Origin of the sequence: Chitinophaga japonensis, from assembly GCF_007830125.1 — a bacterium.
Taxonomy (GTDB): domain Bacteria; phylum Bacteroidota; class Bacteroidia; order Chitinophagales; family Chitinophagaceae; genus Chitinophaga; species Chitinophaga japonensis.
In genome coordinates this window covers 1,815,504-1,930,846 of sequence record NZ_VLLG01000002.1, presented here as the reverse complement: position 1 = coordinate 1,930,846, position 115,343 = coordinate 1,815,504, and the positions used below count along the sequence as shown (strand labels likewise).

At 53.1% G+C, this 115,343-nt stretch carries 107 protein-coding genes and 1 tRNA gene (2 of these 108 cut by a window edge); 50 read left to right on the top strand and 58 right to left on the bottom strand.

Annotation, left to right across the window (positions count from 1 at the left end; translation table 11 throughout):
• Together LX66_RS07980 and LX66_RS07975 are read left to right on the top strand one after the other, a co-directional pair.
• Positions 1-278: the 3' portion of a pseudouridine synthase gene (locus LX66_RS07980; protein ID WP_211366062.1), read on the top strand. The gene continues 811 nt to the left of window position 1, outside the view; the window shows 278 of its 1,089 coding nt (coding positions 812-1,089); its start codon lies off the left edge, out of view; its stop codon occupies positions 276-278.
• A gap of 29 nt (positions 279-307) precedes the next feature.
• Positions 308-1,027, top strand: a complete 720-nt coding sequence (locus LX66_RS07975) for an RluA family pseudouridine synthase (RefSeq protein ID WP_145711567.1) — start codon at positions 308-310, stop codon at positions 1,025-1,027.
• A 168-nt stretch (positions 1,028-1,195) separates the two neighbouring features.
• Here the strand turns inward: LX66_RS07975 and LX66_RS07970 are convergent, their stop codons facing one another.
• A complete protein-coding gene (locus LX66_RS07970; RefSeq protein WP_145711565.1) occupies positions 1,196-1,831 on the bottom strand; it encodes a peroxiredoxin in 636 nt (211 codons plus the stop codon).
• Positions 1,832-2,005: 174 nt separating this feature from the next.
• Positions 2,006-2,638 carry a hypothetical protein gene (locus LX66_RS07965; protein WP_145711563.1) on the bottom strand — a complete coding sequence of 211 codons (633 nt, stop codon included), beginning with the start codon at positions 2,636-2,638 and terminating at the stop codon, positions 2,006-2,008.
• A gap of 99 nt (positions 2,639-2,737) precedes the next feature.
• On the opposite strand from LX66_RS07965, the gene LX66_RS07960 reads away from it, so the two are divergent.
• Positions 2,738-3,742, top strand: a complete 1,005-nt coding sequence (locus tag LX66_RS07960; RefSeq protein WP_145711561.1) for a helix-turn-helix transcriptional regulator — start codon at positions 2,738-2,740, stop codon at positions 3,740-3,742.
• 3 nt (positions 3,743-3,745) lie between these two features.
• Here the strand turns inward: LX66_RS07960 and LX66_RS07955 are convergent, their stop codons facing one another.
• On the bottom strand, positions 3,746-4,462 hold the full coding sequence (locus tag LX66_RS07955; RefSeq protein ID WP_145711559.1) for a LolA-like protein: 717 nt from the start codon (positions 4,460-4,462) through the stop codon (positions 3,746-3,748).
• A gap of 64 nt (positions 4,463-4,526) precedes the next feature.
• On the opposite strand from LX66_RS07955, the gene ade reads away from it, so the two are divergent.
• The 3 genes from ade to LX66_RS07940 all read left to right on the top strand — a co-directional run bounded on the left by ade (position 4,527) and on the right by LX66_RS07940 (position 7,338).
• The gene (ade, locus tag LX66_RS07950; RefSeq protein ID WP_145711557.1) at positions 4,527-6,173 is read left to right on the top strand and encodes an adenine deaminase; all 1,647 of its coding nucleotides are present in this window, start codon (positions 4,527-4,529) and stop codon (positions 6,171-6,173) included.
• A 63-nt stretch (positions 6,174-6,236) separates the two neighbouring features.
• Complete coding sequence (locus LX66_RS07945; RefSeq protein WP_145711555.1) at positions 6,237-6,740, top strand: RNA polymerase sigma factor; 504 nt, start codon at positions 6,237-6,239, stop codon at positions 6,738-6,740.
• Complete coding sequence (locus tag LX66_RS07940; RefSeq protein WP_145711553.1) at positions 6,730-7,338, top strand: hypothetical protein; 609 nt, start codon at positions 6,730-6,732, stop codon at positions 7,336-7,338. The genes LX66_RS07945 and LX66_RS07940 overlap by 11 nt, the downstream gene beginning before the upstream one ends.
• 25 nt (positions 7,339-7,363) lie before the next feature.
• Here the strand turns inward: LX66_RS07940 and LX66_RS07935 are convergent, their stop codons facing one another.
• Positions 7,364-8,455, bottom strand: a complete 1,092-nt coding sequence (locus LX66_RS07935; RefSeq protein ID WP_145711551.1) for an anhydro-N-acetylmuramic acid kinase — start codon at positions 8,453-8,455, stop codon at positions 7,364-7,366.
• 164 nt (positions 8,456-8,619) lie between these two features.
• Between LX66_RS07935 and LX66_RS07930 the strand changes: the two genes are divergently transcribed.
• The 5 genes from LX66_RS07930 (at position 8,620) to LX66_RS07910 (ending at position 13,986) form a co-directional block, all read left to right on the top strand.
• Positions 8,620-10,461, top strand: coding sequence for a YfbK domain-containing protein (locus LX66_RS07930; protein ID WP_145711549.1), 1,842 nt, complete (start codon positions 8,620-8,622; stop codon positions 10,459-10,461).
• Between the two features lie 95 nt (positions 10,462-10,556).
• Complete coding sequence (upp, locus tag LX66_RS07925; protein ID WP_145711547.1) at positions 10,557-11,210, top strand: uracil phosphoribosyltransferase; 654 nt, start codon at positions 10,557-10,559, stop codon at positions 11,208-11,210.
• A 107-nt stretch (positions 11,211-11,317) separates the two neighbouring features.
• Positions 11,318-12,337, top strand: a complete 1,020-nt coding sequence (locus tag LX66_RS07920; RefSeq protein WP_145711545.1) for a PorP/SprF family type IX secretion system membrane protein — start codon at positions 11,318-11,320, stop codon at positions 12,335-12,337.
• A 174-nt stretch (positions 12,338-12,511) separates the two neighbouring features.
• Positions 12,512-13,276: an EI24 domain-containing protein gene (locus LX66_RS07915; protein WP_145711544.1), complete on the top strand. Its 765-nt coding sequence runs from the start codon at positions 12,512-12,514 to the stop codon at positions 13,274-13,276.
• Positions 13,276-13,986, top strand: a complete 711-nt coding sequence (locus tag LX66_RS07910; protein ID WP_145711542.1) for an SAM-dependent methyltransferase — start codon at positions 13,276-13,278, stop codon at positions 13,984-13,986. Before LX66_RS07915 ends, LX66_RS07910 begins: the two co-directional genes overlap by 1 nt.
• Here the strand turns inward: LX66_RS07910 and LX66_RS07905 are convergent.
• Positions 13,983-14,381, bottom strand: a complete 399-nt coding sequence (locus LX66_RS07905; RefSeq protein WP_145711540.1) for a hypothetical protein — start codon at positions 14,379-14,381, stop codon at positions 13,983-13,985. The two genes, LX66_RS07910 and LX66_RS07905, sit on opposite strands and share 4 nt — an antisense overlap.
• A 116-nt stretch (positions 14,382-14,497) precedes the next feature.
• Positions 14,498-15,877 (bottom strand): M20/M25/M40 family metallo-hydrolase, encoded by a 1,380-nt coding sequence (locus LX66_RS07900; RefSeq protein WP_145711538.1) that lies wholly within the window; start codon positions 15,875-15,877, stop codon positions 14,498-14,500.
• Positions 15,878-16,035: 158 nt separating this feature from the next.
• Between LX66_RS07900 and bshA the strand changes: the two genes are divergently transcribed.
• Positions 16,036-17,187 carry an N-acetyl-alpha-D-glucosaminyl L-malate synthase BshA gene (gene bshA, locus LX66_RS07895; protein ID WP_145711536.1) on the top strand — a complete coding sequence of 384 codons (1,152 nt, stop codon included), beginning with the start codon at positions 16,036-16,038 and terminating at the stop codon, positions 17,185-17,187.
• Here the strand turns inward: bshA and LX66_RS07890 are convergent.
• From LX66_RS07890 to porU, 7 genes are all read right to left on the bottom strand, one after another.
• Complete coding sequence (locus LX66_RS07890) at positions 17,174-18,574, bottom strand: murein hydrolase activator EnvC family protein (protein ID WP_145711533.1); 1,401 nt, start codon at positions 18,572-18,574, stop codon at positions 17,174-17,176. The genes bshA and LX66_RS07890 overlap by 14 nt on opposite strands.
• A 148-nt stretch (positions 18,575-18,722) precedes the next feature.
• Positions 18,723-19,538, bottom strand: coding sequence for a DUF4292 domain-containing protein (locus tag LX66_RS07885; protein WP_145711531.1), 816 nt, complete (start codon positions 19,536-19,538; stop codon positions 18,723-18,725).
• 110 nt (positions 19,539-19,648) lie between these two features.
• Positions 19,649-21,388: a tetratricopeptide repeat protein gene (locus LX66_RS07880; protein ID WP_145711529.1), complete on the bottom strand. Its 1,740-nt coding sequence runs from the start codon at positions 21,386-21,388 to the stop codon at positions 19,649-19,651.
• Positions 21,389-21,391: 3 nt separating this feature from the next.
• The gene (dut, locus tag LX66_RS07875) at positions 21,392-21,835 is read right to left on the bottom strand and encodes a dUTP diphosphatase (protein WP_145711527.1); all 444 of its coding nucleotides are present in this window, start codon (positions 21,833-21,835) and stop codon (positions 21,392-21,394) included.
• Between the two features lie 139 nt (positions 21,836-21,974).
• A complete protein-coding gene (ispF, locus tag LX66_RS07870) occupies positions 21,975-22,460 on the bottom strand; it encodes a 2-C-methyl-D-erythritol 2,4-cyclodiphosphate synthase (protein ID WP_145711526.1) in 486 nt (161 codons plus the stop codon).
• Positions 22,461-22,463: 3 nt separating this feature from the next.
• Positions 22,464-23,630, bottom strand: a complete 1,167-nt coding sequence (gene porV, locus LX66_RS07865; protein WP_145711524.1) for a type IX secretion system outer membrane channel protein PorV — start codon at positions 23,628-23,630, stop codon at positions 22,464-22,466.
• 107 nt (positions 23,631-23,737) lie between these two features.
• Positions 23,738-27,148: a type IX secretion system sortase PorU gene (gene porU, locus LX66_RS07860; protein WP_145711522.1), complete on the bottom strand. Its 3,411-nt coding sequence runs from the start codon at positions 27,146-27,148 to the stop codon at positions 23,738-23,740.
• Positions 27,149-27,399: 251 nt separating this feature from the next.
• On the opposite strand from porU, the gene LX66_RS07855 reads away from it, so the two are divergent.
• Positions 27,400-28,950, top strand: a complete 1,551-nt coding sequence (locus LX66_RS07855) for an SUMF1/EgtB/PvdO family nonheme iron enzyme (protein ID WP_145711520.1) — start codon at positions 27,400-27,402, stop codon at positions 28,948-28,950.
• Positions 28,951-29,032: 82 nt separating this feature from the next.
• On the opposite strand, the gene bcp is transcribed toward LX66_RS07855, so the two are convergent.
• Complete coding sequence (gene bcp / locus LX66_RS07850; RefSeq protein WP_145711518.1) at positions 29,033-29,488, bottom strand: thioredoxin-dependent thiol peroxidase; 456 nt, start codon at positions 29,486-29,488, stop codon at positions 29,033-29,035.
• Positions 29,489-29,499: 11 nt separating this feature from the next.
• Complete coding sequence (locus tag LX66_RS07845; RefSeq protein ID WP_158642569.1) at positions 29,500-31,212, bottom strand: peptidoglycan DD-metalloendopeptidase family protein; 1,713 nt, start codon at positions 31,210-31,212, stop codon at positions 29,500-29,502.
• A gap of 76 nt (positions 31,213-31,288) precedes the next feature.
• Here LX66_RS07845 and gldA point away from each other — a divergent pair, with 76 nt between their 5' ends.
• The 8 genes from gldA to LX66_RS07810 all read left to right on the top strand — a co-directional run bounded on the left by gldA (position 31,289) and on the right by LX66_RS07810 (position 38,398).
• A complete protein-coding gene (gldA, locus tag LX66_RS07840) occupies positions 31,289-32,194 on the top strand; it encodes a gliding motility-associated ABC transporter ATP-binding subunit GldA (RefSeq protein ID WP_145711514.1) in 906 nt (301 codons plus the stop codon).
• A gap of 35 nt (positions 32,195-32,229) precedes the next feature.
• On the top strand, positions 32,230-33,522 hold the full coding sequence (eno, locus tag LX66_RS07835) for a phosphopyruvate hydratase (RefSeq protein WP_145711512.1): 1,293 nt from the start codon (positions 32,230-32,232) through the stop codon (positions 33,520-33,522).
• A 220-nt stretch (positions 33,523-33,742) separates the two neighbouring features.
• On the top strand, positions 33,743-34,057 hold the full coding sequence (locus LX66_RS07830; RefSeq protein ID WP_145711510.1) for an FtsB family cell division protein: 315 nt from the start codon (positions 33,743-33,745) through the stop codon (positions 34,055-34,057).
• 99 nt (positions 34,058-34,156) lie between these two features.
• Positions 34,157-34,366, top strand: a complete 210-nt coding sequence (locus tag LX66_RS28140; RefSeq protein WP_158642568.1) for a hypothetical protein — start codon at positions 34,157-34,159, stop codon at positions 34,364-34,366.
• A gap of 64 nt (positions 34,367-34,430) precedes the next feature.
• Positions 34,431-35,081 carry an endonuclease III gene (nth, locus tag LX66_RS07825; protein ID WP_145711509.1) on the top strand — a complete coding sequence of 217 codons (651 nt, stop codon included), beginning with the start codon at positions 34,431-34,433 and terminating at the stop codon, positions 35,079-35,081.
• 3 nt (positions 35,082-35,084) lie between these two features.
• Entirely contained in the window at positions 35,085-35,804 is a 720-nt protein-coding gene (locus LX66_RS07820) for a YqjF family protein (protein WP_145711507.1), read from the top strand.
• Positions 35,805-35,957: 153 nt separating this feature from the next.
• Positions 35,958-37,172, top strand: a complete 1,215-nt coding sequence (locus LX66_RS07815; protein WP_145711505.1) for a nucleoside permease — start codon at positions 35,958-35,960, stop codon at positions 37,170-37,172.
• A 35-nt stretch (positions 37,173-37,207) separates the two neighbouring features.
• Positions 37,208-38,398: a Gfo/Idh/MocA family protein gene (locus LX66_RS07810; RefSeq protein ID WP_145711504.1), complete on the top strand. Its 1,191-nt coding sequence runs from the start codon at positions 37,208-37,210 to the stop codon at positions 38,396-38,398.
• A 42-nt stretch (positions 38,399-38,440) separates the two neighbouring features.
• On the opposite strand, the gene LX66_RS07805 is transcribed toward LX66_RS07810, so the two are convergent.
• The 3 genes from LX66_RS07805 to LX66_RS07795 form a co-directional block, all read right to left on the bottom strand.
• Positions 38,441-39,034 carry a DUF6134 family protein gene (locus LX66_RS07805; protein ID WP_145711502.1) on the bottom strand — a complete coding sequence of 198 codons (594 nt, stop codon included), beginning with the start codon at positions 39,032-39,034 and terminating at the stop codon, positions 38,441-38,443.
• Positions 39,035-39,119: 85 nt separating this feature from the next.
• Positions 39,120-39,650: an OmpA family protein gene (locus tag LX66_RS07800; protein WP_145711500.1), complete on the bottom strand. Its 531-nt coding sequence runs from the start codon at positions 39,648-39,650 to the stop codon at positions 39,120-39,122.
• A 74-nt stretch (positions 39,651-39,724) separates the two neighbouring features.
• Positions 39,725-41,581, bottom strand: coding sequence for a 2-oxoacid:acceptor oxidoreductase subunit alpha (locus LX66_RS07795; RefSeq protein WP_145711498.1), 1,857 nt, complete (start codon positions 41,579-41,581; stop codon positions 39,725-39,727).
• A gap of 466 nt (positions 41,582-42,047) precedes the next feature.
• Between LX66_RS07795 and LX66_RS07790 the strand changes: the two genes are divergently transcribed.
• From LX66_RS07790 to LX66_RS07780, 3 genes are all read left to right on the top strand, one after another.
• The gene (locus tag LX66_RS07790; RefSeq protein ID WP_145711496.1) at positions 42,048-42,365 is read left to right on the top strand and encodes a carboxypeptidase-like regulatory domain-containing protein; all 318 of its coding nucleotides are present in this window, start codon (positions 42,048-42,050) and stop codon (positions 42,363-42,365) included.
• Positions 42,366-42,565: 200 nt separating this feature from the next.
• Positions 42,566-43,249: an RNA polymerase sigma factor gene (locus LX66_RS07785; protein ID WP_145711494.1), complete on the top strand. Its 684-nt coding sequence runs from the start codon at positions 42,566-42,568 to the stop codon at positions 43,247-43,249.
• A gap of 4 nt (positions 43,250-43,253) precedes the next feature.
• Positions 43,254-44,255 (top strand): FecR domain-containing protein, encoded by a 1,002-nt coding sequence (locus LX66_RS07780; RefSeq protein WP_145711492.1) that lies wholly within the window; start codon positions 43,254-43,256, stop codon positions 44,253-44,255.
• Positions 44,256-44,338: 83 nt separating this feature from the next.
• On the opposite strand, the gene LX66_RS28455 is transcribed toward LX66_RS07780, so the two are convergent.
• The 6 genes from LX66_RS28455 to LX66_RS07745 form a co-directional block, all read right to left on the bottom strand.
• On the bottom strand, positions 44,339-45,451 hold the full coding sequence (locus LX66_RS28455) for a 2'-5' RNA ligase family protein (RefSeq protein ID WP_244620329.1): 1,113 nt from the start codon (positions 45,449-45,451) through the stop codon (positions 44,339-44,341).
• A gap of 578 nt (positions 45,452-46,029) precedes the next feature.
• Positions 46,030-46,815: a TIGR00266 family protein gene (locus LX66_RS07765; RefSeq protein ID WP_145711490.1), complete on the bottom strand. Its 786-nt coding sequence runs from the start codon at positions 46,813-46,815 to the stop codon at positions 46,030-46,032.
• A 160-nt stretch (positions 46,816-46,975) separates the two neighbouring features.
• A complete protein-coding gene (locus LX66_RS07760) occupies positions 46,976-50,539 on the bottom strand; it encodes an efflux RND transporter permease subunit (RefSeq protein ID WP_145711488.1) in 3,564 nt (1,187 codons plus the stop codon).
• A gap of 38 nt (positions 50,540-50,577) precedes the next feature.
• A complete protein-coding gene (locus tag LX66_RS07755; protein ID WP_145711486.1) occupies positions 50,578-51,693 on the bottom strand; it encodes an efflux RND transporter periplasmic adaptor subunit in 1,116 nt (371 codons plus the stop codon).
• 46 nt (positions 51,694-51,739) lie between these two features.
• Entirely contained in the window at positions 51,740-53,110 is a 1,371-nt protein-coding gene (locus LX66_RS07750; RefSeq protein ID WP_145711484.1) for a TolC family protein, read from the bottom strand.
• A gap of 60 nt (positions 53,111-53,170) precedes the next feature.
• A complete protein-coding gene (locus tag LX66_RS07745) occupies positions 53,171-53,797 on the bottom strand; it encodes a TetR/AcrR family transcriptional regulator (RefSeq protein WP_145711481.1) in 627 nt (208 codons plus the stop codon).
• Between the two features lie 237 nt (positions 53,798-54,034).
• On the opposite strand from LX66_RS07745, the gene LX66_RS07740 reads away from it, so the two are divergent.
• Complete coding sequence (locus LX66_RS07740; protein WP_145711480.1) at positions 54,035-54,670, top strand: DUF502 domain-containing protein; 636 nt, start codon at positions 54,035-54,037, stop codon at positions 54,668-54,670.
• Positions 54,671-54,690: 20 nt separating this feature from the next.
• Here LX66_RS07740 and LX66_RS07735 read toward each other — a convergent pair whose 3' ends face one another.
• On the bottom strand, positions 54,691-55,521 hold the full coding sequence (locus LX66_RS07735; protein ID WP_158642567.1) for an alpha/beta fold hydrolase: 831 nt from the start codon (positions 55,519-55,521) through the stop codon (positions 54,691-54,693).
• A 255-nt stretch (positions 55,522-55,776) separates the two neighbouring features.
• Here LX66_RS07735 and LX66_RS07730 point away from each other — a divergent pair, with 255 nt between their 5' ends.
• From LX66_RS07730 to LX66_RS07685, 10 genes are all read left to right on the top strand, one after another.
• Positions 55,777-56,739: a zinc dependent phospholipase C family protein gene (locus LX66_RS07730; RefSeq protein ID WP_145711476.1), complete on the top strand. Its 963-nt coding sequence runs from the start codon at positions 55,777-55,779 to the stop codon at positions 56,737-56,739.
• 192 nt (positions 56,740-56,931) lie between these two features.
• Positions 56,932-58,002: a 3-phosphoserine/phosphohydroxythreonine transaminase gene (serC, locus tag LX66_RS07725; protein ID WP_145711474.1), complete on the top strand. Its 1,071-nt coding sequence runs from the start codon at positions 56,932-56,934 to the stop codon at positions 58,000-58,002.
• A gap of 160 nt (positions 58,003-58,162) precedes the next feature.
• Positions 58,163-59,407 (top strand): DUF1015 domain-containing protein, encoded by a 1,245-nt coding sequence (locus tag LX66_RS07720; RefSeq protein WP_145711472.1) that lies wholly within the window; start codon positions 58,163-58,165, stop codon positions 59,405-59,407.
• A 137-nt stretch (positions 59,408-59,544) separates the two neighbouring features.
• Positions 59,545-60,624: a tetratricopeptide repeat protein gene (locus LX66_RS07715; RefSeq protein WP_145711470.1), complete on the top strand. Its 1,080-nt coding sequence runs from the start codon at positions 59,545-59,547 to the stop codon at positions 60,622-60,624.
• 102 nt (positions 60,625-60,726) lie between these two features.
• Positions 60,727-62,385, top strand: a complete 1,659-nt coding sequence (gene paaN, locus LX66_RS07710) for a phenylacetic acid degradation protein PaaN (RefSeq protein ID WP_145711468.1) — start codon at positions 60,727-60,729, stop codon at positions 62,383-62,385.
• A 10-nt stretch (positions 62,386-62,395) separates the two neighbouring features.
• Positions 62,396-63,055 carry a YceI family protein gene (locus LX66_RS07705; RefSeq protein ID WP_145711466.1) on the top strand — a complete coding sequence of 220 codons (660 nt, stop codon included), beginning with the start codon at positions 62,396-62,398 and terminating at the stop codon, positions 63,053-63,055.
• Positions 63,056-63,119: 64 nt separating this feature from the next.
• On the top strand, positions 63,120-63,407 hold the full coding sequence (locus tag LX66_RS07700; protein ID WP_145711464.1) for a 2TM domain-containing protein: 288 nt from the start codon (positions 63,120-63,122) through the stop codon (positions 63,405-63,407).
• A 24-nt stretch (positions 63,408-63,431) separates the two neighbouring features.
• The gene (locus LX66_RS07695; protein ID WP_244620328.1) at positions 63,432-65,216 is read left to right on the top strand and encodes an AMP-dependent synthetase/ligase; all 1,785 of its coding nucleotides are present in this window, start codon (positions 63,432-63,434) and stop codon (positions 65,214-65,216) included.
• Between the two features lie 67 nt (positions 65,217-65,283).
• Positions 65,284-65,358 (top strand) — tRNA-Arg (locus LX66_RS07690).
• A gap of 223 nt (positions 65,359-65,581) precedes the next feature.
• Complete coding sequence (locus LX66_RS07685) at positions 65,582-66,118, top strand: DUF2199 domain-containing protein (protein WP_145711462.1); 537 nt, start codon at positions 65,582-65,584, stop codon at positions 66,116-66,118.
• Between the two features lie 219 nt (positions 66,119-66,337).
• Here the strand turns inward: LX66_RS07685 and LX66_RS07680 are convergent, their stop codons facing one another.
• Positions 66,338-67,186, bottom strand: coding sequence for a cyanophycinase (locus LX66_RS07680; protein WP_145711460.1), 849 nt, complete (start codon positions 67,184-67,186; stop codon positions 66,338-66,340).
• A gap of 641 nt (positions 67,187-67,827) precedes the next feature.
• On the opposite strand from LX66_RS07680, the gene LX66_RS07675 reads away from it, so the two are divergent.
• From LX66_RS07675 to LX66_RS07660, 4 genes are all read left to right on the top strand, one after another.
• Positions 67,828-68,055, top strand: coding sequence for a DUF433 domain-containing protein (locus tag LX66_RS07675; protein WP_145711459.1), 228 nt, complete (start codon positions 67,828-67,830; stop codon positions 68,053-68,055).
• Positions 68,052-68,324, top strand: coding sequence for a DUF5615 family PIN-like protein (locus LX66_RS07670; protein ID WP_145711457.1), 273 nt, complete (start codon positions 68,052-68,054; stop codon positions 68,322-68,324). Before LX66_RS07675 ends, LX66_RS07670 begins: the two co-directional genes overlap by 4 nt.
• Before the next feature lie 433 nt (positions 68,325-68,757).
• Positions 68,758-69,399 (top strand): DNA alkylation repair protein, encoded by a 642-nt coding sequence (locus LX66_RS07665; protein WP_145711455.1) that lies wholly within the window; start codon positions 68,758-68,760, stop codon positions 69,397-69,399.
• A 190-nt stretch (positions 69,400-69,589) separates the two neighbouring features.
• Complete coding sequence (locus LX66_RS07660; protein ID WP_145711453.1) at positions 69,590-70,726, top strand: alpha/beta hydrolase; 1,137 nt, start codon at positions 69,590-69,592, stop codon at positions 70,724-70,726.
• Positions 70,727-70,775: 49 nt separating this feature from the next.
• On the opposite strand, the gene LX66_RS07655 is transcribed toward LX66_RS07660, so the two are convergent.
• From LX66_RS07655 to LX66_RS07625, 7 genes are all read right to left on the bottom strand, one after another.
• The gene (locus LX66_RS07655) at positions 70,776-71,684 is read right to left on the bottom strand and encodes a helix-turn-helix domain-containing protein (protein ID WP_145711451.1); all 909 of its coding nucleotides are present in this window, start codon (positions 71,682-71,684) and stop codon (positions 70,776-70,778) included.
• Between the two features lie 2 nt (positions 71,685-71,686).
• The gene (locus tag LX66_RS07650; RefSeq protein WP_145711449.1) at positions 71,687-72,049 is read right to left on the bottom strand and encodes a hypothetical protein; all 363 of its coding nucleotides are present in this window, start codon (positions 72,047-72,049) and stop codon (positions 71,687-71,689) included.
• Positions 72,050-72,169: 120 nt separating this feature from the next.
• On the bottom strand, positions 72,170-72,946 hold the full coding sequence (locus LX66_RS07645; protein WP_145711447.1) for an SDR family oxidoreductase: 777 nt from the start codon (positions 72,944-72,946) through the stop codon (positions 72,170-72,172).
• A gap of 120 nt (positions 72,947-73,066) precedes the next feature.
• The gene (locus LX66_RS07640) at positions 73,067-73,567 is read right to left on the bottom strand and encodes a DinB family protein (protein ID WP_145711445.1); all 501 of its coding nucleotides are present in this window, start codon (positions 73,565-73,567) and stop codon (positions 73,067-73,069) included.
• An 89-nt stretch (positions 73,568-73,656) separates the two neighbouring features.
• The gene (locus LX66_RS07635; RefSeq protein WP_244620327.1) at positions 73,657-74,496 is read right to left on the bottom strand and encodes a helix-turn-helix domain-containing protein; all 840 of its coding nucleotides are present in this window, start codon (positions 74,494-74,496) and stop codon (positions 73,657-73,659) included.
• A 105-nt stretch (positions 74,497-74,601) separates the two neighbouring features.
• Positions 74,602-75,591 carry an aldo/keto reductase gene (locus LX66_RS07630; RefSeq protein WP_244620326.1) on the bottom strand — a complete coding sequence of 330 codons (990 nt, stop codon included), beginning with the start codon at positions 75,589-75,591 and terminating at the stop codon, positions 74,602-74,604.
• Positions 75,592-75,656: 65 nt separating this feature from the next.
• Complete coding sequence (locus tag LX66_RS07625; RefSeq protein WP_145711441.1) at positions 75,657-76,514, bottom strand: helix-turn-helix domain-containing protein; 858 nt, start codon at positions 76,512-76,514, stop codon at positions 75,657-75,659.
• 100 nt (positions 76,515-76,614) lie between these two features.
• On the opposite strand from LX66_RS07625, the gene LX66_RS07620 reads away from it, so the two are divergent.
• Together LX66_RS07620 and LX66_RS07615 are read left to right on the top strand one after the other, a co-directional pair.
• The gene (locus LX66_RS07620; RefSeq protein WP_145711440.1) at positions 76,615-77,292 is read left to right on the top strand and encodes an alpha/beta hydrolase family protein; all 678 of its coding nucleotides are present in this window, start codon (positions 76,615-76,617) and stop codon (positions 77,290-77,292) included.
• A gap of 87 nt (positions 77,293-77,379) precedes the next feature.
• Positions 77,380-77,823 (top strand): SRPBCC family protein, encoded by a 444-nt coding sequence (locus LX66_RS07615; protein ID WP_145711439.1) that lies wholly within the window; start codon positions 77,380-77,382, stop codon positions 77,821-77,823.
• Between the two features lie 87 nt (positions 77,824-77,910).
• Here the strand turns inward: LX66_RS07615 and LX66_RS07610 are convergent, their stop codons facing one another.
• Complete coding sequence (locus LX66_RS07610) at positions 77,911-78,777, bottom strand: alpha/beta fold hydrolase (RefSeq protein ID WP_244620325.1); 867 nt, start codon at positions 78,775-78,777, stop codon at positions 77,911-77,913.
• 251 nt (positions 78,778-79,028) lie between these two features.
• Between LX66_RS07610 and LX66_RS07605 the strand changes: the two genes are divergently transcribed.
• A complete protein-coding gene (locus LX66_RS07605) occupies positions 79,029-80,381 on the top strand; it encodes a pectate lyase family protein (RefSeq protein WP_211366055.1) in 1,353 nt (450 codons plus the stop codon).
• Here LX66_RS07605 and LX66_RS28135 read toward each other — a convergent pair.
• On the bottom strand, positions 80,378-80,524 hold the full coding sequence (locus tag LX66_RS28135) for a hypothetical protein (protein WP_158642566.1): 147 nt from the start codon (positions 80,522-80,524) through the stop codon (positions 80,378-80,380). The genes LX66_RS07605 and LX66_RS28135 overlap by 4 nt on opposite strands.
• Positions 80,525-80,705: 181 nt before the next feature.
• Between LX66_RS28135 and LX66_RS07600 the strand changes: the two genes are divergently transcribed.
• The 3 genes from LX66_RS07600 to LX66_RS07590 all read left to right on the top strand — a co-directional run bounded on the left by LX66_RS07600 (position 80,706) and on the right by LX66_RS07590 (position 83,301).
• Entirely contained in the window at positions 80,706-82,148 is a 1,443-nt protein-coding gene (locus tag LX66_RS07600; RefSeq protein WP_145711436.1) for a serine hydrolase, read from the top strand.
• 70 nt (positions 82,149-82,218) lie between these two features.
• The gene (locus LX66_RS07595; RefSeq protein WP_211366052.1) at positions 82,219-82,770 is read left to right on the top strand and encodes a dihydrofolate reductase family protein; all 552 of its coding nucleotides are present in this window, start codon (positions 82,219-82,221) and stop codon (positions 82,768-82,770) included.
• 12 nt (positions 82,771-82,782) lie between these two features.
• Positions 82,783-83,301 carry a GNAT family N-acetyltransferase gene (locus LX66_RS07590; protein ID WP_145711434.1) on the top strand — a complete coding sequence of 173 codons (519 nt, stop codon included), beginning with the start codon at positions 82,783-82,785 and terminating at the stop codon, positions 83,299-83,301.
• A 5-nt stretch (positions 83,302-83,306) separates the two neighbouring features.
• On the opposite strand, the gene bla is transcribed toward LX66_RS07590, so the two are convergent.
• Both bla and LX66_RS07580 read right to left on the bottom strand, forming a co-directional pair.
• The gene (gene bla, locus LX66_RS07585; RefSeq protein WP_145711433.1) at positions 83,307-84,110 is read right to left on the bottom strand and encodes a subclass B1 metallo-beta-lactamase; all 804 of its coding nucleotides are present in this window, start codon (positions 84,108-84,110) and stop codon (positions 83,307-83,309) included.
• Positions 84,111-84,168: 58 nt separating this feature from the next.
• Positions 84,169-85,263: an acyltransferase family protein gene (locus LX66_RS07580; RefSeq protein ID WP_145711432.1), complete on the bottom strand. Its 1,095-nt coding sequence runs from the start codon at positions 85,261-85,263 to the stop codon at positions 84,169-84,171.
• 190 nt (positions 85,264-85,453) lie between these two features.
• Here LX66_RS07580 and LX66_RS07575 point away from each other — a divergent pair, with 190 nt between their 5' ends.
• On the top strand, positions 85,454-85,897 hold the full coding sequence (locus tag LX66_RS07575; protein ID WP_158642565.1) for an SRPBCC family protein: 444 nt from the start codon (positions 85,454-85,456) through the stop codon (positions 85,895-85,897).
• On the opposite strand, the gene LX66_RS07570 is transcribed toward LX66_RS07575, so the two are convergent.
• The 3 genes from LX66_RS07570 to LX66_RS07560 form a co-directional block, all read right to left on the bottom strand.
• Complete coding sequence (locus LX66_RS07570) at positions 85,898-86,671, bottom strand: isocitrate lyase/PEP mutase family protein (RefSeq protein WP_145711430.1); 774 nt, start codon at positions 86,669-86,671, stop codon at positions 85,898-85,900.
• Between the two features lie 90 nt (positions 86,672-86,761).
• Positions 86,762-87,574, bottom strand: coding sequence for a helix-turn-helix transcriptional regulator (locus LX66_RS07565; protein WP_145711428.1), 813 nt, complete (start codon positions 87,572-87,574; stop codon positions 86,762-86,764).
• 59 nt (positions 87,575-87,633) lie between these two features.
• Positions 87,634-89,895, bottom strand: coding sequence for an ATP-binding cassette domain-containing protein (locus tag LX66_RS07560; protein WP_145711427.1), 2,262 nt, complete (start codon positions 89,893-89,895; stop codon positions 87,634-87,636).
• Between the two features lie 142 nt (positions 89,896-90,037).
• On the opposite strand from LX66_RS07560, the gene LX66_RS07555 reads away from it, so the two are divergent.
• Both LX66_RS07555 and LX66_RS07550 read left to right on the top strand, forming a co-directional pair.
• A complete protein-coding gene (locus LX66_RS07555; protein ID WP_145711426.1) occupies positions 90,038-90,946 on the top strand; it encodes a helix-turn-helix transcriptional regulator in 909 nt (302 codons plus the stop codon).
• A 10-nt stretch (positions 90,947-90,956) separates the two neighbouring features.
• Complete coding sequence (locus tag LX66_RS07550) at positions 90,957-93,134, top strand: molybdopterin cofactor-binding domain-containing protein (protein ID WP_145711425.1); 2,178 nt, start codon at positions 90,957-90,959, stop codon at positions 93,132-93,134.
• Here LX66_RS07550 and LX66_RS07545 read toward each other — a convergent pair.
• The 15 genes from LX66_RS07545 to LX66_RS07475 all read right to left on the bottom strand — a co-directional run bounded on the left by LX66_RS07545 (position 93,131) and on the right by LX66_RS07475 (position 110,221).
• A complete protein-coding gene (locus LX66_RS07545) occupies positions 93,131-93,331 on the bottom strand; it encodes a KTSC domain-containing protein (RefSeq protein WP_145711424.1) in 201 nt (66 codons plus the stop codon). The genes LX66_RS07550 and LX66_RS07545 overlap by 4 nt on opposite strands.
• A 91-nt stretch (positions 93,332-93,422) precedes the next feature.
• Positions 93,423-93,617, bottom strand: coding sequence for a hypothetical protein (locus LX66_RS07540; RefSeq protein WP_145711422.1), 195 nt, complete (start codon positions 93,615-93,617; stop codon positions 93,423-93,425).
• A 67-nt stretch (positions 93,618-93,684) separates the two neighbouring features.
• A complete protein-coding gene (locus LX66_RS07535; protein ID WP_145711421.1) occupies positions 93,685-93,978 on the bottom strand; it encodes a hypothetical protein in 294 nt (97 codons plus the stop codon).
• Between the two features lie 94 nt (positions 93,979-94,072).
• The gene (locus tag LX66_RS07530) at positions 94,073-94,954 is read right to left on the bottom strand and encodes a DUF6268 family outer membrane beta-barrel protein (protein ID WP_145711420.1); all 882 of its coding nucleotides are present in this window, start codon (positions 94,952-94,954) and stop codon (positions 94,073-94,075) included.
• A 10-nt stretch (positions 94,955-94,964) separates the two neighbouring features.
• Positions 94,965-97,988 carry an efflux RND transporter permease subunit gene (locus LX66_RS07525; protein WP_145711419.1) on the bottom strand — a complete coding sequence of 1,008 codons (3,024 nt, stop codon included), beginning with the start codon at positions 97,986-97,988 and terminating at the stop codon, positions 94,965-94,967.
• 8 nt (positions 97,989-97,996) lie between these two features.
• Complete coding sequence (locus LX66_RS07520) at positions 97,997-99,043, bottom strand: efflux RND transporter periplasmic adaptor subunit (protein WP_145711417.1); 1,047 nt, start codon at positions 99,041-99,043, stop codon at positions 97,997-97,999.
• A 4-nt stretch (positions 99,044-99,047) separates the two neighbouring features.
• Positions 99,048-100,442, bottom strand: coding sequence for a TolC family protein (locus LX66_RS07515; protein ID WP_145711416.1), 1,395 nt, complete (start codon positions 100,440-100,442; stop codon positions 99,048-99,050).
• Positions 100,430-100,822 (bottom strand): DUF2147 domain-containing protein, encoded by a 393-nt coding sequence (locus LX66_RS07510; RefSeq protein WP_145711415.1) that lies wholly within the window; start codon positions 100,820-100,822, stop codon positions 100,430-100,432. Before LX66_RS07510 ends, LX66_RS07515 begins: the two co-directional genes overlap by 13 nt.
• Positions 100,823-100,946: 124 nt before the next feature.
• Positions 100,947-101,726: a LytR/AlgR family response regulator transcription factor gene (locus tag LX66_RS07505; RefSeq protein WP_145711413.1), complete on the bottom strand. Its 780-nt coding sequence runs from the start codon at positions 101,724-101,726 to the stop codon at positions 100,947-100,949.
• Positions 101,723-102,814 carry a sensor histidine kinase gene (locus LX66_RS07500; RefSeq protein WP_145711411.1) on the bottom strand — a complete coding sequence of 364 codons (1,092 nt, stop codon included), beginning with the start codon at positions 102,812-102,814 and terminating at the stop codon, positions 101,723-101,725. The genes LX66_RS07505 and LX66_RS07500 overlap by 4 nt, the downstream gene beginning before the upstream one ends.
• Complete coding sequence (locus LX66_RS07495; RefSeq protein WP_145711410.1) at positions 102,811-104,025, bottom strand: hypothetical protein; 1,215 nt, start codon at positions 104,023-104,025, stop codon at positions 102,811-102,813. Before LX66_RS07495 ends, LX66_RS07500 begins: the two co-directional genes overlap by 4 nt.
• Positions 104,026-104,143: 118 nt before the next feature.
• Positions 104,144-104,932: a DJ-1/PfpI family protein gene (locus tag LX66_RS07490; protein WP_145711408.1), complete on the bottom strand. Its 789-nt coding sequence runs from the start codon at positions 104,930-104,932 to the stop codon at positions 104,144-104,146.
• An 83-nt stretch (positions 104,933-105,015) separates the two neighbouring features.
• Positions 105,016-106,005 carry a GlxA family transcriptional regulator gene (locus LX66_RS07485; RefSeq protein ID WP_145711406.1) on the bottom strand — a complete coding sequence of 330 codons (990 nt, stop codon included), beginning with the start codon at positions 106,003-106,005 and terminating at the stop codon, positions 105,016-105,018.
• Between the two features lie 14 nt (positions 106,006-106,019).
• Positions 106,020-106,895: a hypothetical protein gene (locus LX66_RS07480; protein WP_145711405.1), complete on the bottom strand. Its 876-nt coding sequence runs from the start codon at positions 106,893-106,895 to the stop codon at positions 106,020-106,022.
• A 74-nt stretch (positions 106,896-106,969) separates the two neighbouring features.
• The gene (locus LX66_RS07475; RefSeq protein ID WP_145711404.1) at positions 106,970-110,221 is read right to left on the bottom strand and encodes a TonB-dependent receptor; all 3,252 of its coding nucleotides are present in this window, start codon (positions 110,219-110,221) and stop codon (positions 106,970-106,972) included.
• A gap of 204 nt (positions 110,222-110,425) precedes the next feature.
• Between LX66_RS07475 and LX66_RS07470 the strand changes: the two genes are divergently transcribed.
• Positions 110,426-111,115, top strand: a complete 690-nt coding sequence (locus LX66_RS07470) for a DsbA family oxidoreductase (RefSeq protein ID WP_145711402.1) — start codon at positions 110,426-110,428, stop codon at positions 111,113-111,115.
• Here the strand turns inward: LX66_RS07470 and LX66_RS07465 are convergent.
• The 3 genes from LX66_RS07465 to LX66_RS07455 all read right to left on the bottom strand — a co-directional run bounded on the left by LX66_RS07465 (position 111,112) and on the right by LX66_RS07455 (position 114,045).
• A complete protein-coding gene (locus LX66_RS07465; protein WP_145711401.1) occupies positions 111,112-112,335 on the bottom strand; it encodes an SGNH/GDSL hydrolase family protein in 1,224 nt (407 codons plus the stop codon). The genes LX66_RS07470 and LX66_RS07465 overlap by 4 nt on opposite strands.
• A gap of 23 nt (positions 112,336-112,358) precedes the next feature.
• A complete protein-coding gene (locus LX66_RS07460) occupies positions 112,359-113,033 on the bottom strand; it encodes a chitosanase (protein WP_145711399.1) in 675 nt (224 codons plus the stop codon).
• Positions 113,034-113,187: 154 nt separating this feature from the next.
• Positions 113,188-114,045, bottom strand: coding sequence for a hypothetical protein (locus LX66_RS07455; protein ID WP_145711398.1), 858 nt, complete (start codon positions 114,043-114,045; stop codon positions 113,188-113,190).
• A 316-nt stretch (positions 114,046-114,361) separates the two neighbouring features.
• On the opposite strand from LX66_RS07455, the gene LX66_RS07450 reads away from it, so the two are divergent.
• Positions 114,362-115,343 carry the 5' portion of an alpha-L-fucosidase gene (locus tag LX66_RS07450; RefSeq protein WP_145711397.1) on the top strand. Its footprint extends 386 nt past the window's final position, so 982 of the gene's 1,368 nt are visible here — the first part of the coding sequence; its start codon is at positions 114,362-114,364; its stop codon lies beyond the right edge, outside the window.

The following is a 115,343-nucleotide window of genomic DNA, read 5'->3' as shown; positions in this document are numbered from 1 at the left end:
CCGACTTTGAACAGATACTGCAGGGCGTGACCCTGGAGGACGGCGTGGCCCTGGTAGATGCCCTGGGATATGTGGACAGCAAGGATAGAACGCAACTGGGCATCGAGATACACAGCGGCAGGAACCGCATTGTGCGCCGCATATTCGAGCACCTGGGATACAAGGTGGAGAAACTGGACCGCGTGATGTACGCAGGGCTCACCAAAAAGAACGTCAACCGTGGTAAATGGCGTTTTTTAACAGATAAAGAAGTTATTCTGCTGAAACACTTTAAATAAACCGTTATAGCTTCGCAGCTCATACATTTATGCGCATCAACGATCTCCTGGTAAAAGTTACAGACGACTATATTGTATTGAACAAGCCGGCCGGCCTGCTGACCATACCGGACCGGCACGATAACGAGATCCCATCCCTGCAGACCTTACTGAAAAAAGCCTACAGTAATATCTTTACCGTGCACCGGCTGGACAGGGACACCAGCGGCCTGATCCTGTTTGCCCGCAACGAAGCCGCCCACCGCTACTTTTCCCAGCTCTTTGAATCGCGGGAGGTGAAGAAGTATTACGCAGGCCTGGTATCCGGCCAGCCGGTACCGCTCCAGGGCAGCATCGACGAGCCGATCATGGAGCACCCGGTGCAAAAAGGTAAAATGGTGGCCAATCGCAAAGGCAAGGCGGCGCTGACTGACTACGAAGTGCTGGAGACATTCGGGCTGTACAGCTTTGTACGGCTGCAGATCCATACCGGCCGTACCCACCAGATACGGGTGCATATGAAGCACCTGGGACACCCCATCGTGGTAGACGAGCTATACGGCAATCCCGCGCCCATACTACTTTCCGCTATCAAGAAAAAATACCGGCTGGGTAAATATACCGAGGAGGAGCGCCCGCTGCTGGGCCGCCTGGGCCTGCATGCCTGGCAATTGCACTTTACGGACAATAAGGGCGTGGAGCAGCAACTGGAAGCGCCTTTACCAAAGGATATGCAGGCGGTGCTGAACCAGTTGAGGAAGAACAGGTAAAAATAAAAAAACGGGGAAAAATCCCCGTTTCGTAAAAATCAAAAACCAACCATTAAAAATTCTTATGAATAAAAGCCTGCCAGGCATTTGCGCGGCGGCTCCATTACTTGCTTAATATTTGCGCAGCCACCAGCCGGGGCTGCTATTAACCTTAACAAAGATCTTCGCCTATTTGTTCGGTTGCGGCGTCGTTCTCAGGTAAGGCTTAATGATCTTATGCCCTTTCGGGAACCTGGCCGGGATATCCTCCGTGGCCACTGCCGGCACCACGATCACATCTTCCCCCTCTTTCCAGTCGGCCGGGGTAGCTACGCTATACTGGGCCGTTAGTTGCAGGGAGTCGATCACACGCAGCACTTCGAAAAAGTTCCTTCCTGTAGAGGCCGGGTAGGTGATGGTCAGTTTCACCTTTTTATCCGGGCCAATGACAAACAGCGACCTTACGGTAAAGGTCTCTGATGCATTGGGATGGATCATGCCGTACAGGTTGGCTACCTTTTTATCTTCATCCGCTATGATCGGGAAAGTCACCTCACACTGCTGTGTTTCGTTGATATCGTTGATCCAGCCCAGGTGCTTGTCCAGCGGGTCTACGCTCAGCGCCAGCACCTTTACGTTGCGTTTGGCGAATTCATCCTTCAGCAGGGCCGTTTTACCCAGCTCGGTAGTGCATACCGGGGTATAATCCGCCGGGTGCGAAAACAGTACGCCCCAGCTATCTCCCAGGTATTCGTAAAAATCAATGTCCCCCTGTGTGGTCTTCGCCTGGAAATTCGGCGCTATATCTCCTAATCTTAAGCTCATGGTACATCTATTTATGACACCAAATGTAGTAATTTCCTACAAATTTTATAGACTTTAGGGAAGTTTTTTATAAATTTTTTCCCTACCCCGGCCGGGGTAGGGAAAGGTGTTAACAAACAGTCAGGATCAGGGGTTACACGGGCGTGCCAGGTATGGGATTAATGCAGGGGTCTTTCAATGGTGATGTTGTTTCCAGGCGTAATAGGCCATCGTATATTTCAGATCGTCTGTCAGGTTCGCTTCCTGCCGGGCCACGGTCTCTTCGAAATCCAGCTCCAGGTAGCCGAGGTAGAGTTCGTAGCTTTTGCCCAGCAGCGCCATGCACTGGTCTATCTGCTGCTCATGCGCCACCGTTTCCCGGGCCGGCTCCGGTGTTACTTTGGTGATGTAATAGCACTCGCCTTCGGTGTACTCTATCCACCGGCCCTGCTGCTGCAGGCGGGGACGGCTTAACTGGAAGCGCATGTTATCAAAAACCACTGCTTCTCCGTGGCTGGCCTCCAGGTCTATTACTTCCGGTACCTGCCGCATATCTTCCAGGTGCTGCACAATGCTCATCTGGATGGCATCATTCATGTGCCCGCTATGGCGCAGCATCTCGTTCAGCACATCGTAGTTAGTGATGAAATCACAACGGCGCCAGCCGCCATCTCCCTGTATATATCCCCAGAAGGTGAGATAATTGGACTCATCCAGTATGACCTGCCCGATGGAAATGGCCCGGCATTGCATGGTGGCGGCCGCATCGGCTTTGCCTACTAAAACTTTTCTTTGTGCGGGTGTTTGCTGTGCTTGTACCTTCTTCATAGCTCAGGTGTTTAATAACAATAGCAAAACTACCCGGGCTGCACGCAGGGGATTTGCGTAGTGAAATTTCTTTATTTTTACCCCCCTAAAACCTGCTCCATGCCCAAGAATAAAGATGCGCTTTCCCGTTACCGCTGGATAGATGAAAGGCTGCGCAACAAGCGTTTGCCCAGGCCTACGCTGGAAGCGCTCATTGCCTACGTATCGGAAAAAATGGATGCCAGCATCTCCACCCGCACCATACAGAAGGATATACAGGATATGCGGCAGGACCCGGAGCTGAACTATATGGCGCCCATCGTATATGACCGCAGCAGCGGCACTTACCGCTATGAGGACGATGCCTATTCCATCAGCAATATTCCTATTGAAGAGGCCGACCTGCAGGGGCTGGAGATCGCCATCGGCATACTGGAACAGTTCCGCAGCCTGCCCGTGGTACAGCAGTTCGAGGATGCCATACTGAAAATAGCGGCCAGCCTCAAAATGAACCGGCAGGCGCTGGAGCATAAAGGGCTGATCAGGTTTGCACGCGCCACCCAGTACAAGGGCGCAGAGCATATCCCGGAAATAGTGGACGCCATCAAAACCCTGGAAGTGATCCGCATTGCCTACCAGAGCTTTGACCGCAATGAGCCGAAGGAGCACTGGGTAGAGCCCTACCACCTGCGCGAGTACCAGCACCGTTTTTACCTGATCGGCAAAAGCCAGAAAGCCAAGGGCGGCACCCTGCTCACCTTTGCGCTGGACAGGATCGTGAAGCTGTGGCCTACCAACCAGCATTTTGATGAAAAGAATTTTGACGATGCCAGCTATTACCAGCACGCCATTGGCATTACCGTGCTGGAAGGCGCGCCGGAAAATGTAGTACTGTCCTTTACGCCCCACCAGGGTAAGTATGTAAAATCACAGCCCCTGCATGCTACCCAGCAGGTGCTTATTGACAACGCGCAGGAATGCCGTATATCCCTTCACGTGGTGATCAACCACGAGCTGCAGATGCTGCTGCTGGGCTATGGCGCCAATGTAAAAGTGCTGGCGCCGGAGCAACTGGTAAAAAAAATGGCGGCCGAAACAGCCGCCATGCATGGATTGTATAAATAAATTTTACTTACCCGGCATTTTGAACAGGCTTTCATCCACCGGCTTGTTCACTTCCACTTTGGTAACGCTGATCTTGCTGCCAATCGGCTCCTGCGTGGTAAGGGCGGGATACACATACCCATTGTCCGTTTTCTTATAGTCAGACAGCATGGTGGCAATATCCATTTCCTGCCCCTGGGCGCTCACCCGGCTTTCGATCTTGTCAATGTAGTAGGTATTGGCATCCACGAACAAATGCGTGACCGAGCCGTTCTCATTGATCACCTTCAGCTTGTACGCCTCCACGCCGGCGGTGGTCTCCTTTCCTTCCAGGGTTACCGTCCGGCCCCTGGACTTGTAGTCATACAGCTCTCCTGCCAGGTCCAGGCGGGGCTGCATGGCACGCACCATACCGGAGTCCATCTCTTTGGGCTCGGGGCTCTGAAAGGGCATCTGCATCCAGCCGCCGTTGCGGGTCACCACCTGTATATTGTTGGAGCCCATTACTTCAAACTCCATCCGCACGGCCTTATCGTTCACTACCCACAATTTGATGGGGATCTCCATACCCCGCATTTCCATAATCCCTTCTGTATACATGGTTTCCATGTTCTTTAACTTATCGCGGCCGCCCATGGCGGCTATGTGCTTGTTTACGATCTCGTCCACGCTTTGTGCGTAGGCACTGCATGCCAGGACGAAAGCGGCGGCTATCAGGGTCAACGTTTTGCTCGGTTTCATAAAAATGTATTTTTAGACACCACAAAATACAAGAATTGCACCAATCCTGCCCTATCTTTATCCAATGAACGCTTTCCAGCTTTCCGGCAACCTGATAGACATCCTGCAACAGGAAATATACCCGGCCACCGTGCACATAGCGGACGGCCGCATTCAACAGATCGTGCGGGAGAAACAGCCCTATGAGCAGTACCTGCTGCCGGGCTTTATAGACGCGCATGTGCATATTGAAAGCTCCATGCTTACCCCGGCGGAATTTGCCCGGCTGGCCGTAGTGCATGGCACCGTGGCCACCGTGTCGGACCCGCATGAAATAGCCAATGTGCTGGGCGTGGAAGGCGTGCAGTACATGATTGACAACGGCAGGCAAGCGCCGTTCAAATTCTGCTTCGGCGTCCCTTCCTGCGTGCCCGCCACACCTTTTGAAACCGCCGGCGCCACCGTAAGCGTAGCGGATGTAGAGGCCCTGCTGCAAAGCCCGGACATCAGGTACCTGTCTGAAATGATGAACTTCCCCGGCGTGCTGCAGCAGCAGCCGGAGGTAATGGCCAAGATCGCCGCGGCCAGGCGGGCCGGCAAGCCGGTGGACGGACATGCGCCGGGCCTGCGGGGCGCCGATGCACAGCGGTATATTGCCGCCGGCATCAGTACGGATCATGAATGCTTTACCCTGGAGGAAGCGCAGGACAAGCTGCAGTACGGCATGCACATATTAATACGGGAAGGCAGCGCCGCCAAGAACTTTGATGCCCTGATCCCACTGCTGCACGAGCACCCGGAAAAGATCATGTTCTGCAGTGACGACAAGCACCCGGACAGCCTGGTGGAAGGCCACATCAACCTCCTTGTAAAACGTGCGCTGGCGCTGGGCATAGACCTGTTCAAAGTACTGCGGGCCGCCTGCGTGAACCCTGCTCTCCACTACCAGCCGGGAACAGGGCTGCTGCGGGAAGGCGACCCGGCAGACCTGATCATTATCGACAATACTACCGACTTTAATATCCTGGCCACTTACATCAACGGCACGCAGGTAGCCGCCGCCGGCAAAACCCTGATAGCGCCCGTGCCTGCCGGCATTCTCAATAATTTTGAATGCCGCCCGCACCAGCCGTCGGATTTTCGCATACCCGCTGCAGGCAAGGACGGGCAGCCCGTGAACGTGCACGTGATAGAAGCGCTGGACGGTCAACTGATCACCAACAATATTCACGCAGCCCTGCCGGTAACGGATGGAGCGCTGTACAGCGATCCCGCCCGGGATATATTGAAGCTTGCCGTGGTGAACCGCTACCAGCCCGCCCCTGTAGCGCTGGGCTTTATCCGGAATTTCGGCTTTACTACCGGCGCCATCGCCTCCTCCGTGGCGCATGACAGCCACAACATCATTGCCGTGGGCGTGGACGATGAAAGCCTCTGCGCTGCAGTGAACGCCGTGATACAGGAGCAGGGCGGCATCAGCGTGGCAGATGGCGCCAGCCTGCAGGTACTGCCCCTGCCCGTAGCAGGACTGATCAGCCCCCTGGACGGCTATGCCGTAGCGGAACGGTACAGCGCGCTGGACCAGGCGGCCAAAGGCCTGGGCAGCAACCTGGCGGCGCCTTTTATGACGCTCTCCTTCATGGCCTTGCTGGTGATCCCGCACCTGAAGCTAAGTGACAAAGGCCTGTTTGACGGGGATGCATTCCGGTTCATACCGGTCACTGCCGGCTAGTGGCCGCAGCCGCTGTAACAAACTCCACGCAGCGCATACTAATACAGCAAAGAAACCCTGACTTTGAAAAACAAGGAAACAGCATTCCTGGAGTTGATCGAGGCGCATAAAGGAATTATTCATAAGATATCCCGGATGTATATGGATACGGCGGAAGATCAGCAGGATCTTTTCCAGGAAATCATATACCAGCTCTGGCGGTCTTTTGATTCCTTCCAGCAGCAGAGCAAATTCTCTACCTGGATGTACCGGGTGGCGCTGAACACGGCAGTGGTTTTCTTTAAAAAAGAACGTAAAAAAATTAACGGCTCCGCTGAAATGCCGCTGAACATAGCGGCGGAAGACAGTCCCGCCGCACAAAAAGAGCTACAACTGGCGCACTTCTACAAGGCCGTACAAAAGCTGGAGAAAATAGAGAAAGCATTGATATTTTACCATCTCGAAAAATGCTCCCATAAAGAGATCGGGGAAAACCTGGGCATCAGCGAGGGCAATGCCCGGGTAAAGCTCAACAGGGCCAAAACAAAATTGAAAGAACTAATTAAACAACAGGGTTATGAATTTTGATGATCTGCAAGCTGCCTGGGATAGCGACAAAGGCGACGACATACCTGTACCGGGGAACCTGGAGCGGCTGAAAACCGTAAAAACGCCCGTGGAACGGATCAGGCGCAATATGCGTAATGAATTCGTGGCACAGGTGGTCTTAATAGTGATCATGGGATTTTTCCCTTCCCTGATAAAATTTCACAGCGTTTTTGTAGCTCCCTATTACATCATGTATACCATGATGGTAGCGCTCAGCATATTTTACTTCTCCAAATTCTACTTCTTCTATAAACGGCTGAATACCAACACGCTCAACTCAAAGGATAACCTGTATGAAGTGTACTATGATATTAAGCTGAACATTGAAATATATAAGGCCTTCTCTTTTTCCCTCATCCCTATCATGATCGTTATCGTAACCATGATACTCGCCAACAAACGCATGCATGACGGGAACATGGATATGCTTTCCAACAGGATCATCAGCGCGTTTATCACTGTTTTCTGCCTGGCCATTGCCCTGACCATTGCATTAACGGAACTGTGGGTAAAGCAGCTTTACGGCAAATACCTGAAGCAGATAAAGCGCGTACTGCAGGAGCTGAAGGAGGAGTAACACCGCGGCCACTCCTCCTGTAGCTTTACGATTGCCAGAGCGCGCCGCCCACGCTGTCGCGCTGTGCGCCGGTAACGGAGCTGAGCACGTTCCGCTCCTGCCGCCAGCGCAGCGCTCCTATCAGCGCCATGATCAATGCTTCCTTGAATTGTATGGTCTGCTCATCCGGTATTACCACCTTCACATTATAAGGCAGCAACTGCGCCTGTAGCTGCTGTACCATGTAGCCGTTAAAGGCGCCGCCGCCGGTGATCAGCATCTGCTGCTCCTCCGCCGGCGCATGGCCCTGCTGCAGCATGGCTACTGCGCCGGCTACCTGTATGGCTATATGATGCGTATAGGTATTGAGCTTGCCCTGTACGCTCAGGCGGGAACGCTGTACCAGGGGCAGCACGGTGCCGGTGCCAAACTCATTGGCCAGTGACTTGGGCCATTTCTCTTCATAGTAAGGCAAAGCGTTCAGCACCTCCAGCAAAGGCTTGTCCGTAAGCCCGCCGGCGGCCAGCGCCCCGTTCTCGTCATACTCCCGGCCCAGCTCCTGCGCCAGCGCATTCAGCACACGGTTGCAGGGGCAGATGTCAAATGCGGTAAATCCTTCCGGCAGGTTGGCGGATATGTTGGCAATGCCACCCAGGTTCAGCCAGTACTGGTAGCCGGACAACAGCAATTGCTCACCGATGGGCACAATGGGGGCGCCCTGTCCGCCCAGCGCTACGTCCATGGCGCGCAGGTCGCTGATCACGGGCAGACCGGTCACGGCGGCAATGGCCGCCCCCTCGCCTAACTGCGCCGTCATTTTTTCGGCCGGCATATGAAAAGTGGTATGTCCGTGAGAAGCGATGAAATGCACCTGGTGCTCCAGTTGGTGCTGTGCAATGAACTGCAGCACTTTTTGACCGATATAATGGCCGTAACGGCTGTGCAACAGCAGGTATTCCCCCGCCGGCAGGGCCGTGGCACCCGCCAGTTGCGCCACCCATTCCGGCTCATACGGCAGGCATTCCGCCGCTTTGATCACATATTCCCATTTCCCCCTCACTTCGGTCAGCTCTGCCATGGCTATATCCAGCCCGTCCAGCGAGCTGCCGGACATAATCCCTATAACGTTATATACCATTCCGAAAAAATTTTGTCAAAGATAATATGGAATCGTCCCCTTTTCCTGCATCCTGTTAACGGATCAAACCGAGCGTCACGCACATTGCTTCCGCTGGGGCATGATAACGCGAGGTTCGATCTGACCGCTAAATAACATTATTAACAGATCAAAATAATTAAGTTATGCAAAAATATCTTTCCCTGCTGCTGATGGCCTGCTTTGCTGCCCTGGCTGCCACCGCGCAGCCCCGCATCATTACCGGCACCGTGCGCGATGCCGCTACCAATGCCCTGCTGCCGAAAGTCGTTGTACGGGTAAAAGGCGGCAGCCCTTCCGCCATTACAGATGCCAAAGGCGCTTTCCGGCTGCAGGTGCCGGCAGGCCCGGTAAGGCTGCAGGCCCTCTATAGCGGCTACAACATGCAGGAGCTGCTGGTCAATGATGGCGCTACGGAAGCGCATTTCCGCCTGCAACCGGCGATGCTGCTCCAGGAACGCGAAATAGCGCAGCAAAGGAAAGCCCGGCTGGTTCACGATATGGCCATGCACAGCGCCCCGGGTGTGGCTATAGCCTATGCGGAGCGGAGAATGGCCCCGCCCCCGCCGGCCTTCAATACCGAAGATTATAGCCCTGTCAATGAAAATGATTTTCATGCGGTTACGGACCAGCCGCTCAGCACTTTTTCCGCGGATGTGGACCGGGCTTCCTACAGCAATGTGCGCCGCTTCCTGAACAGCGGCCAGTTGCCGCCGGCCGATGCGGTGCGGGTGGAAGAGATGATCAATTACTTTGATTACCAGTATGCCGCGCCCCGCGGCAAGGACCCGGTGGCCATCTACACCGATATGGCCGTGTGCCCCTGGAATCCCGCCCACCAACTGGTGCGCATTGGCCTGAAAGGCCGTACTGTAACGGCAGACAAAATACCGCCCTCCAACCTGGTGTTCCTGGTAGACGTATCCGGCTCCATGGAAGCGCCTAACAAACTGCCCCTGGTAAAGCACGCGCTCAAAACCCTGGTGCAGCAACTGCGCCCCGCAGACCGGGTGGCCATCGTGGTATATGCCGGCGCAGCCGGGCTGGTGCTGCCCGCCACTTCCGGCAGTGAAAAAACCACCATACTGGATGCACTGGACAAATTGCAGGCGGGCGGCTCCACGGCTGGCGGCGCAGGCATACAGTTGGCCTATAAAACAGCAGCCGAAAATTTCCTGAGAAACGGTAACAACCGCGTGATACTGGCCACAGATGGCGATTTTAACGTAGGCGCTTCCAGCGATGGCGAGCTGCAGCGCATGATAGAACAGGAAAGGGAACGAGGCATTTTCCTGTCCGTACTGGGCTTTGGCATGGGCAATTACAAGGACAACAAGCTGGAGCTGCTGGCCGATAAAGGTAACGGCAACTATGCCTACATCGACAATTTCGAGGAGGCCCGCCGCACTTTTGTGACGGAGTTTGGCGGCACCCTGTTTACCATTGCCAAGGATGTGAAGCTGCAGGTGGAATTCAATCCAAAATTTGTGCAGGCATACCGCCTGGTGGGCTATGAGAACCGCCTGCTGCAAAACGAGGATTTCAACAACGACCGGAAAGATGCCGGGGATATGGGCGCCGGCCATACGGTAACCGCCCTGTACGAAATTATTCCCGCCGGGGCCAGGCCCAATGCCGTTAACTGGGTGGACCCGCTCAAATACCAGCAAAAGTCCGTGATCAGCCAGGACAGCCATGAAGTGCTGACGGTAAAATTGCGGTATAAGCAGCCGGCAGACAATCACAGCCAGTTGATCACCCAGGTGCTGAGCTACCGGCAGCAGGACATGGCGCAGGCCCCGGCCGACTTCCGCATGTGCGCGGCAGTAGCCGCCTTTGGCCAGTTGCTGCGCAACTCCGCCTATAAAGGGCAGGCCAGCTATGACCAGGTGCTGGCGCTGGCCCGCGGCGCCAAAGGCGGGGACCCGGAAGGCTACCGTTCGGAATTTATACAATTAGTGAAGAAAGCGGCGCTGCTACAGTTGTAAAAGGTGAGGAGCGAAAGGTGAAGGCCGCTTTCCCTTCACCTTTCACGCTTCGCTTTTCACTATATTTCTGTATTTTGCCCCACAAACGGCAAGCAATGATCATTAATCTGAGCGACACAAATTCTTTGGTAGGTGAATGGCTAAGCGAGATCAGGAGTATGGAGGTACAGACAGACCGGATGCGTTTCAGGCGCAACCTGGAGCGCCTGGGCGAGGTAGCCGCCTACGAGATCAGCAAAACGCTCGATTACGAGGAAAAGGAAGTGCAAACGCCCCTGGGCATTGCCACCTGCCGGGTTTTAAAACAGCAGCCAGTGCTGGCCACCATTCTCCGCGCCGGTCTCGCCCTGCACCAGGGACTGCTGCATTATTTCGACAAAGCCGACCATGCTTTCATCTCCGCCTACCGCAAGCACAAAAGTGACGGCTCTTTTGATATCAGCCTGGAGTATGTGTCCAGCCCCTCCATTGAGGGCCAGGTAGTGATCCTCTCAGACCCCATGCTGGCTACCGGGGCCTCCCTGGTAAAAACCATCGAGCACCTGGAGGACCTGGGCAAGCCCAAGCACATTCACCTGGTGGTAGCCATTGCCTGCACCATTGGTATTGAATACGTTCAGCGCCATGCCAGCTCCAACCTCAGCATCTGGGCAGGCGATATTGATGACGAACTGACCGCCAAAGGGTATATTGTGCCCGGCCTTGGAGACGCCGGCGACCTGGCCTTTGGTAACAAATTGCAGCAGTAGTTCGTTATATATTATATGAATTTAATTTGAAATATTAACCGCTTTTCGTACCTTACACCGGAAAAGTGACATGTAATCCTATCCTATACCATAATGTATTAACCTTTATGAAAAAGGCATTACTATTTTTAACCATTATCCTATATTTGATCCCTGCCAGCAGGGCGCAGGACCCGCATTTCTCGCAGTTCTTTGCCTCCCCGCTGACCCTTAACCCGGCTTTTACCGGCCTGTTCTCAGGCGATTTCCGCGTAGCGGGCAACTATCGCTCCCAATGGAGAAGCATCGCCACTCCTTATGTTACCGGCACCCTTTCCGCCGACTTCAGTATATTAAAGAACGTTATATCCTATACAGATATATGGGGCGTAGGCGTAATGGCGCTGTACGATAAAACAGGGGGCGGCGCGCTGGTTTCCAATTACATTGCCATCAGCACGGCCTATCACAAAGGCCTGGACCCGGAGGGCAACCATACCCTGGCCATCGGCCTGCAGGGCGCCTGGATGCAGAAACGTGTGGACCAGAGCAAGCTGATATTTGAAAGCCAGATAGATAACAACGGCTACAACCCGGGCCTGCCCAGCAGCGAAACACTCACCAATCCTAAAATATCCTACTTTGATCCCAATGTGGGCATCCTCTATAATGGCCTGGTAGGCGAAGCTTCCAACATTTACCTGGGCGCTTCCTACTACCACATTACCCAGCCTACCGAAACCTTTATGAGCCAGAACAACAACCGGCTCAGCTACCGGTACACCATACACGGCGGCGGCTCCTTCCCGGTACATGGCATTAACCGCATACATGCCAGCGCACTGTACATGAAACAAAGCACTGCTTCGGAAACCTCTTTCGGCGCTGCTTACGGTTTTAACCTCAGCGGCGTGCCGGACGATAACCCGACCATGTTCTACCTGGGTAGCTGGTACCGCCTGAAAGACGCCATCAATCCCTATGTGGGACTGGAAATAGGCGGTTTTAACGTAGGCCTTACCTATGACCTGAACGTGTCCAGCCTCAAACCGGCCTCCAACTACCGGGGCGGCATGGAAATATCCGTCATCTACATTCACCGCTCAAACGGAAACAGCAAGTACAAGACCCTTTGCCCGAAATTCTAAACCGGCAGCCAGCTATCAGCGATTAGCTTCGTAGCTAAAAACTTGTATCTATAACTAAAAGCTAGGCGGCTAAAAGCTAATCACTAAAAGCTAATGGCTAAAAAAATTTTACCTTCGTTCCGTTGATTTTTAGTTATTTACCCGATCATTCAATTAAACTAAAAGTAACGGACCTTGTTTTCATTCAGAGAAATCGTTGCAGCAGTGCAATGTTACGGGAAGGCGCATCAATTTATCAACCGGCATAAACTGTGGAAGTGGATACTCTTACCCGGTATCATTTACTGCCTGCTGTTTATTGCCGGTATTTATTTTGTGTGGGGCTACTCCGGTGATTTTGTGAATTACCTGTTTGGCCTGCTGCCGCTGCGCACCTGGATACAGGAGTTGGAAAGCAGTTGGGTAAGCTTTGTGTTCATCCTCCTGGCCTTTTCCATCCGCATACTCCTGCTGCTACTGTATTTCTCCTATTTCAAGTATCTCTTCCTGATCATCGGCTCCCCGCTGTTTGCCTACCTGTCGGAGAAGACGGAGGCCATCCTGCAGCGCCGGGATTTCCCGTTCAGCATGGGGCAACTGATGAAAGATATTTTGAGAGGCATCAAACTGTCCCTGCGGAATATGGTGTACCAGACCATCTGCCTGCTGCTGCTGTTCATACTGTCGTTCATCCCGGTAGTAGGCTGGATCACGCCGCTGGTGGGCTTCCTGGTGGAATGCTACTTCTTCGGCTTTTCCATGATGGATTATAGCTGTGAGCGGCACCGGATGAACATGCGGCAAAGCATCGCCTTCATCAAGGAGCACCGGGGCATGGCCCTGGGCAATGGCATAGTGTTCTACCTGTTCCTGTTCATCCCCCTGCTGGGATGGCTGCTGGCCCCCTCCTACGCGGTAATAGCCGCTACCATTCACTTACAAGATAAACGCCTGCTGTAATGAATCCTGCCGGCAAAGTATACCTCATACCCACCGTATTGAGCCCGGATGCGCTGCATACCATCCCGGCCTATATTACTGCCGTGGCGCAGCGGCTGAAGGTGTTCTTTGTGGAGAACGAGCGTACCGCCAGGCGCTTCCTGAAAGCGCTGGACCGGAATATTAACATTGACGAACTGCAGTTGCACCTGATGCATGCGCATCACCCGCCGGATACGGCGCTGGCCCAGCGGCTGCTGCGGGAAGGCCATGACATTGGCATTATGAGCGAGGCCGGCTGCCCGGGCATCGCAGATCCGGGGCACCTGGTAGTACAGGCCGCGCACCGCATAGATGCCGCCGTAATACCACTGGTAGGCCCCAACTCCATCCTGCTGGCGCTGATGGCTTCCGGCATGAACGGGCAAAACTTCCAGTTCACCGGTTACCTGCCGGTAAAACCGCCAGAGCGTACAAAGGCCATCCGGGAGCTGGAAACGCTCTCCCAGAAGAAAGACCAGACACAGATATTCATTGAAACACCTTACCGGAACAATCAACTGCTGAAAGACATACTGGCCCATTGCCGGGAAGAGACGCGGTTATGCATTGCAGCGGACATTACGGGCGCCGATGAGTACATTCATACCAAAACCATCCGGGAATGGAAAGCCGCCCTGCCGGAGCTGCATAAAAAGCCGGCCATTTTCCTGCTGTACGCCGCCGGTTAAAAAGGCACTTCCCGTTTGTTGGTAATGGGGTCCGTAACGGATACGATACTGTCTACAATAAAAGGGCTGAAACCGCGCCAGGGCAGGGCGCCCAGGTACTCCCTGTAATGCAGCTCCACCAGCTTGCCGCTGCAGGTCATGAGCTTTTGCGCCACACGTTCATCCACCACGGAAAATTCAAATTCATTGGACTGGATGGAGCCTGGCTGCCTGGACCTGTAGCCGGTCTGGATCAGCCGGCCCTCATAGGTTTTAAAAATGTAGCCTTTTTGAACAAAGAAATTGAGCTCGCCGGCCTTCACGCCACGGCCAAATACAAAATAATACTTGTAGGCAATGAACCCGGCCAGCAGGAGCACAATAATGCCCACTACGAGTAAGACGAACCTGCGCATGCTTTGAGTTTGAAGAAGGAAGTAAGATGTATGAAATAAGAAGTATGATATAGGATGTAAGACATCTACCTTGTGCCCTTTCTTACTTCCTACATCTTACTTCTTACTCTCTATTTCTACAGCCCGTATCTATCTATCATATAAATCAGTGCCGCCATGCTGAAAGCGCCCAGCTCCAGCTCCCGCTTATTCACCGCTTCAAACACATCGGAGGCGGCATGATGCACGTCAAAATAACGCTGGGAGTCCGGAGAAAGTTCACCCATGGGCGTGCCCAGGGCTTCATTTAACATCCCTACATCCACACCGCCGCCTACTTCGGAGAAATCGTACAGGCCATAGGGCAGGAACAGGTTTTTCCAGCTTTCCACCTTGGCCCGCTGCGCCGGCGACATGGTGAGGGTAAAGCCACGCGGCGTAAAGCCGCCGGCATCGCTTTCCAGCGCAAAGAGATGATGCTCGCCGGCCGCCCTGGCAGCATCTGCATACTTTTTAGCGCCGCGGGTGCCGTTCTCCTCGTTGGCAAACAGCACTACCCGCAGGGTACGTTTGGGGCGTATGCCCAGGGCCTTGAACGCGCGCAGCACTTCTATGGACTGCACGCAGCCGGCGCCGTCATCGTGCGCACCTTCATTCACGTCCCAGGAGTCCAGGTGACCGCCTACGGTAATGATCTCGTCCGGGTGCTCGCTGCCCCGCAGTTCCGCTATCACATTATGCCCGATGGTGTCCGGCAGGAAGCGGCAACTGGTATGCAGGTATAGCTTCATATCTTTGTCATCCCTGATACGGTCGCTCAGCAGATCCGCATCTTCCAGCCCGATGGCTACCGCCGGTACTTTGGGAAAGGAATCATTGTAGCGCATAGCCCCGGTATGCGGGAAATTATCGGCGGCATGCGACATAGAACGCACGATCACCGCCAGCGCACCGTATTTGGCAGCCCTGCTGGCGCCATCTGCACGGTACATGAATGCGTCGCCGTAGGCATGGAAGGTTTTGATGAACCGGGGGTTAAAATGGTAGTTATAAAAAACGATCTTTCCTTTTACCTCATCCTTTTTCGCCTCCAGGTCATCGAAGGAGCTTACTTCCAGCACCGGCGCGGTAATGCCGGCAGGATCGCTGCCTACGGAATTGCCCAGGGCCGTTACCTGCAGGGGCGGCACAAAATCACGGCGTTTGGAGATAATGCGCACTTCCTCCTTGTCGCCTCTTACCCAGTGCGGCACCATGCACTCCTGCAGGTATACCGTGTCTGCACCGGCAGCCTGCAGGGCCTTTACGCCCCATTGCTCCGCTTTGTACATCTCCGGCGATCCGGCCAGGCGGCCGCCGATCTCCTTGGTAAGTATCTTTAAATTTGCATAGGCGGTGCTATGCGTAAGCACTTCATCGGCCAGTTTGCGTAACTGTACGGAATCTTGGTCGTGTTGTTGCGCAGTGGCTACAGATATGGAAAAGACAAATGAAATTGGCAAAAGGCAACGTAGCATAAAGCAGGCAAATTTTGCGCTAAAGCTAATAAATAGAACGCTTAACGCAAAACGCCTGAAGCTTAATGCCGAACGCTTAATGCAAAATGTTATCTTTGCGGATGACGCCCGGCGTTAAGCATTTTGCGTTCAGCGTTAAGCATAAAAAAGGTAATTCCATGCGAATTGGTATAGTATGTTACCCTACCTATGGAGGTAGCGGTGTGTTAGCTACAGAACTGGGCAAGGCCCTGGCGGATAAAGGGCATATGGTGCATTTCATCACCTACCAGCAACCGGTACGGCTCAACGCTTTTCACGCAAATATCTATTATCACGAGGTGCAGGTGCCTACCTATCCGCTGTTCGATTTTCCGCCCTACGAGTCCGCCCTCAGCAGCACCATGGTAGATGTGATATTGAACCAGCACCTGGACCTGCTGCATGTGCATTATGCCATACCCCACGCCAGCACGGCCTACCTGGCCAAACAGATCGTGGGCAAACAGGGCCGGGTAGTGCCTTTTATCACTACGCTGCATGGAACGGATATTACGCTGGTGGGCAAAGACAAGACCTATGCGCCGGTGGTGTCCTTCTCGATCAACGAATCAGACGCCATTACCGCCGTTTCCAACAACCTGCGGGAAGAGACCTACAAATCATTCCAGATAGAGAAGGATATTGAGGTGATCTACAACTTTGTGGACCTGGAGCGTTTCAAACGCCGCGACCTGGCCCATTTCCGGCAGGCCATTGCGCCCAACGGCGAAAAGATATTACTGCACGTGTCCAATTTCCGCAAGGTAAAGCGGGTGCCCGATGTGGTGAAAGTATTCCAGCGGGTACGGCAGCAGCTACCTGCCAAGCTGCTGCTGGTAGGCGACGGGCCGGACCGCCCCACCATTGAGTGCATGTGCCGTGAGCTGCACTTATGCGACGATATCCGTTTTGTTGGCAAACAGGAGCAGTTGGAAGATGTGATGTCCATCAGCGACCTGTTCCTGCTGCCCTCCGAATATGAGAGCTTTGGCTTGGCCGCCCTGGAAGCCATGGCTTCCCAGGTGCCGGTATTGTCTTCCAATGCAGGCGGGCTGCCGGAGGTGAATATTCATGGCAAAACCGGCTTTCTCAGCCCGGTGGGAGATGTGGCCGGCATGGCCGCGCACGCCGTGGAGCTGCTATCAGACGAAAACAAGCTGGCTGCGCTGCGCAAAGGCGCGCTGGAACAGGCGCAGCGTTTTCACATCAGCAACATTGTACCGCAGTATGAAGCGTTGTATGAAAGAGTGAGAGAAAAAGCGGCAGCTACTACCGCTATCTCTTCATGATCCAGTATTCAGGGTTCTGCTTGGCAGTGCCTTTGTATATCTGCAACTCTACCTCACCCTGGTTCTCTATATCGTTGGTGCTGGCCGTGCCTATCATCTGGCTGGTCCTTACTTTGTCACCTGTTTTAACAGTAACGGTCTGCAGCCGCACATAGTTGGTAAAATACTGGCCATGCCGTATCATGACCACGTACCCGCTGCCGGGAATGACCATCACCCTTCTTACCTCTCCTTCAAAAATGGCCCTGACAGCCGCGCCTTTGGAAGTGGCGATAATGATACCATCGTTCTCCACGTTGATTCTTTCCATTACGGCATGATGCTGCCGCCCGAAATGCCCGATGATATTGCCGTTGGTTACCGGCCAGGGCAGCTTGCCCCTGTTGTTCTCAAATCCTTCTGACAGCGCCAGCGCTTCCGGTGTAGCCTCCAGTACGTTGGAGCTGCGGGGCGCAGGCGTTTCTTCCACCGGTGCGGGTTTAGGTGTTTCCGCGGGGGGAGGCGCAGCAACGGTAGCAGTATTATTGGCGGCAGCGGCAGCAGCAGCGGCCTTCCTGGCGGCTTCTTCCCTTCTACGCCTTTCCTCCGCCGCCTTCCTGCGGGCCAGCTCTTCGGCCTCGGCTTTCCGGCGCGCTTCTTCTATTTCCCGACGGATCACGGCGCGTATGGCGGACTGTACCTGCTGGGCATCCTTCTTCCGTTTGTTGATATCTGCGAGCAACTCTTTTTCACGGCCTTTCAGCTTGCTCAGCACTTCGTCCTTCTCCTTTTTATCTTCCTCCAGTGTTTTGCGCTGCTCCTGTTCGGATTCCAGGGTTTGGGCGCGTTTCTCTTTCTGGCCCTGCAGGTGCGCTATCTTTTTATTGAGCAGCTCCTGCGTTTCCACGATGTTGTCCGCCTGCCTGCGACGGTAATCGCGGTACTGCTTCAGGTACTGGTAGCGCCGGATGGCATCGTTAAAACTCTGTGCGGAGAACACAAAGTTCAGCATGTCATACGCGCTGCGGTTCTTATAGGCATATACCACCAGTTGGGCATATTGCGCCTTCAGGGTATCCAGGTCCTTTTGCAGTGTTTTTACATCGCGGTAGGCAGTATTGATATCACGGTTTATAAAGGTGATCTCTTCATTGATATTATTGATCAGGCGGGTACGCAGGTAGATCTTGTTCCGCAGCGCCCGCAACTGGCCCAGGCTCTCGCGGGTGGAGCGCTTGGTTTCCTTCAGCGCCTGGTTGGCTTCATCTATTTCTTTCTGCAGCTCTCTTTTTCTGCGCTCCAGGTCCTCCCGTGAAAGCTGATTATTGTTCTGCGCCTGCAAAGCGGCAGGCACTAACCAAATAATGAGCAGGAACGGGATAAGCTTCTTCAGATACAACATGATCATTTGTTAAAGTTAAATTCCAAATTCCAGAAATTCCAAATTCCAAAACCCAAATTCCAAAATTCAGGCAGGCTTCCCATACTGCTGAATTATTATCAAGTAGCCAGGCGATTACATTCAGTTTGGAATTTGGACCTTGGAATTTGGAATTTTATTCCCTTGTATAACCGGACACAGGCACATTGAAAGGAAAGCTCAGCGGCTGGTCAAAATCCATGCGGTTAAAATCCATCGCGATACGGGTAATGCGCTGCTCCTCCACAAAAATGCGCCGGCGGGTCGGGAACCGGTGGCCGGCCACCTCCTTATACTCTCCATAGGTAAGCTCGCAGGAACGGTGGCGGATGCTGTCCTTGTCCATTACCTTGCTCTGCTGCAGCAGGTAATCATCTGCAAACACATTGAAAAGGCTGGTATACAGGCTGCTGTCGCAACTGAAGGAGATAATGGCCGGGGTGGCCACCACCTGGTAGATGGAGTCTGTTAAAAACACCGGGTTGCCAATGATCATATCCTGCAGGGTGCTGAAATCAAACGGTATGTTCAGCAGGTCTTTGGCATCGCTCAAGGCGCGCAGGTACAGTTTCTTGTTGAACTTGTCATAGGCCTTCAGGCTGTCCGGCGTAATGATGGCGCGCGCCACTTCCCCAATGATGGGCGCGGATACAGAGATCCATATCACACTGTCCTTCTGCATCCGGATGTTGGTGCTGATATTCTGCTGGCGCTGCCGGTCATTCTCAAAATCTATTTTCAGCTTGGCAGAAAAAGTAGTAAAGTCAATGTGGTTTTTCTGTATGCCGGCCAGCAGGTGGCCGGGGGCCGGCGTACCGGCTGCAGCGCTGTCACTTTTTGCAACGCCGGCAGTGTCTGTTACCGGGAAGGGAGTGCGTGCTACCTCGCGCGTATGCCTGCATGACGCTAATAATATAAGACCGGCTATTCCTGATAAAACAATTTGCTTCATATTCTTTGGCTAAACGCAGAAAGCTTAAAGCCTAAAGCAGAAAGCTACGAAGCTGATTGCTGCGGACAGATTCGCTACAGGCAGCTTTCTGCTTTAGGCTTTCTGCGTAACTATAGATCAATGTATCGTTTTTCGGCGATCTTCCTGGCCAGACCAACAGAGGAAGCCCCCTTTTCCCTGGCCCGCTGCCAGTACTCCAATGCGCCGGCTACATCTTTCAGGTTAAATAAAATATCCCCGTAGTGCTCCAGCACGTTAGGGTCTTTCTGTGCCTCGGGGTCCTCCAGGGCTCTTTCTATCCACTGCCTGGCCTGCTCATATTTCCCGAGGCGGAACAATATCCAGGCATAAGTATCCATGTAAGTGGCGCTGCCGGGCTCCAGCTCCAGGGAGCGGCGCGACATACGCTCCGCCTTTTCCAGTTGCTCTCCCCGCAGTGACAGGTAGTAACTGTAATTATTCAGCACTACGGCATCATCCGGGCGCAGGGTCAGCGCATGTTCGTAGCTGCTGTCCGATTGCGGGTGCTGCCCGATGGCATGATAAGCATCTCCCAGCAGGGAGTATACATCCCCCAGGAACCGTTTATCCCCGTTACCCAGGGTCAGTGCTTTTTTCAGCGAACCGATGGCGTCGGGGTATTGCTGCAGCAGGTAGCAGGCTACTCCTTTGAAGTAAAAGCCCATGAACTCTTCCGGGAAACGCTCGGTAACCACCTTACCGGCTTTCAGCAGCTCCGCAGGGTTGTCCAGCCGGGAATAGATCCACATAAGCTGGTACCATACGGAAAAACGGGACGAGTCCAGGCTGATGGCTTTCCTGTAATTGACCAGCGCACTGTCCAGGATATCCGCCTGCGAGTACATATCTGCCTGCAGGGCATAGGCCTTGGCCTCCGTTGGGTGCGCCTTTATTACGAGACGCGTGAGCTGCAGCCCTTCCTGCAGCTTGGAGCTGTCCAGTTGCAGCATCTGCAGGTAAGGATATACAAAGGCTACTTTCTCGTCAATACTATAATAGGGATTGGAAAAAGCGCGTGTCAGGTATTGCCAGTAAGTGGCGCTGTCGCCGCGCTGCTTGGCATAGTTGGCCAGCGCTATCATGGAGCGCGCATTGCTGGAATCGCGGTCCAGTATATACTGGTACACCGCGGAAGCTTCCTTCACGCGGTCGTTGGCGTCATACACTTCCGCCAGCAACTGGTAGTAGCGCAGCTCCTGGGGGTACTGGTCTATCAGCTTGCGTATTTCAGCGGCGGCGGCATCCACTTTGCTCTGCTTCAGCAGCAGGCGCTGCTTCTGGTATATCAGCTCTTCCACTATGCCGGTTTTCTCTTCCAGTTGGTTCAGCACGGCCAGCGCATCATCTATTTTCCCTGCTTTGGACAGGAGCATGGCTTTATTGAAAAGGTAATCCTCGCTTTCAGGATACTGGCGGCTCAGGCGTGCGTACACGGCGGCGGCGCTGTCAAACTGCCCGTTTATGCCCAGGGCATCGGCCAGGGCCAACTGGAACCAGCGGTTGGAAGTATCCATGGCAGCGGCCCGCCGGGCAAAGCCCAGGGCGTAGGCCGGGTTGTTCACTTCCATGAAGAGGCGGGAAAGCTCGTAATAAACCGTAGGATTGTGCCTGTTCAGGCGCAGGTAGTCGGAGAACTGGGTGATGGCGGTCTTATAATCGCCCAGCATCTTGGACCGCTGTGCGGCAAAGAAGAGGCTGTCTGTCCGCTGCTGCAGCAGGGTAGGGTCTTTAATGGCATACACATTCCCTGCAGCCGTGTGCTTCGGACCACTGCACGCGCACCAGGCCAGCACGCATCCCAAACCTATAACGGTTAATAATACACGCATTCCTCAGGATTTTCCGGTATGCCCGAAACCACCGTTCCCTCTTTCCGTTGTTGTTAATATTTCCACGGCTTCCAGCTTTACCTGCGTAACAGGCGAAACCACCATTTGCGCAATGCGGTCGCCGGGCGCTATTGTTTGCGGTTCATTGGACAAGTTAATGATAATCACCTTGATCTCTCCCCTGTAATCCGCATCTATCGTGCCAGGGGTGTTGAGCAGGGTCAGGCCCTGCTTGATAGCCAGGCCGCTGCGGGGCCTTACCTGGGCCTCGTAACCTGCCGGCAGCTCCATAAACAGGCCGGTAGGCAGCAGCGTCCTTTCCAGGGGCTGCAGGGTGACAGCCGTTTCCAGGTGCGCCCGCAGATCCATGCCGGCTGCATCGGCCGTAGCATAGGACGGCAGCGGGTTGGCCGACCGGTTAATGATCTTTACTATTATTTCAGCCATTTGACAAAGATAACCATGATTGAAATGTAAAATGTAAAATACTACATTTCAAATGTTAAAGTGGAAGGATACCTGCACAAATGCAAAACATTTGCTTTACTTTAACATTTGTGGCACAGTAGTTTACATTTCAGGCTATTCAGTCTTGCTGTTCCAGTAAAACGGAGGCCAGCGCCACTACCCCTTCTTCCCGGCCTACAAAGCCCAGCTTTTCGGTAGTGGTGGCCTTGATGGATACGTCTGCAGTAGTAATATGCAGGATACGGGCGATCACTTCCTGCATTTGCGGCACATATGGTTTTATTTTGGGCGCCTGCAGGCAAAGGGTGCTGTCTACATTCACTACCTGGTAGCCTTTTCCGGCAATCAGCGCGGCACAGCGCTCCAGGAGTATCTTGCTGTCTATATTCTTATAAGCATTATCTGTATCCGGGAAATGCACGCCGATATCACCCAGCCCCAGCGCGCCCAGCATGGCGTCGCAAATGGCGTGCAGCAGCACATCGGCATCGCTGTGGCCCAGGGCGCCCTTATGATGCGGCACGGCTACGCCGCCCAGCCAGAACGCCCGCCCTTCCGTAAGCTGATGAAAATCTATTCCTTGTCCTATGCGTATTTTAGCCATTATCTACCAGTTGCTGTACTCGTCGCTCCCGCCCAGGTCAAAGCTCAGGGTAAAGCGCAGGGTGTTGGAAAGCGGGTTGCGTTGTATACCGGTGCCGGAAGGCACCAGGTAAGAAAAGTTCAGGTTGAAAACATCGTATTTTATTCCTACGCCGGCGGTAAAGTATTTCCGGTTCCCTTTGTATTTGTTCTCGTTATAATAACCGGCCCTCACGGCAAACATATTATTATACCAGTATTCCGCGCCCAAAGAGAACATCAGCTCCTTCAGCTCTTCGCTGAAACCGCCGGGGGCATCGCCGAAAGAGGAGAAAATGGATTCCACCACGCCCTTTTCGCGGTAGGCGCCCGTGCTGTCCGGCGTAGGCACCAGCAGCTTGTTGATGTCCAGGGCAAAAGTGACCTTGTTATACTCGTCCAGGCCCAGGGTGTAAGCGGTGCCTATACCCAGGTTGGTGGGAATGAAATCTTTATACTGCGCGGACTGGGTGTAGGATATTTTGGTGCCGATGTTGGTGATAGCCACCCCGAAGTTCCAGGTATTCACGTTACCATCGTCCTTTTCGATCTCCTTGGTGTAGAAGGCGCTCACATCGCCTGCAAAGGCTTTACCGGGGCGGATCACGCGGCCATTGATATCACCGCTGGCCAGGTTGGAGTAAATATAACGGAGGGCCAGGCCCAAAGACCAGTTCTCTGATAATTTACGGGCATAGCCGGCGTCAAAAGCATATTCACGGGGGCGGTAGTCGTAAGTGGGCATACCGGTGATATCCGTAAAGTTGATGGTGCCCAGGGAAAAGTAACGCAGGGAAGCGCCCAGCGTCTGGTAATCATCCAGCTTGTAATAGCCGCTTACATTGGCCAGGAACACGTCATTCACCAGCTCTTTCAGCCAGGGCGTATAGGTAACGGATACAGCGGCCCTGTTAGGTGCAAAGGCCAGTTTTGACAGGTTCCAGTAGTTGGCGTTGGCGTCCGGGGAAAGGGCTACGCCCACATCGCCCATGGCGCCGCTCCGGGCGTCCGGGGAGATCCGCAGGAATGGCACCGCTGTATTGATGGTATTGGTACGGCCATCAAGATCGCCTGTATTTATCTGTGCTGAGGTTTTTAAACAGATGAAAGTACAAAGAATGAACACGAGGCTCAATGTTACCTTACGGATCATGTAATTTTTATATTTGAAATAAGATGTAAAAATAACGCCTAATTTAAAATAATCAAGAAAAGGGGCCTGGCTAGGGATGCTGAAATTAGTGTTTTTTTGCATAGGTTTTAGAATAAGATGAGTTTTCCACCCGAAATTTTGGTGTTTTTATTCGTGCTGACAGTTATCCTGTAAAAATAGATACCAGGGGGTAACTTCGCACCGGAGTCGGCCGTTCCATTCCAAAGCATGCCATCATAACGGCTGCCGGTAGCATTTATTGTTTCCCGTTTTGTTTTTACCAGTTGGCCCTGGCTGGTAAAAACCTGTAAAATTACGTCCAGTAGCTGCCCCTGTTGATTATGCGTAAAGAAAAACCGGGTTTCAGCGGAAAAAGGGTTCGGATAATTGCCCACTTCCCGCACTGCCAGCGTGGAGGACTTTATCACTGTAAAATGTAAAATGGCCGTACCCGAGTTGTTGTAGGTATCCCAGGCTTTTATTGTCAGCACATGCGGGCCTTCCGGCAGGTTGTACAACGGGTATTGTATGACGCCGCTCCGGAAATCGTCCAGCGAGGCCGTATAGCAATCATTCAGCACATAATACTGACCGGAGGAATCCAGTTCCGCTACCATATCATGCCCGATGCCGTAGCCGGAAGTATTGATCCCGCTGCTGTCGTGCAGCTTTACGTACAGTACCGGGTCCGGGCCGGTAATGCTCCCGTTGCGGAACAGCTCCGTCTCCAGGAAAGCCTGTATATGCGGCCCCGTAGTATCCGTAGCGGGATCAGCGGCCGTGCCGCCTACCTGGTAGCCGTTAAACCAGCCGCCGGCATCCGCCTGCGCTGCTGCTGCATAGTAGCTGATCTTGCCGGCGCCGGGGCGGTAATCTATATCTTTCGGCACCATGAAGGTGCAACTGAACTGCCCGTTCTGCACGCTTTGCCGGCCCCTGAACAGCACCTGCTGCTGCAGTGTGTAATCTGCAGGGCCGCTGCCGGCGTCATTACCCAGGGTGCGGAGCGTTGCCGGCTTGTCATACACGGTTATGTCCAAAGTGCCGTTAAAGTCCGTTACCGGCTGGCCCTGCGCATCGGCAATATGGCCTTTTATCACATACTTGCCCAGCGCTTTCAGGGTATCCGTTACCGTTTGCACATCGTTACCGTTAATGGAATCCGTTATCACCCGGTATTGCGGGAAGGCCAGCGTGAGGGCCGGGTCTCCCAGTAGCTGGAACTTGCGGTTGTTGGCCACATCGCTGTAGCTGGCATAGGTAAGGTTCTTTGCCAGCATGGCCGCTTCGCCCAGGGTAGGCATACGGCCGTTTGCCAGCGGCGTGAAGGCCACCTGCAGGTAATTGGCGTTCATCACCCGGTTGGAGTAGGCGAATACCGCGCGGGTGGTGGTCATCAGCGCAATGGCCCCGCCTTCCTGCTGCAACAGCAGTTGCTCGCCCAGCGAGGTGTAGCCCGGGTTGTCGAAAGGCGCAAAATCGCAGGTAGCGGTGATCATCAGGGGCAGGCGGCCGGCATTGTCCCAGTCCCGGATAGTAGTGGCGTCTACCACTACTTCCTCCGCCAGGCGCGAATAGCTGCCATGCCCGGTATAGTTCCATACCAGGTTGCCATTATGCATATGGCGCTGTATCTCGCTGTTCGCTTCGGGGTAGCGGCTGCCGCCGGCCGATGGCACTTTGGGATAGGCGTCCAGGTAGATCTTGTCCTGGATGCCTCCCGGCCAGCTTTGCCCGGCCACCGCGCTGACGGCCTCCGCATCCTGCAAGTGCAGGTGATCGTCCCCGTCATCTGCTACAAAAGTGAGGCGGTTGCGCCAGGGGCCGAAGTTGGCCGTATCGTGATATCCCGTGATCTTATCCACCGCCTGCTGCGCCTGGGTAAGCGTTTGCACCGGCAGGCGGCCTATGGCGATGTCCAACTGGTTAGGCGCATTGATGTCCGTAATATCGTCCGCATCGTCCAGGAAGCCGAAGAAATCATCGGAGGGATAGGAATTGATCAGGTCCAGGGAGGCCTCGCTCTGCCAGGTAGGCACCTCATTGGTATTTCCCTGCAGGCGATGCCTGTAATCAAAGGATGCGTCCCCGAACAGGAGCAGGAAGCGGGGGGCTGCCGTGCCGCTTCCCCTGTCGTAGCACATTTTCACAAAGTCGCGGATAGCGGCAGGATCGGGGGAGCCGGATGCAAATTCATTATAGATCTCCTGCACGTCTGCCACCTGCACCCGGAGCTGGTCATGCGCGGTATGGTAAGCTGCCAGCCGGTCTGCTGCAGGCCGCAGCGCCGCGGTAGTAATGATCAGCATGTCCGCCGGCGGGGTGGCGTGCAGATCCTGGTTGGGCGTCGTGCCAACATAGGCTGGCTGCGGCAACCGGGCGGGATCAAAAGCGGCGTATTCCCGCAGCACCGATGCGTCGCGTGCAAACTGCAGGCGGCTGCCACTGCGCTGCACATTTAGCTGTACGGGCTGCAGGGCATCTGTTACGTCCCATACCTGGGTGGTGGCGCCGGCCTGCTCCAGTGTAAAGCGCGCTACCGCGCCGGCGCCTGCACTGGCCGCATCCCGGAACAGGAGCGGCTCCCCCGCCGGCAACACCAGCGGGCAGCGGGCCTGCAGCTCCAGGTAGTCGAGCCAGCCCTGGTTGCCATTGCCGCCGGAGAACTGCACTCCTATCTCTATTTGCGGGCTGGCGGCAGGGACACTGAAGGCGCCGGTAGCAGCTATAGCGAAAGCTTCAAAGATATTGCCGCTCACCGGCGCCAGGTGCAGGCTGCCGGCTGCCTGCTGGCTGACGGAGATATCAAAACGGCTGCCGTTACTGCGAGCGGCCGCCCTGGCCCTTACCTGCACCGGCCCCACAGGAGCGGCCGGTAATGTAAAGGTATAATTCCGGCTAAGGGCGCTGCCGGGCGCGCTGCTGAACACGGGCCCCCACCACTGCTTGCCGCTGCTCACCAGGTTTACGCTGTCCTTCTCATAAAAAGCGCGGTAATCAAAAGCGGTCACCTCCACCGTAGGAAGGGGGGAAGACGCATCTGCCGTTATGCGGCGGCCATGCTCCCCGATGGTGATAAAATACCAGGCGGTGTCACTGTAGAGATTATACCGGTGGGTAAAGGTATTGGAGGATGCCGGGCGCTCCCAGGCATGCGGGCCAGGCGCATAGAACAGCACGTAGTCCTCGCCGTTCAGCAGCCCGTCTCCTCCGTCGGCCGCCAGGAGGGCCGTTTCCGGGAGATCGTCATGCCGGGGGATGCCGTTGTTTTCCGGGAGCATCTGCCCGCCGCCGCCAAAGATGCGCACCGCGGCAGCCGGCAGCGCCTGCGTATTAATGCCCATGCTGCCAAGCTGGGCTACCGTTATCTTGTAAATGCCGGGATGGGTAACTGCCAGCCGGTACCAGGTACCAGCCGCCAATACCGAATGCGGCGCATAGGTGCGCTGCCCATAGGCCGGGAGCCCTGCGCACAGCAGGAGCAGTAACCGCAGGCAAAGTGGTTTCATTGGCTTCATAGCGGCAAAAAATACTGAAATGCCCTTTTGTTGCGTTTAAAGTAGGAAGTATCCATGAATTATCTATGAACTATACCCGCTTTATACCGGGCGTATCCGGGCCTGTGCCGGCAGCGTCAGAAATAACTCATTGATAGCCAAACCAGTGAAGCGAAATTAAGGCCAAATATTTACAAATTAATTTTTTTCACTATAAAATAAATTATACTAAATTTGCGTTTACCTAAAAAACCATACTAAAGCTGAATCTCATGTATAGATTAACCTCTCTGTCTTTGCTCTTAGGCACCAGTGTAATGCTGGCCATGACCGCCTGTAATAAGGATGGCGGAGGGCTTTTTGGCAAGAAAAAAGAGAAATCCTCTGCAACCGGCTGGAACTACAACGACCCTAAAATGGGCGGTTTCAGCGTGGCAAAAAACAAGGATCAACAAACCGGCCCGGGCCTGGTATTTGTACAAGGCGGTACTTTTGCCATGGGCGCTACCGAGCAGGACGTAATGATGGACTGGAATAACATTCCCCGCCGTATTACCGTATCCTCTTTCTACATAGACGAATCGGAAGTGTCCAATGTGCACTACCGGGAGTACCTTTTCTGGCTGCAGCGGATGTACGGGGAATCTTTCCCGCAGGTATACCGCAATGCGCTGCCCGATACGCTGGTATGGCGTAGCGAGCTGGCGTACAATGAGCCGCTGGTAGAGTACTATTTCCGTCACCCCGCCTATAACGATTACCCGATCGTGGGCGTTACCTGGAAACAGGCCAATGACTACGCCAAATGGCGCTCCAACCGTGTAAACGAAAAGATGCTGATGGACAAGGGCCTGCTTTCCAAAGCAGACATCACCAACCAGGCAGACGACAATACTTTTGATACCAAGGCATATACCGCCGGCCTGTACGAAGGCACGCCGGGCAAGATGTCCAAAAGCACCAAGGACCAGTTCAAGAATGCAGACGGCAGCCCCCGCATCGCCCAGTTTGAGGACGGCGTGATGCTGCCCGCCTATCGCCTGCCTACGGAAGCAGAATGGGAATATGCCGCCCTGGGTTACCTGGGCCAGAACCCCTCTCCTTCCAAGAAAGAAGGCAAACGCGGCGAGGAGCTGATCATGAACAAGCAGGTATATTCCTGGGGCACCAACACCAGCGGCTTAAGGGACATTCGCCGCGGCAACTGGCAGGGTCAGTTCCTGGCCAACTTCAAACGCGGTTCCGGTGATAACATGGGTATGGCCGGCGGCCTGAACGACCGTGCTTCCATACCCGGTCCTACCCGCTCCTTCTTCCCGAACAATTTCGGTATCTACAATATGTCCGGTAACGTAAGCGAATGGGTACTGGACGTATACAGGCCCCTGACACCCATTGACGGGGACGACTTCAACTATTTCCGTGGTAACAAGTTCCAGACGGTTTACATGAACGCCGAGAACGAACCGGAAAAAGACAGCCTGGGCGCGCTGAAAATGCGTGAGATCACAGATGAAGAAAGCGCTAACCGTCTGAACTACCAGAAAGGTGACGTGATCAACTACCTGGATGGCGACTCCCTCTCACAGGTAGAATATGGTTACGGCGTTACTTCCCTGGTCAACGATAAATCCCGCGTGATCAAAGGCGGTAGCTGGAACGACCGCGCTTACTGGCTTTCACCCGGCACCCGCCGCTTTATGCAGGAAGACATGGCGTCCAACACTGTAGGCTTCCGCTGCGCAATGGACCGTGTGGGCAGCCCTGAAGGCAACAAGTTCAAAACAGGTAACCTGTTCAAGAAACAAAGACAGAAGAGATAGAAAATAAGTAACGAAATAAAAAAGCAAAAAAGACGCGGATGATCTTCGCGTCTTTTTTTTGCTTTTTTATTTCGTTACTTCGTTACTTACTGAGTATTTCTTCCGTATGATGCTGGGTATCCGGCTTTTCAATGATCCTGTCTATTACGCCCTTCTCATTGATCAGGAAGGTAGTACGGTGTATGCCATCGAAAATGCGGCCCATGAATTTCTTTTCACCATACACGCCGTAGGCCTCCACGATCTTCCTGTCCTCATCCGCCAGTAATGGGAAAGGCAGGTCGTATTTTTTGGCGAATTTCTGGTGGCTCTTTTCACTGTCGTTGCTTACGCCTACCACGGCATATCCTTCTTTGAGCAGGGCCTGGTAATTGTCCCGCAGGTTGCAGGCCTGCGCGGTGCAGCCTGGCGTCATATCACGGGGATAAAAATAGAGGATCACTTTCTTCCCTTTCAGGTCCGACAGCTTTATCATATTGCCATGCTGGTCCCTGCCTTTAAAGGCGGGCGCTTTATCTCCTTCTTTCAGGTGTGTCATATCACGATCTGTTATCTTTTGAATTTTAGCGTATAGGTGGCTTCGTTGCCGGCAATATCCGTTACCGTCAGCACCAGGGTGTGCGCGCCGGGAGGGCAATGCTCATCGAACGTGTAGGTGATCACGTTGCCCCTGCGGGAAAACAGCAGCCATTTGCCGTCCAGCTCCGCCCGGTAGTCTGCAATACCGCTGCCATCGCGCATGGCAAAGGCCAGCCTGCCGGCGCGGGACAGGTTGCTGCCGTTCTTTACGCCACCCAATGCTGTAATGGTGGGTGCCATGGTATCCACCTCCAGGTGAAAATCGCCGAAGCTGCGGAAACTGGCCTTATACCAGCCATTCTTGTTCCAGCCCGTCTCAAAAGTGGCCGGTTCCACATCCTCTCCCACTCCCTTGCGCACCATGACCAGTTTGTGCTGCAAATGCGCGGGCACAGGCTTGTCCGGCTTTATATGCACGTCAAAATAGTCATGCACCGGCACCAGTGCGGTATGCAGCCGGTACGTATTGGAATAGGCGCGGGCGCTGTTATTGGCCAGCTCGCGGTAGTTAAAGCATATACTGTCATACAATGCGGTCTCATCCAGGAAGAACTCCACATGGTTGTTCTCGAAGATATTATGCGCGCCCGGGCGCATGGGATTGTCGCAGGCCGGGGCGGCAGGCGTGGCGCCGGATTGCTGCAGGGTAAGCTTCACCGTGCTGGTATTGCCATAAGCGTCCTTTACCTCCAGCTTTACCGGGTGCCGCTCGCCGTCCGACAGGTCTATCCGGCCCTTGCCATTGATATCATGGTAAATGTCCAGGTGGTTGCCGGGCAGGGAAAACAGCAGTTGTAGCCAGGGGCCGCCACCGCGCTTCTCCCGGTAATCCGCATGGGCATTCAGGTAGCGGGTCTCTTCATACCCGATATCGTCCAACTGGAAGCCGATACTGGGCTCCTCCTTGTCAAACAGCAGCGCTTCGTATATGCCGTTGGGATTGGGAGAATTGCTTTGCCGGTCAATCGCGTTCACGGCAATGCCCGCCGCAGCGGCCTTTACCTGTATAACGGAGGCGGTGCTGACGTACACGCCGTTCACTTTCTTTACCGGCACGATCATGGGTTGCTGCTCATAGATGCTTTCGTCCATGTTATAAATGGCGACGCGGTATACCTCCGGCGTGCGCCTGTCAGGCACATCAAAGCCGAACAGCAGCGGGTTCAGCGGGTGCTCCGTAGCGGTGTTCCTGATCTCGAAATGCAGGTGGGGACCTGCGGAGCCGCCGGTATTGCCGCTCCAGGCCACGAACTGGCCCTTCTTCACCGGGAAGCGGTCCGGCGGTATTATAATGTTGCCGGCCCAGCTTTCGTTCTCGTACTGTTTTTGCTTCACGTATTCCGCCAGCCCGGGGAAGAAGCGGTTCAGGTGGGCATATACGGTCGTATAGCCGTTTGGGTGAGTAATATAGAGCGCATTGCCAAAGCCGGTATGCGCAATGCTGACGCGGCTTACATAGCCGTCTGCCGCTGCATGCACATGCAGGTTTTCGCGTTGTTCTGTCTTGATGTCTATCCCGGAGTGAAAGTGGTTGGGCCGCAGCTCACCAAAATTGCCGGCCAGCTCAATGGGAACATTCAGCGGGTTGCGGAAGTATCCCTGCGGGTAGTCTTTTCCGGGCAGATACTGGGCGTGCAAGAATTGTGGGAGTAAGCAGCAGAAGCCAATTAGTTTCCTGATCATGGGTACAAATGTAAGGGGAGAAAGCGAGCATGAAAAACCCGCATATTTTTTTACTTTAGTGCCGCAATACATAACCATGTCCATCCAGGTATCACAACTCAGCAAGACATACGGTGAACAAAAAGCGGTAGACGGCATCTCTTTTGCCCTGAACAAAGGCGAGATCGTGGGTTTCCTGGGGCCTAACGGCGCCGGCAAATCCACCACCATGAAGATGATCACCGGCTACCTGCCGCCCAGCGGGGGGCAGGCGGTGGTGAGCGGTTTTGACGTAGCCAAAGAGCCCCTGGAGGTGCGCAGGCGCGTAGGTTACCTGCCGGAAGCCAACCCGCTGTACTATGATATGTACGTAAAGGAATTCCTGGGATTTGCCGCCAGCGTGCACGGGCTGGGAAAAGCCGCGCCGGAGCGCATCCGCAACATTATAGCGCTTACCGGCCTGGAGCCGGAGAGCAAAAAGAAGATCGGCGCGCTTTCCAAAGGATACAAACAACGGGTAGGCCTGGCGCAGGCGCTGCTGCACGACCCGGAAGTACTGATACTGGACGAGCCCACCTCCGGGCTGGACCCCAACCAACTGGCCGATATCCGGCAGGTGATCAGGGCCCTGGGCCATAACAAGACCGTGATACTCAGCACCCACATCATGCAGGAGGTGGAAGCCATGTGCAGCCGCGTGATCATCATCAACAAGGGGCAGATCATAGCAGACGATACCGTGCAAAACCTGCAGCAGCAGGAAGGCCACGGCTATATCCAGGTGACCTTCGGGGAGCCGGTGGCGGCCGCGGAGCTGGAGCAACTGCCGGAGGTGGTCCGGGTAGCGCCCCAGGAGGGCAATACCTGGCAACTGTTTACCGGCAACGTAGAGGCCGTGCGGAAAAACCTGCTGCAATTTGCTTTGTTAAATAACCGGAACATCCTTTCTTTGCAGAGCAATTCACAAAGCCTGGAAGCCATTTTCCGGCAATTGACCAAATGAGTTGTGACTAAAACTTTTAAACCACTGATAAAATCATGAGTACTATTTCAGAAATCCATGCCAGGCAAATTTTAGACAGTCGTGGTAACCCTACCGTAGAGGTAGACATCACCACCGAGGACGGGCACTTTGGCCGTGCTGCCGTACCTTCCGGCGCTTCTACCGGCAAGCATGAAGCCGTAGAGCTGCGCGACAACGACAAGAGCGTATACGTGGGTAAGGGTGTGTTAAAGGCTGTCAGCAACGTGAACGAGATCATTGCGGAGGAACTGGTAGGATGGGATGTAAATGACCAGGCCGGCATCGACAAGCTGCTGATAGACCTGGACGGCACTCCCAACAAGGCCAAGCTGGGCGCCAACGCCACCCTGGCGGTGAGCATGGCCGTGGCCAAGGCTGCTGCTGAAGAGAGCAACCTGCCCCTGTACCGCTACCTGGGCGGCGTAAATGCCTCCACCCTGCCCATGCCCCTGATGAACATCATGAACGGCGGCGTACATGCGGACAACAAAATAGATTACCAGGAGTTTATGATCATCCCGGTAGGCGCTTCCACCTTCTCCGAAGGGCTGCGCTGGGGCGTTGAAATATTCCATACCCTCAAATCCGTGCTGAAAAAGAAAGGCTACAGCACCAACGTGGGCGACGAAGGCGGCTTTGCACCGGAAATCCAGAGCAATGAAGAGGCCATTGAGACCGTATTGCAGGCCATTGAAGCGGCCGGCTACAAGGCGGGCGAGCAGATAGGCATTGCCCTGGATGCGGCCAGCAGCGAAATGTACAGCGACGCCGACAAGACCTACAAGTTCTACAAGAGCTCCGGCAAGGTGATCAGCAGCGATGAAATGGTGGCTTACTGGGCAGAATGGTGCAGGAAATACCCCATCCTGTCTATCGAGGACGGTATGGCGGAAGACGACTGGGACGGCTGGAAAAAGCTGACAGAAGCCGTAGGCGCCAATGTGCAACTGGTAGGCGACGACCTGTTCGTAACCAATGTAAAACGCCTGAAACAGGGTATTGATCAACATATCGCCAACAGCATCCTGATCAAGGTAAACCAGATCGGTACGGTGACTGAAACCATCGATGCGGTGAATATGGCGCACAAGGCCGGCTATACTTCCATTATGAGCCATCGCTCCGGCGAAACGGAAGATACCACCATCGCTGACCTGGCAGTGGCCCTGAACTGCGGTCAGATCAAAACCGGCTCCGCTTCCCGTACGGACCGTATGGCCAAGTACAACCAGTTGCTGCGCATTGAAGAAGAGCTGGGCAACATTGGCTTTTATCCAAAAAATTCCATTAAATTTGGTAAGAAGTAAAATTCCAAATCCCAACTTCCAAATTCCAGACACTGCACACGGCAGTACCCGAATTTGGTTAAACCACTAAAATTCTATTTGGGATTTGGATTTTGGAATTTGGATTTTTCAATTAGTGGTCAATACTTCCGGGTTCTGAGCTTGCTCAGCACCCGGATTCTCAGATCATCAGACCTGTCAGGTTTTAAAAACCTGACAGGTCTATCAAATAAAACCGCCCGTGCCCATACTGAAGAAAATAAAAGTACCCGCCTACCTGCGCAATAAGTTCATTATTGCAGGGGCGGCTTTTATCGTATGGCTGGGCTTCCTGGACCGGAACAACCTGCTATCCCAGTACCAGCTCCAGGCTGAGGTGAACAAGCTGGAATCCCAAAAAGCATTCTTTACATCAGAAATAGAAAAAACCCGCGAGGAACAGCGGGAATTACTTTCCAGCCCTGAAAAACTGGAAAAATTTGCCCGGGAACAATACCTGATGAAAAAAGATAATGAGGATCTCTTCATTATAAAGGAAACAACGGACGAAAAATAGCTTGCACTTTTCTAAAAAATTGCTATACCTTAACAATAGATTCCGCGCATTCTCCGTTATATGTCTGAAAATTAGTTTATTGTACTAAAAACTGTTTGCATGGGCAATTCTACACAACCCTTTTACGCCATCTTAAGTTCTGATACTGATAGCAAAAACAACGTCCCAGCTATGTCCAAAGAACAAACACTCTCCCGGGAGGAGCGCATTTGTCATGCGCAAACAAAAAAGGCTTTGAATACCATCCGGTTTTCACCCCGGGCTGCCACTTTAAAAGCTATCCTGGAACATGCGAGAAAAAAAGGCTGAGCCTTTTTAGCAGGCGGTACGCAGTGATGCGTGCAAATTGCCGGCTGTAAATTATTTTTACAGCATGACTAAAAAAGAGCGTTTCGCGTTTGTGTTACAGTACTTTGAGGAGCATGCTCCCAATGCTGAAACAGAGCTTATTTATGATAACCCTTACCAGCTACTGGTGGCGGTGATCCTTTCGGCCCAGTGTACGGACAAGCGGGTGAACATGACCACACCGGCCATCTTTGAACGATACCCCGATATATACGCCCTGAGCAAGGCTACTTTTGAAGAATTATTCCCTTACATCAGAAGCATCAGCTATCCCAATAACAAGACCAAACACCTGATAGGCATGGCCAGGATGGTAGTAGAGGATTTTGGCGGGGAGATACCAGCCACCGTGCCCGAGTTGGTCACCCTGCCGGGCGTAGGCCGCAAAACCGCCAACGTGATCACCTCCGTGGTGCACCAGCAGCCCAATATGGCGGTGGACACGCATGTGTTCCGCGTATCCGCCCGCATTGGCCTTACTACCAATGCCAAAACACCGCTGCAAACGGAATTGCAGTTGCTAAAATATATTCCGCGGGAAAAAGTATATATCGCCCATCACTGGCTGATATTGCACGGGCGGTACATTTGCGTGGCACGCAATCCCAAATGCGGGGAATGCGGGCTGCGGCCGGCATGCAGGTATTATCAACAGGTGATCAGGAAACAACAATAGCTTATGGACAGCCCTTTTCTTACTGCCAACTGGAATAACCTGCTCATGATCAATTTCAGGGCAGACCCTGCTTTGCTTAAAAAGTATGTGCCTGCCGGCACAGAGCTGGACACCTGGAACAATACGCACTATATCAGCCTGGTAGGTTTCCTGTTCCGGGATACAAGGGTGAAGGGCATTTCCTTTCCTTTACACCGGCATTTTGAAGAGGTGAACCTCCGCTTTTACGTAAGGTATAATGACGGAAATACCTGGAAACGCGGCGTTGTTTTTATTAAGGAGCTGGTGCCTAAAAGGCTGATCACTTTTGTAGCCAACACGATCTATAAGGAAAACTACGCCACCTTGCCCATGCGGCACCACTGGCATATGCCGGATGCTGCTACCCTGCAGGTAAGCTATGAATGGAAAGTAGGTAGCGAGTGGAATTACCTGCGGGCCACTGCCGGCAGGCAGGCGCAGCACATACAGCCCGGCAGCGAGGCGGAGTTCATCACGGAGCACTATTGGGGGTATACCCAGGCCGGGCCGGCAGCTACAGCAGAATACCAGGTAAAACACCCGCAATGGAAAGTGCACCAGGTAACCGGTTACGACTATTACTGCAACGCGCACTCCCTCTATGGGCCGGGGTTTGCAGAGACACTGGCACAAAAACCGGTGTCGGCGCTGCTGGCAGAAGGTTCCGCCATTGCGGTCATGCCAAAAAGACAATTGAAGTAAATCTTTTTTACTATCTTAAGCTGTTAATCATTATTTAAAAGCATAAGTTAAACGGAACCAACACACGTGTGAACCGGGCAAAGTAACGCTTCCCATGCAGAAGCAGGTACATGCAAGGTTCCGTGACACCACTAACAAATTATTATTATTCGAATGAAACTAGCCGTTAGATTGCAGCTATCCACCATGATGTTCCTGGAATTCTTTGTATGGGGCGCATGGTTTGTGACCATGGGAACATTCCTGCTCAACCACCTGCACACCAGTGGCACCCAGGTGGGTGTAGCCTATCTCACCCAATCCATTGGGGCCATTATTGCACCCTTTATTGTAGGGCTGATCGCAGACCGTTTTATGGCCGCCCAGCTTATACTGGGCATCCTGCACCTGATCGGGGCCATGCTCCTGTGGCTGGCCGGCTCCTCGGCAGATTTTGAATCCTTTTACCCGCTGCTGCTGATATACATGATCCTGTACATGCCCACGCTGGCGTTGGTAAACGCTATCTCCTTCCGGCAGATGGACGACCCGGCCAAGAAATTCCCGGCTATCCGGGTATGGGGCACTATCGGCTGGATCATTGCCGGCCTTACCATTGGCTGGCTGGGCTGGGAAAAAGCCGGCACCCTGTCCCTTACTTTCAAAATGGCGGCAGTGGCTTCCGGGTTGCTGGGCTTGCTGAGCTTTACCCTGCCCAATACGCCCCCGCTGAAAAAGAAAGAAAAAGTATCCGTCGGGGAGCTGCTGGGACTGGACGCCCTGCGCCTGTTAAAGCAGCGTTCCTTCCTGCTGTTCTTCCTGTCCTCGGTGGCTATTTGCATCCCCCTGGCCTTCTACTACAATTTTACCAATCCTTTCCTGAACGAAGCAGGTATGAGCTCTGCAGCAGGCAAACAATCGCTGGGGCAAATGTCCGAGCTCCTGTTCATGCTCCTGATGCCGCTTTTCTTCTCCCGCCTGGGCGTGAAGAAGATGCTGGCGCTGGGCATGCTGGCCTGGGTGATCCGCTATATTTTCTTTGCTTTTGGCAACGTGGACGCCAACTACTGGATGCTGATAGGCGGTATTGTGCTGCACGGCATCTGCTATGATTTCTTCTTTGTGACCGGGCAGATCTATACGGACGCCCGCGCCGGGGAGCAGTTCAAAAGCGCTGCCCAGGGCCTTATTACGCTGGCCACCTACGGCGTAGGCATGCTGATAGGCTATCTTATTTCCGGGCCTATTGTAGACGCCTGGCAACTGGCGGACGGTACGCATAACTGGCAGGCCATCTGGCTGATACCTGCCGGCATTGCGCTGCTGGTGCTGCTGCTGTTCCTCCTGCTATTCAATGACAGGAAGTATGACGCAGGAAGTCAGAAGTAAGAAGTACGTCATCATTCATAATTCATATTAAAACCATGGCTAAAATTTCTATGCTGGGCTCGGGATTCATCGGGCGCTTCTATGCAGATTCCCTGCAGGGACAAAGAAGCAGGGACAAGATCGTTAGTATTTATTCCCGGAGGGAGGAGAGCGCAAAGAAATTTGCGGAAGATTACCAGGTAGCGCACTGGACCACCGATATGGAGGCTTCCATTGCCCACCCGGAAGTGGAAGTGGTTTGTATTTCCCTGCCCAACAACCTGCATGAAGCAGCGGTGAACCTGTGCTGCAAACATAAAAAGGCCGTGATCTGCACCAAGCCCCTGGGGCGTAATGCGGAAGAGGCCAAACGGATGCTGGAAGCGGTAGAAAAGGCCGGCATTTTCAACGGGTACCTGGAAGACCTGGTATATACCCCCAAATTCCTGAAGGCGCTGGAAAGCGTGCAAAACGGCGCTTTGGGCCGCATCCTGTGGGCCAAGTCCCGCGAAACGCACCCTGGCCCCCACAGCGAATGGTTCTGGGACAAAGAGCAGGCCGGCGGCGGCTGTATACTGGACCTGGGCTGCCACTGTGTGGAGATAGCCCGCAGCTTCATCGGGAAAGACATCAAACCCGTAGAGGTGATGTGCTGGGCGGATACCCAGGTAAAACCCATTGACGCGGAAGACCATGCCATTGGCCTGGTAAAGTACGAGAACGGCGCCATCGGGCAGTTTGAAGTAAGCTGGACCTTCCGCGGCGGCCTGGACCTGCGCGATGAAGTGATGGGCACAGAGGGCACCATCTGGCTGAACAGCTTCCTGCGCACCGGCTTTGATATGTTTACCACCGGCAAGGGCGCCGATTACGTGGCGGAAAAAGCGGAAAGCAATTCCGGCTGGCTGTTCCCCGTAGGCGATGAGCTGAACGAGCTGGGCTACAACCATATGTTCACCGACATGTTCAACGCCATGGAAGGCAACAAACCCGCCCGCGAAACCTTTTATGACGGCTATGTGGTGAATGCCGTACTGGACGCCGCTTACCGCAGCGCCAAAAGCAAGCTGTGGGAGCCGGTACAACTGGACATCTGGCGCGGCAAGACCGGCGTAGGAAAGGACAAGACCCTTACCGAGTATGATGCACAGTATTACCTGGTAAAAGAGGAAATGACCCACTTCGGCGCCAAAAAGCTGATATTGAAAGACAAGAACAGCGGGCAGATAATCGAAAAAGTATTGTAGCCACCGGGGGTTGATGTGCTGGTGTGTACATACATCAGCACATCAGCTCTTTTTCACAATATGCGCCTTCCCCAGCGCATGATTCACCTCCACTTCCACCAGCGCCCCTTTCCGGTAACGGTAAATGTTCTTTTTGCCTTCCGGCAGGAGCAGCTCATAGGCTCCGTTGCCCAGGGCCTTCAGGGAAAGGAACCGGCCCAGCGTTTCAGAATAGATACGGGTGATCTGCCGGGGTTCTGTAAAGTACAGGTCTGATACGGAGTGCCGTATTTCGGCAGTTTGCAGGGTAGACTGCTCCCCCTCCAGGTTAACGAGGTAGCGGGCGCCTTCCCGGCGGGTGGTTACTTCCTTCCCGTCGCCATCCTTGCCGCCGTTGCTGCGCAGCACCCGGGATTGTGTAAGCACGTTATTATTGTATTCGCAGGAGATGTCGGTGAACTTGGACAGCAACCTGGTCTCTATCCGGCTGCGGATCAGCATATGCCGGGCGGCCCCGCTGGTATTCGAGCGGGCGTCTATTACGCCAATCACCCGCGAGCCAAGGCGGATCTCAAAATGATGGACCTGTGCCGGCAACTGTGCCGCCATCAGCATGCACCATCCTATAAAGGCCCCTAACCGGATCAGAGATTGCATAAAACCACTGTTAACAACAATATGGAAAATACAAAAAATCCTGCCCATACGGGCAGGATCCGGCTTAAAATATTTAAAAAAACCCTTATTCTTTCACGTTATATAATATCACGAATTCCACGCGGCGGTTCCGGGAGCGGCCTTCGTCCGTACTGTTACTGGCCAGGGGCTCCCGGTCTTCCATTCCCCAGGTGAACATCCGGTCTTCCGCTACCTGGTAGGTGGCCAGCAGTTGCTTGGCGCTGACAGCCCTTTTTTCCGACAGTTCCCGGTTATAGGCGTCTGTGCCGGTATTATCGGTATGGCCTGTGATGATGATCTTTGTCTTGTCGTATTTGTTCAGCACACCGGCAAAGCGCTCAAAGGCGGGTTTGATGTCTTCCTTCAGCTCATCCGAGGAAGAGGCAAATAAAACGCCGTTGGAGAAGATCACTTTAATACTGTCCTTGATAATGCTCACCTCCGCTTCGTTCAGTGCGCTCTTCAACTCCCGGTACTGGTCGTTCATATACTTTTGCTGCTGGCTCACCTTTTTGGTGGCGGTGCAGGAAGCGAAAAGGACAAAGGCAGTCATTGCCAGGCAGACTACACGGGCGGAGGCCAAAAAATTGCTCATAATACATTCATTTACATAGTTATATAAAACTGGTCACAAAACTATGCAAAAAACAAACTGAGCAATTAATTTGTTCAGGCCAGCATTTCTTTAATTTTTACTACCAGCTCCCCGCGGGTAATGGGCACACCCATTATTTTGTGATAACCTTGCGCATCTATGAGGTACTGGTCGCGGATAATGCGTATCAACTGCCCGTTATTGATCTCGGGGATCAGCACCTTGTCAAAGCTGTGCAGGATATCGCCCAGGTTTTTGGGGAAAGGACGCAGGTGGCGGATGTGCGCGTGAGACACGGCATGGCCTTCTGCCAGCAGGTCCAGCACGGCGCTTTTAATGGCGCCATAGGTGGAGCCCCAGCCCAGCACCAGCACTTTACCGGTATCCGGCCCTACTTCTATCTGCTGGGGGGGAATATGATCGGCAATGCGGTCCACCTTTTCCTGCCGGATGCGCACCATTAACTGGTGGTTCTCAGGGTCGTAGCTCACGTTGCCCGTAATGTTCTGTTTTTCAAGGCCGCCAACGCGGTGCTCCAGCCCCGGCGTGCCCGGCACGGCCCAGGGGCGTACCAGGTTTTCGTCGCGGTGGTAGGGCAGGAACTGTTCCTCTCCTTCCGCCAGCTCCTTTTTAAAGGTCACTTTAACAGGCTCCAGGTCCGCGCTTTTCGGGAAACGCCAGGGCTCGGAGCCATTGGCAATGTAACCGTCGCTCAGGAAAATAACCGGCGTCATATGCTGTACGGAAATACGGAAGGCCTCGTAAATGCTGCCGAAGCAGTCAGACGGCGTAGCAGCAGCCACGATGGGCATGGGGCATTCCCCGTTGCGGCCGTAATAGGCCTGCAGCAGGTCGCTCTGCTCCGTTTTGGTGGGCAGGCCGGTAGAAGGGCCGCCTCTTTGTATATCTACGATCAGCAGCGGTATTTCCAGCATCACGGCCAGGCCCATGGCCTCTGATTTCAGGGCCATACCGGGGCCGGAGGTGGTGGTAACGCCCATATGCCCGCCATAGGAAGCGCCGATGGCGGAGGTAATGCCGGCTATTTCATCTTCTGCCTGGAAGGTACGGATACCAAAATTCTTGTACCGGCTCAGTTCATGCAGGATGTCCGAAGCGGGGGTAATGGGATAGGTGCCCAGGAACAGCGGCAGGTTGGCCTTTTGGGAAGCCGCTATCAGCCCGTAGGCCAGCGCCGTGTTGCCGGTAATGCTGCGGTAGGTGCCCGGCTCCATTTTGGCCTTTTCCACCTTAAACCGGGTGCTGAAGGAGGCCTCTACCGTATCTCCGAAGTTGTAGCCGGCATGCAATACTTTCAGGTTGCTGTCCAGGATTTCCGGCTTCTTGCCGAATTTCTCCCGCAGGAAGTTCTCGGTGCTTTCCATGCTGCGGTTATACAGCCAGTACAGGAAGCCCAGTACGAACATGTTCTTGGCCCGGTCCTTTTCCTTCATGCCCATGGTGTTCTCCTTGAGCGCTTCCCGCGTCATTTTGGTAACGTCCATGGTGTGTAGCTGGTAATCTGCCAGGGAGCCATCCTCCAGGGGGTTGATCCCCTCCGGGTAGTTGGCCAGGCGCAGGTTCTTGGCGTCAAAGCCGTCTGTATTGGCAATGATGATGCCCCCTTTCTTCAGGGACTTCAGGTTGGCCTTCAGGGCGGCGGCATTCATAGCCACCAGCACGTCGCAGGCATCGCCGGGGGTAAATATGCGGTTGGAGGAAAAATGCAACTGGAAACCGCTCACACCCGGCAGGGTTCCCTGGGGTGCGCGGATCTCCGCCGGGAAATCCGGGAAGGTGCTCAGGTCGTTTCCGACCAGGGCGGTATTATTGGAGAACTGGCTGCCGGTCAACTGCATCCCGTCGCCGCTATCGCCGGCAAACTTTATTACTACATCTTCTATCTGCTGAATCGAAGTATTACTGGACATCTAATTTTTTATTTAGCGTGTGCAAATTTAGCGTTTAACCCGGTAGTACGGTACTCGTATGCGGAAAAACGCCATGCTGTCACAAAAGTACACAAACCCTGTAGACTTTAGGCAGCAATGACAGGGATCGGGAATTGCTTATTGTTATGCCTGATAACTTTAAGTTATGAAAAAGCGGGGCACCTGCCAAATGCAGTCCTGTAGCCCATCCCGGGGTTTTAACAAGTCTATAACACAACAAAAGAATACAGCCCGGCGTTTTTCTCCATATGCTAAAACAAGCCGCAAGGGCTGTACAACAGCTAAAGAAATGTTAACAAATAGCGCCCCCGGTTTTAAAGGGCAATATGGCATGGTAATTGCATTTTTTGGTATGTACTGATAATCAGTATAAGTTCTTTAAAAAAAAACGCTATACACCGCTTACCATGCATATAAATTTTTAGCATCTTTTAAACCGTGCGCTATGGAAAAGATCAAAGTAAGCGTGTTAGCATTCGCCGCTGTAATAGCAACAGGAGTTTTTGCCTTTCGGGGCGTTCAGGGCTCCATTACAGGCAAAGTAAGGCCGTTCGACGGCGCTACCGATGTCTGGGCTATACAGGGATCAGATACCTTGAAAACGGTGGTTACCGACGGCGCATTCACTTTTGAGAATGCCCGGGCTGGCAGCTACACCGTGATAGTGGATGCCAAGGAGCCTTTCAGGGACGCCACCCTGCGGGATGTGAAAGTGGAGGACGGACAGGCCACTGATCTGGGCGAAATCAGTTTACAGCAATAACCAAGAGCAATAGTTGGTTTTCATAGGGGTTAATCAAAAAGCCGGTCCCATACGTCTGTATGGCCGGCTTCTTTTTTTCCTGCAGGCCCCGCTCCCACCTAGGGGTACTCCCCCGTTTTACCGTTATACTTATTAAAGCAACAACTATGGTCATCCGGAAAGCGATAATAGTTGTGTAGCAGCCAAAATTTTGTCACACTATGCAAACACAACGTATACTGGCATTTTCGGCAACCGGTACCCGTAATGGCGCCCGGAACGGCAACAAAAGCTATTTTTGCGTTATGCCCGACAATGCCAGGTTACACGAACTATTGCAGGATGATGAACAGGCGTTCATGGAAACGCTGTTCCGGTCCTTTTTTCCACTTGTTTGTAAAACCATTTACCGGCTGGTACCGGATACCGCTACTGCGGAAGATCTTGCCCAGGAAGTATTCATCAGGATATGGAACCGGCGCAATGCCCTGCAGGACGTGTATTTTAAAGCGTACCTGCACAGAGCGGCTATCAATATGGCACTGGACCACCTGGACAAACATAAACGGCAGGGCAGGCACCTGTCGCTGGAAGAGGAGGTAGTACAACTGCCGGCCAGTTCCGGCGCTGCGGACAGCCCTCATCATGTAAAGCAGACCACTGCGCATATCCAGCAGGCGATTGACGGCCTGCCGGACAAGTGCCGGGAAATATTCATTCTCAGCCGGTTTGAGGAAATGACATACCGTGAGATCGCCGCTACGCTGAATATCTCGGTAAAAACGGTAGAGAACCAGATGATCACCGCATTGAAGAAGCTGAGAGTATCCCTGCAGGATTACCTGCAGGTAGTGCTGCTGATCGCATGCGGTTCCTTATATCCTTTACTATTATTACAATTTTAATGGTATGTCTTACGATTTAGAGCATATAGAAACGTTGATCGCCAGGGAAATTGACAACAGCCTGAGCGCGGAAGAGCGGGGCATATTGCAGACCTGGCTGGAGGAAGACATGGCAAACCGCCGGTATTACGATGCACTGAAAAGCACCTGGACGATGGCCGCCGGCGCACATGCCGATTTTACGCCCGCCACGGAACAGAACTGGGAAACATTCCGCCAGCGTATAACGCCGCCGCCCCAACGCGGTTTCCTGTACCCTTACCGGCATTTTTTACGTATAGCAGCCACTGTTATACTGCTGGGAGGCGCCGCTACGGCTTATTTCACGTACTTCCGCCATCCCGGGATAAAAGTGGTGACGCAGGCCCGGGAAACGAAAACCGTTACCCTGCCGGATGGCAGCAAAGCCTACCTGAACCAGCAAAGCACGCTTAGCTACCGGGCCGGCTTTAAAGGGGATGAACGGGCCGTGCACCTGCAGGGAGAGGCCTTTTTTGAAGTGACGCAGCAAACAGACCAGCCTTTTGTAGTATATGCCGGCCATACGCAAACGCAGGTGCTGGGCACCTCTTTTGACGTGAAGAGCTATGAGCCCGGCCAGGTGGAAGTAGCGGTGGTGAGCGGCAAGGTGGCCTTTTCTACCCGGGATAACAAGCAGCAGCGGCTGGTGCTGTCCGAAGGCAACAGGGGCATTTTACAGTCCGCCCAAACCCTGCGGCAGGAGCCTATCGAAGATCCCAACTTCATTGCCTGGAAAGAGCAGCGGCTTTCCTTCCAGGACATGCGCATCAGCCAGGTAATGGAAACGCTGGAAGACTACTTCGGCGTCCAGATCATCCTGCGGGATGCAAACGCCCGGCAACTGCGGTACAACGGCACCTTTGACCCGGAACAATTGGGTAATATTGAAGCGGTGCTGGAAGTAATTTGCCCAACGGTAAACCTGCACTGGACAAAAGAAGGAGACGACCAGTACATACTGGTGCCTGCCGGGCCGCAGCCTTAAAAAACCACTTACGGACATATCATGAAAAAACCCGTCCACCTACCGGTTGGACGGGTTTTTAATGTGATCATAATTTGGTCCGGCTACTTTTCAGCAGGAGGTTCTGCAGCCGGTGCAGCGCCGCCGCCCAGCTTGCATTTCTGCAGCACTTCCCATGATTTGCCGTTATGGCGCAGGAAGTACAGGTTATTTACCTTGAAGGTAGCCTGGTATTCTTTCGTTTCATATTCCGGCCAGGCCTTGTTGAACTGTTCGTCCTCCAGGTCCTTGAAGGCCACGGTAACGTGCGGTGTAAAACCGGTACGCGCCAGCATGGTGCTGAAGCCAAACTCCTTGCGCAGGAAGTTGATCAACTGGCGGTGCATGGCGGACATGGTTTCACTCTTTTCCACGTTAATGAACAGCACGCGGTTCTGCTTGTTGGGGAAGGTACCAAAACCGTTGAGGGACACCTCAAAGGGCGCCTGGGATTTGGCAAATTCCGCCAGTTCATCACAGAAAGCCTTTTCCAGTGCCGGATCTGCGGTGAAGGGCACCTGCAGGGTAATGTGCGGCAATACTTTCAGTGCATAGGTAGGGCCGTATTTCTCTGCAAACTCCTGTTTTATCTTGATGATCTCCTTACCTACTTCAGCAGTGGGCAGCAGGGCGATAAAGTATATTTTGTTATCCGGCTTGGGCGTAAAAGGTCTGCGTTGACCGCCGCCGCCCGGCCTTCTCTGGCCGCCGCCGTAACCACCGCCACCGCGATTGTATCCACCGCCGCCACCGCCGCGGTTATAGCCGCCACCACCGCCGCCGCGGTTATAGCCACCACCACCGCCGCGGTTGTATCCGCCGCCGCCACCACGGTCGTAGCCACCACCGCCACCGCGGTCATAACCACCACCGCCACGGTCGTAACCACCACCGCCACCGCGGTTGTATCCACCACCGCCGCGGTCATAACCGCCGCCTTCGCCGCGATTATATCCTCCACCACCTTCACGGTTGTAATTCTCGCGGGGCCTGTATCCGCCACCGCCTTCTCTGTTGTAATCGGGTCTGATGTCGCGATCCCGGTTAAAATTGGGTCTTCCCTCCCGCTCATTGTTGAAGTCGGGACGATTGTAGCCGCCCGGTCTTTCCTTGGGATCATACTCTTTGTTAACATCTGAAGAGTACCTGCGGGGGCGTTCGTTTCTCTCAAAATTCATCTTACTTAATTAAGCGTTTGAAGCAATTAATGCTATGATTTCATAAACATGAAATTCATAGTGTGATTATACTATAATATATAAAGGCGCCGGCGATACCCAGGTATGGTCTTCCGGGTTTTCTCCAGTCCACATTATACCGGCAGTTTCCATTTGTTTTTTTGAAAGCAAATCACAACAAAGTACCTCTTTACCTTTTTTGGAAGAACAAAGATAATTGTGTGCCACGTTTCCTACAAGTTTCCGGTGCAATTACTATACTAATTTCCGCACCTGTCATTTTGTTAGTGTTTCGGCGAATTCTGGTTAAAAAATACAGAACGACAGACTTTTGATGCTACCTTCTTAGCAAATATACGGGAATATCAATGTCATTCTGCCTGATCCACCCCATTTATTTTATTCAGTCAATCATTCATAACAAACTTTCAAATTTATCCTGCTCATAAATATACTGGCTGGCATAGGTAAATGGTTTTTCAACAATGCTTCAGCTAAGCTACTACTTTGTTGGTAAATTTTCTCTAAAATATCCGTTAAACCCCAAATTTTTTCTGCCAGCCGTATCCGGGGCGCGGTCAATCGCCGTCCAGCAGGTTACCCAGGCCGCCCAGGATACTGCCTTCTCCTTTACGGGGGCCGGTACCGTATGCAATAATACGGCCTGCCAGCCGGCTAATGGGCAGGGTTTGCACCCATACCTTGCCGGGACCGCGCAGGGTGGCAAAAAACAGGCCTTCGCCGCCAAAAACCAGGTTTCTGACCCCTCTTACAAACTCGATATCAAAATCCACATTCTGGGTGTAGGCCACCACACAGCCGGTATCTATTTTCAACACCTCGCCGGGCTGCAGCTCCTTTTCCATTACAAAGCCGCCGGCGTGCACAAAGGCCAGGCCGTCGCCTTCCAGCTTCTGCATAATGAACCCTTCACCGCCAAAAAGGCCGGTGCCCAGCCTGCGCTGCCATTCAATGCCCACGCTTACGCCTTTGGCGGCGCAAAGGAAGGCATCCTTCTGGCAAACCACCTTGCCCCCCATCAGGGCCAGGTCCATCGGGATGATCTTACCCGGGTAAGGAGCGGCAAAGGTCACCTTTTTCCTGCCCTGCCCTATGTTGGTAAAGGCGGTCATGAAAAGGCTTTCACCGGTGAGCATGCGCTTGCCGGCGGAGAGCAGCTTGCCAAAGACCCCCTGGGAAGGCTGGGAGCCGTCCCCGAACATGGTCTGCATCTGTACCTCCTGGTCCATCATCATAAAGCTGCCGCTTTCTGCAATGGCCGTTTCCTGGGGGTCCAGCTCAATCTCCACCATCTGCATTTCCTCACCGTATATTTTGTAGTCTATTTCGTGGTTTCGTCGCATCGTGTTGTATTTAGGGATCAATAGAGGTCAAAAATAATAAAAGCGAAAAGTATAAAACTGTTAAAAATTACAAAAAACCGTCCCGATAGAGATCGGGACGGTGATCTGTTAAACCTACAACTGTTACACTGTATTAGCTATTTGACGATAGCTAGCGTTTTTAATTATTTACCGGCATACTTTGCTTCTTTACGGCACGTGCATGCTCATGCTCTTCGGGACCACTTTCCCCGTTAAAGAAAGCGTAGGGCCTGGGAGAAACATACTCCGGATCATGCAGCTCCCGCACGGTCTCCTTCTTCATGAACAGCTTGATGATCAGCACCAGGAAAGGAATATACTTCAAGGCGCGCGGCAGCTTGTAATGATCCAGCACGTCGATGGACCGCTTGTTCATAGCGTACATCACCGGCACCAGCACCAGGGTAAGGAAGGTGGCAAAGATCACCCCGAATACCATGGACCAGGCCAGGGGGCCCCAGAACACCACGTTATCGCCACCAAAGAAAATGTGGGGGTTCAGCTCGGTGAAAAGGGTGGCAAAGTCCATGTTCAGGCCCACTGCCAGGGGTATCAGGCCCAGGGTAGTGGTAATGGCCGTCAGCAGCACCGGCGTCATACGGGTTCTGCCGGCTTCCACCACCGCATCGTACACCGGTACGCCCTGTTTTACCAGCAGGTCCGTAAACTCTACCAGTACAATGCCGTTACGCACCACGATACCAGCCAGCGCCATAATACCCACGCCATTCATCACGATGGAGATATCCATACCAAAAACAGCAAAACCCAGGAATACCCCTATAATACTGAACACAATCTCCAGGGCGATCACCAGCGGCCGGCCCATGGAATTGAACTGCGTTACCATGATCATCAGCACCAGGCCTACAGCGCCCAGCATAGCCATCAGCAGGAAGTTCATGGTCTCCTGCTGGTCTTCCTGCTCGCCGGTCATTTTTACCGTAACGCCATCGGGCCTGTTGAAATCGTTGATCGCCGTTTGTATCTGCTGCACTACCTCGTTGGCGTTATAACCGCTCAGCACGTTGGAGGACAGGGTAACCATCCTGTTCTGATCCAGGCGCTTGATGCTGGCATAGGTATTCGAGTAATGCACATTGGCTACGGAGGACAGGGGTATCTGCCGCACCGCGCCGTTCATATTATTGTCGCGGAAGGTAAGGGTAAGGTTCATCAGCGTATTGATGTTGTTGCGCTGGTCTTCCCGCAGGCGTACCATGATCTGGTAGTCGTCTTCCGGGTCGCGGAACTTGGAGGCTTCCGTACCGAACAAGGCGGTACGCAGGGCCTGCCCTATCTGCGCGGTGCTGATACCTTCCTGGTTGGCCCTTTCGCGGTCAATGTCCACCACTATTTCAGGCTTGTTAGCCTGGAAATCACTTTTCAGCTCTTCCACCCCGCCTATCTGCAGGGAGTCCAGGTAGCGTTTCAGCCGGATAGAAGTAGCGGTCAATTCATCAAAATCGTCGCCGGATATCTCTATGTTGATGGGCTTCCCGGTAGGGGGGCCGCCCTGCTCCTGCTCCACGGTAATATCCGCGCCGGGTATGCCTTTTACAGCATTGCGTATCTTATCGAGGTAGGCTACGGTAGACTGTCCGTCACGGGCGCCGTATTCCACGAAGGCTACGGTCACCTTGCCCTTATGCGGCTGCACGCTCAGGTCCATTTGATTGGGATCGCCGGCGCCCACGCCTACGTTGGAGATAATGGATTCCACGATGGGATTGTTCTTACCCACCACTTTGGTGATCCTGTTCTCCACGATATGCGTAATGGAATCGGTATATTTCTGGTCCGTGCCATTCGGCATTTCAATGTAAGTATAGATAAAGTTCGGATCTGCCTGCGGGAAGAAGATCACCTTGGAGCTACGCATAGCCGTGATCATCATGCTCAGTATCAGCAGGCCGAAAGTGCCCACCAGCATCCATACCGGGCGCCAGCCTACCAGGCACCAGGCCAGCCTGCGGCTGTACCAGTTCTGCAGGCGGGGCCATACATGCTGCTGGAAACGCAGCGCTTTCCGGCCCAGCCAGAAACGCTCCAGCACGATCAGCAGGTACATGAACACCACGAAATTGCCTACGCCTATACTACCGCCCAGGTAAGCGATCAATGCGATGAGCGCAAACACCGCGGTCAATATCTTGAACTTGCGGGTAAACTTCGGCTTGTGGTCTCCTTCATGCCGCGTCATAAAGTCCACGGCAAACACCGGGTTGATGATATAAGCCACGAACAGGGATGCGCCCAGTGTAGTGATGAGCGTTACGGGCAGGAAGAACATGAAGCTGCCTATTACGCCGGGCCAGAACAACAGGGGGAAGAAGGGCGCCAGTACCGTCAGCGTACCGGAGAATACCGGCATGAACACTTCCCCTGCCGCTATCTTGGCTGCCTGTACAATATTCAGGTCGCGCCGCTCGTGGAAGATACGGTGCACATTCTCAATCACCACAATGGCGTCGTCCACCACGATCCCCAGCGCCAGCAGGAAGGAGAACAGCACCATCATGTTCAGCGTAAAGCCATATACGGGCATCAGCAGGAACGCGATAAACATGGACACGGGCACGGACAGGGCCACAAAGATGGCGTTCACCGTACCCATAAAGAACATCAGCGTTACCGTTACCAGTATGAAACCGATAATGATCGTATTGATGAGGTCATGCAGGGTTACGCGGGTAGCATCGGACTGGTCTGCCGTGATGGTTACGTCCAGCCCTTTAGGCAGGTAGTTCTTTTGCATGTCCTCAATAATGCCGTGTATCTTGTCCGACGCATCGATCAGGTTCTTACCGCTCTGCTTGATCACGTTCAGGGTGATCACGTTCTTGCCGTCCAGGCGGGCATAGCTTTCCTGCTCCTTGAAGCCGTCCACCACGTTGGCAATATCCCGCAGGTATACTACGGCGCCGGACTGGCCGCGAATCACGATGTTGCCTATCTTGGAAGGGTCTTTATACTCCCCCTTTACGCTAAGGGTGCGTTTCTGGCCATCCATGGACACCAGGCCGCCTGAAATGGTGCGGTTCTCGGCGCTCACCGCGTTAATGATATCATCGAAGCTGATCTTTGCCGCATCCATCTTGTATTTGTCCACGTTGATCTGGATCTCGCGCTCCAGCGCACCCACAATATCCACGCGGGTGATCTCTGAGAGGGCCTCAATGCGGTCCTGCATTTCGTCCGCATATTTTTTCAGAGACTGCAGGTCAAAATCGCCGGAGAGGTTCACGTTCATGATAGGTATCTGGGATACGTCTATCTTGATGATCTGCGGCTCCTGGCCGTTCTGCGCCAGGTCTGAAGGGAGGTCCGGCCGGGCGTCGTCCACTTTTTCCCGCACCTCCTGCCGGGCCGTTTCAATATCCACATCGGTATTGAACTCTATGGTGATGATGGAATAGTCCTGCAGGGAGGTGCTTTTGATCTCCTTTACACCGGAGATGCCACCCAACTGCTTTTCAATGGGCTTGGTCACCAGCGTTTCCATATCTTCCGGCGAGGTACCGAAGTACACGGTATTGATATAGAACTGCGGGAACACCACTTCCGGGAACTGTTCCTTTGGCAGCGACTGATAGGCAAATATACCAGCGATGGCGATGATAATAGTGGCCACATAAATACTCACCTTATTATCAATGGCCCAACTGGTAGGCTTGAATTCTTTTGTGAGATTGTCTTGCATAAATAAACTAGCTTTTAGCTGTGAGCATTTAGCTGCCTTTACAGCTTTATAAGGTCATTATTATCCAGTCCCTGGTAACCGGTGGTTACCAGCTTATCGCCCGGCTGCAATCCCTCCTTTATTTCCGCTTTATCGTTATAGGTGCGGCCCATTTCTATTTCCTTACGCTGGGCCACCATTTTGCCGTTGCTGTTTTGGGCAACTACTACAAATGGCTTGCCCATGGTATACTGTATCACGTTTACCGGTATTACCACTGCATTTTTCGCCGTATAATCCACGATCCTGATATGCGCGATCATGTTGGGGCGCAGGGCAGGATCTGCCGGCAGCGGCACTTCCACTTTAATGGTGCGGCTTACCGGGTCTATGGTGCGGGAGGCAAAGCTGATGCGTGCGTTTATTTCCTTGTTGATATCCGGGAAACTGATCAGCACCGGTGCGCCGGTCTTTACATTACCCGCATATCCTTCCGCTACATTGGCTTCTACTTTCAGGGAGGAGCTGTTCACCACGCGGAAAGCGGGCCCGGAAGCGCCCGGTCCGGCATTATCGCCCAGCTTTACCAGCACGGCGTCTACCGTACCATTGATGGGGGAGATGATGCGGGTTTGCGCCAACTGCTCCTCTGCGGTAGACAATCTTCTTTTCAGCGTTTCCATGTTGTTCTTCGCGGTGAGGAACTGCATTTCACTGCCTATTTCCTGGTCCCAGAGGTTCTTTTGCCTTTGGTATGTAGTGGTGGCCAGCTCCAGTTGTGTTTTCAGCTCCGCGATGGCCGCCTGCTGCAACTGGTCGTCCACCTTGCCCAGCACCTGGCCTTTGCGGACCACCTGGCCCTCTTTTACATTTATGTCGGTAACCACGCCGGATGATTTGGCAAATACGTTCACGTTCTGCCGTGCATCCACGCTGCCCTGCACATCGATATAGTGCCGGAACACCGTGTCGTTCAGTGTTTCGATGGTCACGGTCTTTACTTTCTGTGTAGTATCACTCTTGCCGATCTCCTTTTCCAGTGCGGCAATTTCCTGGTCCAGTTTGGCTTTTTGCTGCTTTAACTGCTGCAGCTTCGCCTCTTTGTTGGGCTCACCGCCGCCGCAAGCCGCGAGTATAACAGTAATAAAAGGGACAATGAAATATCTTTTGGTCATATATAGATCAGGTTTTGCGTAAGGTTGAGTGTTTGGCTAATAGCTGTTATAACTTTCCATATGCCTTCAGGTAATCAATCTTCGCCACTATCGCGTTGTACAATGCATCAAAATAATTCTGCTGCGCCGTGAGCAGGTCGTTTTCTGCAGTGGTCATTTCCAGGCTGCTGCCCACGCCTTCACGGTACTTGATCTGGGTGGTATTGTATACTTCCTGCGCCAGCTTCATATTCTCTTCCTGCGACTGCAGGGTGAGCAGGTTATTACGGAAATTGGAATTGGACTGGGACTGTTCCAGGTCTATGGACAGCCTGAGGTTCCGGATGGATTCCTCCGCTTTTTTCACGGTCAGGAATGCCTGGTCTACCTTCCTTTTCCGCTGGAAGCCTGTGAAAATGGGAACGTTCAGGCTGATACCGGTGCTTACATAGCCGTACCAGGACTGGCTCTGGAAGTAGTCGAACTTGCTGCTGCCCCGCAGTGCGCCTGTTGTGGCAAACAGCGACAGGGAGGGCAGGCCCTGCATTTTGTAACGCTTCAGGTCATATTCGTAGGCACGTTTCTGTGACTGCAGCACCTGGTACTCTATACGCTGTGAATAGTCAAAGTCGTCCACATTGATGGTTTGCGCCGCAATGGCTTCGGTAGTAAGCGAGTCTGTAAGCTCAATCTTTTGCGCCATGGGCATGCCCATCTGGAATTTCAGCGCAGCGGTGCCTACCTCTATCAGGTTGCGCAGCTTGGTAGCTTCGGTCTGCATATTGGTAAGCTGTACGGACAGCCGGTCCACATCCAGTTTCTCCGCCAGCCCGTTCTTATAGGTTTCGCGGGTGTCTGAAAGGGTCTTTTCCAGGTTGGTAATGTTTCCTTTTATGATGCCCAGGGCCTTGTTGGCGGAAAGCACATTGTAATAGGCTTTGTACACCGCCACTTTTACATCCACTTCCGATTGCTTTACATTCCTGGCCGCCAGTTCCTCCAGCGTTCTGCGCGCCTGCAGGGCTACCAGCACGCTGGGATCGAACAGCACCTGGTCCAGCCGTATCTCGCCGGACAGGTTATGGGACAGCCCGAAGGCTACCGGCTGGTAGGTGCCTTCCGGCACGCTGGGATCAAAGTTGTGCAGGTCTATCTGCTGCTTCTGCAGGATCGGGTTATACTGGTAAGAGCCGGTGCCCTTTACAGTGGGCAATGCCTGGCCGCTCACTTCCTTATTCAGGGCCAGTTGGATCAGCTCATCCAACCGGGCGGTTTTTACAGACGACTGGTTGGCCAGGGCGTAATCCACCGCCTGTTTGGCGCTTAGCGGCAGCACTTCCTGCTGCGCCGGCTGTTGCCGGGCCTGTAGTGGTGTGGTAAACACCCATGCCAGCAGCAAAGAGCCGGCAAGGGCCATGTGCTTTCGTGGTAGTTGCATACAGTTGTGTCTATTTAATTTTTTTGGTGAAAAGTGAATAGTCAATCCATCTTCCGCTATTCACTTTTCACTATTGACTAATACCTGCTGTTGCCGGTATTGCTCTATCAACCGGAATCCTTCACCGGAAGCTACCCCGTAAAGGAAATGTTCCAGCAGTACCCGCTGCACCTTTCCCATCTCAAAACCGGCTATGGGAAACACTTCCGGCTGGAAGCACAACATGGCGGAAGCGATCCTGAACTGGGTAAGCACGCCTACTTCCAGGTCTTTCCGGTACAATCCTTCTGCAATGCCGCGTTCCAGGTTGGCCCGGATGCTGGCGCGCAGGGAATTATTCCGGTATTCCTGGAACACCAGGAAAGCTTTGGAATGAAACTTCTGCAGGTCCAGCATGATCACGGGGTTCATGTTCCGCAGCCGCTCATCCATCATGTTCATGCTTTCAAACAGTTCTTCAATAGCGTTGGCGGACCGTTCCCGTATCATCCGCTCTTCCTCCTGGATCACCTCCAGGAAACGGCTGATGGCATGCACCACCATATCGTCCTTATCCACAAAATGGGCGTAAAGCGTTTTCTTGGATATGCCCATCCTCGTAGCGATGTCATCCATGGTGATGGACCTGGTCCCGTATTGCCGGAACAGGCCAAAAGCCGTGTCTAAAATGCGTTCCTGTACTTCCATGTCAGAATGCTATGCTTTCAAATAACAGATTTTGCAAATGCCTGGACAAAACTAGGGAAACTTTTTAAACTACAAAAGTTTCCATAAGAAAAAAACAAAATCAATGGGCGGATGCGGCAGAAATACGGCCATACAAACGGATAGAAAGAAATAATTGGAATAATGTGGGTAATTTTGCTCCTCAATCCGATCAATCATTCGCACATTCGCATATCTGCACATTAGCACATTAAACTTATGTCTCCCAAATTGCAATTGAAAGCCATGGCCGCCCGCGTATTACGGTACTTTTTCCAGGGGCTGCTGATACTGGCGCCCATTGGCATTACCGCCTTCACCATTTACTGGGCTTTTATTACCATAGACAACCTGGTACCCACTTCGCTGATACCGGAGGACACTTTTATACTGAAATACCTGCGTTACAAAGGGGTAGGCTTCATCCTGGTGCTGCTGCTGATCATTGCAGTAGGGTACCTCAGCTCCTCCTTCATTGTAGGCCGCATTTTTGACCTGTTTGACCATTTACTGGAGCGCACGCCCTTTATCAAGTACATCTATACTTCGGTGAAAGATGTGTTTGACGCATTTGTCGGGGAAAAGAAAAAATTTGATCATCCCGTGCTGGTGCAGCTATACGGGATAGACGTATGGGAAATGGGATTCATTACCCAGGCAGACGTGAGCCACCTGGGGCTGGAAGGCTATATGGCCGTATACGTGCCGCACGCCTATGCCATTACCGGCAAAGTGTTCATGGTACCCAAGGAGCGGGTGAAACCGCTGAGCCACATCTCCGCCGGCGAAGCCATGAAGTTTGCCGTGAGCGGCGGGGTGACGAACATTGGAATAGAAGTAAAAAGTGAAAAGTAAAAAAGAAAAAAATTCCTTTTTTATTTTTTATTTAAAATTTCGTCTGCAAACTGCAGCAGCAGGTGGTTAAATATCTGTGGTTGGTCACAGTTCACCAGGTGGCCGGCAGCCGGCACTTTGAACACCGTATCCTTCCACTTACGCTGAAAGGGTATCCCGTCCAGGTAATTGCTCCTGATCACCGTTTCCTGTTGCCCCATTACAAAGCCTACCGGTAACTGGCTTTGCACGATCCCGTCGATATGATCATGCTCCCCCGGGTGACCGTCTTCCAGGTATTGCCCGAACACGGTCCGGAAACCGGGGTCCGTATCATAATAATACTGCTTAAAGCCGGCAATGAACTGGTCGGACGCCTGGTACACCAGGCTTTTGCTGTAAGCGGTGAGCGCTGCCTCCGAAGGCGGCGTGGCTGCCAGCACCTGCTTGTACGGGGATGACAGCAGTAGCGCATGGAGCGGGATTTGCCGGCCGGCAATGGAGGCGCCGGCAAAGAAGAGGCCCTTGGGAGGAACGGACAGCAGCGGTAATGCTTCGCTCACAAGGTTGGTGCCGGATGAAAGTCCCACCAGCAGGTATTGCTCCCAGGACATGTCATTGATGCAGGCCGCCAGTTGCCGGGCCATGCCCTGCAGGCTGTAGTCCTTTTCCGGCTCGGCGGAGCGGCCGGAACGGCCATGCCCCGGCAGGTCCAGCGCTACCAGGCTGAATTGCTCCAGCAGCAGCTCGTCGTTCAACTGCTGGTCCCACACAGCCGAACTTTGCAGGCCGCCGTGAATGAAAATGATCGCTTTCCGGGATTGCCCGGCGTGACGCGCGAATATGGGCACCCCGTTAACTGGAATAGTCATAATTGTTTCCATAACATTAGTTGGTTCCATACACCATAGGCATTGCATTGGATTTTGATAGTACTGCTGCTTTTGCCCATAATGGGGTATCTGTTATTAAAAGTAACGCACGCTCCCGCTATCTGTCATCGCTTTAACCATACATTAACAAACGCACATCCCCTGCGCGCTGTTTCCCCCTTTTTACATAAATTAGCGGGCTGCAATTTTTCTTTCTCTCCCCTTTTTTTGACTTTATACAACCTGTTTATCTGTATGCGCGTATGTCTGCTACCGGCATTATTGCTGTGCCTGTTGTCCCCTTTCCGGCTCCATAGCTGGGGATTTTTTGCCCACCAGCGTATCAACCGGCTGGCCGTATTTTCGCTGCCCCCGGAAATGATGGTGCTGTACAAGCCTTACCTGGAGTTCATCACCCGGCATGCCGTGGACCCGGATAAGCGAAGGTATGCCGTGCCGACTGAAGCCCCACGGCACTACATTGATATTGACCTTTACGGCCCGCCGCCCTTTGACAGCCTGCCGCGCTCCTGGCAGGAGGCGGTGGCCAGGTACGGCGCCGATACCCTGCAGCAGCACGGCATCCTGCCCTGGCACATTCCCCGTATGCTGGCCCGCCTTACCCGGGCGTTTGAGGAAGGGAACAAGGCCCGTATCCTGCAGCTCTCCGCAGAACTGGGACATTACGTAGCCGATGCCCATGTGCCGCTGCACGCCTGCTCCAACCACAACGGGCAGCTAAGCAACCAGCATGGCATTCATGGCCTGTGGGAATCCCGCATACCGGAGCTGGTGGCGGACAAAGCGTTTAATTACCTGGCGGGCAAAGCCACCTACATTGCGGATGTGCAGGCCTTTACCTGGGACATTGTTGTTGCCAGCGCCGTGGCGGCGGATACCGTGCTGCGGCTGGAAAAGGCGTTGAGCCGGCGTTTCCCGGCAGCGCAGCGCTATGCGTATGAGCAACGGAACGGGGTGCTGGTCAGGAACTACTCCAGCGCCTATGCGCTGGCCTATCACCGGCTGATGGGCGACATGGTGGAGCGCCGCATGCGGGGCGCCATGCAGGCTATTGCCAGCTACTGGTATACGGCATGGGTAAACGCCGGGCAGCCGCCGCTGCAAGCCCTGGCCGGCAAAGCGTTCTCCCCGGAGCAACTGCAACAGTTCAGGCAGCTAGACCGTGCCTGGCAAGGAAAAGGGGACGCCTGCCGCTAACATTAGCATAACAAAATTAAAAGCGGGTTTTTACAAAAAGTTGAATATCTTTGTTGCCACTATCTTTTTAACCTTTATCCTACGCCACGCAACTTACTGGTTATTTGAAAACACCTTACTTTTTTTATCCGTTCCTTAGAAAAACCAAACAAAGTGGAAAAAGCTAATAATGTATTTAATCTGGATCGCAACATGAAGGTGCACAATTTTAACGCAGGGCCTTCTATATTACCAAACGAGGTATTATACAAAGCCAGCAAAGCGTTGATTGATTTTGAGGGATCGGGTATGTCAATATTGGAGATTGGTCACAGAACAGAACTGTTCATGAACGTGATGGACGAGGCCCGCAGCCTGGTCAGGGAGCTGATGCAACTGGAAGACGACTTCGAGGTGTTGTATCTGCACGGTGGCGCCAGCACGCAGTTCATGCAGTCTGCCATGAACCTGCTGGAGAACGGAGAAACGGCTGGTTACGTGGATACAGGTGTTTGGTCTTACAAAGCCATCAAAGAAGCCAAGAACTTCGGGTATGTAGACGTGGTGGCCAGCTCCCGCGAAAGCAATTATAACCACATCCCCAAACAATTTACTATTCCGCCCCAATCCAAGTACCTGCACATTACCACTAACAATACCATTTACGGTACCCAGTGGCAGACCATACCGGTAACCGATATACCGATAGTGGCCGATATGAGCAGTGATATTCTCAGCAGGCAGATGGACTTTAACCGGTTCTCGCTCATCTATGCCGGCGTGCAGAAGAACATGGGCGCCGCAGGCGCCTGCATGGTGGCCGTACGTAAAAGCGCGCTGGGAAAGGTAACGCGCAAGATCCCTACCATACTTGATTACAAGGTACATATCGAGAACGGTTCCATGTTCAATACCCCGCCCGTATTTGCCGTTTATATATCCATGCTTACCCTGCGCTGGCTGAAAGAGCAGGGTGGCGTAGCGGCTATTGAAAAGATCAATGAGAAGAAAGCCTCCCTGCTGTATAGTGAAATAGACAATAACCCCCTGTTCCGCGGCACCGTGGTAAAAGAAGACCGCAGCCGTATGAACGTGTGCTTTATTATGGACAAACCGGAGCTGGAAGAAGAGTTCCTGAAGTTCTGCAAGAAGGAAGATATTGTGGGGATCAAAGGGCACCGCAGCGTAGGCGGGTTCCGCGCATCGCTGTACAATGCCCTGCCGTATGAGAGCGTGGAAGTAATGGTAGAAGCCATGAAGTACTTCAGCCTGAAGAAAGCATAACAATATGCTACCGTGCGGATGACAATGTCATGTTGATTAACCACTATAGATGTAAGTCCCGTTTCGTTTTGCCGGCGAACGGGACTTTTTTTATGGGCATACCCGCACTAGCATATCAGCACATTATTATTATTTTTGCCCCTTCAACAACCTGACAACCATGGCAATTATCAGACCGTTCAAAGGATTAAGACCCGAAGCCGGGTTAGCGGCCCGCGTGGCTGCAAAGCCCTATGACGTGCTTAGCTCTGCGGAAGCAAAGGTAGCGGCAGCGGGCAATCCATACGCTTACTATCATGTTTCAAAATCGGAAATAGACCTGCCGGACGGTACGGATATCCATAGCCAGGCCGTGTATGACAAAGCTGCGGAGAACCTGCAGCGCTTTGTGAAGGAGGGCGTGCTGTTCCAGGATGAGCAGCCCTGCTACTACATCTATAAGCTGGTGATGGACGGGCGCGCCCAGACGGGCCTGGTATGCGCCTCCTCCGTGGCCGACTACAACAACGGCATTATTAAAAAGCATGAGTTTACCCGGCCGGAGAAAGAACAGGACCGGATCAACCATATCAAGGCTACCCGCGCCCAGACCGGCAACGTGTTCCTGGCTTATACAGACGTACCGGAGCTGAATGTGCTGATAGATCACTGGCAGCAGCAGCATGCCCCCGCCTACGATTTTACGGCGGACGACGGCATACAGCATACCGTATGGGTAGTGTCTGACCCTGCCGCCGTAAAACAGATCACCAGCCTTTTTGCGGAAAAAGTGCCGCATACCTATATTGCCGATGGCCACCACCGCGCCGCATCGGCTTCCCTGGTGCAGAAAGAATTTGCCGAAAAGCAACTGATAAAGTCCGGAGAGGACCCGGTGAATTTTTTCCTGACCACCATCTTCCCTGCCAGCCAACTGGCCATACTGGACTATAACCGCCTGGTAAAGGACCTGAACGGGCATTCCGCCGCAGACCTGCTCTCCCGCCTGGAGTATGACTTTACGGTGGAGAACGTAGGCCATGTGCCGCAAAAGCCGGCCATGCTGCACGAATTCAGCATGTACCTGGAAGGCAACTGGTACCGGCTGGTAGCCCGGGAAGGCACCTACACCACGGACCCGATCGGCATACTGGACGTGACCATCCTGCAGCACAACGTGCTGGACAAACTGCTGGGCATCCAGGACCCGCGCACGGACAAGCGCATTGATTTTGTAGGCGGTATCCGCGGCCTGGAAGAGCTGGCCCGGCGCGTGGACAGCGGGGAAATGAAAGTGGCCTTTGCCCTGTACCCCGTTACCATCCAGCAACTGTTTGACATTGCGGACAGCGGGAATGTAATGCCGCCCAAGTCCACCTGGTTTGAACCCAAGCTGCGGGACGGGCTGATCACGCAAACCATTTGATAATCGCCGGTAAATAACCATATTTTCAGCAACAGCAGGTCCCTGGAATATCCCGGGACCTGTTTTATTTAACTGCCATTCCCTCATCAGCACATTACCACATTTTCTTTACTTTTACAACAAACGCAAAGACAGGCATGTACAGGAGGTTCCCTTTATTGAAAAAATTCCTAATAAGTGGATTATTATTACTCAGCCAGGCAGCATGGGCGCAGGAGGCCAATGAGCTGTACAGCACGGCGCAGAACTTCATCCGCACCGGCGATTATGCCAATGCCATCCTGGTGCTGAACCAGGCGCTGCAACTGGAGCCGGACAATATACAATTCCGGAAGCAACTGGGGTTTGCCTACTACCTGCGGGGAGAAATGGGCAAGGCCAAAAGCATTATTGACCCCCTGCTGGATGAGAAGGACGTGGACCCGCAGATGTACCAGATAGCCGGCAATATTTACCAGGCCCGGCAGGAGTGGAAAGGCGCGCAGAAGCTGTATGACAAAGGTATCCGCAAGTTCCCGGAAAGCGGGGCGCTGTACAACGACAACGGGCAGTTGCTGATGACGCTGAAAATGTATGACGGCGCCCTGAACAACTGGCTGAAAGGGATAGAAAAAGATCCTAATTTTCCCGGCAACTATTACAATGCCGCCCGCACCTACTATTATTCCAAAGACCCGGTATGGGCTATCCTGTACGGGGAGATATTCGTGAACCTGGAAAGCTATACTACCCGCACCGCGGAGATAAGGGATATACTGATAGAATCCTATAAAAAGCTGTTCAACGATCCCTCCATGCTGAGCATGCCGCTGCCCGACATGGACGACAAAAAAAGCAAACGCAACAGGAATAACAGCGACTTTGTAAATGTGTACCGGCAACTGATGGCCAAACAAACCGGCGTTATCAGCAGCGGCATTGACCCGGAGGCGCTCATCATGCTGCGCACCCGGTTCCTGCTGGACTGGTATAATTTTTATGGTTTAAAATACCCGTTCGCGTTATTTGATCTGCAGCAGAAACTCCTGAAGGAAGGGATGTTCGAGGCCTATAACCAATGGCTGTTTGGCCCGGTGGCCAGCCAGTCCGCCTATCGCGCCTGGACCAACCTGCATAAATCAGAATACGATAAGTTCATGCAATACCAGCGCAATCATCCATTTAAACTTCGCCCTGATGAATATTACAATGACGGCAGATTTACGCTGAACAGATAAATGTGCAGGTCTGCGGATATGCAGATACACAGATGAATGCAAGTACAAGTGCTACCGGTTCCACGTTCTCTAATTATTAATTGTTAATTATTAATTACTTATATGCTTGCAACCAAACACCAAAACACGATCGACAACGCGGTAAAAGCCAATCATGAACGGCGCTTCTACTCGCAGTACCCCGAGCACCCCAAGGCTTACGGTGAAGCGGCCGCCGCCAGCGGCATGACCAGCTACCAGCAATTGCTGAACCAACCTTTTGACCGCCTGCTGCAAACCGGCAGCAACGAGCGCGTAGGGGAGGAAGTATCTCCCTACACCCTGGAAAACCTGGGCATTACCTATCCCTCCTTTACGGTGGAGGAACTGGTGGCGCAGGCCGGCGCTGCCGGCAGGCAATGGGCCAATACGCCCGTTTCCAACCGGGCGGACATACTGGTAGAAACCCTGGAAAGGGTAAAAGGACTTTTTTTCGAGATCGCATATGCAACCATGCATACCACCGGGCAAAGCTTTATGATGAGCTTCCAGGCATCGGGGCCGCATGCCAACGACCGGGCGCTGGAAGCCATTGCCATGGGATACGAAGAACTGCACCGGTTCCCGGCGGAACAGCGCTGGGAAAAACCGATGGGCAAAGTAACCCTCCAATTGCAGAAAACCTTTAAAGCAGTGCCCCGGGGCATCGGGCTGGTAATAGGCTGCTCCACCTTCCCGGTATGGAATTCGCTGCCCGGCATTTATGCCGACCTGGTTACCGGCAACCCGGTGATCGTAAAGCCACACCCGAAAGCCGTGCTCCCCATTGCCCTGGTGATCAGCGCTATACAACAGGTGCTGCATGAGAACGGCTTTGACCCGCACCTGTGCCAACTGGCGGCCGACAGCAGCGCACAGCCCCTTACGACCGCTCTGTGCGAGCATCCGCGCATTACGCTGATCGACTATACCGGCGGCAGCAGTTTTGGCGACTACGTGGAATCCCTGCGGGGCAAAACTGTTTTCACCGAAAAGGCGGGTGTTAATTCCGTGATACTGGACAGCGTAAAGGACGTAGATGCCGTAGTACAGAACCTGGCCTTTGCCGTATGCCTGTATTCCGGGCAAATGTGCACGGCGCCACAGAACTTTTTTATACCGGAACAGGGCATTGCCACTGCCGCCGGCAACCTGGGCTTTAACGAAACCGCCCAGCAGATCAGGGATGCGATCGCCGCCCTGGTGAACAATCCCAAGATGGGCGCCGGCACCCTGGGCGCAGTACAGAATGATGTGACCCTGCAACGGGCGCAGGATGCCGCCCGGCTGGGCGGCAAAGTGCTGCTGCAGGGCGGACCGGTGCCCAACGAAGAATTCAGCAAAGCCAGGATGTGCTCCCCTACCGTGCTGGAGGTAACCAGCGCAGACCACAATATTTATGAAAAGGAGCTGTTCGGCCCGGTGATCCTGCTGGTAAAAACAAAAAACACGGCCCATTCCATACAACTGGCCAGGCAGATGGCGGAACAGCACGGGGCCATCACCTGTGCAGCTTATACTACAGACCCGGTTGTGAAGGAAAAGATAGCGGAGGAGATGAACAGCGTATTTACCCCGGTGTCCTTCAATTTTACAGGCCTGATTTGGGTGAACCAGCATGCCGCATTCTCCGATTTTCATGTAACAGGGGGCAACCCGGCGGGCAACGCCAGCTTTACCAACCAGGAGTTTATTGTGAAGCGGTTTGTATGGGTGGGCAACCGGGAGGTAGTTTCGGACTAAACCATATAGTATGAGGTATATATTACTGATAGCAGGATGCATGACTTTGGGCGCCTGCCAGCAGGCGCCCAAAGCAGATGAAGCCAAGATATCGGAAGCGCGGTCTGTCCAGGAAGGAGAAGGCACCGCCTACCAGGTAGATGTGGACAGGAGCAGCTTACAATGGATCGGCACCAAGCCCACGGGCAAGCATACCGGCCGTTTTAAGCTTACCAGCGGCACCCTGTATGTAAAGGACAGCATGGTGACCGGGGGGAAATTTGTGATCAACATCGCTTCCCTGGAAGACCTGGACCTGGCCGGCGACACCGCCATGAAGCACAAACTGGAGCGGGAGCTGAAAAGCCCGCTGTTCTTTGATGCGGCGAAGTACCCTACCGCCACCTTTGCCATTACCGGCGTAGATACCTACCGCCCCGACGGTACCGATATACTGCTGAAGGACGCTACCCATACTATACAGGGCAACCTGACCATTAAGGAAGTAACCAAGAATATTACATTCCCGGCCAGGATAGCCATTGTAAATGACCAGGTGACCGCCCACGCCAATTTCAATATGGACCGCACGCTGTGGGGCATGAACTACCGTGCTGATAAATCGCTGCAGGATAAGCTGATCAACTCCATGGTGAACATACAGTTCAGTATAGTTGCACAACGGCAATAATCCGTTAAAATCAAATAAAATGATTTAAATTTAATATGCATCTATCATACTTAAACCTGTTCACATGGAAACGACACAACAACGGGATGAAAGGCTCTGGCGCATTGCAAAGGCGCGAGCCTCGTTCAAGTCCCACCTGATCGCCTACCTGGTGGTGAATGCGGGCCTCTGGGCTTTGTGGTTCATTACGGATGGCAACGGCAGCGGTGCTCCCTGGCCTATCTGGCCGGCCCTGGGCTGGGGTATCGGCCTGGCATTCCACTATTTCGGCGCCTATCACAGTGATCCCTATGGCGATACGCTGAAAGAATATGAAAAATTACAGCATGAACGGGAACAGCGCGGCCTGTAAGCATGGCAAACAACAAATCAAAGCATGATGGATCAACCAAGCCGATTATTTGACGTGATCGCCTGGCAGCTCGCAAACTATCCCAAGGAAGACATGCTGGCCGGCAAAGTAGACGGGAATTGGAAAAAATACAGTACGCAGGAGGTAGCCGATCTTACCATGCAGTTGAGCTCCGGGCTTTTGCAACTGGGCATCAGCCGGGGTGACGGTACGGTGGAGGGAAAGGACAAGATCGCCATTATTTCGCCCAACCGGCCGGAATGGGTACTCACCGACCTGGCCTGCCAGCAGACCGGCGCTGTATCAACCCCTATCTATCCTACCATCAGCCAGCACGAGCTGGCCTTTGTGCTGAATGACGGCGGCGCCCGCATCCTGTTCATCAGCGATGAAGATATCCTGGAAAAGGTGAATGCCATCCGCGACCAGGTCCCTTTACTGAAAGAGATATTTTCATTCAACCGGATCCCCGGCGTGCGCCACTGGACAGAGCTGCTGGCCATGGCCCGGCCGGAGGACTACCCGGTGATCACGGAGATCAAAAAGCACACGGACCCCGAAGAGCTGGTAACGATCATCTATACCTCGGGCACCACCGGCACCCCCAAAGGGGTGATGCTGAGCCACCGCAACATCATGAGCAATGTAACCGCCTGTACTCCTTACCTGCCGGTACATTCCAGCGCGCGGGCGCTGAGCTTCCTGCCCCTGAACCATATTTTTGAACGTATGGTGACCTACGTATACCTGACCGCCGGCGTGCCCATCTACTACGCCGAAAGCATGGATACCATTGCGGATAACCTGCGGGAGGTGAAGCCCACCATCTTCACCACCGTGCCGCGCCTGCTGGAAAAGGTATATGAAAAGATCATGGCCAAGGGGCTGGAGCTGAAAGGCATTAAACGGGCCTTATTCTTCTGGGCCATAGAGCTGGGCAAGCAGTACGAGATTAACAAAAACCTGGGCTGGTGGTATAACCTGCAGTTGTCGATTGCCAATGCATTGGTATTCAAAAAATGGCGGGAAGCGCTGGGGGGCAACATACAGGCTATTGTAAACGGTGCGGCCGCCTGCCAGGTACGCCTGCTGAAGGTATTTACAGCCGGGCGCATCCCGGTGCTGGAAGGTTATGGTCTTACCGAAACCTCGCCCGTGATCAGCGTAAACCGGGTGGATGTACAGGACCGTATGTTCGGCACGGTAGGGCCTATTATCAGCAATGTACAGGTAAAGATTGCGGAAGACGGCGAGATCCTCTGCAAAGGCCCCAACGTGACCATGGGCTACTACAAGCGTCCGGACCTTACGGCCGATGCCATCAAGGATGGCTGGTTCCACACCGGCGACATTGGCGTGATCGTGAACGACAAGTTCCTGAAGATCACGGACCGGAAGAAAGAGCTGTTCAAGACCTCCGGCGGCAAGTTTGTGGCGCCGCAGCCGATAGAGAACAAGTTCAAGGAATCTCCTTACATCGAGCAGATCATGGTAGTAGGCGAGGATCATAAGTTTACCGCCGCCCTGATCGTTCCCTCCTTCCCCAACCTGAAGGGCTGGTGCAGCAAGCGCAACATCTCCTACGCCAGCCAGGAGGAGCTGGTCCGCAACCCGGAAGTAAGAGCCTTGTTCCAGCAGGCGCTGGAGAAGTACAACCAGTTCTTCAACCATGTGGAACAGCTCAAAAGGTTTGAGCTGCTACCCCATGAATGGACGGTGGACGGGGGCGAGCTGACCCCTACCCTGAAGCTGAAACGCAAGGTGATACTGGAAAAATACCGGGACGTGATAGAAAGTATGTACAATTAGGGAGGAGTTGGATTTTGGTGTGAAAACTCTTACTTTTGCACTCCCCTTTCTGCCCCGGCAGGAAGCTGGCCCCGTAGTTCAATGGATAGAATAGAAGTTTCCTAAACTTTAGATCCAAGTTCGATTCTTGGCGGGGCTACCAGATATTTAAGAAAGGCTTTAAGTGGTTGACGCTGAAAGCCTTTTTTAGTTCGAGATGCATTTCCCCCTTCTTCTCTCCAACCATCTGCTAATTGATTCCCAGCCATTTAGGAGTTCGATTCCTTTTAGGGGCTCTTTTAATGAAAGGGGAATAACTGTATTTTTGTACATCTTTATACCCCTTAGGAAAGCATTGCAGCCCTAGAACTATAAATTAGCAATGGATGAATATCGAAAAATATATCTGTAGCCGTTGTGGTCAGGAACACGAGGACTGGCCTGCGTTGGCTTTTTCTTCTCCAACGCAATATAATAACTTGTCTGATGACGAAAAAAGAGAAATCGGAAAGATAGGCTCTGATCTTTGCGTGATAAACTACTCTGATCAAACTGACAGGTTCATTCGTTGTGTATTATTTCTTAAGGTTAACGACCATTGCGAAGACCTGCAATATGGGCTTTGGGTCTCATTAAGTGAAAAGAGTTTTCAGGACTACAAGGATAATTTTGATAATCCCGATCATGAAGCCATGTATTTTGGCTGGTTAAGTAGTACATTATTAGATTATGATGATACTTGTGGGATTCCAACTACCATTTTTACGAAGAAAGGGAGTCAACGGTCTGAAATAGTTCCCCATAAAGACTTCGAGCATCAATTTGTGACGGATTATTATAATGGTATTACCAAAGAGGAGGCAGAAAGGCGCATAAGGAAAATGTTGGAAATTGCGGCTTCATTTAACAAGAATGTGGACTAGTACATCATCGAACAATTATGCAAGTTTTTAATTCCAAGATTTACATAGCAAGCCTTGAAGATCATTATACAGGCTACTTTCGGACCAAGGGAAAAAAGGTGACTCTCAATAAAGGTCCAAAAGAAAAATTGCTCCTAATCACACCTTTCAGCTCCGCTAGTGCTTTATGAGCCAAGGTAGCTTTGCGAAGAATGGTACCGATAAGGCATCTGAGCAATCCTATTCCGGCACTATATTGACTGGAACCCGGTTCTTAAAATCAAATTTATCACCTGCCTTTAACCAATAATACCATCCTTCTTTGTGTCTTTTATTATCATAGATGGCAATTTTTCCGCTCCCAAATACTTCACCAACACCATCCTTTATAATCAATCCCGTATCATCGTCAATACCAATTCCCAAGAGATAAGGATATGTGTCTATAATGGTAACTAATTCATTTTCACGTTTGGCACTGCTTAAATGCGGATTGATTGCAACCTTGTCGAGAAGGCAGAGTCCCTTTTCACTCCCCTTTACCATTAAGACCGGTTTATTGGGATTACCTCTGATAGTATAAGAGCCCTGAACAATGGCGCCTGCCGATTCTCCTGCTATAATGCCGCCTCTTTTAAGAAGGGCTTTTAATTCCTCTTCGACCTTTGTACCAATGTAAGCAGCCGTAAACCTCCCGGCGTTACCACCTGAAATCCAAACCGCCTTCGCTTTACGAAGCGCTGCAATAAATGCTTCCCGGTTCGCCTCCTGGCGATCCCTGGTATGAAGGATGGTCAGATCATTAAGTTTAAACCGCTTTAATAATGCATCTTTGAATTCCTTTTTATTTGCATCCTTATCAGGATTCCAGATGATCCCCGAGTCTGATCGTAAGGAAGATGCCGCAGTTGGAATAAAAACGACGTTTGCATCCGGTCCCCCTATTAACTCAATAAAGAGTTGTTCAGATGCTTTGCCTCCACTGGTAATGATTTGTGTACCCTGTGTTTGGCTCAGAGCAGGTTGAGGCGATAAAAAATCGTAAATGCAAAATAGCAGAAAAATGGATAATGGCTTCTTGTATAGCATAGATGGTTAGATATTTTGTTCAGGGAGAAGTTATACTACTATAGTCACTTGTTTCTGCTCTCACAAATTACCGGTATCGAAATTAGTTCTTTTGCATTGTTGTCGGATACCCTAAAAGGTTTTTGCAAGGAAATTAATCAGGCTAAAATAATTTTACATATAATTTCCTTGCTGTCAACTAATTATGCTCATCAACACCATTAATTCACATAGGAAACAGTTCGACATCCGTTCGCTCGGGGCTACAAAATCTTTTAGGACCTTTAAATTATTGAAAATGAATGTCTTTTATTTTCACATTACTTCCAGTCATTTATCAAAGTACCTAACTAACAGCCATTTATAGAGTTCGATTCTTGTTAGGCATTTAGACTATCATAAAACAAGTCTCCCAATTGATTCTTAACTGGCGATATTAAAATAAATTCGATGGGATATTATCTCCAAGCCTTCATAGGTGCGCCATTGGATTAGGCTACAACAGAAATACAAGAGATTGGATAGAATAAGCCTGGAATATGTCACTCATTGGTGATGTCAAACTAGATATAATTTCATTTCTATCTACCCTCGCTTTCGGTCGTTCCGATCGAATTTTGTAAATTTGAATTGTTGCCTTGACAAAGATTAATAGGCTATTTATGGACTACAAAGAGTATATAGAATCCAATGCAGATGTAATGTTAGGCAAACCCGTTGTAAGAGGCACCCGGATTACTGTCGGCCTAATCTTACAAAGATTATCTGAAGGTGCCTCCGTACAAGACCTTATTGAGACTTACCCCAATCTTACCGAAGCTTCTATTATGGCTGCTTTGGCCTATGCTTCAGATGCCATCTCTAACGAAACAGTCATTGCCGTTGCATGATACTGGCAGATGAGAATATCCATAGCTTTACTATCAAAACATTACGGGAAGCGGGTTTTGAAGTTATTTCCGTAGATGAATCGGCCAAGAGCATAAAGGATGACCAGGTAATTCAACTGGCATTGCAGTATAACTATTTATTGCTTACTGAGGACAAGGATTTTGGAGAGTGGGTATTTGCCCATCATGTAAAGGACCTAAGCGTTTTGTTCTTAAGGTATTCGTTTCATGAATTTCGGGAGATAGCTAAACAGTTGTTTATTTGCTGAAGACACAGACGCTCCAACGTCCTTTCTTTGCAACTATTACAACCAAGAAAATTAGGATAAGACAGTTATAGCTTTCGGCTAAACATCTATATTAAACTGGCTAACTCATCCAAATCCCCAAAAAAAGAGTTCGACATTCGTTCGGCTGGGCTACTACTAAGAAAATCAAAGGCGTTCGTTTGAACGCCTTTTTTATTACAAACCCACTTTAAAAAAATGCGTGTATCCCGAGTGATCCCGCTGGAATCTTTAGAATCCTGGCGAAAAGCACGCTGGTAATTGCTCAAAAAGTGATATTTTGTCTTATCAAGAATGAGATAGGGCAATAAGCATCGTCAGGCAACTCGCTGAAAACGAATAAAATGTTTTTGCCAGCAACAGGCTATATTGACTCCGGATTTTTAACCTTCTCAGAACAAACCAAAAGATTTCAATGAAACTCTCTTCAAAAGCGGAAAACATCTTGGGGCAAATCAATACCAAAACTAACCTTGGAGACTTACGAAAAATTGCTAAGATCATAAAAACGGATCACGACCTGGCTATGGAATTATGGTCAACCGGTAAGTTCTTCCCAAGGTTATTGGCGATCTTAATTATGGATAACAAGCGTGTTTCACAAGATCAGATCAATACGCTTGATAAGGATATGCATACCCATCCATTTGATGACCGGAATCAGCTAATGGACTGGTTCATGGCCAACCAACTCATGAAAAACAAGAAAACAATTGCACTGATTGAATCATGGGAAAATAGTCCTTCGGCTCTGCAAAGACGGGTATTCTGGTATTACCAGGCTCGTTTAAGGTGGACAGGACAAACACCGCCTGCCAATACACCAGCATTATTAACTAAAATAGAAGCTAACATTGCCAAAGAAGCACCGGAAGTTCAATGGGCAATGAATTTCACAGCGGGCTGGATCGGAGTTTATGAAAAACAGTATCGAAATCGGTGTATCAACATTGGTGAGAAAACAGGCCTTTATAAAGGTGAAATGGTATCAAAAGGGTGTACGCCTGATTATTTGCCAGAGTTCATTGCCATTGAAAGTAACAAGCGAAATTTATAATGCGCCAACCTGGAGTTATACATACGTACAAAGTTTAAGGTCGGGAAATAGCCCTGGACTAAAACGAAAAAAGGACGATTGCCCATACCGCTGTGATCCCGTGGCAAAACGCATTTGCGTAATGTGAAAGTGACCCAAGTTTAACAAGGATGGAAGCATTCAACCCCTTACGGCTTATAAATAGTCTGCTATGAAATACCTTGCCAGTTTTTTAATGGCGCTTGTACTTACAAAAGTACAGGCACAGTACCCTGCAGTGACCATTACGGGTTCTGAGGTGAGGAAGATCACTTCAAAGATAGTAGCAGGACAGGAATATGAACTGCACATCATGCTACCCGGCGGTTACAAGGCAGCTAACAAAAAATATCCTGTTGTATATCTAATGGATTCGCAATGGGATTTTTCGCTGGTTACTGGTTTATACGGCCAGTATTACTATGATGGGTTTATTCCCGAGCTGATCATTGTAGGTGTAACCTGGAGCGGCGAACATGTCAATTACGACAGCCTACGCCTGAGAGACTATTCGCCCACTAAACTGGAGTTGGCCATCATCAGGCCTGAAATATACGGCATGATATCTTTATCCGGTTCCGTGCGGATGCCGCAAAGCGGTGGGGCGGATCAGTTCCTGGCGTTTATGAAGCAGGAATTGTTTCCCTTCATCGAGTCTAACTATAAGGCGGATGGCAAGAACAGGACACTGATGGGATGTTCGGCCGGGGGATTGTTTACCTTGTACACCTTGTTCACCCAGCCCGACCTGTTCACCGGTTATGTAGCGGCCAGTCCGCCTATTCCCTGGGATAATGAAGTATTGTATAAGTATGAGCAGGAGTTTGCCAAAAAGCGTCTGCCCAACCCGGTACGTGTATATATGACAGTGGGCGACGTAGAATTAACCCGCCCTGCCTTTGAAAAATTTTCCGCCACCATGACGGCGCGCAAATATCCATCCGTTCGGCTGCATTCAAAGATACTGGAGAATACCGGTCATGGAGGCACTAAGAATGAAACCTATGCCCGTGGGTTACAATATGTTTTCGAAAGGCCCAAATTGGACCTGGCAGCACGGGTGTTGAACAGCTATGCCGGTACTTATCAATTACCGGACGGCCGGACCATGCAGCTCAAAAATGAGAATGGGCAACTGGCGCTCTATTTCGGCAGCAACCGGATATTTACTTTGTATGCAGCCAGCGAAAAGGATTTTTACGCCACCGCGCAATTTTTAAATATCCGTTTTGAAGATGCGCCTGGTAAGCCGCCAGGTTTTTGGTTGGAGACGTACCGCGATAAACAATTCATAAAGAAAACAAACTAGCGGCATCAAATGGTCCTAAATCAATGACTTGTGAGACTTTCTTAAATCTTCATTTAAATGACTGCCTGAACTCCAAAGGAGTTTGCCTGGTTTTTTCCTTGAATAATTTACTGAACGACTGGGAATGCTCAAAACCCAGTTCATAAGCAATTTCACTTACCGATAACCCGGTGGTGGACAGTTTTTCTTTTGCTTTTTCGATCAGCTTCTCATGAATGCGTTGTTGCGTTGTCTGTCCTGTTAATTGCTTTAATAAACTGCTTAAATACTTGCTGGAAATATGGAGCGAATCGGCCAGGTGCTGGACGGATGGAAGACCTTTTGAAATCAGGTCGTCGCCGGCAAAATGTTCGTCCAACAGTTGTTCCAGGCGGTCAAGAACCTGGTGACTGCTCTTTTTCCGGGTAAGAAATTGTCTTTGATAAAAACGCTCAGCATAATTCAGCAAGGTTTCAATATGCGAAATGATAATATCCTGGCTGAACCTGTCAAGGTTGGACTGGTACTCATTTTTAATGTTCTGGACAATACCGTTCGCGATGGTCTGTTCCTTATCCGACAAGAATAAAGCTTCATTCACCGCATAATCAAAAAAGTCATATTGCTTAATGTTCTTTCCCAGGGATGTCCCCCATAACAAGTCGGGATGAAAGAGCAAGATCCAGCCTGAAAGGTCGTCTTCGGGCGCCGGCCCTGCACCTCCTATAATCTGGCCGGGGGCTACAAAGTACATCATGCCTTCATCAAAATCGTAAGTCTGCTGGCCGTAAAACAGCTTGTTGGCAAATCCCTTCTTCAGCGAAATATAATAGAAATCAAACAGTACAGTCAACGCTCCTGAAAATTCAGGCATCTTCAGGTCTGCATAGTTTACCACGCTTACCAGCGGATGTTCAGGACCTGGTAACCCAAAAGCCCGGTGTCCTTCGGTGATGGACCTTATTCGTACTGGTTGCATAGTCAAACTGCAGTTTTCACAAATGGATACTTCAACCAGATCATTACCAATGGTATTATCAAAAACGGTATCTCTATAAACGCCATCTTAAAATTGCCTGCACGAATGGCCAGTGCCATGATCACCACGATGGATATGGCGTTGAGCACATTGCCGAGAAAAAATGTTTTGGGAATGAGTAGCAGAATGCCAATACCGATGGTGAAAGCACCAAAAAAGGGAATGATCGATGCACTAATGCCCAATTCGCTCATCATTTTGAGGGATGCAGGATTATTCTTGTAGTTAAGCGTGTCCCAGCCGTGTTTAAATGCCAGAAAAACGGACACCAACAATAATATGAGGGAAATGATGCTCTTTGCCATTTATCGTTCTTTTAAGGATTAAGTTACTGAACTCGCCTGAATTTCATTGTTTTCCAGGCAGGGAAATTCTCAAATAGCAAAAACCACTTCTTCCATTTTGAATAGGTTCGTATTTGGAAATTAATTTGAATACATTGTTGAAGCGCCTGTTTTTCCCGCCTGTGCTATCATGAATTTTGGAGCTATTCTGCTCATAATACGTATTATTCTTGCAACACCAGGGTAGATCTCCGTTTTGTCGTTTTTCATTCCTTTGATGGCCGCATCTACAATTTTTCCCGGAGCCATCAACATCCCGGCATTAAAACCGTCTTCGCCCAGGAATTTATCGTTCAATGAAGTAGCACTGCCTGGCGCCACCAATTCAATTACCTTAATATTGGTATGCTTTAACTGCACCCTTAACGCCTGCGTGTATGAGCGAAGTCCTGATTTACTGGCGCTATAGACCGGTGAAACCGGGAACGTCATTAATGCAATACCTGATGTAACATTTAAAATGGCGGCATTCTCCTGCTTCCTCAAAAGCGGTAAAAATTGTTGCACCATCCGGATGGGGCCCATCAGGTTAATTTCGATCTCGCGGGTGATATCGGTGAGCTCATGCTTGTGATGCAGGCTTATCTTGCGCATTTCACCTGCATTGTTGATGATAATGTTCAGGCCGGGAAATTCCTGTGCAACCTGATCATATAAGCTGCGGATGTCCGCGGATTTGCTTACATCGCTCTGGATGGCAACTACCTTTGGGAGCTTTTGTTTTACCTCCTGCAGTTTTTCAGTATTTCTTCCGGTGATAATCACCCTGTTGCCCAAAGCAATCAATTTTGAGGCAAACTCAAAGCCGAATCCTCCCGTTCCACCTGTAATCAAAATGGTATTATGCTGTAATTTCATTTTTTGATGTTTGGTCACTGCAAAGTTCAACAGCTATTAGCATACAGATGTATCCAAAAGTTACAATGTTGTAGTGAAAAGGGAGGAAGCTTATGGAAGTTTAACAATATGAGGAAGCGTTCATTGATGAGGATCACGGTAGAAAGTGGCCAAATCAATAGAAGAAAATTTTGTGAAGCCAACCTGGCGCAATATCGTGACCAACTGCCCGCGATGATAGGTTGAATGATTAATGATATGAGAAAATGTTTGCCAGAACTCCATCCGGCCTTCTCCGCCCCGCGGATACCTGAAAGTAACCTGCTGGGTGTAGTTTTCTTCCGGGTATTCTTCAATGAAATGCCTTAAACCGGCCGATGCCGCTCTCCATATCTCCACCAGGTCATTCTTTGTACCCTTAAATTCAGCGGACAAATAAACCGGGTCAGGAATATTCTTCCAGAAATCGATCCAGATCTTCTCCGCACTGGCAATATGAATAACCGTTTGCTTAATACTGCTGAAACTGCTGGGAACTACCTGCTCCCACTGCCTGCCGTTAACCTGGTCCAGCCATGCAATCGCAATATTATTTGCCCAGCTATTGTAAGCTGCTAACGTCAAAAAATACTTTTTGTCCATTTTTCCATGCATTTGAATTACCGCTCAAAGGTAGACGCGAAGACCGGGAGCAAATGATGGGCAGGCGTTCAAAAAGTATCGCTAAACGTTCAATTTGATAACTGGTACTGTTTGGGCGTTATACCATAAACCCGTTTAAAGGATTGAATAAAACTGGACAGGTTTTCGTAACCAAGCTCATAACAGATCTCGCTTGCTTTGTGGTCGCCCTGCCGCAACATTTCCGCAGCTCTCTCCATTCTTTTTTCCAATAACCACCTGTTGGGGCTGTTGCCATAAATACGGGCAAAACGGCGTTTAAAGGTAGACAGGCTCATGTTACATAAAAAGGCAAGCTCCTCAACCGTGACATTGCTGTTTACATGTGCAGTAACCGCCTGTCGCACTATCCGGTCGTCGTTTGCCTCGTGGCTCATGCTTCTGATCTGCTGCATCTGCCCGGGATATTGTATCGCGAGATACAGGAACAGTTCTTCCAGTTTTACCTTTTGCAGGTCGTGATGTGCGAGCTTATCATCCTGCAGCAGGTAGTCAAGAGAACGGGTAAAATTTTCCAGGAACGCATCCTTTTCAAACAGCAGGAATGGAGGATTGACCGGCTGCCCTGTTTGTTCTCCCGGCAATAAAGCATGCCGGCTAAAAAGGTCCGACAGCAGCTTACTGTCAAAGAAAAAAAGAATGCTGTGGTAATCCCCGTCTTCTGCAACTATCTTTTCACTCATGAGGCAATTGCCGGCGGCTAACATAACAAACTGGTGAGGTTTTACGGCAACCTGCGTACCAGCAAAATGAACGGTCTTCTCGCCGCTAAGCAAAAAGGTGACCAGGTTCTGCTGCAGCGATATGCTCGCCCTGGGTGCCGGCTTACTGGTGCGGTAGCGATAGATGGAGACCTGCTTATCATCCCGTTTTACTGGCGCTGTATTCATACGATAAATCATCTGCAAACGATGCAAAATTAGCGTATTCCCGCATCAGGGCCAGCTCCCCGGGAAATCAATGCAGGGCGGCGCCCTGCATTGGAAAATATTCATTTACCGGTTCAGGGCATCCATAAACCGCTCCGGGTAGCGGGCGCCGGAAACGATGCCGGCGGGCATGATCGATTCGATACTTTGCAGGTCTTCCCTGCTGAGCTGCACGTTTTCGGACGCCATGTTCTCCTCGAGATACTTTATGCGCTTGGTGCCGGGGATGGTAATGATCTCTTCCCCCTGGGCCAGTACCCAGGCAATTGCCAACTGGGAAGGAGTGCAGCCTTTTTCGGCAGCCAGCATCCTGATCTTTTCTACCAGCTCCAGGTTCTTGTAGAAGTTATCGCCCTGGAAACGTGGCATGTGCACGCGGTTATCCTTGAGATCCCCGGGCGCTTTGATCTCACCACTCAGGAAGCCCCTGCTTAGCGGGGAATAAGCTACCAGGCCTATACCCAGCTCGCGGACTGTTGGGAGCACTTCCGCTTCGATGTCGCGGCTCCAGAGAGAATATTCTATCTGTAGCGCTGTGATGGGATGAACAGCGGCAGCTTTCCGGATCGTGGCGGCGGCAGCTTCAGAAAGCCCAATGTACCGGATGACGCCTTTTTGGACGAGGTCGGCCAGCGCGCCTATCGTATCCTCGATAGGAACATGGGGGTCTACCCGTCCGGGCGTATAGAGATCTATGTAGTCCGTTTTGAGGCGCTGCAGGCTGTAGAGCACCGCGTTGCGGAGGTAGTCCGGATGGGCATTTACGGGTCCGATGCTCATGGATCCGTCAGGACCGGGCGCAACCAGCACACCGGTTTTTACAGAAATAAACGCTTTGTCGCGTTTGCCTTTGATGGCCCGGGAGATCAGTTCCTCGTTATGGCCCATGCGGTAGTAATCGGCAGTGTCCAAAAAGTTGTGCCCGAGCTCGAGGGCTCTTTCAATGGTAGCAATGGATGCTTTATCATCGCCTGGCCCGTAGGCGCCGGACATTCCCATACATCCTAAACCTATTGCTGATACAAGCGGGCCGTTTGTTCCTAATCGTCTGTTCATGATTCGATGCATTATTGTCCGGCAAAAATGCTGGGAACATCCGAAAAGAAACCGGACAAAACACATTAATTCCCTGACAAATCCTGAACAAACGTGGCGATCGTTTTGCCGGTCACTTTTTTAAACAGGCGGGAAAAGTATTCCGGGTCATTGAAACCAAGATCGTAGGCCAGTTCCTTGATGGAGCTTTCCGAATAGTAGAGGCGGCGTTTGGCTTCCAAAATCAGGCGGTTGGTGATGAACGCTTTGGGCGAAAGCCCGGAGTAGTGTTTAACGATATTATACAAACTGTTGGTGTTGAGGCCGAGTTTTTCAGCGATGTCATTTACAGTTAAATGATCTGCAAGGTTATCTTCTACCAGGCGTTTGAAACGGGTGTATTTTGAAAGCCGGTCGTCTGCCGGGCGCTTGTCAGCGGAAAAATAAGCGGCATTGATCTCTGTTAGCAGGCTGTTGAGATGTGCAAGAATGAGCTCGGGACTGGTGTCCATCACACTTAATAATTCGCGCAGTATTTCAAAGACAGACTTCAGTCTTGCAGCAGCGGGTGGCGTGAACGTAATTTTTTGAGCATTGAACGGGTTAATAAGGAAAGGGTACTGCTTCGGCAATAGTGACAGGCAGTTTTCATCAAACCCGAGTTTAAAATAGTCCGTTCCCTGCTTGGTAGCCGGAAGCTGGTGTATCTGGTGCGGGAGGATGAAAAGCAGCTCGTTGTTGCGGACATCGAATTGCTGGAGGTCAACGCCATGGTGGGTAAGGCCTTCCAGCATAAAGATGAGGAAGTAGTAGGTTTTGCGGTGGGTAAGACCGTAAGTATCGATTATTTCGGGAGGGAGGTGGCCGAAGCCGGGTGATATGAGGCGGATGGGAAGCTTCCTGTTTTGTTTGAAAAGATCGAGGAATGGTTCGATGTTTCGCATAGGGTAAAAATAGTGAAAATAAGTATGGGCTATCCGGGAAGCATATGTCCAATATAAAAAGCGGGTAAGACGGTGGATATAATTTAATTTTGATGGCATCATGACTACGCAACTCTTCAAACTGGATATTTCTCCCGCGATAGGCGCCGTTTCCGCCAAATATATCGCCCCCGACAAACCTGTGTGCATCTTCACGCTGGCGCATGGCGCAGGGGCAGGCATGGACCATTCATTTATGGAAACGCTGGCGGATGCGCTCTCAAAAGCGGGTATTGCAACCCTTCGGTTTAACTTCCCCTTTGCGGAACATAAGAAAGGCCGGCCGGACTCCCCCGCGGTAGCCCACGCCACTATCGCAGCGGCCATTGCAAAGGCGCGCACATTACACCCCAAACTACCCTTGTTTGCATCCGGTAAATCTTTCGGGGGACGAATGAGCTCGCAGTACCTGGCGGCCCATCCGGAGTGCACAGTTGACGGTATTGTTTTCTATGGTTTTCCCCTGCATCCCTCCGGCAAGCCCTCCACCGAACGCGCCGGACACCTGGAAGACCTGAAAATACCGATGCTCTTCCTGCAAGGCTCCAGAGACACCCTGGCTACCTGGGACCTGATCGAAACGGTCTGTCAATCTTTGCGAAAAGCGACCCTGGTAAAACTGGAAGGCGCAGATCACGCTTTTAAAGCTGGCAAAAAAGATGTAATGTCGTTGCTGGTAGACGAAACAAAAAAATGGACAGAGAACATCCTGTCCAAATCGTACCGTCATAAAGTCTAATTCATACCCTCCCGATATCAACTTAAAGTTCCAATTTTACTGCTCAATAATCACTGTATAAACCAAATAAAAAGGAGGGATCTCTTTATGGCAGATATTTTGCACAGAGTTGGCATCAAATCACCGATAAATGAAGTATACAAGGCATTGACCACGCGCGAAGGCCTTGCCGGCTGGTGGACGAGCAACACACAGGGAGAGGGCAATAAAACCGGAGACGTGCTGCAATTCCGCTTTGGAGCCGGAGGCTTCGACATGAAGGTCATCGGGCTTCAGCCCCCGGCACAGGTACTATGGGAAGTAATTGAAGGGCCTGAAGAATGGATCGGCACAAAGGTGAGTTGGGAGCTGAAACAGGAAGGCGACTATACCATCGTATTACTCAAGCACCAGGATTGGCGGGAGCCGGTGGAATTCATGCACCATTGCAGCACCAAATGGGCGATATTCCTGATAAGCCTGAAGTCGTTCGGAGAAACCGGGAAAGGCGCCCCCGACCCCAACGATGTAAAGATCGACAACTGGAACTAAACAGCATTGATCACCATGGTGACGATGATCTCATTTTCGCTCCCAGTTCATGTAACCCGAGCGTTTAGAAAATGAGATCATATTCATTTATTGATCATTAGCTGCGGCTTCCAAAAGGTCGATATTCCGGTCCGGTGCGTCCGCCACAAATCCGAAAACCGTTTCCGCAAACTGCCTGTTCCTTTCATAATAAAGCACATGCCCTCCTTCAATCACTTTTACTGTTTGCTTCAGAAACCGGAACAATTTATAATGGTCAGGACCAATGTTATGATCCTTTGTTCCCGTAATGACCAGCACCGGAACATGTACGCCGGCAGTTTCTTTTGTGAAGTCCGCAGCATATTCAGGCATCTCCAGCGCGCGGCGTGCAAAGGAATAATTGCGGGGCATAGAGCGATCAATGCTGTCCAGCAGATGAACGGTAGCCTTGTTGTCTGACAGCATCTTATATCGCAGATGCTTTTCTCCCAGCAGGCGCATTGCCGCCAGGAAGGACGGCAGCACGGAATCTTCGTTCTCTACGGTTACGTGGCTACCTAACAATTGATTGACAAACGCTATCTGCGCCCGCAGGGAATAATTGATGCTCAAGGTTGCATTCAGCAGTATCAGCCCCTTTACATGGTCCCCGTATCGGGCGGCATATTCAGAGGCCAGCACCCCGCCAAAGGAATGGGCTACCAGGTAAACCTGGTCTGACCCGGTCAGGGAACGGATATCCTCAATATCTTCCACCATGCGGTTAAGGCTATAGTCATTGTCTGGACTGGAGGCAGAGCGGCCCGATCCACGCTGGTCATAATAATACATGGTGAGCTGCTTTTCCAGCACATCCCCGCCCATCGCTTCAAAAGACCGGCTCCAGGCACCAGGACCGCCATGCACAAATATGCACGGCGTTCCTTTACCGGACACCTTCAGGTACAGGGCTACGCCGTCAGACGTAAGCATTGTGCTGTCATTTATTTTTCTTGCCAGGTGTCTTCCCTGGCCTAAAGTGTTGGTCATGCTGCCTGAAAAGCAGGCAATAAAAATCAGCAGGTATCTCATCATATAGGTAGCTTCCGATCAGTGCCGCGCAAATTAATAAAAAAAATGTCCGGGAACGATTGCGTAGAAAATCCCTTCCGTTAGCGTCCGTTTTCTTAATTTATAATAAACCCGATTAACCCGTTTTATTAACCAGCAAACCCGATCCACGTATGAAAACCAGTCTACCCGGCTATGCCCTCCCCGTTATCTTTTTGATGACCGTTTTGCTCCTTCCCGTATGCAGGCAAGCATCCGCCCAAACCCTGGCCTTCCCCGGCGCTGAAGGCTTTGGCCGCTTTGCTACCGGCGGGCGGGACGGCGATGTATATATCGTTACCAACCTGGATGATGCCGGGCCCGGCTCCTTCCGCGATGCGGTGAGCCAGCCCAACCGGATCGTGGTATTTGAAGTGGGAGGCGTGATACAGATACAGTCCCGCATCGTGGTGTCTCCCAACATTACCATTGCCGGGCAAACCGCTCCCGGCGACGGGGTCGTGATCTATGGCAACGGCCTTTCCTTTACGCCGGCCAGCAATGCTATTGTGCGGTACCTGCGCATGCGCATGGGCGTAGGCGGGGATAGCGGTAAAGACGCATTGTCAGTCACCGACAATGCCAATGTGCAGATATTCGATCATGTTTCGGTATCCTGGGGCAGGGATGAGAACTTTTCCATTACCGGCCATGCAGACAGCATCACCGTACAGAACTCCATTATTGCGCAGGGCCTGCAAACCCACTCCTGCGGCGGATTGATAGAGCCGTCGGGCGCGGTAAGCATGTACCGCAACCTGTATATAGACAACCATACCCGCAACCCCAAAGTGAAAGGGATCAACCAATATGTCAATAATGTAGCGTACAACTGGGGAGGCGGGGGCGCCTATATTATGGGCGGCTCTGCGGGCAACTCCTATGTTAACATCATCAACAATTACTACATCACGGGACCCAACTCCACCATTGCGCCCTTTACCAGGGGCACGCCCACTTTTGTACCTTATGTGTTGGGGAACTTTTACGACAGTGTACGCAATGGTATACTGGACGGACACGCCGTGCCGCGCACCGCTTATACAGGCGTCACTACTTTCCGGAACACTCCCTATCCCTACCCTATGCCGCAGCACATGCTCAGCGCGCGGCAGGCCTATGAGCATGTGCTGAAAAATGCAGGCGCCGTGTATCCCTGCCGCGACCAGGTGGACTCCCTGCTCATAGACGAGCTCCGTTCGCTGGGCACCCGTGGGGTGATCATTGCGAATGAATCCGGGCTGCCCATGGGAGGCCCCGGTGAGGTAAAGGGAGGCACGCCGCCTGCAGACACAGACCGGGATGGTATGCCGGACCAATGGGAAAACGCCCGTGGCCTGGATCCCAATAATGCAGCCGACGGCAGGCTGATAAATGCGGACGGCTATACGAACCTGGAACATTATATCAACAGCCTGCCGGCTGCCGGTGCCTGTCCCGTACTGGACGGTACAGGCATTCCGCTTACTTACTTAGCACAGCCTTAGCATGCCAGGATACTGGGGCATCCCATCGCGCTGCACCGGGTAATGGTAGGTGCGGCGGCCTGCACGGCGCCCTGGTGCATGTTGCTCAGTTGGGCGATTTTGATCTTGTCGAGGAGCAGTTTTTTGGAGGTTTTCTTTTTCATAAACAGCAGGTTTTAAGATGAAGGAATAAAACGAAGCATCCTTACAAAAGTAACCGAAACAGGCGTTTTCATTGGTCCCTGAAAAAGGGGATTTCCGGCGTGGATAACAGGTACAAGAAAATTTTATGGAATCCGGCGGGGTGTGCATCTATATTCTTATTTGCATCTATAAATCCTGTTTATGAAAACACGCTTCCTCCTGGTGCTCACCTGCCTGCAGGCCGGCGCTGCGTACAGCCAGGACATCATATCGCAAAAGACCCAACAGGTAGAGACCGGCTTGCTGCCCGCCGTCTACATCGAAGGCCGGCCACATGCGGTATACAAGCTGGCGGATCGTATGGCGCACTACAAGGTGCCTGCCGTCAGCATTGCCTTTATTAACCATGGCAGGATCGAGTGGGCCAAAGCATATGGATATCTCAGCGAGGAGCAGCAGGTAAAGGCGGATACGCTGACCCTGTTCCAGGCCGCTTCAATCAGCAAGCCCATTACCAGCGCACTGCTGTATAAGCTGGCAGCGCAGGGTAACGTGGCGCTGGATGAGGATGTGAACAAGTACCTCCGCAACTGGAAGCTTAAACCCTCTCCCTTTACGGCCAAAAAGCCGGTAACACTGCGTGGGCTGCTTACCCACACGGCGGGGCTTTCCGTGGAGGGCTTTCATGGCTATGCGCAGGGAAGCCCGCTGCCTACCACGGTACAAATATTGAACGGGGAGCCGCCGGCCAACTCCGCACCGGTGGTTTCCATTGCTGAACCAGGCACCGGCTACCGGGCCTCCGGTGGCGGCTATGTAGTGGTGAAACAAGCCGTAGAGGACGTGACCAGCCACCCCTTTGCAACGGTGATAAAGGACCTGGTGTTAAAGCCCGCCGGCATGGTGCACAGTACATATGAGCAACCGCTACCGCCGCAATTCCACCAACAGGCCGCGGCAGCCCACGACGTGAACGGCCACATGCTGCCCGGCAGGTGGCATACCATGCCGGAAGTAGCCCCGGACGGGTTATGGACCACCCCTGCTGACCTGGCCAGGTTCCTGCTTACGCTCACACAATCCCTGGAAGATGGATATGATGCGCTGCTCACACAGGAACAAACCAGGGAAATGCTCTACGCCCGCGAGAACATGGGCATGTGGCAGCACCGTGATCCTTCGCACGGCTGGTATGGCAGCGGCCATAATGATGGCTACAACGCGGAGATGCTCATGTTTCCCGATAAGGGTCAGGGCATCGTGGTAATGACTAACGGCGATTACGGGAGACGGTTGTCCAATGAAATAATCAGGGGAGCAGCCCGGGTATATCACTGGGAACGCCCCAGACCCGCAACACAAACGGTAATAAAACTGGATGCGCAAACCTTGCAAGACTATGCCGGTACTTACGGAATGGAAGGGCTGCCCTACCACGTAAAAATTGCCGTAGAGGGAGATCACCTGCGGGCAACACTGACGCTGGATAATACAGAAAGCGTGCTGTACCCCGCATCAAAGGAGCGTTTCTTTTCTCCGGAAGAGGGCCGGGAGGTCACTTTTCTAACGGCAGAAGACGGCACGGTCACCGGCCTGGCTGCAGGCCCTGCAAGGCTGCAAAAAATGCCGGCTGCCGGAAAGTGAAAATGTGCTTTTCATGCTAAGTTTTGTAAATTGAGCCCATATTACCACCCTTACACTTAGCATGCACCATATGAGGAAAATTATCTTGAACCTGGCCGTTTCACTGGACGGTTACATTGAAGGGCCCAACAAGGAAATAGACTGGATCATTTTTGACGCCGAAGGCGGCAGCTCCCTGAATGATTTTGCAAAGGAGATCGATACCATCCTGTACGGCCGTACCAGCTATGAAGCCTGGGGCACCTACGTACCGTCGGAAAATGCGCCGGACTTTGAAAAGGATTTCTATGCCGCTACCGGCAAAATGACCAAGTATGTATTTTCCTCCACGAAGGAAGCTTTTCCCGGCAACCCGGTAGTAGTCAGCGAGGATATTGCAGCCGCCATGCAGCAATTGAAGCAGCAGCCGGGAAAGGATATCTGGCTGTACGGCGGGGCCGGCCTCATCACCACCTTCCTGAACCTGCAGTTAGTGGATGAATTCAGGCTGGCCGTGATGCCCATGATCCTGGGCAGCGGCACTCCCCTGTTTAAGGAGATCAAAGACCGGGTACCCTTACAGTTCACACGGACCCAGGCCAGTAAGTCCGGGGTGCTGGAGCTGCGCTATGAAAAAATATAAACCCGTTTTCACATGATCCAATTAAGTCCCTTCCGGCCGGCAGACTTTGACCTGTTCATTTCCTGGATCGACAGCGAGGAGCTGTTGATCCAGATAGCCGGCTCCTACTTCAGCTACCCCCTGACGGCGCCCCAGTTGCAGCGCTACCTGGAAGACAACGCCAGTACCGCGTTCAACGTGATAGAGATGGCGCAGCAAAAGAACATCGGGCATGCAGAGATCATTGCCACCGGCGAGGGCGCTTACAAGCTGGACAAGGTGATTGTAGGGGACGAAGCCAACCGGGGCAAAGGTATTGGCGGCCGGATCATCAATGCGCTGCTGGCCTATGCGTTTGAAACGCTCCAGGCCCGCGAAGTGGAGCTGAATGTGTTTGACTGGAACATAGCGGGCATCAAATGCTATGAAAGGGCCGGCTTTACCGTGAATGAGGCGAAAACACAAAGCTTCCGGGTAAAGGATCAAACCTGGATCGCAAAGAATATGACGATCAACAGGGACCAATGGCTGCAGGCGAAAGCAACTAAATAAGCGGCTTACTGCCCCGGATCAAACAGTTCTATTGTATAATCCAGCAATGCGGTGCCACCCGTACTGCCATGCCCGGGGATCACCACCTTTGCCTGTGGATATTTTGCTTTTACTTTGCTCACCGTTGCAGACCATGCGCCGGTATTAGCATCCTCCAGGTTGCCCTTCCCGCCCCCGGTCTCTTTTATTAAACAGCCGCCAAACAGGATACTATCCCCCGGGAAATAGCCGACAATATTATCTTTGGTGTGCCCCTCTCCCAGGTAGTCTGCATACACTTCCCGGCCGCCGGCGTGCAGTACCAGGTGATCACTGAATCCCTTCTGAGGTACGGCGGACTTCTTTTCCTTTGCCAGCTCAATGGTGCGGTCATTGGCATAGGAAGGAATGCCCTGCCGGTGAAATGCTTCCAGGCCGCCCAGGCAATCAGCATGAAAATGCGTGGCCACCACGGCGTTGACCCTGGCCTGCAGCTCCCTGGTGATATAGCCGATCAGCTCAGCGGAGCTGGTATCATCCCCGGGTGTGTCAAACACCACCGCTTCACCGTCATTCACCACGATCATCCCGTTGCAGGCGACCCTGCCAAAACTGTTGGTGTTCAGGAAGGAAATATGCTGGTAGGTGTGCGGCGATATCCTGCGGACCAGAAGATCGTCAGACTTATAAATGGTATCGTTACCTGTAATGCTTTCCACGGCCGTGGTATCCTTGCTTTCGCCGGTGGGCTGCCTGCCGGCCTGGCTGCCGCAGGCGCCCAGCACCTGTATGGCTATGATCGCCGGAATAATGAATCCCTGTTTTATCATGACTGCTTGCTTGTTATTTGAGACTTTACAAAAGTAAAGCGCAAAGCATTCATATCCGTTACAGCTTAAAGAATATTTGTTTCCGGTACAACCAGTAGCACATATACCATTCCAGCGCCAGTACCGTCAACGCGGTAAACACATGCTGCCAGGCAGCAGGCACCTGCAGCAGTTCCAGCCCTCCCCCGGAAAAGATACCCACCAGGCCGTTCAGGCATTGCATGCCGATGGTGTTTACAAACAGGTATATGAAAATGGAATTCATGCCCACTACCACGGCTATGCGCGTGTACCTTTTATGATCCTTCACATCTATCCACCAGTACAGCCCCGCCAGTATCAGTATTACATAGCCCAGGGAGGCAAGGATAAACCCGCCGGTGCAGATACGCTTGATGATGGGAGACAGGCCGCTCAGGTCCAGCGCATGCCCGATGGCGAGTGCGATCATCCCGGCCAGCAGCAGGGTCCGTATTTTAGTGGCAGCGGTACCCTGGCCCATTAACAGTTGCCCGGCCGTTACGCCCAGTATGGTATGCGCGGCCGTAGGGATACAGTTAATGGCCACCCAGCCGTCACTGTTGATCTTGCCCATCAGCAGGGTATCCATGTAAGATCCGAAATTATGGCCCTCCACAAAGGGCTGATCAAAACCGGGTACCTGCACCACGCGGTACAGCACATCATTGAGCAGCACCAGCAGCAAAGCGCTTATGATCTGCGCACGGTAGCTTTTCCCGATCAGGAAGTAGGCCACCAGCGTGGTGAAGGACAGTTGCGTGAGCACGTTCCACAGCTCCCATACCAACCTGCCCGCATATACGCAGTGCAGGCCGGTGCCAAAAAGGAACAGCTTCCCGCTGCGGATGGCGATATGCCGGAAGATCTGCCGCTCCGGGGTGCCTTTGCTTCTTTTGCGGGATACGGAAATATACATGGCGGTACCGGCCATGAACATGAACGCGGGTTGCACCAGGTCCCAGAAACGCAGCCCGTGCCAGGGATGATGAAAGAACTGGTCCACCAGCCAGCCCGGCTGCAAATGTTCCAGGGATTCATAGAGCAGGCAGCCTTCTGCTGTCAGCAGGATCATAATGATGCCGCGCATTACGTCCAGGGATAATAACCTTTCTTCGGATGTGAGTGTAGTCATAACGCCAGTGTGATGTATACGATAAAGACGAACGGAAAGCCCGGAAGGACCGTTCGCCCTGTGCCTCACTTTTTTTAAGTTTTGTCGCAATCAGCCACTGAAAGCGTCCTTTTTGCACCCCTTGCATCCGCACGATATGCTTCATCTTTGTAGTACAATCAAAACACGTAAAAAACCAAAAAATATACAGATGAAAAAGCTGGAATTTAAAATTAACATCGCGGCTAACCCGCAAAAGGTATGGGATACCATGTTAAACCTGGAAACCTACCAGGAATGGGTGGGCGTAAGCTGGCCCGGCTCCACTTACAAGGGTGAATGGAAGCAGGGGCAGGAGCTGCGCTTTGTTTCCACGGAAGGGGGCGGCACGCTGGCCAAAGTAGAGGAGCTGCAGCCGCAGGCATACATTTTCGCCAAACATATCGCCGTGATCAACAACGACGGTACAGAAGACCGGAGCAGCGAGATCGCCCAGGGCTGGATCGGCACCACCGAAGCCTATACGTTTACCGAAAGCAACGGCGGTACCGAATTAAAAGTAGAGCTGCATACCAGCCCGGAATGGGAGTCCATGTTCAATGAAGGCTGGCCGGATGCATTGGCCAAGCTGAAAGAGATCTGTGAACGGCCCTGATCAGAACAGGCTGGAAAAGCTCCCGTCTGCCAGTATCTTCCCGGCCAGGGCTTCCATGTGCCGGTACATAGCGCCATGCACAAAATTGCCCATGCTGATCCTTTTTACGCCCAATGAACGGAGCGTGTCAAAGTCCGGCAAGTCGGGCATGCACATCACGTTAACGGGTAATGAGGTGGCGCCAACCACTGCTTTGATATCTTCCGTGTCCGTAATGCAGGGCAGGAAAATACCATGCGCACCGGCGCCTTCGTAGGCAGCCATTCTTTGTATGGCCTCCGCCCTGGCATCGGGCAGGTTCAGTAAAAAAGCGTCGCAGCGGACATTGATGAAAATATCGATCTGCTGCTCCTGCAGGCGGCCGGTAATGGCGGCCAGTTTTTTGGTGAACTTTTCCGTGTCCACTATCTCGCGGCCTTTGTCCCCTACCAGGGAATCTTCAATATTAATACCGGCTATGCCAAGGCCGTGCAGCAGCTTCAGGTTCTCTACCACTTTCCCTTCCACCTCCCCATAGCCTGCTTCCAGGTCCACCGACAGGGGCAGGCTGGTAACGGCCCTGATGCGCCGTATCATCATAAGGTACTCGCTGAAGGACATATTTTCCCCGTCAGCATAGCCCAGCGTTGCCGCCACGGCGGAACTGGAGGTGCCCAGTGCTTTGAATTGCAGCTTTTCCAGCACTTTGGCGCTTTGCGCGTCCCAGACGTTGCCTATCAGCAATGGTGCTTCCTGCGCGTGCAGCGCTTTGAACGAATTAAAATCTGCAGCCATAATCTTTTCCTGTTCTGTTTTAGTCAAATAATAGAATACAAAAAAACCTATCCCCTTGTTTAAAAAATTGAACAAAACGGAACAAGGAAATTAAGGGGCAGCATCTTCATTGACGGGGCGGGACGCCGCGGAGAAGGCGGAAGGGGTAGTACCGGCAAAGGACCTGAACTCCCGGATAAAATGCGACTGGTCGGCATACCCGCAGTCGTAGGCGATAGCGGTCAGCGAATCCTCCTGCTTACGCATGTGCCGCAGGCTGCGCTGGAAACGGTGTATCTGGCTGTAAAGTTTGGGGGTAACGCCAATATGCTGCAGGAACAGTTTCTGCAGGTAACGCGGCGTAATGCCGTACCGGGCCGCCAGCATGCCGATGGGGGCTGCAAAGGCATTGCGCTCCATATCCTGCACGATCTGCGCCAGCAGGGGCGCCTTGCCGGCTTTTCTCTCGTTGGCAGATAACCTTTTGAGCAGGAAATTTTCGATCAGCAGGATCCGTTCCGGCAGGCCGGGAACGTCCAGCAATTGCTGGTGCAGGGTTTTCACCGGGCCGCCCAGCACATCCCCCAGGTTGGACACCCGGTCGTTAAAAACATGCAGCTCCTCGTCCAGGAAACAGGCGGCCGTATGCGGATAGAAGCGGATGCCCAACAGGATGTTCCTTCCCTTTCCTTTAATCGGCATCGGGCGGGTGATCTGGCCCACCAGCTCAATGGGCGGATCGGTCTGGAATGCGTTGTCCGCCGTAGAGCGCCATATCACATTCCCCAGGTTGAACACCATTTCCATGAACCCGCCGGGATATATGGTATCCTCCAGCTCCACGGGCACCTCAGAGTCCATGAGCCAGTAGCATTGCACATACGGTTGCAGGCGGTTGCCTGGTTTGATGAGCTGGTATTGCATATAGCTTGTTACGCGCCAAATTTAACCTATTATCCGGAATGCGTGGGCGCTGACAAAACCTATAAATAGAAGGCTTTTGAGAGGTACTGCCCGGTTAAGGAATGCGGTGACTGCAACAGGTCGGCCGGCGTACCTGCAAACACAATGTTGCCGCCGCCCGTGCCGCCTTCAGGGCCCAGGTCTATCACCCAGTCCGCGCGCTTGATCACATCCGTATTATGCTCTATCACGATCACGGAATTGCCGGCATCCACCAGCCGGTCCATGATCTCAATGAGATGCCCGGTATCGGACATATGCAGCCCGGTAGTAGGTTCATCCATCACGTAAATGCTGCCCTGCTTGTGCAGCTCCCCGGCCAGCTTGATACGCTGGCATTCCCCGCCGGAAAGCGTGCTCAGCGGCTGTCCCAGCGTCAGGTAATCCAGGCCCACATCGTTCATGGCCTGCAGGCGTTTTACGACCTCCTTCCTGGTAAAGAAAGCTGCGGCCTGCTGCACGGTCATTTCCAGCACTTCGGTAATGTTCTTTCCCTGCAGGGTATATTCCAGCACTTCCTCCCTGAAGCGCCGGCCGTTACATATTTCGCAGGTGGTGCGCACCGGCTCCAGGAAAGCCAGGTCTATGAAATTAAAGCCCAGCCCCTGGCATCCCGGGCAGGCGCCTTTGGAATTGAAGCTGAACAGCGAAGGGCTGACCTTGTTGGCCCTGCCGAACAATTGCCGGATATCGTCCATAATACCGGTGTAGGTAGCGGGGTTGGAGCGGATGGAAGTGCCCACGGCCGACTGGTCTATCACAATGGCTTCAGGATGCTGCGCCAGGAATACGCCATTGATCAGGGAGCTTTTGCCGGAACCGGCCACGCCGGTAATGGCGGTAAGCACGCCTGCCGGTATATCTACGGACACATTCTTGAGATTATGCAGGCGGGCATTGCGCACCGGCATAAAACCGGCAGGCGGCCGGAACTGTTCTTTAACAGTGGTTTCCCGGTGCATGTACCGGCCGGTAATGGTATCTGCCTGCAGCAGCCCTTTGAAATCCCCGGCATATACGATCTGCCCGCCGCCGGCGCCGGCTTTGGGACCTACGTCCACAATATGGTCCGCAATTTTTATCACATCCGGGTCATGCTCCACCACCAGGATGGTATTGCCCTTGTCCCGCAGCTTGAACAGCAGCTCATTCAGGCGGTGCACATCGCGGGGATGCAGGCCGATGCTGGGCTCGTCAAAGATGTACATCATGTCGCAAAGGCTGCTGTTGAGTTGCTTCACCATCTTGATGCGCTGCGATTCCCCGCCGGAGAGCGTGGCCGTTTCCCGGTCCAGGCTCAGGTAGCCCAGGCCAATGTCCACCAGGTGCTGCAGGCGCATGGCCAGCGTAACCAGCATAGGGCCGGCGGAGGGATCATTGATAGCTTTGATCACATCCACCAGAGCGGATACTTCCATGGCTGCCATGTCCGCGATGTTCAGGCCGTTAATGCAGCAGGCCAGCGTGGCCTGGTTCAGCCGGGCGCCCCTGCACAGGGGACAGGGGCCAAAGCGCATGTAACGCTCCGCCGTTTTCCGCGTGCTTTCCGCCAGCTCGCTGCTGTCCTTGCTGATGTAGAGCCGGTTGAACTTATCCGCCAGCCCCTCGAACTTCGTGTTTAGGGGCATATCGTTCTCCAGCCTTACTTCATATGTTTTTTTGCCGTACAGCAATGTTTCCCATTCCTGCGGCGTGTAGTCCTCCAGCTTTTTATCATTGTCCAGCAGGCCGGAATACACATAGGTTTTCCAGTACCAGGAGCCCACGGAAAAAGGCGGGAACAGGATAGCGCCTTCATTCAGCGACTTTGAGCGGTCCAGCAACTTATCCAGGTCCGGTTCCACTTTATGGCCTACGCCTTTACACTCCGGGCACATGCCCGCCGGATCGTTAAAGGAAAAAGCATTGGAGAAGCCGGCAGGCGGCTGCCCGATACGGGAAAACAGCAGGCGCAGCACGGCATAGATATCCGTAATGGTGCCCATGGTGGAACGGGAGTTGCCGCCCAGGCGCTTCTGGTCTATCACAATGGCGGTAGAGAGATTTTCAATCGTATCTGCTTCCGGCCGGCTGATGCGCGGCAGGCGGTTGCGGATGAACATGCTGAAGGTTTCATTCAGTTGCCGCTGCGCTTCCGCACCGATCGTGTCAAATACAATAGAGGATTTACCGGAGCCGGATACGCCGGTAAAAATGGTGATCTTCCGCTTGGGTATGTCCAGTGAAACATTCTTCAGGTTATGTTCCCTGGCGCCTTTGATGTGGATATATTCCTGCTGCATGCTACCTCTTTTTTAAGGGGCTGTAAATTTCTGAAAACCATATGGAACAAGGCCCGTGCCGGGCGGATTTATTTCCCTCCTGAACGGATAGGCAAGCAGCAGCGGCCGTATTTTTTTGTAAGTTTGCTGCAACACTTTTATTATGGTGCTCACCGAAGAAAAAGTACAATACGTCTTCGACACTTCCCACACCGATGTAGCCATCACTTCCTTTGCAGGCGCCCGGATCATTTCAGCAAAGGTGTTGCAGGAAAAGACCACGCAATATCCCGAAGCGAGGACCGAGCCCTGCCTTGACATGTATTTTTCCCTGGAGGGCGACAGCGCTGCATGGGACAACGTAAGCGGCAAACATTACGCAGTAGACAATCTTCATCATGGCATGATGTACACGCCGGCCTTTGACGGCCACTACACGCTGGCCGGCACCAGCGCGGCCGGCTTTTGCATAGAAATGGACCAGCACTATATGCAGCGCATGATGGTGACCGACCTGGACTGCCTGCAGCGCTTCTGGGACAAAGCCGCAGCCGGTAAAGCGGCGGACCTTTCCTCCGTTGCCCTGCCGCTTACCTGGCAACAGCAACAGGTGATCACAGACATCCATCAATGCCGGTACAGCGGCCATATGAAGCTGCTGTACCTGGAATCCAAGATCATGGAGCTGTTCCTGCTGCAAGCCACGCAGGCCGAGCAACTGGCAGGCAGGAAAGCCGCGCCGCTGCATCCTTCCGACAAAGAACGCCTGTATGCCGCGCGGGATTTTGTAAAAGCACATATGTTTGAGCCCATCACCCTGATGCAGGTAGCCAGGCACTGCGGGTTGAACGACTTCAAGCTGAAGAAGGGATTCAAAGCCCTGTTCGGCACCACGGTGTTCGGTTACCTGAATGAACTGAAGATGAGCTACGGCCGGCAAATGCTGCTGGAATCCAACTGCACCGTAGCGGAAGTGGGTTACGTGCTGGGCTATACGGACAGCTATAATTTTTCCAAGTCCTTTAAGAAGTACTTCGGGTACCCGCCGGGCAAGCTGAAGGCGAAACATTAAACTGTTGATCATGACCCATTCCACGAGGAGAGACTTCCTGAAAACAGCCGGCTGCCTCACCATCGGTTTTTCCCTCTTCCACCCGTATGGAGAAGCCATGGCGGCTGCCGCGCAGGAGCTGCCCGGCAGCCTGCGGCGCTACCCGGACATCAACGCCTGGCTGCAGGTGCTGGAAGATGGCCGCGTGCGCGTGCTGACCGGCAAGATAGAGCTGGGACAAGGGCTCCGCACCGCCGTGGCGCAGGTGGCGGCGGAAGAGCTGGAGCTGGGCATGGAACAGGTAAGCGTTACGTTGGCGGAAACCGGCGTAACGCCCAACGAAGGCTATACCGCCGGCAGCATGTCCATTGAGACCAGCGCCATGGCTATCCGTCATGCCGCGGCAGCGGCCCGGCAACAGTTGCTGGCGCTGGCAGCGGAAAAGCTGCAGGCGCCGGCTGCCCGGCTGGAATTTGCCGGGGGCCGTGTGAGCATGCCGGGAGGCAGGCGCTCCCTCACCTTCGCAGAAATACTGGACGGCCGGGAACTGAGCGGCACCATACGCCTGCCGCTGCCACTGAAGGCAAAACAGGATTATACCCTCTCCGGCCGATCCATTCCCCGGCAGGATACCAGGCAGATCGTTGCCGGCGCGCCGGTATACGTGCACGATCTTCGTTTCCCCGGCATGCTGCATGCGCGCGTGGTACGGCCGCCGGCTTACCAGGCAAAGCTGCTGGGCTACAATGAACAGGCCGTCAGGGCCAAAGCGCCGGACCTGGTCAGGATCGTTGTCAACGGCAGCTTCCTGGGCGTAATAGCGCCGGGCGAGTACGCCGCTATACAGGCGCAGGAAGCGCTGGCGGAAAATGCACGCTGGTCAGATGCGCCGCCGCTGGCCGGAGGGGATGCGCTGCCGGCCTACCTGGCCACCTTACCGGTGCGCACTGAAAAGGTGCGGGAAAAAGGACAACCCATCAGCGGCGGTGCATCGCTGCAGGCCACTTATTTCAAGCCTTACATTATGCACGGCGCTACCGGCCCTTCCTGTGCGGTGGCGCTATACGATAAAGACCAACTGCATGTCTGGACACACAGCCAGGGCGTATACCCCCTGCAGGGAGCGCTGGCGGAAATGCTGGAACTGCCGGCGGAAAGGATACATGTAAAAGGCGTGCCCGGCTCCGGCTGCTACGGGCATAATGGTGCGGATGATGTAGCGGCAGAAGCGGCCCTGTTTGCCATGGCCCTGCCCGGCAGGCATGTGCGCCTGCAATGGTCCCGGCAGGACGAGCATGGCTGGGAACCTTATGGCAGCGCCATGCTGATGGACACCGCTGCCGTACTGGACGCCGGCGGACGCATTACCCACTGGCAATACGAGCTGCGCTCCGACACCCACAGCACACGCCCCGGCGGCAAAGCAGGCAACCTGCTGCCGGCCCGCTATCTCGAAAAGCCTTTCAGGGAACTGCAGGGCGGCTATAATGCCGGCGCTTACCGCAATGCCGAACCTTATTACGATATCCCGAACCAGCACCTCACGGCCCATTTCTTTGAAGGACCGCTGCGCGTATCAGCCCTGCGCAGCCTGGGCGCCTACGCCAACATCTTCGCGATCGAGTCTTTCATGGACGAGCTGGCCGAAAAAGCCGGCAAGGACCCCTACGATTTCCGGTTAATGCACCTGGAGGACAAACGCGCGATCGCCGTACTGCAAAAGCTACGAGACATTACACCCGCCAAAGCGCCCCATCCCGGCAGCGGCATCGGCATTGCCTTTGCCCGCTACAAGAACAGCGCCGCCTACTGCGCCACGGCCGCGCAGGTACGTGTGGACGACAAGGGGGGCCGGGTAGAAAAAATGTGGGCGGCGATAGACGCCGGCGAAGCGATCAATCCCGGCGGGATCATTAACCAGACAGAAGGCGGTATGGTGCAGGCCGCCAGTTGGACGCTGATGGAACAGGTGCGGTTTGATGCGAAGCACGTGACCAGCAATAACTGGTATACCTATCCCATGCTCCAGTTTGGCCAGGCGCCGGCTACGGAAGTGGCCGTCATCCAGCGGCCGGAAGAAAGGGCGCTGGGCGCCGGTGAAGCCGTACAGGGACCGGCCGCCGCCGCCATTGCCAATGCGGTGTACCATGCCTGCGGCATACGGGTGCGCGAGCTGCCCATACTACCGGGAAAGCTTAAACAGCGCTAACCGCTCACCTTTACAAAATCATACTTGCCCTTGATATGCCGGTTCAGGTACTGCCCTTTGGAGGAGGCTTTTTTCATGGCGTCATATACCCGGGGCGGCACGCCCTTGTAGTCATATACCGTGCCTGATACATACACGATCCTGAGCGTAGCGGCTGCAGGATCGTAGCTCATATGTGCCACAACGGAGGAAGGCATCTGCATGCGCATTGATCCGTTGAATCCTATCAAAAATAAGGCCTTCCTGCGCGCAGGAAGGCCCCGTTACTTAGGATAATGTACAGCAGTATCAATCGTAGTCAGACAGTCTTACGGCAAATACGCAGCGGTTGTCCCGGCCGTATTTAGCAGTGGCGGCGGCCAGGGTGGAAAGGGAAAACTTGTTCTTTAGGGGGACCAGCTCCGTTTGGATGGTTTGCTTGCCGGAGCAGGCATGCAACAGTAATGCAGCAAAAATGCCACTACAGAAAACAGGTGTTTGCATGAGGTTTTATTTTTGATTAGAGAAGACCTGTCAGGTTTCGAAACCTGGCAGGTCCGTTCTAAACGAATTACTCCTCTTCCTCTTCTTCCTCCTCTTCGTCATACTCATCCTCCTCCAGCCATTCCATGTACGAGTAGTACCAGTCCTCCAACTGTTCCAGCAGCTCCTGCTTTTTACCAGGATCGTTGTGGAAGAACTCGTCCACGTTATCCAGCTCCTCCACAATGTCAATGTAAGCGGTTTCTTCATCTTCCTCCACGCGTTTGGCAAAGAAGCGGGGCTTTTCGGTGTGGAAGATGTATTCGTTGTCAGGGTCTGTAACAGGATCGTCGGCGATCATGAACTTAGGTAACTGTGCCATTGCATTTTATTTAGTACTCAAAAATACTTGTTTCCGGGATTATGCAACCCAACAATATCAAAAACCGGACACAAATATGCAGCACCTTATCCTGTTATTCCGGTAGACTGTATAACAGGCTGATTTGCAACAACAGGCCCCTTTGCTGTACGGACTGTACCGCCGCAGGGCGATCGCCCAGGGGTATGCTGAACAGGGTCCAGTTATGTGGGCTGTCATCCGCATAGCGCTCAAATTGCTGCCGGAAAATAAGGCCCGCGCTGCCCTGTACCTGCCAGCGGCCGGAGAGGCGATGCTGGTAGTATCCCTGCATGGCCCACTGCGTGGTCTTTATCCAGCCGGATGCATCGGCGCTGGCAGACAAACGGTAGCTGCTCACATCCATCTGCAGCCCGGCCCCCATCTTTGCCCTGCTGCTGAGCGTATATTCCAGCCGGGGCCTTACGGGGATCTGTCCGTATAACCGCAGACGCTCCGTAAAACGGTAGTCTATCTCCAGGAAAGGCACTACCTGGTTGCCGAAGAACTGCCGGGCGTAGGCCAGCCCAAACCCATAGCGCAACCGTTCTGAGTGCCGGGCGCTATAGCGGAACCCCAGTCCTATGCGCATATCTTCGCCGGACAGGTCCTTCATATCGCTGAACACGCCGGTTTGAGAGAACATGGATAAGCTATGCTTTTCATCCACCCGGTACAGCCACGCCAGGCCAAGCCCCACGCCGTGCAGGGGCATATCCAGTTCTTTCCCGAGACCATGAAAATAAATATTGCGATAGCTTACCGTGCCGGCCAGCAAATGCCGGCCCTTATGATATAGCGGGAACCCCGCCCGCAACTGCAGCGACTGCGTATGCATGGCAGTATCCTGGTAGCGGAACGGCGCATACTGCCAGGAAATGTGCAGCAGCTCCTTATCCTGGGCATAACTGCAATAAGGGATCATCAACCCGCTTAACAGGCAAAACAATTGCTTCATAGGATCATTATTATTTCATGAGCATTTTATACAGCACCGGCTCTACAAACCGGGTCAGGAACAGGGAACTTAGCAGGCCGCCGATCAGCACCAGCGCCAGCGGGGAAAAGAAGTCCGAGCGCTCCAGCACCAGCGGAATGAGCGCAAATACGGCCGTAAGCGTAGTAAGGAAGATGGGCGTAAACCGTTCTTCCCGGGCCAGTTCTATGGCCTTGTCCACATCATGTCCCAATGCCCGCATCTGGTTGGTAAAATCCACGATGATGATGGTGTTCTTTACTTCCAGCCCTACCAGCGTCACAATGCCGATAAAGGCAGTGAAAGAAAATGTATAGCCGCCCAGCCACAAGGCGATCACGGAGCCGAACACGCCAAGCGGTATGGCGGAGGCCACGATGAGCGTACCTTTCACACCGTGGAATGCCAGCACCAGCACGGCTGCAATGGCCAGCACGGCAATGAACAGCGCAGTGGTCAGCCCGCTGAAGGATTCTTTCCGCTTTTCTATTTCACCGCCGGCCTGGTAACTGTAGCCGACCGGAAAATGTATCTGCTTCACTTCCCGGATGATGGCATTGGTCACATCATTGGTGAGGTAGCCGGATGCCACGCCGGCCGTAACCATTACACTGCGCACCCGGTTATAATGCTGAATGGTGGAAGCTGCGCCGCTGAACTGCCAGGACGCGATCTGCGTGAAGGGGATCAGCCTGCCGGTGGAAGACGCTACATAGATGTCCCTGAACACATCAAAACTTTGGGTGTCCGCTTCGTCTGCCAACAGCATGATCCTGTAGTTGTAATCCTTGCCGGAGTTATCCGTAAACTCTCCTACCTGCAGCCCGGCAAACACCATGCGGATGGTGCGGTAGATCTCTGATACCGGCACACCGAGGGCCAGCGCTTTATCATGATTAACCCTGATCTGCAGTTCGGACCTTGCTTCCCGCAAAGGATTATCTATATCAATAGCGCCGGGCGTTTTATTCATAATGCCTTCCACCCGGGCAGCCAGTTGCTGCAGCGTGTCCGTATTGTCGCCCAGCAATCTTATCTCGATCGGGTTTTGCACGGGCGGCCCCTGTACAAATTCCTTCACCTGTATTTTCACGCCGGGATACCGGGCAAACACCTGCCGCAGGGAATCCAGCAGGAGCGGCGTACCTCGCTGGCTGTAGTGGTCCAGCCCGCACAGCAGTTGCGCGCTGTTGCCTTTCTGGGGGGATTGCGGCAGGTTATAATACACCTGCGGATTGCCTTTGCCGATGCTGGCGGCTACGGAAATGATCTGCGGGTGCTTTTGCAGCTCCTGCTCTACGCGCAGGCATACACTGTCTGCCGACGCCGTGTTCTTCCCCTGCGGCAGGGTTACATTTACCAGGAACTGCGGCTTTTCCGCGCCGGGGAAAAAGCTCACGCCGATCACCTGCAGCATGGCGATGCCGGCCACTATCAATGCCAGCGCTATCAGCAGCGTGGTCTTTGGCCAGGCCAGGCATTTGTGCAGCACGCGGAGAAAGGGGCCTTCGTTCAGCTTCATCACCCAGCGGTAAAAGATGTTGTCGCCTATCTGCTCTTTGAGCAGCCAGCGGGACACCAGCGGCGTTAGTGACAGGGATACGAACAGGGAGCCCAGCATGGTAAAGATCACGGCTAAGGGCAGCGAACGTATGAAATCGCCGGTAGCCCCCTGCAGCGTCACCAGGGGCAGGAAGGATAGAACGATGCAGGTGGTTACCGCGGCAATAGCGGCTGTCAACTGGTTGGTGCCGTTAATGGCAGCCTGCTCCCGGCTCTCGCCTTTGCGCAGCTTCGCCACAATATTTTCCACTACGATAATGCTGTCGTCTACCAGCAGGCCCAGCGCAATCACCAGCCCTACAATGGAGAACTGGTTCAGCGAATAGCCCGCCAGGTCCAGCAGGGTAATGCCGATAAAAATGGAAGTAGGGATCGCCAGCATCACCACATAGGAAGCACGCAGGCCCAGGGGCAGCAGGGTGACCAGCACCAGCAGCACGGCAATGATAAAATCGCGGTACAGCCCGTGCAGGCGGTGGGCTACGCTCTCGCTCTGGTCAAACACTTTTTCCAGGCGTATGCCATTGCCCGCGGCGTAGTAGGGCTGCAGCTCCGCCTCCACGGCTTCCGTAATGTCAAAGATATTGGTGCCATCCTGCTGGCTGGCGGCAATGAACACGGCTTTCTTCCCGTTGTAGCGCGCATGGTAGTTGTTCCGTTCATAAGCGGCTTCCACATCCGCAATGTCTTTCAAGTATACCAGGTGGCCGTTGGCCGATTGGATAATGGTATTCCGGATGGCTTCCACGGTCTCAAAATCGCCGGTGGTTTTAATGTTGTAACGGTTGCTGCCCACATCCATGTAGCCGCCGGGGATGCTGGTGGCTTCACTTTGCACCGCGTTGGCAATGGCCTGCACCGTAATGCCGCGGGCGGCCATTTCCGGCAGGCGTACCTCCACATTCACCTGTTGCTGCGGCAGGGCGTGAATGCCGACCTCTTTTACGCCTTTCACCTTTTCTATAGCAGCCTTGATGTTGTCTGCCATGGCCTCCAGCTTGCTATAAGGCTCCTTGTCCGTTACCAGGGCATACTGCAGGATGTTCACATTACTGGTGGACGCCTGTATCACGTCAATGCCGGCTACATCCGCAGGCAGATCCGGGCGCACCTTGTTGATCTCACGCTGTACTTCATCGTATTTCTTTTCCTCATCGGCGTTTTGCAGGAACTTGACCTGTATGGCGGCTATGCCGTCGTTCACATTAGTGCGGATAAACTCGATATCCGTTAAGGCGCCCAGCGCCGATTCCAGCGGCTTTACCACCAGTTGCTCAATATCCGCCGGGCTGGCGCCGGGATAGGTGCAGATCACCTGGTACTGCGGCAGGGGAAACAGCGGGTCTTCGCTTTTGGGCATCTGCCGGAAAGACTGTATGCCCCAGTAAGCGGCCAGCAGGAAAATGCAGATGGTGAACTGCCAGTTCTTTATAAAAAATTTAGGAATGTTCATGTGTTGTGCTATTGAGCGATCGTTATCTTTTTTCCGGGCACCGCATCGTTCTTGCCGGCGGTGATCACCGGCAGGTTCCGGGGCCAGGGTTCCTCAATGGCCACCGCATCCCCGTGTATGCTGTGTATATGCACGCTGCGCTGCTGCACAGTACTGTCGGGCAGCACGGTATATACCAGGGCCGTATCACCTGACGCGGCCATCAGCGCATCCAGCGGCAGCAGGGTGTATTGGTCCCCTGCTGCGTACTGTATGCTTAGCTTGCCGGTAAGGCCATACACCATGTGTGCGGGGCCGGGTTCAAAGGATATATAGCAGTTATAAGTGCCGGTTTGCGCTTCGGGAATGGCGGACAGGCGGCTCACTTTTCCTGTAAATACCTGGCCGGGCAATGCATCCAGGGTAATGGCGGCACTTTGCCCTTCCTGCACCCGCACACGGTCCTTGTCGCTCAGCCCTGCTTTAAACACCCACTTCGGGTTGCCGGCGTCCATATTACTACCGATGATGAACACGGGCGAGCCGGGCGTTTTATATTCGCCGGGATTCACCTGCCGTTGCAGTACAAAACCGGGCGCAGGGGCGTACAGGGATGCCTGTGACAGGTTGTAGTCCATGCTGCGCTTTTGCTGCACTGCAGCGGAAAGGCTGGTCTGCGTGTTCTGCAGTTGCTCCAGCGTGGCAATGGTGTCTTTTACCAGTTGTTGCAGGCGGCCGGCATCCCTTTGCAGTTTTTCAATATTCAGGTCTGCCTGCAGGAGCTGCGCCTCCAGCTCCGTAGTGTTCAGCCGGGCCAGCAATGCTCCCTGCTGTACATACTGTCCTTCTTCTACGTACACCTGCGCTACCATGCCGCCTGTTTTAAAGGACAGGGCCACTTCCTGGCTGCTGGCGATCATGCCGCTGGCCGTGATGACTGCGCCGGCGCTGCCCGACCGGGGCAATACGGTGGTGACCACCGGGCGCGGGGCTTCCGCTGCTGTATGCTTTTCCTGGCCGCAGGCCGCCAGCAGCAGCGTGGCGGTAACGGTGCTGTAAATACGATGTATGTTCATGTGTTTATTGGATAATGGAAATTGTTTTCCCGGTTGATTTTTGATACTCCGCTGTTTTTACCTGCAGGCTATAGTACCACACCTGCCGGTTGATGGAAGCCTGCAACAACTGGTTTTCCGCGTCGGACAGCTCCAGTATACCCGCCATGCCCAGCCGGAATTTTTGTTTCACCGCCTCGTAGTATACAGCGGCATTACGGTAGCTGTCGTTCACGGCGGCATAGTTGTCCAGCAACGTAATCACATCCCGGCGGGCGGTGATCTCCTGCAGGGACAGTTGCTGCTGCTGCAGGTCGTACTGTGTATGCAGGCTTTGCTGCTGCAGCCTTGCCTGCTGTACCCGGGCCTTGTTGGCGCCCGTGTTGAACAGGTTCCACTTCAGGGATAGCTGAAGCTGCGCAAAGGGCAGTTGGCTGTTGTCAAAGGTGATCTCCTGGCCGCGTACGCCGGCAAAGGAACTGAGCTGCACATCCGGCCACTTGTTGGCGGCCAGCTTATTCTTCTGCGCCAGCGCCGACTGTTCCAGGTGGTAGAGATAGTCCAGTTGGTAGCGGTGCATTGTTCCCGTATCCTGCGCAGGCGCTACGCGATAGGCGGCATGGCTGTTGAACACGTAGGCGCTGTCAATTTTCACCGGCGCTGCGCGTTCGCGGTTCAACAGGAAGTTGAAATAGTACTGTGCTTTCACAATATCGTTGTCCGCGCTGTGCAACTGCGCAGTAATATTACTCAGGTTGGCCCTGGCCTTATACAGGGCGTCTTTCGTCATTTTATGGTTTGCGATCAGCTCCGTAATGCCCTGCAGGTGTTGCTGCGCCAGCTCCAGGCCCTGTGCCGTAGCATCCCGCACATAGTACGCCTGCAGGTACTGGAAATAAGCAGAGCGGATATCCGCCTCCAGCGATGTTTTAAAGTCCTCCAGCTTTGCCTGCCAGGCTTTGCTGTCTGCCTCCTTTGCCTGGCGGTTATATTTCAGCTCCGCACTGTAAATGGTTTGCGTGAGCTGCAGTCCGCCGCTAAACATATGCGGCGGCGGGTAATAGATCTTGTCGCCGTCAATGTTGGGGGCATCCATACTGTGGATGAGCTCCCACAACCCCATGGACAAAGGATCGTTGGGGTCTGGCGGCGGCATGGTAAAAGGCTTGCGCAGCGAACCCGTATACGAGCCGGCTATGTCCAGTTGGGGGCCATATAACCGTTTGGCCTCCTTTAATGTCCATTGTGCCTTTGCATAGTCCATATTCATTTGCTGGAGGCCCAGGTTGCTGCGCAGCCCCTCCTGCACGTAAGCGTTCAGTACGGCCTGGGCGCGCAGCACCGTGGCTGAGCCCAACAGGGCGCATACCAGCGCTGCCGCCCGGCATAAACGTTTACCGGCGCGGCTCATCGTGTCCATGTTTTTGTTTTGCTGAAAAGGCCGGCGGAGCCGGTAATGGCGAGGGTATGCTCATCTTTCAGCACGGCGCTGCAGTTGTACCAGGCATCCCGGGCGGGCATGTACAGGCGGCCCTTCTCATACCGGCCCTCGTTATAGGTCAGTCCCCTGATCACTACCTGGCCGGTGCGGGCTTTACCGTCTGCGTTCTTCAGCCAGGAAAGCCTTGCTTCATAAGTGCCGGCCGCGCGGTAAAATTCGATCTTGCGGTCGTGGGTCTCGTTGATCCACTCCCCCAGTATCTTGTCTGCCGCGTTGGCCGATTGCGAAAAGGCCGGGCTATGCATGACCATCATCATCCCGGAGAGGAGCAGGGCCCATTGAAAAGTGCGTTGCGTCATTGTTCTTGCGTTTAAGCAGTTAAGTGATGCAAATTTGACGCGCACAGGGCCGCCTGGGAAGCGTTTTTGAACGGAGGCGGGCAAAGTTACAGCGGAAACGGGCCCTGGCGGGAGGTGAGTGCAGTCACCCTACGGCATTTCCACCGCCTCCTTCCAGCCATTGCAGGAATTCCCCGGCTTTAGCCTTGCTCACCATTACGGGGGTCATGTTGCCAATAGTAAGGCGCACGGCCAGTTTCCGGGCAAAGAAGCGCTCCACGCTCTGGATAGCCTGCCGGTTCACGAGATATTGCCGGTTGGCCCGGTAGAACTGGCCGGGGTCCAGCGTTTTTTCCAGCTCCTCCAGGGAAGCCCCCAGGTAGTATTGCTGACCATGGAGCATGGTGATCTTTACCAGGGTATCATCCAGGTAAAAGCAGGCCACTTCCTTTACCTGGATGGGAATGATCCTTTCCTTCTGGTGCACCAGCAGGGCGGACTTGTAAGGCTGCTTTAGCCGCTGCAGCAACTGCCGTACGGCCGCGCCGGAGGACTGGTCTGCCAGGGCGGCTTTCATACGGTTGAACTTATCGATGGCCTTTTCTACCTTCTCCCTGGTGATGGGCTTGAGCAGGTAGCTGATAGCATTGGTTTCAAAAGCATGCATCAGGTATTCATCATAGGCGGTGCAAAAAATGACGGGACTTTTAATATCCACCTGGCGGAAAATGTCAAAGCACTGCCCGTCGCCCAGCGCTATATCGGAAAACACCAGGTCGGCGGCCATGATATCGGCCTGCCGCTGCAGGGATTGTTCCACCGAGTCCAGGACGGCCGTTATGCGGGCTGCCGGCACTACTTCGTGAATAATATGCTGCAGCTCCTGCGCTGCCCGCGGCTCATCTTCTATAATGACGATGTTCATATGATCAATGGCAATTGTACACAAAAGGCATCTGCTGTGCGGCGGATCATTACGTCCCTGCCGAACAGCAGCTTGTAACGTTCATAAATATTGTTCAGCCCTATGCCGCTGGTGGTTTCCTGCTGCTGGCGGGGCTGCAGGTTGTTCTGCACTACGATGTACTCCCCTTCCGTAAATACCCGGAGCACCAGGGGGCGGGATTGCAGCACTATGTTATGCTTCACGGCGTTTTCCACCAGCATCTGCAGCACCAGCGGCGGTACTCTGGAGGCGTACCATTTTTTGTCCACCGCTATTTCCACCTGCAGCGATTGCCCGAAGCGGGCTTCCAGTATGTACAGGTAGGAGTGGATGAAGGCCATCTCCTCTTCCAGTTGCACATGATCCTGCGCGCGGTTCTTCAGGATGTAGCGGTACAGGTTGGCCATCTCGTTCACAAAATGTTTCACCGGCGCTTCCTGTGTAAGGGTGGATAAGGTGTTGAGCGTATTGAATAAAAAGTGCGGGCTGAGCTGCTCTTTCAAAGACGAAAGCCGGGCCTGTAACTGCGCCTGTTTCAGGTGCTCCAGCTCCAGCAGCCCCTGTTGCTTGTCCTTCATTTGCTTGAGATGGAACACCAGGAAAGCAATAAGACCGTTAAACATGATGCCCCGGAAAAGGATCAGCGCCGTTCGCCGCTGCGTTGCCGGCAGATCGGCCAGTTGCAGCGGGTGGTTTGTAATGGCGCTGTTCAGATAGTCATACGCAAATGAAAGCACGCAACCCAGCGGTATGGATATGGCAAAGAACAACTGGTTGGCCCGCCGGCTCCTTTGCAGCAAAGGCGCATGTATAAGGAGGTGGTTGAGATACCAGGTGAGCAGGGAGAAAACAAAGTAATAGGCAGCCAGGTAAACGTACTGCGACAGATCCGTTGAATTAAAACGGATCAACCGGGGCAGGGACGAGATCACCGCGATAATTAAGGAAAACGGGATGCCTATATTCCAGTTGTATTTCTTCATCCCTGCAAAAGTAAGCCGAATGGCGGGTTTGCAGGAAACAGGAGCGGCTGAAACGGGCAATCCGGCGGTTAAAGCGGGCTTCATGGCCGCCTCCCCGGTATCACCACCCCCAGCGCTGCATTGAGCGTAACCCCTGTAAAGGCGCTCACCGAGCCTACCGGCGCCGGCAATGGCGATACGGTATATTGCACCCCGGGCGCTACATAAAAAAGACGGCTGAGACGATATTGAACACCTGCTGCCAACGCATAGAAGATACCCCTTTCCGTATGCTTCCTGATCTCTGACGAGGTACCGCCACCGCCCCAACCAACCGTGCGCGTGCCGCTACCACCACCAGCCATTACCCATACGCCGCCAGCAACAGCATCCAGCCAGGGGCTGAACCGGCGCGGGCCAAAGGGCAGCAGCCTGATGCCCAGTCCATAGCGCAGCATGGCGCCGCTGCTACCGGAGCCATTGATGGTTACCTGCTCGCTGTTCCAGTTGATCTCATCTACTGTTTGCTGTTTGGCGGCATAGATTAGCGCACCGTTAAAAAACAGGGCTAACGCGTCCGAAAGGTAATAACCGGCGCGCAGGTCCCACAGGGTCTTATGCCGGGTAAAATCCACCAGCGTTTCATCATCAAAATCCGTGTGATATTGGCTGCCAACCAGGTGCACGCCGGCTGCAAACTGTAAGAGCCAATGATGTTTCCACACCATAGCAGCCGCCTGTTTTTGGGCCTTCGCTTTTGCCACCTGCCGGGTTTCCATGTCCAGCACACCCGGTACGGCATAGGTTACACTGGTATGCCGCGATGCATTGTGCGACCAGGTCTGCTTTGCAGATGCATAGACATGAACGGCGCTGCAGTGCGCCATCTTGTTGCCAGGCAGCGCTGCCAGGCTTGCCAGGCAGGTATGCAATGCCTGCAGCGTGTCACAGGAAAGCGCTATCGTGTCCAACCATACCAAGTGCACCTTGTTCCGGTTAATAAAATCCCTTTCATAGAGATGTGCAATGAACTGCTCCAGGAAATCCTGCACGGCTGTGTCCTGCAGCCATTGATTAGCGGGTAGATAATAGAAGCAGGCATAGGCCTGCATGCCATACAAGGGTAACCGGTGCAAACTGTCTTGCGCATACAGGGTCTCCGGTGTCGTGTGCATGTCCCCTATGATAATGTAGGCCTGCATACCGGGGAAGCTGAAGTGATCCGGCATCCGGTTGTTCTGCGCAAGGTAGGGCAGCGCCTGCCCCTGATAAGTAAAGCTGCGGTGCTCTTGCGCGTGCAGGGACACCCTGGCCATAATCGATAAGAGTAGTAGTAAATATTTTGCCATAATAGTCAGACCATCTCCAACCGATATGACAACAAAAGAGCGGCTGAAACGGGCAATCCGGCGGTTAAAGCGGTTAAAGCGGGCTTTATGGCACTGTTACCAGCCCGGCATCCGGCGCCCATTTATCATATTCCATGTAAGCGGCCACCTTCTCCGCTACTGCCTTGCCGCGTATTTTGGCTACCAGGTGCAGCGCGCCATCTATCCCGGCGGAGATGCCTGCGGTGGTGATCACCTTCCCATTATCCACAAAGCGTACGCCGGACAATACTTTTGCGGTAGGCACAGCCTCCTGCAGGCTGGCAATGCTCTTATGAAAAGTAGTAACGGTGAGGCTGTCCAGCAAGGCGGCTTTCCCCAGTATAAATGCGCCGGTGCATACGGAAAAGTAGTGCCGGATATTGGCCTGCCGTTTCACCCAGTTAATGACCGCAGGATCATTGGACGCTGCGCCGGCATTGCCGCCAAAGAAGGCCAGTATATCCGCTGCCGGGGCATTGTCCAGGGTATAATCCGGCATGATCTTCAACACGCCCTGCGAGGTAACAGGGCCCCGGGTTTTGGAAACGGTGAAAATATCAAACCCGGCGTAATCGAATACTTCCATGGGCCCGGCAAAGTCCAGCACCTCCACGCCATCCTGCAGGTAGAAGGCTATTTTCAGGCGGTCGTTTTGCAGGCGCTTACGTTCCTCCACCACTTGCCGGATCAGCTCCATATGGCAGTGCGGGCATTCGCCGGGCGCATCGAAAGCAATGGTATCGCAGGCATTGTTGCAGGGCAGGCAGTAATACGCGGCCTGCGATTGCGCGGACAAGCGGGCGGCCCCGCACAGCAGCAGGCAGGCTATGATATACAGGAACAATCGTTTCATGGGTGGTTTGTTTTACGGCTAAGATAGTAAGCGCCGGTAAGAACGGGCAGGACAGGATAGCGCAGTATCCGGACAATCTTGGATCAGGCGCGCACCATGCCCCGGTATTTCTTTAGCAGTTGCCGCAACTGGTTCGTGCTTTTCAGCCCGCAGGCTGCCGCTACCGTGTGCATGGTATGGCCTTCGCCGATCATCTGCTGGGAACGTTCCACCCGCAGCTTGTCCAGGTACTGGCCGATAGTGATGCCCGTAGTGCTTTTAAACAGGCGGGTAAGATTGCGGGGGCTCATATGGATCTGCTCCGCCAGGGCCTCAATGGACAGTTTTTTATCCAGCGTCTGCGCCAGCAGGTCCTGTATGGTATGAATGCGGTTGTTGAGGTGGTTACGGTACTGCAGGAACACGCTGAGCTGGGGATCGGCCGCGGAGCGGCGATTGAACACCACTACTTCCCGGGCCACCTGGGCGGCAAATGCAGATCCCCACAATTGCTCTACGATATACAGCGCCAGGTCTATTCCCGAAGCCACGCCGGCGCTGGTCAGCACCGTGCCGGATTGTACGAAAAGGCAGTTCTCCTTCACCTGCAGCCCGGGATAACGCTGCTGCAGGCGTTCCGTGTATTTCCAGTGCGTGGTGCAGGCCTGGTCCTGCAGCAGGCCCGCTTCCGCCAGCAGGAAAGCGCCGGTGCACACCGAACAGATGATCACGCCCTTTGCATGCTGCTCCTGCAGCCACCGGCGGAAGGGGGCGGTAGTGCGCAGGAATGCATCGTCCAGCAACAAAGCGCGCTCCAGGCCGGGAATGAACACCAGGTCATTCTTTTTTAACTGCAGGGTGTTATAATCACGAAGATCGGAAAAGCACAGGTGGCTGCTGCTCTCCACGCGCTCGTCTGCCGGGAAGATACCGGCAAAATAAGAAGTGACCGGCGCACCGTAATCGGCTGCTTCATAAAAGATCTGCGCCGGCCCGGCCACATCCAGCAGGTGCACCTGGGGCGGGACTATAAATACAGCCTGGGTGACAGGCGTGTGCTGATAATTTGTACGTTGGAAAGAAAACTGGTGCATTTCGCGGCATTTATCTAACGCTCCTTGCCGACCACCTGCTTTAAGGCCGGTTCAACAGCCAGGGCGTGACCTGCACCAAAGGTAACTATTATCCGGTCGTAGCGGTAAAGCGCCTGGTCAATCTTGTCCAGCAAGATGCTGTCCCTTACCATTTTGGAAGTCCGCCCAATAGCACAGAACCTGCAATCCGGGTTCACATAGTCGAACTGTTCCATATCGGCCGTCATTTTCAGCTCAAGGGGACGCCCCATATACTTCCGGTATAGGGTGTTGAAATAGGTAAGCGTTCTTTCCTCCTTCGTTAAGGGGAATCCCTCTTTCACGAACCAACCATCTATGGCTTCGTTATACAATTCTTCAAAGGGCCGACTGCCGTATGCCCCGTACAGGTAAGGAATGACAAGGCGCTCCATCACATAGTAAAGGAACAGTTCTTCCCGCGGGTGCTTTTTCAGGGTGATCGAAAATTCCAGGGAATCGCCGGTATCCCCGTTTACCATCTTGATGCCGGCCTCGTTACACAGGTATTTTAAACATCCTGTCTCACTGTTTTTCATAATAGCCGCCTGCATGGAGGGGTAGTGCAGGCTGTCCGGCAACTGGCCTCCTTCATTAAAGGCGATCTGCGGTTGCAGCGCTGCAAAGGCTTGCTCAATGAGGACAAACTGCCGGTGAGCGGTATCATAATTGTGGTCACAGCCAATGAACACCAGCTCCTTTTGGCCATGCTGGAGATGAATGACATAGGGTAACTGAACCGTATCCATTATTTTCCCGACAGTTACATAGTCGAGCACCTGGTAGCTTTTATCCCGGTCAGTATTGCGACGGCTTTCACCACAGGCTGCGAGTAACAATGCGATAAGGGAACAGGTAAGTATTGATCTCATAAAAAGGATATAGCGGCTAATATATTAGAAGTTGGCGGAAATTCCGCCAACTTCTTCTTCTCTCATGCTGCCTCTTAAAACCGGTACCGCAAGCCTAGCTGCATCTGCCAACGCGACTGCAAATCCGGGCTGGAGGTAAAGGTAGAACGCAGGGAAGGATCAAACCGGTAAGTAGGCGGGGCGGCCGTAGGGTCTGCCGCCGGTATAACAGATAATGGCTGGAAATATCCCGAGGTGGTAGCATATTTCACTACGCCCCAACTGCTGTTAATGAGATTGCCGATGTTCACAAAATCGATGCTGAGCTGGAGGGTCTGCTCCCGCTTTTTACCCCTGATAACGAAATCCTGCAGTATGCGCAGGTCCAGTTGGTTGACCCAGGGATTTTCGCCGGCATATTTTCCCGTATAGTCGCCACGGCGCTCCCGCAGGTATTTGTCCTGGGCAATGAACTGCTTCAGCGCCTGGCGCTGGGCGGCAGCGTCCTGCACCACGCCGTTCTGGTCGGTAAAGGCGGCAAACTGCATCACGTCTATCTCCGCATCTGTAGGCACGTACAGCAGGTCGTTGGTGCCCGTGCCGTCGTTATTGATATCGCCGCCATACACGTATGCAAAGCGGTTACCGGAGTTCAGCGATCCGAATAAGGATACGGTAGTGGCCCATTCCTTGTCCCCGCCATAGCTCCATTTTTTGGAAGCGGCGGCAATAATGCGGTGGGTGTTGCCATACAGGGAAGTGGACAGCACGGCTTCATTGGCATTATTGAGGATGGGGTTACGGTCAAAGGCGTCGCTGGATATTTCGGCGGAGATGGAGCTGGCGTCCCTGGCGATCAGGTAATTGTAGCCGGCCATCAGGTACAGGCCGTTCCGGAAATATTGCTGCGCCTGGAAGCTCACGTTGAACTGGTAGCCTACATCCGTATTGGTAAAAGCATACGTGTTGTTGGCGCCCTGGTCGGAGGGCAGGTACACATTGCGCGTGTCGCCGGTACCGGAAGCCAGGGTGCCGCTGGGCGTGCCCAGCTTGTAATTGCGCACCATCATGGCATTTACGTCTTTGGTATAGGCCACGTCCAGGCTGAAGATAGTACCGAAAGGTATCTTTACATCCGTGCCCAGGTTGGAGCGCCATACCTGCGGCCATTTGAAATCCCGGGCCGTTACGTTGTAAAAGTCGCTGAAAGGATTGCCGATGTGGTTACCGATCCATACAAAGGGAAAGCGGCCGGTGAACAGGCCGGAACCGCCACGCACCTGCAAGGTACGGTCGCCTTTTACATCCCAGTTAAAGCCCAGCCGGGGCGAAAACAGCGGTTTGCGGGAGGGAAAGCGGGTATTGTCCACATCCTGGCCTTCGCCGTTGGTCAGGCGGTTGCCATGTTCGTCAAACAGCACCAGGTCATCGTTATTAGGCACCGTAGGCTCGCCTTCCGTGAAGGAGCCGGTGAAAGTGCCGTCGGTATTTACATTGGGCGTACGGTAACTGGCGTTAAAATAAAAGGGCACATCCATTCTTACACCATAGGTTAGCCGGAACCTCTCGGACAACTGCCACTCATCCTGCACATAGGTGGAAAGCTGGCCCACGGTCAGGTAGTACCAGGTCCACTCTCCTGCCGCCGCCCGGTTGCGCGCATAGTTCACGTCCACATCCAGGGGATAGGCGCCAAACACCACGGGACCGCCCCGCGGCACTTCCGTAAGAAAGGTATTGATATCAATGTCGCTGAACAGCGTAGGCCCGTAACCGGTGAGGTTAAAGGAGTTGCCGAATTTATAGGACTCAAAGGATGCGCCCACGGTAAGGGTATGCCTGTCCAGGAAGATGTTGAAGTTGTTGGTCACCTGGAAAGCGTCCTGGTTCAGCCGGTTGTTAATGGAGAACGGCTCATGTCCGGCAATGATGTAGCGCACCCCGTTCTTGGTAATGTTCACCACGGGGAAGGGCGCTGAAAAAGGATTGCGTTTATCCCGGAACGTAGTATACACCACGCGCAGTTTGTTGGCGAAGGTGCTGCCGAAACTGGAGCGCAGCTCCGTGCTGAAGGAGTGCAACTGGTTCACGATCTCGTAACCTGAGTTGCGGAACTGCAGGGTGGTATAGTCCGGCCCACGGCGCCCGATGGCGCTGGGGTGCGCCGGCTTTTCCTTGCTGGCGTCCAGGCCGTTGTACGTAAAGGAAAGCCGGTGGTCGTTGGTAATGTTCCAGTCCAGCTTGGCCAGCCATTTATAGTTTTTCTGGTCCAGGGTAAAGCCCTGGTAAGGGCCGGTATCATAATCGAAGCGGGTTTTCAGGATGCTGCTCACCTGTTGCAGATCGGATTCCAGCACCCGGGAGGTGTTGGTATTACCCACATTGGAGCTGTTCTGCGCTACGTAGCTGCTGGCCTGGTCGCTGCGCTGCTCTGTTTCAAAGTTCACGAAGTAGAACAGCTTGTCCTTTACAATGGGGCCGCCCAGGGAAAAGCCGGCCTGCAACTGCTTGAGGTCCGGCACCACCTGCTTGTTCTTGTCCACTTTGGAGCCGGTGAGGGACTGGTTGCGGTAAAAGCCGTACACGGTGCCGGAAAAAATGTTGTCGCCGGATTTGGTCACCGTGTTCACACCCGCGCCGGTAAAGCCGGCCTGGGTCACGTCATAGGGCGCAATGTTCACCTGTATCTGGTCTATCGCATCCAGGGAAATGGGCTGCGCATTGGTTTGCCCGCCGGGGGTAGGCGCATCCAGCCCAAAGGGATTGTTGAACACCGCGCCGTCCAGCGAGAAGTTGTTATACTGCCCGTTGCGCCCCGCGAAGGAAAGCCCGTTATAGGTAAAGGAAGCCGAAGGCGTCAGGCGCAGGTAATCATCTGCGGAGCGGGAAATGGTGGGCAATGCCCGCAGCATGCGGTTGCTGATGTTCACGGAGGCGCCGGTCTTCTTGTCGTCAAATACCGTGGAGCGGCCGGTCACTACCACGTCCCGCAGCGCTACGGCCGATTCCCGGAGCTGTACGTCAATCGTATTGTACAGGCCCAGTTCCAGGAAAATATCGTCCTTTACATATTCCTCGTAGCCTACGTAGCTCACCGTTACGCGGTAAGGACCGCCTACCCGGAGGTTGGGCACGATAAAGCGGCCGTCGCCTTTGGTCAGCACCCCCTGCCGGATGCCGGCATTTACAAATTCCACGGTCACCGTGGCGGCGGGCAACGGTTCTCCCTGGGGTGTTTTTACAACACCGCCCAGCGTAGCGGTAGTGACCTGGGGAAACGCCCGTAGAAAACCGGACAATAAAAGGGTGAGGCACAACAAATGTTTGTACTTGATCTTTGTGAGCATAGCGATAGATTTTCGGTTGATAACGAATTGAAATTATTCCCGCTTCCCTATCCCTGCCAGGTGTGTATAGCAAGGGGTTAATGATGATGTTGACTGATCCTACCGAATATAAGGAAAATAGGTCAAATGACGCCGCGTAAAAGTAAAAACCGTAATTTTGATGTTGCAACACCTATTTACCTGACGCATAACAGTCCAATACAGATGAAAGTAGAAATATGGTCCGACGTGATGTGCCCTTTTTGCTACATCGGCAAGCGCCGGTTTGAGAACGCGCTGCAGCAGTTCCCGCACAAAGACCAGGTGGAAGTAGTATGGAAGAGTTTCCAGCTAAACCCGGACATGCCGGCAACCGTTGAGCAGAACATCCATGAATACCTGGCGGAGCACAAAGGCTGGACAGTGGAATATGCCCGGCAGGTAAACAGCCAGGTAACAACTATGGCGGCGGATGCCGGGCTGCAGTACAATTTTGACAAAGCGGTAGTGGCCAACTCCTTTGACGCGCACCGCTTTTCGCACCTGGCCGCCAAACATGGCAAGGGAGACGCAGCGGAGGAAGCCCTGTTCAAAGCCTATTTCACGGAAGGTAAGAACATCGCCGACCGGCAGGTGCTGGCGCAGTTGGGCGCCGGCATCGGGCTGGATGCAACGGAAGTAAGCACCGCACTGGCATCCAACGACTATGCTGCCGAAGTGCGCCGGGATGTGGAAGAAGCGGCCGCACTGGGCGCAAGGGGCGTTCCTTTCTTTGTGATAGACCGCAAGTATGCCGTGTCCGGGGCGCAACCGGAGGAGCTGTTCCTGGAAGCCTTGCAGCAGTCCTTCACAGAACAGGAGCAAACGGACGCCGTGAACGGTGAAGCCTGTTCTATTGACGGGAACTGTGATTAACGGGCCAGCATGATCCGGCCGATGTACAGGTAACGGTCCTTATACCGGGAGGTATCGCCCCGCTCCCCGGGGTTGACTATTTTCAATTTATCGATGAACGCCGTGTCGGGTTTCAGCACAATGGTATGCATGCCGGCCGGCAACGTATCCAGCAGGTAATAATGCCGTCGGTACCAACTGCCATGCCGGTCAAACCGCAGCTTCCTGGTTGGCGGTTGCCCGTCAATGCTGACCAGCGCTGCGCCGGAGCTGGGGCCTACGATGTCCTGCACGCCAAACACGCGCCCTTCAAAACGGATGGTAATACTATCCCCTGGATCGCCGGAATATAACAGGTCCGGGAAGGCCGCAGCAAATCCTTTAAGCGCCGGCAGGGCGGCGCCTTTTTTCCAGCCTTTTGTTTTGGTGAAGCCAACCGGCGAAAGCACCCGGGCCTGCTCATAACAGCCGGCATATAGCGGCGGCGGCAAGCCGCTTTCTCCAGGCGCCTTTAATTTCTCCATCTTCCTCAAAGCACCGGCAATTGTGGCCGTGTACAGGGCATGGCCGGCCGTGGTGGGATGTACGCCATCATAAGTAAAAATGATACGCTTACCATAATCCCGGCCTTTCTGCGCATGAAACACCAATGCGTCTTTTTTTAGCTGCGCCGCTACATCCATGCCCAGGTTGATGGAAGGCAGCCCGTAGTACTGCGCAATGCGCTCCGTGTAGCGGATGGAGCGCACCAGTTGCCCCTGCTGTAAGGTGGGCAGCATGGATTCCGCTACCGTGTACAGGAAGCAGATATCGGTCTGCGCATGATGCTTTTTGATCTGCCGCACAATACCTTCCATGGAGCGGCAGATGGTGAGGGAGTCCGCCCCGTCGTTCACGGCAAATTCTATGAACACCAGGCCGGGATCATGCTGCAGCACATCTTCCTGCAGGCGGAACACGCCCAGGTCCGACCCGGTGCCACCTACACCGGCATTCACCGCTTTGATAACACTGCCGGGATACTGCTCCCGGAACCATTGCTCCGTTTGCACCCGGTAGCCGCTGGCGCCGGTAATGCTGCCGCCCAGGTAAGCCACTACCAGGGTATCGCCCTGGTGCAGCTTTTGAAAGCAATGCGGCAATCCCTGCCTGGCCTGCAGCGCCGTTAAGGCGGGTGCAGGTCCGGCGCCCATTTGTGCAACGCCGGCCAGCAGCGCACACATCAGCATGATCCTGTTCATGCCTATAAGTTACGGAATTATGGCTATGCCACAGTTACGCCGTTAGCCAGCAGCGGTTTGTCCAGCATCCAGTTGTCCTGCTGTATAGCTTTCAGGTAGCTTTTGGTGCGGTACACGGTAGGCCGCAGGATCTTTTTGGAGTGATTGCCCAACCAGTGCTGGCGCACTTTCAGGTAAGCGCTGATCCAGGCTTTTTCATCGCCGCCGCGGGCCGGGGTCATTTCCGGGAAGCGGGCACGCAGGAAGGGCGGCACGCAGCCGGAGTGGATATAGCTATCGTAGATGACCAGCAGGCTCAGGGGCAGCGTAAACCCTTCGTCCTGGAAAAAATGCAGGGCCGGCGCATAGTACAGGATATCGAAAGTTTCATCCTGCGCATCGCGCATGGCGGGGTCTTCCCGGGCGCTCACTTTCAGCAGCCGTTTGAATTCCGCATCATCTACCAGGGGTTTCTTACCGATCAGCGGCAGGTAATGGATGAACTTATCCGCGTATTTGCCACCGGCGGCTACATACCGCTCAATGATGTTCTTCAGGTTGCCCTGTTCGGTGGCCTGGCTTCTGCCATAGGTGATCTGGCGGCTGCCGTTCTTGCCATCTGCAAATATGGAGATCTGGTCGTAACGGCCTTCCGGTGTACCTGTTTCCATAACATTCACTACCTGGATGACCTTCTTTTTCTGTGGTGCAGTGATCATACGTGAGGGATTTTAAGGGGTTTGAACAATGTAAAAATGTAAGGTAATATAAGGATTAAATTTCAAAAAACTACATATATGCAAGCGGCCCTGCACAGGAGCGCTGCTGTATAAGCCACTCCGGCAGAGCCGCATAACATGGGATCAAAGGCAATTACGGTTGAGGTGCTACAGTAGTATTGCCGTTTACGACAGGCCATACGCCCGGCTGCGGCACGCTTACGCCCTTGTTGCTGCCCCGCTGCTGCTGGTCGTTGCCAAAGTAATACAGCGGCCAGCCTTTATAGGACAACTGCACCCGGCCAAATACATGCAGCGTATCAAAATCCGCTTTATCCAGGATAGAAGGCACGCTCATGGTCTCATCCATTTCAAAAACGGGCCATACGGCATTGTTCGAGAAATCACTGGCCGTGAACGTGTTCGTATTGAATTTATCCGGCGCAAATGCATACAGGGTTCTGCCATAAGCGTCTGTAATATATTGGGTTATTTCCTGCCCGGGCTGGTACTGGCTGTTGTATTCCACGCCATTGTTCCCTACCAGTTGCGCATTGGCCAGCATTACGGTATAGTCCGGTTTGGCCACGTACCATACATTGTTGACCGCTTCGCCGTTCACATCGCCGGAAGCATTGTCATTGGCATAATAGTACAGGGGCCAGCCCTTGTAAGTGGTTTGTTTGGCGCCATCTGCGCGGGTAATGGTACCGAAGTCATCTGCATGCAGGCTGGTATCTTCCAGCCGCAGGTTTTCCACGTAAAAGACAGGCCATGCAGCCAGGCATCCGCCGGTGCAGGCAGAGGTATCGGCGGCGTCCAGCGAGAAGAAGTAAAGGGTATTACCGGCGCTGTCCGTCATTACCTTTCCCAGCGCGGCATTGTCAGCTACCTGTACATTGGCTTCCGGGGTGGAGGGGTCCGGATCGTTGTTATCATCTTTGCTGCAGGCAGCGAAGACACTGCACACGGCTGCTATGGCAATAAAATTTTTTCTTGCTTTGGATTGCATAACTTTTAATTGAATGATGAAGTAAAAGGAAGTGCACTTCGGAATATTAATACGGGGTATTTCCGGGAAGGTTGCTTTGAGGTAAAAATTCTTTATCCCGCAAAAAGAGAAAAAACTACAACCATCTGCGAAAATCAATACAATAAGTAGTGGGTTTATTCCCGAACTTTAAGAACAGATGCTGCTATCTTAAAAGATAGTAGTACACGCACACGTTGTTGAAAGCGAAATAAAAGAGCCGGGCTCTTATTTTTTTGACTTGTAATGCAAACGATTGCAAGAATAGTAATACGTCATCAATAAAAAACTTTCACGAATGAAAAAACTGCTCCTCCTTTTGTCGGCCTTTATCCATTTTACCCTGTTTGCCACCGCACAAACATCCGTTACGCACGACCAGCATATGCAATGGTGGCGGGATGCCCGCTTTGGCATGTTCATCCACTGGGGCGTATATGCCGTACCGGCCGGTGTTTACAATGGTCACCCTGTTAACCGCGCCTCCGAATGGATCATGAACCGGGCCAAGATACCGGTGGCCGTTTATCAGCAGTATGCCCAAAGCTTTAACCCGGTAAAATATGATCCCGATGCCTGGGTAAAGCTGGCCAAAGAAGCGGGCATGAAATATATTGTGATCACCGCCAAGCACCACGACGGCTTTGCCTTATTCAGGACCAGCGCCAGCAAATGGAATGTAGTGGATGCCACCCCTTACGGCAAGGACCTGCTGGAACCGCTGGCCGCCGCCTGCCGCAAGTATGGCATTAAACTGGGCTTCTATTACTCCCAAGCGCAGGACTGGAATAATCCCGGCGGCGCAGCCGCGCGCAAAGTGGCGGCAGAGGGCTGGGCCAACCCGGACTCCGCAAAGATCGATGCATACACCCGGGCGCACAGCGGTCACTGGGACCCGGCGCAAAGCACCCGGCCCATGGACGAGTATATAGACCAGGTAGCCGTGCCCCAGGTACGGGAGCTGCTGACCAACTATGGCGACCTGGGCGTGCTATGGTGGGATACGCCCACCCATATGACAGACGCCTACGCCAAAAAGCTGCAGGCCCTGCTGGCGCTGCAATCGCACATTATCACCAACGACCGGCTGAAGCGGCCCAACTTCCCCGGCGACTATAAAACACCGGAACAAAGAATACCCGGGCAGGATGAGCTGGACGGCCGCGACTGGGAAACCTGCATGACCATGAACGGTAGCTGGGGCTACAAAAGCACGGACCATAAATGGAAAAGCACGGCAACGCTGGTACGCAACCTGGTGGACATTGCTTCCAAAGGTG

Excerpts from the sequence above, each read along its gene's own strand:
- nth (WP_145711509.1), top strand. The coding sequence starts at position 34,431 with ATGACTAAAAAAGAGCGTTTCGCGTTTGTGTTACAGTACTTTGAGGAG.
- LX66_RS07900 (WP_145711538.1), bottom strand. The coding sequence starts at position 15,877 with ATGCTACGTTGCCTTTTGCCAATTTCATTTGTCTTTTCCATATCTGTA.
- LX66_RS07720 (WP_145711472.1), top strand. The coding sequence starts at position 58,163 with ATGGCAATTATCAGACCGTTCAAAGGATTAAGACCCGAAGCCGGGTTA.
- LX66_RS07525 (WP_145711419.1), bottom strand. The coding sequence starts at position 97,988 with ATGAACATTCCTAAATTTTTTATAAAGAACTGGCAGTTCACCATCTGC.
- LX66_RS07750 (WP_145711484.1), bottom strand. The coding sequence starts at position 53,110 with ATGCAACTACCACGAAAGCACATGGCCCTTGCCGGCTCTTTGCTGCTG.
- LX66_RS07625 (WP_145711441.1), bottom strand. The coding sequence starts at position 76,514 with ATGCGAAACATCGAACCATTCCTCGATCTTTTCAAACAAAACAGGAAG.
- LX66_RS07790 (WP_145711496.1), top strand. The coding sequence starts at position 42,048 with ATGGAAAAGATCAAAGTAAGCGTGTTAGCATTCGCCGCTGTAATAGCA.
- LX66_RS07470 (WP_145711402.1), top strand. The coding sequence starts at position 110,426 with ATGAAAGTAGAAATATGGTCCGACGTGATGTGCCCTTTTTGCTACATC.
- LX66_RS07800 (WP_145711500.1), bottom strand. The coding sequence starts at position 39,650 with ATGAGCAATTTTTTGGCCTCCGCCCGTGTAGTCTGCCTGGCAATGACT.
- LX66_RS07510 (WP_145711415.1), bottom strand. The coding sequence starts at position 100,822 with ATGACGCAACGCACTTTTCAATGGGCCCTGCTCCTCTCCGGGATGATG.
- LX66_RS07680 (WP_145711460.1), bottom strand. The coding sequence starts at position 67,186 with ATGCTATACAAGAAGCCATTATCCATTTTTCTGCTATTTTGCATTTAC.
- LX66_RS07505 (WP_145711413.1), bottom strand. The coding sequence starts at position 101,726 with ATGAACATCGTCATTATAGAAGATGAGCCGCGGGCAGCGCAGGAGCTG.
- LX66_RS07555 (WP_145711426.1), top strand. The coding sequence starts at position 90,038 with ATGGTGCTCACCGAAGAAAAAGTACAATACGTCTTCGACACTTCCCAC.
- bcp (WP_145711518.1), bottom strand. The coding sequence starts at position 29,488 with ATGACACACCTGAAAGAAGGAGATAAAGCGCCCGCCTTTAAAGGCAGG.
- LX66_RS07670 (WP_145711457.1), top strand. The coding sequence starts at position 68,052 with ATGATACTGGCAGATGAGAATATCCATAGCTTTACTATCAAAACATTA.
- LX66_RS07845 (WP_158642569.1), bottom strand. The coding sequence starts at position 31,212 with ATGATCAGGAAACTAATTGGCTTCTGCTGCTTACTCCCACAATTCTTG.
- LX66_RS07780 (WP_145711492.1), top strand. The coding sequence starts at position 43,254 with ATGTCTTACGATTTAGAGCATATAGAAACGTTGATCGCCAGGGAAATT.
- LX66_RS07540 (WP_145711422.1), bottom strand. The coding sequence starts at position 93,617 with ATGCAAACACCTGTTTTCTGTAGTGGCATTTTTGCTGCATTACTGTTG.
- LX66_RS07930 (WP_145711549.1), top strand. The coding sequence starts at position 8,620 with ATGCAAAAATATCTTTCCCTGCTGCTGATGGCCTGCTTTGCTGCCCTG.
- LX66_RS07880 (WP_145711529.1), bottom strand. The coding sequence starts at position 21,388 with ATGCGTGTATTATTAACCGTTATAGGTTTGGGATGCGTGCTGGCCTGG.
- LX66_RS07965 (WP_145711563.1), bottom strand. The coding sequence starts at position 2,638 with ATGAAGAAGGTACAAGCACAGCAAACACCCGCACAAAGAAAAGTTTTA.
- upp (WP_145711547.1), top strand. The coding sequence starts at position 10,557 with ATGATCATTAATCTGAGCGACACAAATTCTTTGGTAGGTGAATGGCTA.
- LX66_RS28455 (WP_244620329.1), bottom strand. The coding sequence starts at position 45,451 with ATGAATTTTGAGAGAAACGAACGCCCCCGCAGGTACTCTTCAGATGTT.
- LX66_RS07600 (WP_145711436.1), top strand. The coding sequence starts at position 80,706 with ATGAAAACACGCTTCCTCCTGGTGCTCACCTGCCTGCAGGCCGGCGCT.
- LX66_RS07590 (WP_145711434.1), top strand. The coding sequence starts at position 82,783 with ATGATCCAATTAAGTCCCTTCCGGCCGGCAGACTTTGACCTGTTCATT.
- LX66_RS07490 (WP_145711408.1), bottom strand. The coding sequence starts at position 104,932 with ATGAAACGATTGTTCCTGTATATCATAGCCTGCCTGCTGCTGTGCGGG.
- LX66_RS07460 (WP_145711399.1), bottom strand. The coding sequence starts at position 113,033 with ATGATCACTGCACCACAGAAAAAGAAGGTCATCCAGGTAGTGAATGTT.
- LX66_RS07890 (WP_145711533.1), bottom strand. The coding sequence starts at position 18,574 with ATGATCATGTTGTATCTGAAGAAGCTTATCCCGTTCCTGCTCATTATT.
- LX66_RS07615 (WP_145711439.1), top strand. The coding sequence starts at position 77,380 with ATGGCAGATATTTTGCACAGAGTTGGCATCAAATCACCGATAAATGAA.
- LX66_RS28140 (WP_158642568.1), top strand. The coding sequence starts at position 34,157 with ATGGGCAATTCTACACAACCCTTTTACGCCATCTTAAGTTCTGATACT.
- LX66_RS07640 (WP_145711445.1), bottom strand. The coding sequence starts at position 73,567 with ATGGACAAAAAGTATTTTTTGACGTTAGCAGCTTACAATAGCTGGGCA.
- LX66_RS07610 (WP_244620325.1), bottom strand. The coding sequence starts at position 78,777 with ATGCTTACGTCTGACGGCGTAGCCCTGTACCTGAAGGTGTCCGGTAAA.
- eno (WP_145711512.1), top strand. The coding sequence starts at position 32,230 with ATGAGTACTATTTCAGAAATCCATGCCAGGCAAATTTTAGACAGTCGT.
- LX66_RS07730 (WP_145711476.1), top strand. The coding sequence starts at position 55,777 with ATGCGCGTATGTCTGCTACCGGCATTATTGCTGTGCCTGTTGTCCCCT.
- LX66_RS07940 (WP_145711553.1), top strand. The coding sequence starts at position 6,730 with ATGAATTTTGATGATCTGCAAGCTGCCTGGGATAGCGACAAAGGCGAC.
- LX66_RS07960 (WP_145711561.1), top strand. The coding sequence starts at position 2,738 with ATGCCCAAGAATAAAGATGCGCTTTCCCGTTACCGCTGGATAGATGAA.
- LX66_RS07565 (WP_145711428.1), bottom strand. The coding sequence starts at position 87,574 with ATGCAATACCAGCTCATCAAACCAGGCAACCGCCTGCAACCGTATGTG.
- LX66_RS07910 (WP_145711542.1), top strand. The coding sequence starts at position 13,276 with ATGAATCCTGCCGGCAAAGTATACCTCATACCCACCGTATTGAGCCCG.
- LX66_RS07855 (WP_145711520.1), top strand. The coding sequence starts at position 27,400 with ATGTATAGATTAACCTCTCTGTCTTTGCTCTTAGGCACCAGTGTAATG.
- ispF (WP_145711526.1), bottom strand. The coding sequence starts at position 22,460 with ATGGCTAAAATACGCATAGGACAAGGAATAGATTTTCATCAGCTTACG.
- LX66_RS07755 (WP_145711486.1), bottom strand. The coding sequence starts at position 51,693 with ATGACCAAAAGATATTTCATTGTCCCTTTTATTACTGTTATACTCGCG.
- LX66_RS07545 (WP_145711424.1), bottom strand. The coding sequence starts at position 93,331 with ATGCCTTCCTCCGTTGTGGCACATATGAGCTACGATCCTGCAGCCGCT.
- LX66_RS07535 (WP_145711421.1), bottom strand. The coding sequence starts at position 93,978 with ATGGCACAGTTACCTAAGTTCATGATCGCCGACGATCCTGTTACAGAC.
- bshA (WP_145711536.1), top strand. The coding sequence starts at position 16,036 with ATGCGAATTGGTATAGTATGTTACCCTACCTATGGAGGTAGCGGTGTG.
- LX66_RS07620 (WP_145711440.1), top strand. The coding sequence starts at position 76,615 with ATGACTACGCAACTCTTCAAACTGGATATTTCTCCCGCGATAGGCGCC.
- LX66_RS07595 (WP_211366052.1), top strand. The coding sequence starts at position 82,219 with ATGAGGAAAATTATCTTGAACCTGGCCGTTTCACTGGACGGTTACATT.
- LX66_RS07465 (WP_145711401.1), bottom strand. The coding sequence starts at position 112,335 with ATGAACAGGATCATGCTGATGTGTGCGCTGCTGGCCGGCGTTGCACAA.
- LX66_RS07515 (WP_145711416.1), bottom strand. The coding sequence starts at position 100,442 with ATGGACACGATGAGCCGCGCCGGTAAACGTTTATGCCGGGCGGCAGCG.
- LX66_RS07645 (WP_145711447.1), bottom strand. The coding sequence starts at position 72,946 with ATGAAATTACAGCATAATACCATTTTGATTACAGGTGGAACGGGAGGA.
- LX66_RS07485 (WP_145711406.1), bottom strand. The coding sequence starts at position 106,005 with ATGCACCAGTTTTCTTTCCAACGTACAAATTATCAGCACACGCCTGTC.
- LX66_RS07695 (WP_244620328.1), top strand. The coding sequence starts at position 63,432 with ATGATGGATCAACCAAGCCGATTATTTGACGTGATCGCCTGGCAGCTC.
- LX66_RS07935 (WP_145711551.1), bottom strand. The coding sequence starts at position 8,455 with ATGGTATATAACGTTATAGGGATTATGTCCGGCAGCTCGCTGGACGGG.
- LX66_RS07550 (WP_145711425.1), top strand. The coding sequence starts at position 90,957 with ATGACCCATTCCACGAGGAGAGACTTCCTGAAAACAGCCGGCTGCCTC.
- LX66_RS07735 (WP_158642567.1), bottom strand. The coding sequence starts at position 55,521 with ATGACTATTCCAGTTAACGGGGTGCCCATATTCGCGCGTCACGCCGGG.
- LX66_RS07560 (WP_145711427.1), bottom strand. The coding sequence starts at position 89,895 with ATGCAGCAGGAATATATCCACATCAAAGGCGCCAGGGAACATAACCTG.
- LX66_RS07580 (WP_145711432.1), bottom strand. The coding sequence starts at position 85,263 with ATGACTACACTCACATCCGAAGAAAGGTTATTATCCCTGGACGTAATG.
- gldA (WP_145711514.1), top strand. The coding sequence starts at position 31,289 with ATGTCCATCCAGGTATCACAACTCAGCAAGACATACGGTGAACAAAAA.
- LX66_RS07575 (WP_158642565.1), top strand. The coding sequence starts at position 85,454 with ATGAAAAAGCTGGAATTTAAAATTAACATCGCGGCTAACCCGCAAAAG.
- LX66_RS07785 (WP_145711494.1), top strand. The coding sequence starts at position 42,566 with ATGCAAACACAACGTATACTGGCATTTTCGGCAACCGGTACCCGTAAT.
- LX66_RS07630 (WP_244620326.1), bottom strand. The coding sequence starts at position 75,591 with ATGAACAGACGATTAGGAACAAACGGCCCGCTTGTATCAGCAATAGGT.
- porU (WP_145711522.1), bottom strand. The coding sequence starts at position 27,148 with ATGAAGCCAATGAAACCACTTTGCCTGCGGTTACTGCTCCTGCTGTGC.
- LX66_RS07455 (WP_145711398.1), bottom strand. The coding sequence starts at position 114,045 with ATGCAATCCAAAGCAAGAAAAAATTTTATTGCCATAGCAGCCGTGTGC.
- LX66_RS07660 (WP_145711453.1), top strand. The coding sequence starts at position 69,590 with ATGAAATACCTTGCCAGTTTTTTAATGGCGCTTGTACTTACAAAAGTA.
- LX66_RS07685 (WP_145711462.1), top strand. The coding sequence starts at position 65,582 with ATGAATATCGAAAAATATATCTGTAGCCGTTGTGGTCAGGAACACGAG.
- LX66_RS07495 (WP_145711410.1), bottom strand. The coding sequence starts at position 104,025 with ATGGCCAGGGTGTCCCTGCACGCGCAAGAGCACCGCAGCTTTACTTAT.
- LX66_RS07740 (WP_145711480.1), top strand. The coding sequence starts at position 54,035 with ATGTCTCCCAAATTGCAATTGAAAGCCATGGCCGCCCGCGTATTACGG.
- LX66_RS07570 (WP_145711430.1), bottom strand. The coding sequence starts at position 86,671 with ATGGCTGCAGATTTTAATTCGTTCAAAGCGCTGCACGCGCAGGAAGCA.
- LX66_RS07655 (WP_145711451.1), bottom strand. The coding sequence starts at position 71,684 with ATGCAACCAGTACGAATAAGGTCCATCACCGAAGGACACCGGGCTTTT.
- LX66_RS07970 (WP_145711565.1), bottom strand. The coding sequence starts at position 1,831 with ATGAGCTTAAGATTAGGAGATATAGCGCCGAATTTCCAGGCGAAGACC.
- LX66_RS07905 (WP_145711540.1), bottom strand. The coding sequence starts at position 14,381 with ATGCGCAGGTTCGTCTTACTCGTAGTGGGCATTATTGTGCTCCTGCTG.
- LX66_RS07675 (WP_145711459.1), top strand. The coding sequence starts at position 67,828 with ATGGACTACAAAGAGTATATAGAATCCAATGCAGATGTAATGTTAGGC.
- LX66_RS07885 (WP_145711531.1), bottom strand. The coding sequence starts at position 19,538 with ATGAAGCAAATTGTTTTATCAGGAATAGCCGGTCTTATATTATTAGCG.
- bla (WP_145711433.1), bottom strand. The coding sequence starts at position 84,110 with ATGATAAAACAGGGATTCATTATTCCGGCGATCATAGCCATACAGGTG.
- LX66_RS07650 (WP_145711449.1), bottom strand. The coding sequence starts at position 72,049 with ATGGCAAAGAGCATCATTTCCCTCATATTATTGTTGGTGTCCGTTTTT.
- LX66_RS07810 (WP_145711504.1), top strand. The coding sequence starts at position 37,208 with ATGGCTAAAATTTCTATGCTGGGCTCGGGATTCATCGGGCGCTTCTAT.
- ade (WP_145711557.1), top strand. The coding sequence starts at position 4,527 with ATGAACGCTTTCCAGCTTTCCGGCAACCTGATAGACATCCTGCAACAG.
- LX66_RS07700 (WP_145711464.1), top strand. The coding sequence starts at position 63,120 with ATGGAAACGACACAACAACGGGATGAAAGGCTCTGGCGCATTGCAAAG.
- LX66_RS28135 (WP_158642566.1), bottom strand. The coding sequence starts at position 80,524 with ATGAAAAAGAAAACCTCCAAAAAACTGCTCCTCGACAAGATCAAAATC.
- LX66_RS07795 (WP_145711498.1), bottom strand. The coding sequence starts at position 41,581 with ATGTCCAGTAATACTTCGATTCAGCAGATAGAAGATGTAGTAATAAAG.
- LX66_RS07480 (WP_145711405.1), bottom strand. The coding sequence starts at position 106,895 with ATGAGATCAATACTTACCTGTTCCCTTATCGCATTGTTACTCGCAGCC.
- LX66_RS07820 (WP_145711507.1), top strand. The coding sequence starts at position 35,085 with ATGGACAGCCCTTTTCTTACTGCCAACTGGAATAACCTGCTCATGATC.
- LX66_RS07635 (WP_244620327.1), bottom strand. The coding sequence starts at position 74,496 with ATGAATACAGCGCCAGTAAAACGGGATGATAAGCAGGTCTCCATCTAT.
- LX66_RS07975 (WP_145711567.1), top strand. The coding sequence starts at position 308 with ATGCGCATCAACGATCTCCTGGTAAAAGTTACAGACGACTATATTGTA.
- LX66_RS07955 (WP_145711559.1), bottom strand. The coding sequence starts at position 4,462 with ATGAAACCGAGCAAAACGTTGACCCTGATAGCCGCCGCTTTCGTCCTG.
- serC (WP_145711474.1), top strand. The coding sequence starts at position 56,932 with ATGAAGGTGCACAATTTTAACGCAGGGCCTTCTATATTACCAAACGAG.
- paaN (WP_145711468.1), top strand. The coding sequence starts at position 60,727 with ATGCTTGCAACCAAACACCAAAACACGATCGACAACGCGGTAAAAGCC.
- LX66_RS07605 (WP_211366055.1), top strand. The coding sequence starts at position 79,029 with ATGAAAACCAGTCTACCCGGCTATGCCCTCCCCGTTATCTTTTTGATG.
- LX66_RS07530 (WP_145711420.1), bottom strand. The coding sequence starts at position 94,954 with ATGAAGCAATTGTTTTGCCTGTTAAGCGGGTTGATGATCCCTTATTGC.
- LX66_RS07520 (WP_145711417.1), bottom strand. The coding sequence starts at position 99,043 with ATGAACATACATCGTATTTACAGCACCGTTACCGCCACGCTGCTGCTG.
- LX66_RS07500 (WP_145711411.1), bottom strand. The coding sequence starts at position 102,814 with ATGAAGCCCGCTTTAACCGCCGGATTGCCCGTTTCAGCCGCTCCTGTT.
- LX66_RS07920 (WP_145711545.1), top strand. The coding sequence starts at position 11,318 with ATGAAAAAGGCATTACTATTTTTAACCATTATCCTATATTTGATCCCT.
- LX66_RS07760 (WP_145711488.1), bottom strand. The coding sequence starts at position 50,539 with ATGCAAGACAATCTCACAAAAGAATTCAAGCCTACCAGTTGGGCCATT.
- porV (WP_145711524.1), bottom strand. The coding sequence starts at position 23,630 with ATGATCCGTAAGGTAACATTGAGCCTCGTGTTCATTCTTTGTACTTTC.
- LX66_RS07745 (WP_145711481.1), bottom strand. The coding sequence starts at position 53,797 with ATGGAAGTACAGGAACGCATTTTAGACACGGCTTTTGGCCTGTTCCGG.
- LX66_RS07815 (WP_145711505.1), top strand. The coding sequence starts at position 35,958 with ATGAAACTAGCCGTTAGATTGCAGCTATCCACCATGATGTTCCTGGAA.
- LX66_RS07805 (WP_145711502.1), bottom strand. The coding sequence starts at position 39,034 with ATGCAATCTCTGATCCGGTTAGGGGCCTTTATAGGATGGTGCATGCTG.
- LX66_RS07475 (WP_145711404.1), bottom strand. The coding sequence starts at position 110,221 with ATGCTCACAAAGATCAAGTACAAACATTTGTTGTGCCTCACCCTTTTA.
- LX66_RS07715 (WP_145711470.1), top strand. The coding sequence starts at position 59,545 with ATGTACAGGAGGTTCCCTTTATTGAAAAAATTCCTAATAAGTGGATTA.
- dut (WP_145711527.1), bottom strand. The coding sequence starts at position 21,835 with ATGGCTGAAATAATAGTAAAGATCATTAACCGGTCGGCCAACCCGCTG.
- LX66_RS07765 (WP_145711490.1), bottom strand. The coding sequence starts at position 46,815 with ATGCGACGAAACCACGAAATAGACTACAAAATATACGGTGAGGAAATG.
- LX66_RS07665 (WP_145711455.1), top strand. The coding sequence starts at position 68,758 with ATGAAACTCTCTTCAAAAGCGGAAAACATCTTGGGGCAAATCAATACC.
- LX66_RS07705 (WP_145711466.1), top strand. The coding sequence starts at position 62,396 with ATGAGGTATATATTACTGATAGCAGGATGCATGACTTTGGGCGCCTGC.